This is a genomic window from Sulfitobacter sp. JL08, from assembly GCF_003352045.1.
In the GTDB taxonomy this organism is placed as follows: Bacteria; Pseudomonadota; Alphaproteobacteria; order Rhodobacterales; family Rhodobacteraceae; genus JL08.
Genome location: NZ_CP025815.1, coordinates 2,846,613 through 2,959,392, shown reverse-complemented (window position 1 = coordinate 2,959,392; position 112,780 = coordinate 2,846,613). Strand labels below are relative to the sequence as shown.

Below are 112,780 nucleotides of genomic sequence, written 5' to 3'. Positions count from 1 at the left end.
CGCAACACGATGATCCTTGGGCTGTGCGAAAGCCCGCTGACATTTCAGGCGATCACCATCTGGCGTGACGAATTGCTGTCGGAAGACATTCTGCTGCGCGATGTGATTGATCTGGAAACCACGTTCGGCAACCAGCTGGATGACGAGGAGGCGGTTGCCCCCGTTGTGGACACATCCGCGATCAACGCCGAGAAGAAAGATGACGGTGATCAGGAACTGGATGCCGATGGGAACCCGATTGCGTCGGATGATGACGACGATGATGACGAGCAGGCCAACATGTCGCTGGCCGCAATGGAAGCCGCGCTGAAGCCGCAGGTTCTGGAAACGCTGGACCGGATCGCGCTGGATTATGTCAAACTGTCCGAAATGCAGGACAGCCGGATTTCCGCAACGCTGAACGAGGACGGCTCCTTTAGCTCGTCCGAGGAAACCACCTATCAGAAACTACGATCTGAAATTGTGCTGCTGGTGAATGAACTGCACCTGCACAACAACCGGATCGAAGCGCTGATTGACCAGCTTTACGGTATCAACCGCAGGATCATGTCGATTGACAGTTCGATGGTGAAGCTTGCCGATCAGGCCCGGATCAACCGCCGTGAATTCGTGGATGAATACCGCGGACGCGAGCTTGACCCGAACTGGCTGTCGGAAATGGCGGACAAGCCGGGCCGTGGCTGGCAGATGTTCATCGAACGCTCGACCGACAAGGTCGAAGAACTGCGCGCCGAAATGGCGCAGGTCGGCCAGTATGTCGGTCTGGATATTCCGGAATTCCGCCGCATTGTCCAGCAGGTCCAGAAGGGCGAAAAAGAGGCGCGTCAGGCCAAAAAGGAAATGGTCGAAGCGAACCTGCGACTTGTGATTTCGATCGCCAAGAAGTACACGAACCGTGGCCTGCAATTCCTTGATCTTATTCAGGAAGGTAACATCGGCCTGATGAAGGCGGTGGACAAATTCGAATACCGCCGCGGCTACAAGTTTTCGACCTATGCGACATGGTGGATCAGACAGGCGATCACCCGCAGCATCGCCGATCAGGCACGCACCATCCGTATTCCCGTGCACATGATCGAAACCATCAACAAACTGGTGCGGACGGGGCGCCAGATGCTGCACGAAATCGGCCGTGAACCGACGCCGGAAGAACTGGCAGAAAAGCTGCAAATGCCGCTCGAGAAAGTGCGCAAGGTGATGAAAATCGCCAAAGAGCCGATCAGCCTTGAAACTCCGATCGGTGACGAAGAAGACAGCCAGCTTGGCGATTTCATCGAAGACAAGAACGCGGTTTTGCCGCTGGACAGCGCCATTCAGGAAAACCTGAAAGAAACCACAACGCGTGTACTGGCAAGCCTGACGCCACGCGAAGAACGTGTGTTGCGGATGCGGTTCGGTATCGGCATGAACACCGATCACACATTGGAAGAAGTCGGCCAGCAGTTCAGCGTAACCCGCGAGCGGATCCGTCAGATCGAAGCCAAGGCGCTGCGCAAGCTGAAACATCCAAGCCGCAGCCGCAAGTTGCGGTCTTTCCTGGATCAGTGACCTGCATCGCGTTTTGAGGTCTGCAAATTCAGGGCCGCGCCGAAAGGTGCGGCCCTTTTCATTTCAGCTTGAAGCGCGGTAAACTTTTCGAGATATGCGCCCGCGTCTCTCTTTTCTCGGGCGTTCAAAGTGCTATCGTTTATTTCAGGTTGAATTTAGACCGGAGCGAATAATTGCGCGTTGTTGGGATCAAGCGAATACTGTGCTGTTTTTGGTTTGCCGTGATCCCCGCTCTGGGGAATGCAAACTCCTATACGGCTGAAAACTTTTTGAAAGTCTGGCCAATCGATGCAGTCACATTTGAAGTGATCGAAGCCAGAGGCGAAGGCGCGCGCGGCATCTGGTGCGCGGCGGCAAGCTATGCCGAGCGTGAATTGCGCATTGATCCGACATCCACGATCTATGTTCTGGTCCCACGCGGCCCAAGTGCGACGGTGCCAAACCGGAAAGGCGTGGTGTTTACACTTGATAAAGCGCGCTTGCCTGAAACCGCGACCATCAGCCAATTGTCGTTTGCGACAACACGCGCGGCTGGCACCAGCTTTCCGTCCTATCTGGCACGCAGTTTCTGCCGTGACCGGTTCGGCGAACGGGATCGCTGGGATTATAACTAAGCCCCTCAATTTGAAAAGGAAAATACCATGAAACTGCTTGCGACCCTGACGTGTATCGCTGTGCTTGGGGCTGTGCCGGTACAAGCAAATTCCTTTACTGCCGTGAACCGCCTTACCGTTAATCCGGTCAGCGCCAGCGAATTCGAAGTGATCGAAAGCCACGGAGCCGGCGCGCGTCAAATCTGGTGTGCCGCTGCCGAGTACAACGAACGCGTACTGGGCAATCAGCGAGAAACCGAATTGATTGTCAAAACCAAACGTGGCCCAAGCATCACGCAACCGGGACGCAAGGGCGTTGTGTTCACCAACAATCCGGCCAATGTGTCGGCCCCGATCACCAAATCGGTTTCGATTTCCGTGAACACACCGGGGATGAGCCTGCCATCCCATCATGCGCGTACATTCTGTCGGGATACGTTCAGTCGCACCCGGCGTTAGGGTTCGGGCCTGCCTGCATCCGCGCAATTTGGTGTTGCCATACTTCGCACAAAGCTTTCATTGTCGCCCATAAGGAGAATTGCGATGATCAAATTCCCGAAAACAACCGGCGCGTCACTATGTGTGGCACTGATGATTGCGACACCGGCACTGGCCAACAGTTTCAAGGCGCAGAACCGGCTTACCGTGAATCCGATCAGCAATTCGGTGTTCGAAGTCGTTGAATCCCGATCGTTGGGGGCCAGTGGTTCATGGTGTGCGGCGGCGGATTATGCGACGCGGGTTCTGGGGGCGTCGGGGAAGGCCGATCTGTATCTGAAAACGCCGCGCGGGCCCAGCGTGACCAATCCGGGCCGCAAGGGCGTGGCTTATACGCTTGACCCCAATCAGGTCGGTGCCCCCCTGACCACATCGACATCCGTCAGTACCAAGACGGCAGGTACGACCTTTGCGGTCGGGCATGCGCTTGCTCTGTGCAGTCAGTCGCTGATTGATATCGGTCCGTAACAATCGGGTGAAGCACTGATTACCGGATAAAGCCGACCTTGCCGCGCGCTTGATTTGCGCCATCTCACTCGTGACAAGAACTGGTTATGATGGAGATGTGCCGATGAAACCACTCGTGATGATCGCTGTATTCGGGGGTGGGCTTGCGTCTGGGGTCTATGCTCAAAGCTTTGAATCCGGCACACGTTTGCCGGTTAACTCCGTTTCCGGCAGCCAGTTCGAAGTCATCGAGGAAGGCTCGGTCGGCAGCCCGCAAGTGTGGTGCGCGGCGGCCACCTATTCGAACGATGTGCTGGGGCAATATGCGAAAACGGAACTTACCGTGATCTCGCCCCGTGGGCCAAGTGTGACAAGTCCGGGCCGGAAAGGCGTTGTTTTTAGTACTGATACGACCGGACTGGATGTGGTGCCACGCGCGGCCAATTCCGCAACAACAGATATTGCGGGCGTTACGTTCGCGGTGTCGATGGCCCTGACATTCTGTGATGAAGAAGGCGAAGTGAACTGATCTTTTGCCAGGACGCCACTGAACTGTGCCAAATTTCCCCCAGACTGGATCGCCTATGTTGCGGCCCCATTTCTGCCCTACCCAAAGTGTAGCGGGTGCCCTATAGTTGTGGATAAGTGGGCGAGCAGCCCCACAAAGAGGCGGAAAACGACAATAAAAGGGGGACGGCGATGCGCTGCCCGTTTTGCGGAAATATCGACACTCAAGTAAAAGACAGCCGGCCAGCCGAAGATCATGTTTCGATCCGGCGCCGACGGTTTTGTCCGGCCTGCGGCGGCCGCTTTACGACCTATGAACGCGTGCAGCTGCGCGATCTTGTGGTCATCAAGACCAGCGGAAAGCGCGAAGATTTCGACCGCGACAAACTGGAGCGTTCGATCCGCATTTCCATGCAGAAACGCCCGATTGATCCCGAACGTATCGACCAGATGATTTCCGGTATCGTGCGGCGTCTGGAAAGCATGGGCGAAACGGACATCGGTTCCAAACAGATCGGCGAGATCGTGATGGAAGCGCTGGCACGGATCGATACCGTCGCCTATGTGCGCTTTGCATCGGTTTACAAGAATTTCCAGGCCGCTGACGATTTCGACAAATTTGTCAGTGAATTGCGCCCGGACGTGCCCCCAGAAGAAGCGTGAGCGGGCAAGACGAACGGTTCATGGCGCTGGCCCTTTCACTGGGGCGGCGCGGGCAGGGTATGGTGTGGCCCAATCCTGCTGTCGGTTGTGTCATTGTCAAAGACGGTCGCATTGTCGGGCGCGGATGGACGCAGCAGGGCGGTCGTCCGCACGCGGAAACCGTGGCGCTGGCGCAGGCGGGCAAGGCTGCGCGCGGCGCCGATGTTTACGTGACGCTGGAACCCTGCGCCCATACCGGCAAAACACCCCCCTGCGCCACGGCCTTGATTGAGGCAGGTGTGAAACGGGTGGTGGCCGCAATAACAGATACGAATACGCGCGTTGCCGGGCGTGGCTTTGCCATGCTGCGGGATGCGGGCATTGCCGTTGAAATCGGTTGTATGGCAGATTTGGCAGCGCAGGATAACGCGGGATTTATCCTCAACACCGATCTGGATCGTCCCTTTGTCACGTTGAAACTGGCAAACAGTTTTGACGGGCGTATCGCGACGGCCACCGGTGAAAGCAAGTGGATTACCGGGCCGGACGCGCGGCGTTTGGTGCATGCGATGCGCGCGCGTCATGATGCTGTACTGGTTGGTGCAGGGACGGCGCGCATTGATGATCCGTCGCTGACGGTGCGCGATCTGGGTGTCAGGCATCAACCTGTTCGGGTGGTCACGTCGCGCAGGCTGGATGTGCCGCTTATGGGGCAGCTTGCCCGCTCGGCCAAAGAAATTCCGCTGTGGATGTGCCACGGGCCGGATGCCGACCCGAATCTTGTTTCGGCATGGCAGGGGCTGGGGGCAGACCTGTTCTGCTGTGCGGTGCGCGGCGGGCAACTGGATACACGCGATGTCTTGCATCAGCTTGCCAAGGCGGGATTGACGCGGGTTTTATGTGAAGGCGGCAGCGCCTTGTCGGCATCTTTGCTGGCAGAGGATCTGGTGGATGAACTGGTCGGCTTTACCGCCGGTCTGGCCATCGGGGCCGAGGGGCTGCCTTTGGTCGGGGCGCTGGGGCTTTCTGCGCTGGCGGATGGGCCACGTTTCAGGCTGGTCGAAACGCGTGCCATTGGCGGCGATGTGATGCACCGCTGGGCGCGCGGCGCGACAAATGTTTAGCGCCAGAGGTGAGATTGACTGGCAAACACGCCCTGCAGTTTTGACAGGGTGCGATTGAACGGGCCGTGCCGGGGCAGGGTGCCCGAAACCAGCCTTTCGATCACAACCTCGACCGGGCAGGGCTGTTTCGTCACCGGATCGAAGTATCTGGGGTAATCGATCAGCGTTGCGTGCACCAGGGTTTCCAGTGAAACCGCCAGATTTCGCCGGGGCGGGATACGCCCGCGATCTTCGGTCAGGCCCCAGCCTGCGTAAAACGGGGCACCGACCGTCACAACCTTCTTGCCACGCAAAAGCGTCTCGAACCCCAAAAGCGATGTCATCGTCCAGACTTCATCGACGCAGGCAATCAGTTTTGCGGGGTCGCCCTGCGTCAGAACCAGATCGGCAAACGGGGTCGCATCTGTCTGGCCAGCGCGCAAACCCGCTGCAACGTCGGGATGTGTTTTGTAGATGATCACCGCGTCGGGGTTAGCGTTTCGTGTGGCGTGCAACAGGCTTTCGTTGGTCGATATGGCCCCGGTTCCGGCCAGGATCGAGGCATCATCTTCAACCTGTCCGGGCACCAGTATCCGGTGGCCTTGTGGCAGGTCAGGCAAGGCATCGTGCGGGTTGTATTTGCTTAGGCCGCCGGCCACGATGCGGGATATCAGTGTTCGGGCGCGCTGTTTCTGATCCGGTCGCAGCTTGGCGCGCTGCATGATCAGCTGTTCCAGTCCGCTGGGACGTGATGGATCATAATAAATGCCGATATCGTCCGTGATCAGCGAAAGCGGCGGGACAAGCGCCGCCCCCAATCCTTGCGAGCGTAGAAATCCGTCTTCCACACGGGTGGCATTTGCATGCGCTTCAAACGCTTTTCCCGCCCAGACCATCCGGTTGCGTGATGTGGTCTGCGCCAGTTGGCGGGCTTTTTCGGGATCGTTTTCGAATATGACCGGCTTGAACTGCCCGAAATAATTCTGGAACGTCTTGCGCTTCCAAAGCCGGGTTTCGCTTGCGATCCAACCGGCTCGGTCGGCGTGCCAGGCACGGGTTTTCGCATGCAGCGTGGAAATGACCCGATCCAGATCACACAGACGGTCATTGTAGGGATCATACCAGCGTGGATACAGGATCATCGCCGCGGCAAAAAGTTGTGCGCGTGTCAGTTTGCGCGTGCGTCGCGGCACCGGATTTTCATCCTGCGTCAGCCCCCATCCCGCATAGAACGGTTGCCCGAATACCCGCGGCTTGTGGCCGGCAAATATCGCGTCAAATCCCATTTGCGATGAATAGGTGTAAACGCCGACAGCCCCGCCGAAAAGGGCGGCGGGCGCGATGTTGTCTGTCACCACGCGGATGCGGTCGTTTTCATCCTCTGGCCCGAAATAGCCGGCCCGGTATCCGGCTGCGGTTTCTGGATGGGATTTGATGATCACGGGCACGCCGGGATGCTCTTCCTGTGCAAAGACCAGCATTTCCAGAAATTCCGCGCGTCCTGCCTGTGTGACTGTAACAGAGGCATCGCCACGCGCCTGATCGACTACCAGAACATATCCCGGTTCTGGCGGGGGAAGTGAGGCATCAAACCCGCTGTATTTGGAAAGCCCGGCATCGGCCATACGGGCCATTCCGGACCGGGCGGCATCCAGCAATGCCGTGTCATCCAATGGATGGGACGCCAGAAGTTTTTCCAGATCGGACGGTGTCGCAGGATCGAAATGCACGCCCGATGTGTCCAGCAGCAAGCCCAATGGCAGTTCCCCCGCACGGCCCGGAGCAAGCGAGCGCAGAAAGGCATCTTCGACCCGCAACAGCGGTACGTTGTATTTCTGGGCTATCGCTTCGCCGCGATGGGCTGTCGGGCTTTTGCCCCAGACGCCGATAAGATCGTCGGGGGTGGGGCGCCCCAGACGGACATCAAAGCCCGACAGGTGCAGAATACGCCTGACGCGGCGCTGGCGCAGAAAACCGCCGGTGTAAACGAAAAGCCGCCGGGAGGTTGGCCCCCCGGCGGCTCTATCCCCTAAAGGGTATTGCATATCAGTTCGTGAACGCCGCCAGAGCACTTACCGTGGTCAGTGAGCTGGTGAAGGACGAGATTGTTTTGTCCCATTGCGTGAACGGTGCTTCGGTGACGTAGACGGTATCACCGTCGCGGATCAGGAAATCACGCGCCACGAACATGCCGTTCGGCTGCGTCAGATCAAGCACGTAAATCATGCGCTGTGCCCCAACCAGATCGTCGCGTCCCAGCAAAGGGCCGACAACTTCGGCGGGTTCGTTGCGGAACACGAAAACGCCCGTTGGATCAGCGGTCGCCGAAGACAAGCCGCCAACCTGTGCAATCGCTTCGATGGCAGACAGGTTCTGGCTTTTGAACGCCACCTTGTTTTGCGTGCCGGTTGCGCCAACTGCGGTGTAGGAACGTGTGTCTTCCTCGACCAGGATGCGGTCACCGGGGCGCAAGGCAATGTCTAGTTCGGGAAAATTATAAAGATCCTGGAACCATACTTTACCGCTGGCGCCACCACGCGTCACCGTGATTTCGGCGATTTCGGGTTGAATGGTCACGCCGCCCGCGCGGGCCAGCATGGTGGATAATGTGCGTGTGGGCCGTTCGATCGCATAAACGCCCTGCGCCCCAACCGATCCGATCAGCGACACGGTTGATCCGTCACCGGCAAGACGGCGCACCTGAACCTGCGGATCGGGCGTCTGGTCTTCCAGTTTTTCGGTGATGATCCGGCGGATCGCTTCTGGGCTGTTGCCCGCGGCACGGATGCGTCCGGCGTAGGGAACAAAGATAAACCCGTCGCCGTCTACCTGTACCTCTTCCAGAAGGGTCGCGTTCTGGGCTTCGCCGGCCAACAGGCCGTCATCAACGTTTTCCCAGATTGTCAGGCCCAAAGTATCACCGGGCGAGATTGTATCAGAGCCAAGAACGCCTGCGTTCTTGAAGGAATCCGAAAAACCCAAGGCCGGTACGACAGAAGTTGCACGCGTTACGCGATCATTCACTTCGATGACAAACGCATCGCCTTCCTGCTGGACGGAGCCTGAGAAAATTTGTTTTTTGCTAGGCCCTACTTGCGGCAAACCACACGAACTCAGCACGGCCACAGCCGTAAAAATAGCAATGGCGCGCGCCCATTGAATAGCAAAAGGTTTCACTGCTCGGTCTCCTCGACCTGATTTATTCTGCCTCAGTGTTCGCCAACTTTGCGTGACGTATTGACGGTAAGCTACGGGATTCCGGAACTAAAAGCTACTGTGCGCAGTGTGCCGGCTTAACCGATCACCCTGAACTGTTGCCTTGGGGCCGCGGTTCCGGCGGCCAGTGCGTCGTAGGGATCCCGTTCTTGCAGGACCATGTCTACCACATGTCGTAGCAACTGGCGCCGCCCACGCGAGGAGTAGAAGCCGCCGGCAATCTGGCTGGTTTCCAGAAGATAGCGCCGGTAATCGCGATAAGCTGCCGTATCCGGGCGCGTTGGCGCAGCAAAAAACGCGCAAAGCGGCTGATCCGAAACAAATTCCGGTTTTGCATAAACCGCGTCGCCAAACACTTTCAACGGAATGCCGCGCCACAAAACCTGCTGTGCCGACGTCGAATTTACCGTTACAGCACTTCGTGCGTCATCCAGAAGGCGGGCGAGTTTGCCGCCACCGATGAAATGCACCCGGTCACGGATGCCGTTTTCGCGCGCCAGCCGCCGGATTTCGCGCCGCAAAGGCACACGCCCGTCTTCCAGCGGATGGGCCTTGAAGACCAGATGATGGTGTTGCGGCGCGCCCGTGGCGAAACCTTGCACCACTTCCGTCAGGAACTGGGTCATCGATGCAAACCGCGAGTGTTTCTGAAAACTGGCATCATGGGCCAGTTGCAACAGGGCGACATGATAGGGAAACCCGCCGCGGCGCACCCTTTTGGTTGCGATGCGCCGTTCGATGGATTGCGCCGGCATTCTGATAAGGCGTTTGAGATAAAGGACAAATTCACGATAAACCGAGATATCCCGGTGCGGGCGGAAGTTTTTGTAGCCACTGTTCAAGAACAGAACAAAGGCATGATAAAGCGCCCCGTAAAACACATGCTGGCGCATGTCGCCCCAATGTCCGGGGGGCAACGGCGCGTCAGTATCGGACCGCGCCAGAACCGATTGCATATCGTTGATCGACATCGACATCAGGCGCGAATGGCCGTTGCTGCCGCCCCGTTCGTAACTGACCCAATAGGGTCGCATATACCCTTCCTCGAACACGTGGATCCGCAAGCCAAGCGTTTGGGCATGGGCCACCGCATCGGCGTGAACACGGCGCGTATCACCATAAAGAACGATGTCGGTCACGCCCTTGTCCTGCACCAGCGCCGCGAACCGGTCGGGCCACTGGTCTTGGGGGGCGCGAAACGGAATATAGCTGGCCTTGTGCGACCAGAATGCACGATCACCTGCATTGAACCCGACGCGCCACACCTGCGCGCCGGTGGTGCGCAGCATTTTGCCCAACTGGTCAAAAAACGGGCCGTGTGGGCCTTGCAGAAACAGGAAAACCTTATGTTCTGGTGCGGATTTCAACATAATTTTCTTATAATTGTTGCTTTGTCCAAACACCATTAAGCGATGTGTCGGGCAAAAGAATGGCAGGTCGGGCGATGCGCGGGGGTGACACTCCCCCTTGCCAGCAGGGGAACGGCCCGCTACCTGCAAGGCTATGAAAAAAGGGGTTTTGCGATGTTTACTGGCATCATCACGGATATCGGCGTTCTGACGGAACTGGATCAGCGCGGTGATTTGCGCGCGCGGATCAAAACCGGATATGACACGGATACGATCGACATGGGCGCATCCATTGCCTTTGATGGCGTGTGTCTGACCGTGGTCGGCCTTGGGGCTGACTGGTTCGATGTGGATATCAGCAAGGAAACGGTCGACAAAACCAATATCGGGCGTAACCGCTGGGCTGTGGGGCGCCGGATCAACCTTGAGCGCGCGTTGCGTGTCGGTGACGAGCTTGGCGGGCATATCGTATCGGGCCATGTCGACGGGGTGGCCGAAATTACGGCAATCGCCGACGAAGGCGACAGCACACGCGTGACGTTGCGGGCGCCCGCCGAACTGGCACGGTTCATCGCGCCCAAAGGCTCTGTGGCGCTGAACGGCACATCCCTGACGGTGAACGAGGTGAACGGCGCCGAATTCGGGATCAACTTCATTCCCCACACCAAAGAGGTGACAACATGGGGTGATATGCAGATCGGCGATGCCGTCAATCTCGAGATCGACACGCTGGCGCGCTATGTTGCCCGACTGGCCGAAGCCGGTTGATGTCAATTGCCCCAGATGTCGCCGATCTTGTACCCGTTGGGGAACGGATCGGTGGGGTCACGCATCACCTGACCGGTTCCGTAAATCCAGCCCTGTCCCGATAGCGATGGAATGATGGCGGGGTAGGGGCCGACCTGCGTGGTGTCTTCGATCCGGCCTGTAAAGGTCGTTCCCATCGGGCCGGCGTTGACATAGTCCTGACCGACGCCCAACTGCCCGCGCGCGTGCAGCACGGCCGTTTTGGCGCAGGTGCCTGTGCCGCAGGGCGAACGATCAAGCACACCTGTCAGGGCATTGGGGCGTTGCGCATCAAATGTGCCCGTAGACACCGTGACCGCGCCCAATCCGTCGTAAGGGGCACCTTGGGGTGGTGGTGCCGTCAACTGGGCGATACTGGGCCCGCTGATCTGCGGATTGTCCGGGTGAACCACAGGAAGCTGTTCGGCTGCCGCGGCGCGCATCGCTTCGCTTGCGCGTACCATATCCGCGCCGGCATCGGCGCTGATTTCAAGCCCGAACTGCGCGGCGTCCGCGATGACGTAAAACATGCCGCCCCACGCCACATCAACGCGGATATCCCCGAAACCGGCCACCTCGATCACGCGATCCAGATGCATCGCAAAAGCCGGTACATTGCGAAACGTCACGCGCGTGACTTTCCCTTTGTGGCACTGGGCACGCACCCGGATCAATCCGGCTGGCGCCTCAAGCACGAGGTTTGTAACCGGTTCGACCATCGGAATAATGCCGGTTTCCAGCAATACGGTGGTGACGCAGATCGTATTGCTGCCGGACATCGGCGGGTATTCCGTCTGCTCCATGATGATAAACCCGGCATCCGCGTCCGGATGGCAGGGCGGCACGATCACATTGCAGCACAAGGCAGGGTAACCGCGCGGTTCACGCAGCATCAGCAGGCGGATATCATCGGCGTTTTCCTGCATCCATTGCATGCGTTCAAACACTGTATTGCCCGGCATGTGGGGCATGCCGCCGGTGATCACGCGACCCGGTTCGCCTTCGGCATGCGCCTCGACCACGTTGATCAAGCGGGAAACCTGCATCTCAACCTCCTGTGCCTGTCGGTTCAGGCTAAAGCGTGGTTACGGCAAGCGTCCAGCCTGAATTCGACTCTGGTTGCTCTGGCATTTTTGCGCTTGCTGGTCTAACTGCGCGATAACTGCTGCGAAGGTACCTGCCATGAGTTTCGAAACACCCGGACCTGTTGAATCCAACCTGGCCGCCCATATTTCGCCGATCGAACAGATCATTGAAGATGCGCGCGCGGGTCGGATGTTTATTCTGGTCGATCACGAAGACCGCGAGAACGAGGGCGATCTGGTCATTCCGGCTGATGCGGCCGATGCGGATGCGATCAATTTCATGGCCAATCACGGGCGCGGCCTGATCTGTCTGACATTGCCTGCCGACCGGATCGAGGCGCTGCGCCTTCCGATGATGGCAACACATAATTCGTCGCGCCACGAAACCGCTTTTACTGTGTCGATTGAGGCCCGCGAAGGTGTCAGCACCGGTATTTCGGCGCAGGACCGTGCGCGCACTGTGGCTGTCGCGATCAATCCTGCGTCAACCGGTGCCGATATCGCGACGCCGGGGCACGTGTTTCCGCTGCGTGCGCGCCGCGGTGGTGTTCTGGTGCGGGCAGGGCACACCGAAGCCGCCTGTGACGTGTCGCGACTGGCGGGGCGCAATCCGTCCGGTGTGATCTGTGAAATCATGAATGCGGACGGCACAATGGCGCGTCTGCCCGATCTGGTGGATGTGGCGAAAACCCATGGGCTGAAAATCGGCACGATCAGCGATCTGATCGCGTACCGGCGCCGCTATGACAATCTGGTGGTGGAAACCGCGCAGCATGACGTGGTGTCCGAATATGGCGGCGCATGGAAAATGCGCCTGTTTACGGATCAAACCCACGGGATCGAACATGTGGTGCTGACCAAGGGTGACATCACCACGCCGGAACCCGTTCTGGTGCGCACCCACGCGTTGCACGAAGCCGCCGATGTACTGGGTCTGGGCCCGAAACCCGCTGTGGAACTGCCGCGCGCAATGGAAATCATTGCAAAGGAAGGGCGCGGCGCGGTCTGCCTCTTCCGCGAGCCGCGCAAGGCCCTGTATACTCAGGAAGAAGACGGCCCCCGCACCATCAAGCAAACCGGTCTGGGTGCGCAAATCCTGTCAAAGATGGGATTGCACGATCTGATCCTTCTGACCGATTCACCGATGACCCGCTATGTTGGACTGGATGCCTATGGTCTGCGCATCACCGGCACCCGCCCGATCCTGAAGGAGGCATGAATGGCCACCGCCGAACAGCATTACATCCTGCCACGTCCCGAATTCGACAAGCCCGTCAAATTGCTGATCGTGGTTGCACCTTATTACAAGGATATCGCCGACAATCTGGTGGACGGAGCGGTTGCCGAAGCGGAAGCCTGTGGCGCAAGCTGGGACAAGATCGAGGTGCCCGGCGCGCTAGAATTGCCCACCGCAATCAGCATTGCGGAACGGATGTCCAATTACGATGGGTATGTGGCGCTTGGCTGCGTCATTCGCGGCGAAACCACGCATTACGATACGGTGTGCAACGACAGCAGCCGCGCCCTGCAAATGATGGGGTTGCAGGGGTTGTGCATCGGTAACGGCATCCTGACCGTGGAAAACCGTGCGCAAGCCGAAGTGCGCGCCGATCCGTCGGATCAGAACAAAGGTGGCGGTGCCGCTGCGGCGGCCTTGCATCTTGTCGCGCTCAGCCGTAAGTGGGGCCGCCAGACCAAAGGGGTCGGGTTCAAACCCGCATCGGAAAACATCCTTTTGGCGGGCGATAGCATTGGAAAACCGACCGCATGAGCGAAACGCAAGCCGCACCGTCAGGCAACCAGAAGCGCAAGATGAAATCCGCCGCGCGGCTATATGCCGTGCAGGCGTTGTTTCAGATGGAACATTCCGATCAAAGCGCGGATCAGGTGCGCAATGAATTCCTGCACCACCGTTTTGGCGCCGTCTATGAGGGCGAAGAGATGGCGGACGGCGATGTGGACCTGTTCACCGAGATCCTTGACGGGGCCGTTACGCAGCAGGTGCGGATCGACCAGATGACAGACCGCGCACTGGTGGCAAAGTGGCCGATTGCGCGGATCGATCCGACATTGCGGGCGTTGTTTCGCGCCGCCGGGGCCGAACTGGTCGGGTCCGATGTGCCGCCCAAGGTGGTGATCGTGGAATTCGTACAGGTCGCCACGGCGTTTTTTCCCGACGGCAAGGAACCGAAATTCGTAAACGCGGTGCTGGATCACATGGCACGCGAGGCCCGCCCCGAAGCGTTCTGATCCGGCTCGTCGGCCTCCTCGGGCAATTTGTCGCCACCTTTTGACGCTGTCGCCCTCGTCCTTTTGGCGAGATGTGATATAATAAAGACGAAGGAGTGGTCATATGCCTGAACTCGTCAAATTATATATTCGTAACGTCGCAATCGGATTTGGGGTTGCTGCGGTTTTTGTTGCGCTGCTGTTGTGGTTCAACGTGATGAACCTGTGGTATCTTGTGTCGCATAATTCCGATGGTGTTCTGGCCGTGTTCCTGTTGTGGTTCATGCACGGCATCGTGTTCGCGGGCGTTCAATTTGCCTTTGCGGTGATGATGATGGCGCGCAAGGATGATGATGACGATGATCATCACGGCGGCCATGCGATCCGCGATTATCTGGCTGTGCCGGTGCGCGCCGAATCCGACACTGCGCAGCGGAAGACGCGCCGCTGATCGCCAGTTTCGATCGGGTAGAGAATGTGTGACGGAACCACCGAACCGTTTTAGTTCTATATTCCCGAGGACCTGTATTTACAGGTGGGCGCCAGGTAATCAAACCAGGGCTTGAACAGAGCCAGCTCCCTCGGATTTGCTTAAGGCCACTGGAACGTAACCAGTCACGAGAAGGGCAGAACCGCCACGGAGCAGACATAGGGTGTTGCCATGATCCGGACAAGGGGTTTGATGTCTTCGTTCGCAGGAACGCCGCAAGCGCGGGGCTTGAAAAATGTTTACGTTTTGTTCATGGTTGAGCCATGTCGGATGTGACCCCTTCCTTATTGCAGCCCGGCCAGCTTCTGGCCCGCGGCGTATCACGCCATCTGAGCAGCCACGATATTGCTTCTATTGAAGAATTCGTACCTGCGCGTGGATTGCGTGTGGATGTGATGGGGTTGGGCCCAAAAGGCGAGGTGTGGATTATCGAATGCAAATCCTCGCGTGCGGATTTTCAGACGGACTGCAAATGGCAGGGCTATCTGGAGTGGTGCGACCGGTATTTCTGGGCGGTGGATTGCGATTTTCCCACCGATCTGTTGCCGGAGCAAACCGGCCTGATCATCGCCGATGCCTATGACGCCGAAATCATTCGTATGGCCCCGGAACACAAACTTGCACCGGCGCGGCGCAAGGTGGTGATCCAGAAATTTGCCAGTCATGCAGCCCGCCGCCTGCAACGTCTGCGCGATCCGGCAATGGGGCCGGCGTTCAGCGTTTGACGGCGCGTGCGGCCACGGCGGCCGCGCGAATTTCCTCGGCGATGTCGTCGGCTTCTTCGGGGTCGAAATCCATCGGGATTTCAATGCCGTTCGCTTCGACAAAGATGCGCACCATGCCTTTGTCGGTCGGGCCGATTTGCAAGTTTGCTTCGATATCGCGCTCTGTGTCGATGCCCATGCCGGCCTCCTGATTTTAGGTGTCATGTGCTAGCGCGCAAGGCCTTGCTTGGCAAGTGGGGGCGTGCTTTGCTGCGCGCATGACGCAAGACATTGAACTGCGCCGCTTTCGGCCAGATGACAAAGACTGGCTGGTTCGGCAACACAGTACGCTTTATGCGCGCGACGAAGGGTTCGATGACAGTTTTGGCGCTTTGGTTGATGATGTCCTGACTGATTTTCTGGCGCACCACGACCCCGCATGCGAAGCCGGATGGATCGCCGCGCAGGGTGAAGAACGTCTGGGCAGCATTTTTTGCGTCCGGCTGGACGAATACACTGCAAAATTGCGGGTGTTCCTGTTGTTGCCTAAGGCGCGCGGCACCGGTCTGGGCACGCGGATGCTGCACACCTGCATGCAGTTCGCACGGGATGCCGGTTATCGTGGAATGCGGTTGTGGACCCACGAAAGCCACAAGGCGGCAGGGGTGCTTTATCAGCGCAATGGCTGGTCGCTGGACAGTGCGACGCCGGTGCATTCCTTTGGTCGTGACAATGTGGAACAAAACTGGAGCATCCGGTTTTGAGCCGCCGGCGCGGCCAGATCGCCGCAGCCATAACGGGGGTTCAGACCGGATTGGCCATGGTGCTGACCCGTGCGCTGGCGGATGACATCAGCCCGATGACACTGGCGTTTTTGCGCTACAGCATTGCGGTAATGGTGCTGGCCCCGTTTTTTCTGCGCCTGCGACCGGCCCGTATTGCGCCGGCTGACAGGGGGCCGATCCTGTTGCTGGGGGTGGTGCAATTCGGGATCACCGTGGCGCTTGTCAATTATGGATTGCACTATGTGTCTGCGGCGCAGGGGGCGGTTGTGTTCGGGATGTTCCCGATTTTGACAATCGCGCTGGCTGCAGCGCTGGGGCGCGAGAAAATGACGCTGCTGCGGGTGTTGGGGGCGCTGATTTCCGTGGTCGGGGTGGCAATCTGTCTGGGGGCCAATACCCTGCCGACCAGCGGGTTCGGGGCGGGGCTGGTGTTTCTGGCGGCAGGCTCTGCGGCTGCCTGTTCGATCTATTACCGCCCCTATCTGCAAAAATACCCGACCTTGCAGGTCGGGGCGATCGCCATGTTTGCCGCCGCGCTCAGCCTGTTTCCCGCCAGTCTGATCGAAACGCCGATGGCGCAACTGTCGGTACTGCTTCCCGGTCAATGGGCGATGGTTCTGGCCATCGGATTTCTAAGCGGGGCGGGATATCTTTTGTGGTTGACCGCGCTGAAACATACCGGCCCGGGCGAGGCGACGGTGCTGATGGGCATTTCGCCGATCACTGCCGCAATTGTCGGGGCGCTGGCCTTGGGCGAACCGCTGACCGCGGGGTTTGCTCTGGGATTGAGCATCGCAATTCTGGGGGTGTCGCTGGCGGTTCTTAGTCGCCCTTAACCTCTTGCAATCATCGGCCATGGGCGCTAAATCCCCACCGTGTGCCGCCTTAGCTCAGTAGGTTAGAGCGCTTGATTGTGGATCAAGAGGTCCCCCGTTCGAGCCGGGGAGGTGGTACCATTCTTCCTTTACTTGAGGGCCGACAGCAGATGGGCGTGATCATCCGTCCAGGCCGTACCGCCATCCGATGCCACGGCGCGCCAGCGCGGATCGTGCAGCAGGGCCGACATTTTGCCGGCATCCGGCGTCAGCATCATCACGACAGACGGTTTGGCGCCCTTTGGCAGCGGCGCGGCGGGGTCGGGGGCATCTACGCGTTTGGCGGCCAACAGACGGGTTTCGCCTGCGATGCGCGCCAGTGGCTGGGTCAGATCGTAATAGCGGTTGGAAATGTGGAACACCAAAACCCCGTTTGACGCCAGACGGTCAAGATACATTTCAACCGCTTCGCGCGTGACCAGATGCACCGGAATCGAATCCGAGCTGTAGGCATCAAGGACCATGATATCAAATGTCAGATCCTGCTGTGCCAGAACAATGCGCGCATCCCCCAGATGGGTGCTGGAGTCCGGTGCGCAATGGGACATGAAATTGAACATCTCGGGCGTGCGCGCCACGCGGTCCACCATTTCGTCGATCTCGTAATACTCCCACGACTGGCCCGGCCGGGCGTAACAGGCCAGCGATCCGACGCCCAGTCCGACAATGCCGATCCGGGCGGTTTCAATGCCGTCTGTCGTGGTCAGGATCTGCGCCATCGGGCTGTTTGCATGGTAATAGGACAGCGGTGTCGGACGGGTGCCGGTTTCATCGACATATTGATAGCCGTGGATCGTGGTTCCGTTGCCGTAAACGCGCAATCCGTCGGTATCATAGACCGTATGCGCGCCGAAAAAGCTGCGGTCCTTGAACGTGTAATCCTTGCTTAGCGACAGCATGTCAGCCCCCAGAAACACCACCACAGCCGCCAGAATGGCCACCGGCGCGCGCGCCAGTCTGGCCAGTAGAATCGCGAATCCGGCCATCAACCCCAGTGATGTGATCATGGCAACGGGGCCTTCGCTGTCGGTGCCGCGCAGCAGGCTGAAGGCGAACAGCACCGCCGCCGCTGACAGCAACCCGTGGGCCAGCGGGCGCACGGGGATGGTTTTGGTGCCCAGCGTCAAAAGCAGCGCCGCCAATATGACCGAAATCACTCCTTCGTAGATGCCGCTGAATGCCACCGGGGCGATGATGGAATTGAACAGGCCGCCCAATGGGCCCCCCACCGACATGATGATGTAAAACAGCGTAAGGTGCGCCGCGTCGGGGCGGCGTTCATATAGCGCCCTGTGGGCATGAACCGCGACGATAAACAGCGCCGGTGCGAACAACAGCGCACTTAGCCATGTCTGGATGCCGCTGGACTGATGGCTCATCAAAACGGCCATCACGGCAATCGCGCCTGCGGCAAGCGGGCGTGATACGGCATTCGAAAACAGCGGGCGGTTGGAAAAGGCGATGACGAAACTCAGGATGTACAGCGACAGCGGCACGACCCAGATCAGCGGGAATGATCCCAGATCGGTGCTGATCTTGGTGGTGATCGACAACATCAGCGTGGATGGAACAAAGGCCAGAAGCAGCCAGATCGCCACGGTTGATGCGGTGATGTTGGTGGGTGGTGCCACGATATGAACGCGCGTATCGCCTGTTTGCGGGGCCGGTCTGGCCCGCAGGGTCAGCAGACCGCTGATCATCAATAGCGCGCCGAACGCGACAAAACCCGCCGCCCAGCCCCAGCCGATGGCCTGTGCCCCGAACAGGGGTTCGGCCAGCAAGGGAAACCCCAGAAGCGCCAGAAGCGATCCGAAATTGCTGGCACCGTAAAGAAAATAGGGGTCATGCGCAGACGGGCCGTCCGATTTGGCATACCACGATTGCAGCAAGGGCGCGTTGGCCGACAACATGCCAAACGGCACGCCCACTCCCAGAGCGAACAGGGACAGCGTTTGCCACGCTGTCGATGCTGTCGGATCGTAAGCCCAGCTTTCGCTGACCGACAGGGGCAGAAACCACAACGCACCGGCCCACACCGCAAGATGGATGGGCAATTGCCATTTCAGCGGGACATGGCGGGTCAGAAGGTGCGCGTAGATATACCCGACCAGCAAAACAACCTGAAAAAACAGCATCGCCGTGGTCCACACCCCCGGCGCGCCGCCGATCTGGGGCAGCACCAGCTTGGCGAACAGCGGCTGGACGAAGAACAACAGGGATGCGCTGACAAAAATGGTCAGCGTGAAAACGGCCGGAACGACCCATTGCTTTCTGCGCGCGGGCGATGGGTGCAGATGTGGATGTGTGTCGGTACTGCTCATGCTTTGCCCTGTGTTGTCACGCGAAACGGGCCACCGGCACGGGTGGCTGTTCTGTCGGGTTCTAGGGGCTTAATGCGGCGAAATTGTGATCAGAACAGATACAATCACGGCGTCAAGGTCGCGATTGTGCTGAAAAGCGAAAGGCTTCCTAATCGCCCGTTTTTATATCGATGCTTTGGCGCAGGGCACCGCTGCCCCGATCGAAAATCAGGATCGTGTTCTGCCGCGTCACCACGGCATACCAGCCGTCGCCCTGGGTGAACGCACTGGCCGTGGCCCCGTCAGGTAAAGTGATCTCATCGGGCAGGGGGGCTGGACGGTCAGAGAAACGGATGACAAAGAGGGCAATGATGATAAACAGGCCGCCAATCATCGTTGCGGTCAGCAGTGTCACCAGACGCCGCAGGAAACGCAAATTGGCCGGTTCCGGGGTCAGTTCAGAAGGGTCTTGCATGGACATCCGCCGTGTTACATTCACCATCGCGGAAGATCCGCCGCCCCGCCTTGATAAGGCGCTTGCCCGCGATGTGCCAGAGGATGCGGTTCTGTCGCGGACGCGGCTGGCGCGGCTGATCGCAGATGGTGCGGTGCATGTGGATGGCGTGATCGCCGACGATCCCAAGGCCAGAGTTGCACAAGGGGCCAGCATCAGCATTGTTGTGGATGCACCCCAGGACAGCCATATCGCGCCGGAACCTATCCCGCTGGATGTGGTGTTTGAAGACGCCGACCTGATTGTCATCAACAAACCGGCGGGCATGGTAGTCCACCCTGCACCGGGCAGCCCTTCGGGTACGTTGGTGAATGCGCTGCTGGCGCATTGCGGCGATGACCTGTCCGGCGTCGGTGGGATGAAACGCCCCGGTATCGTGCACCGGATCGACAAGGAGACCAGCGGTCTGCTGGTGGTGGCCAAATCGGATGCTGCGCATCACGGGTTGGCGGCTCAGTTCGAAAAGCACAGCGTGGAGCGGTATTACAACGCAGTCGTCTACGGCGTTCCCGATGCCAATGATCCGCGTCTGCGCGGGATCAGGGGCGCAAGCTTTGAGGCAGGCAATATTCTGCGCCTGACCACGCAACTGGCCCGGCACAAGACTGACCGGCAGCGTCAGGCGGTGCTGTTTCAGGGGGGGCGGCACGCTGTCACCCGCGCCCGCATTGTCGAGGCGTTCGGAAACCCACCGGTTGCATCGCTGGTTGAATGCTGGCTGGAAACCGGCCGGACCCATCAAATCCGGGTTCATATGGCGCATGCGGGACATGCCCTGATCGGCGATCCGACCTATGGCGGGCGGCGCAAATTGTCGGCCAAGGCGATTTCCGAAACCGGGCGCGCCGCCGTTGCCGCGTTTTCCCGTCAGGCGCTGCATGCGGCCGTTTTGGGTTTTGACCACCCGGTCACCGGCGAAGCGATGCGGTTTGAGGCCCCATTGCCGCCCGATATGGTCGCGTTGATTGCCGCATTGCGTAGTCCGGCAGATCAGGGTGCATAGGGCGGTTTAATGTCATCGCGCGCTTTGACATGAACAGCACATGCGCGTGAGCGCACTGACACGTGACTTTCACAGCGACGGAAAGCTGCCATTATAGCGTTAAAGGAACATCATATGCCCCTTGAAAGGGGTGCGACCACGACCCATATGGTATGTTAAGCCCTTAAACATTGGGAGGGGACAGAAAATGGCAAACTACGCAAATCTGCCGGCACCGACGCCCGAAGGCGGTCTGAACCGGTATATGCAGGAAATCCGGAAATTCCCGCTGCTGGAACCGGAAGAGGAATATATGCTGGCCAAGCGCTGGGTCGAAGAACAGGACACGGAAGCAGCCCACAAGATGGTCACATCGCATCTGCGATTGGCGGCCAAAATCGCGATGGGATATCGCGGATACGGCCTGCCGCAGGCCGAAGTGATTTCAGAGGCGAATGTGGGCCTGATGCAGGCCGTCAAGCGGTTTGATCCGGAAAAGGGCTTTCGCCTTGCGACCTATGCGATGTGGTGGATCCGCGCCAGCATTCAGGAATACATCCTGCGCAGCTGGTCGTTGGTGAAACTGGGTACGACATCGGCGCAGAAAAAGCTGTTTTTCAACCTGCGCAAAGCCAAATCCAAAATCGGCGCGCTGGAAGATGGCGATTTGCGCCCTGAAAACGTCAAGCGGATCGCGACCGATCTGGGCGTGACCGAAGACGAAGTGATCTCGATGAACCGCCGCCTGTCGGGTGGTGATGCGTCTTTGAACGCAACGGTCGGGTCCGAAGGCGAAGGTACGATGCAATGGCAGGACTGGCTGGAAGACGAAGATGCCGACCAGGCCGGAGATTACGCCGAGCGCGACGAACTGGAAGCGCGGCGCGAATTGCTGGCACAGGCGCTGGACGTGCTGAATGACCGGGAAAAGGATATCCTGACCCAGCGGCGTCTGGCCGACAAGGCGGTAACGCTGGAAGATCTGAGTGGCCAATATGACGTAAGCCGCGAACGTATCCGTCAGATCGAGGTGCGCGCGTTTGAAAAACTGCAAAAACGGATGCGTGATCTGGCCAAAGAAAAAGGCATGCTGGCCACAGCGTAACCTTGCGTCGGTCTTGAGTGACATGGAAACGGGCGGTCCTGCGGGGCCGCCCTTTTTTGGTAGAGAGGCAGATCGCAGGGTTCGGTTTCAGGTGTTCCTGTTTGGCTGGCACCATTGCAAAAAGAACGATGAAAAATCGCTTGCTCTGAGATAGAAACCAAGGCCTGCCCCAACGGTGCAAGGCAAACAAAATTGATCCTGCGCACCTTTTTATGTATGCTGGAAGAGAGGCGCAAAGGCTGTCATGTCTTGTGACGGGTCAGTGATATTGGCCGGATCTGTGACGATTCAGCCGATAAAAATGTTGCGAAGGCCAGCGCTGCGGCGCGCGGAAAAATTGTCTCGACGACATGCACTTTGCCGATCCTCTTGACCATTGCTTTGACGTTTTGACCAACGGAGGGAAGACCATGGATACCATCAAAATTACGGAAATCGCTCGCGCTTTGTACCGTACTCACGGAGACAAAGCAGAATTTGAGGCCGCTCAGTGCGAAAAGCGGTTCAAGAACGCCGGAAACAACGATGAAGCAGATAACTGGCGCGCAATTCGGGGAAGTATCCGACGCATGCGTGGCGCCAACCAAAGTTGATCGTGAAAACGCGGTGGGCGGCCAAAAACTAGGCTTTCTTGTCTGTGCTGGGCCGGGCGCGGACTTTTGCTGCGAAGGACACGACGGCTGATTTCAAGACTCCGTGCAAGAAATGTATTGAATGGATGGTGTTTGTCGACGTCTGCCAAGTTAGCCTGGCAAGGATTGATTGATGAGCAAAAGGAGATTTGTCATGCGAAGTCTTGGCATGAAACTGTTCTTGTTGACCTGCCTGCCCGGCATCGCCCTGTCCGATCCGGCAACAGAATGCGGCGGAAGCAGTCAGGTCGAGATCGGGGCCTGTGTCGCCGATACACTTGAGCGGGTCGATGCGACTGTCGACATCTATCTGGGCTTCGCGATGAGTTCTGCGGCAGAGCTTGACAACGTAACTGATCGAACGGTGGCGGTACCTGCTCTGGAAGCCGCACAGGCGGCCTGGTCAGCCTATCGCGATGCACAATGCGACTATGTCGGGGCAACTTTCGGAGGCGGTTCCGGAACAGGGATCGCGATCAATTCCTGCAAGATCAAGCTTGGGCGGGGCCGCGCAGAAGAGCTTATGCGCTACGTACAATGAAGCGGGCCTTTCCTGCGCACGGCACCGTTTTCTGCCAAAGGGCGACCCACCCGTTCTTGTTGGCAGGTGAGGGCAGATGCCTTAAATATGCGAGGTACAAAGGAGTGTGAGCGATGGCCGGAGGATGGGCGCGTGACGGCGCCGTGAGCGAACAGATCGAAGCGTCGATAAATGACGAACTGGCGCGGCTGAAGGCGCGCAAGGCCCCCGTCGGTGACAGCCTGACCCATTGCGCGGACTGCGAAGAACCGATCCCCGAGGCGCGCCGCGCCGCGATCCCCGGCGTAAAACTGTGCATCGACTGTATGCAGGAACGCGACAGCCAACGCAAAACACGCGTCGGCATCAACCGGCGGGGCAGCAAGGACAGCCAGTTGAAGTAAGCGACCACGGCGACAGGCGCGCGAAACTCTGAAAATTTCGCGGCCTTGAAGAGGGTGTTCTTACCCTTCCATCGCTTCCAGTTCGTCGATCAGGCCTTCAATCATGCTTAGGCCCTTGTCCCAGAATTTCGGGTCGGACGCGTCCAGCCCGAAGGGCGCCAGCAATTCCTTGTGGTGCTTTGACCCGCCCGCTTTCAGCATGTCGAAATACTTGTCCTCGAACCCGTCATCGCCCTCGGCGTAAACCGAATACAGCGCGTTCACGAGGCCGTCACCAAAGGCATAGGCATAGACATAAAACGGCGAGTGGACGAAATGCGGGATGTAGGCCCAGAACGTTTCATACCCGTCCATGAAATCAAAGGCAGGTCCAAGGCTTTCGGCCTGCACCGACATCCACAACGCGTTGATATCATCCGGCGTCAGTTCGCCGCCGCGCCGTGCGGCGTGCAGCTTGCATTCGAAATCGTAAAACGCGATCTGGCGCACGACCGTGTTGATCATGTCTTCGACCTTGCCAGCCAGCAGAACCTTGCGTTGCGCATCGGTTTTCGCGTTGTCCAGCATCTTGCGGAATGTCAGCATTTCACCGAACACCGATGCCGTTTCCGCGAGTGTCAGCGGGGTCGAGGACAGCATTTCGCCCTGATCGGCGGCCAGCACCTGATGCACGCCGTGCCCCAGTTCATGCGCGAGGGTCATCACGTCGCGCGGTTTGCCCAGATAGTTCAACATCACATAGGGGTGCACTTCGGTCACGGTGGGGTGGGCAAAGGCGCCGGGGGCTTTGCCGGGTTTTACACCCGCATCAATCCAGCCCTTGTTGAAAAACGGTTCGGCCAGTTCGCCCATACGGGGATCAAAAGCAGAATACGCATCCATCACCATCTTTTGTGCCTGATCCCAGTTGACGATAGTCGGATCTTCCATCGGCAGGGGGGCATTGCGGTCCCAGACCTGCATCCGGTCCAGCCCCAGCCATTTGCGTTTCAGATCGTAATAGCGGTGGCTGAGGCGCGGATAGGCGGCGACAACCGCCTCGCGCAGGGCTTCGACCACTTCGGGTTCGACATCATTTGACAGATGGCGGCCGGTTTGCGCAGTGGGCATGCCGCGCCAGCGGTCAACGATTTCCTTTTCCTTGGTCTGTGTGTTGTGCACGCGGGCAAAGGTTTTCACGTTTTCGCCGAACACGCGCGCCAGTTCTTCGGCACCGGCCTGCCGTTTTTCGCGGTCCGGATCGGTCAGCAGGTTTAGCGTGCTTTCGATGCCCAGGGTTTCACCGTTCACGTCGAATGTGAGGCCGGCAATGGTTTCATCAAACAGCCGTTCCCACGCATCGCCCACGACCCCCAGATCGTGCAGGAATTTTTCCAACTCGTCCGACAACTGATAGGGTTTCATCGCGCGGATGCGGTCGAACACAGGCTTGTAGCGCGCCAGATCCGGGTTCTGGTGCAACAACGCCGCCAGATGATCATCTTCCAGCCGGTTCAGTTCCAGCGTGAAAAACACCAGCGGGGTGGTGAAGTTGGTGATCTTTTCCTGCATGTCCGACATGAACTTGGCGCGGCCTGCATCTGTGGTGTGCTGGTAATAGCGCAATCCGGCAAAGGACATGATACGCCCGGCAATCGTGCTGATCCGTTCATTGCGCAGCACACATTCCAACAGGCCGTTGGCATCTAGACCGGCCAGTTTGCCTTCGTAATCGGTGGCGAAAGAGGTGCAGGCCTGTTCCAGCCAGTCCAGATCGCGTTTCAGTTCGGGCGCGTCTTCACCTGTGTAAAGATCGTTCAGATCCCATTCGGGCAGGTTGCCCAGATTGTCAGCGCCACCTGTGGCATTTGCATCGCGTACCGGAAACGGAAGTTGGAACATGGAACCCTCATTTTTGCATCTGTGACAGAGTTAAGAGCCTTGGGCGCGAGTCACAAGCGGACTTAGCCATAAACCCGCAGCATTTCTTTCAGATCGTCCAAGGAATTGGCCTCTTGCAGCGGTTTGTCCTGCCGCCAGCGTGACATGCGGGGAAACCGCAGGGCGACACCGGATTTGTGGCGCGGGCTGGCCTGTATGCCTTCAAAGGCGATTTCAAAGACGTGGTGTGGTTTGACCTGTCGCACGGGACCAAAGCGTTGCAGGGTGTTTCTGCGCACCCACGCAGTGATTTTGGCGAATTCAGCATCTGTCAGGCCGGAATAGGCCTTGGTGAAGGGTACAAGATCGTTGCCGTCCCATACGGCAAAGGTGAAATCGGTGAACAGATTGGCGCGCCGTCCATGTCCGGCCTGCGCATAGATCATCACGGCATCAATCACCAACGGGTCCAGCTTCCATTTCCACCAGTCGCCTTTCTTGCGCCCGGCCAGATAGGGGCTGTCGGCGCGTTTCAGCATGACACCTTCGGCTTGATGCGCGCGCGCGTCGGTGCGCAACGCTTCCAGATCGCGCCATGTGTCAAACCGCAGTTGCGGCGGCAGGTGCAGGGGGGCATCGCGGGGCAGGTCTTTTGCAATCTGTTCCAGGGCTGCGCGCCGTTCGGCAAAGGGTTTGGCGCGCATGTCCTGACCGTTCTGTTCCAGCAGATCATAGGCCGCCAGAACAACCGGCGTTTCGGCCAGCAGCTTTTTGGGTACTGTTTTGCGCCCGATCCGCTTTTGCAGCGCGCTGAACGACAATGGCGCGTTGCCGCCCCACGCAAGCAATTCGCCATCCAGAACGGTGCCGTCCGGCAGGAAATCAACCGCGCGGGCCAGTTCGGGAAAACGGTCTGTCATCAGTTCTTCGCCGCGGGACCAGACGAAATACTGCCCGTCGCGGATAATCAGCTGGCCTCGGATGCCATCCCATTTCCATTCTGCGTACCAACCAGACGGGTCGCCCAACGCGTCGGGCGAACTCTCCAGCGCGTAGGCAAGATAGAACGGATAGGGCCGTGACGCGTCGGCGCTGGCATCTTCGGCCTCGATCAGATCGTGGTAGGTTGTGGTGTCGGGGGTCCAGTCGCCCATCAAACGGTGGGCCAGTTCGGTTTCGGGTTTGCCGCTGGCCTGCGCCAGCGCCCGCGTCATCAGTTTCTGGCTGATCCCGATGCGGAACCCGCCTGTGATCAGTTTGTTAAACAGGAACCGTTCGGTTGTGTTCAGCTGATCCCAGGCGGACAAAACGTTGTCTTTTCTGGTGGCTTCATCCACGTCAGAAAGATCGCGCAGTGTATTGATCCAATGTGTTAATTCGTAATCCGATGTGTAGCTTGCAGGCGGCATGATCAGGGCGATTGTTTCGGCCAGATCACCGACAACGGGATAGGTGTCCTCTAACAACCACAGCGGCAATTCTGACACTTCGGCGGCCCATTCCCGCAGGCGGGTTGTGGTGACGGCCCGTTTCGGCCGCCGCCCTGAAAACAGCGCGATGGTCCACAATCGGTCCTGTTCGGGGGCGGACTGGAAATAGGCCGAAAGGGCGGCCACCTTCTGGTTCGTCTTGGTTGTCTGGTCGATCTGGTCGAACAGGGCGGCGAACTGTTTCATGGCATGTCCGCCTCGTCTGCATCCTCGCCCTGAAACTCGGTTGTGACGATGCTGGCATTATAGCCTTTTTCATTCAGGTGACGTGTGAAGATATCTGTATAACCATGCGTAACATATATATTTTCTGCGCCGGTATCGCGAATGGCGCTGTTCAGGCCCGTCCAGTCGGCATGATCCGAAACAACAAAGCCGCGATCGACGGCGCGGCGGCGCCGGATGCCGCGCAACCGCATCCAGCCACTGGCAAACCCAGTCGAATGCGGCCCCAGTTTGCGGGCCCATGCACTGCCCAGGGCCGAGGGCGGGGCCAGCACGATAGCGCCCGGATGATCCTTGATATTGGTATCGCCCGTGACAAGCACAGTGGCGGGCAAATCGATACCTTGGGCGCGCAGGACGGTATTGGTTGCCTCGACCGCGCCGTGGGTCAGGATCGGCCCGATGTTGTGGTCCAGCATGCGCATCAGGCGCTGCGCCTTGCCAAGGGCATAGGCCCCCAAAAGCGCGGTTTTACCCTGTGCGGCGCAGGAGGCCCACCAAGCGTTCAGATCTTGTGCCACCTGTTCCTGTGTGTCCCAGCGAAACGCGGGCAGGCCAAAGGTGCTTTCGGTGATAAAGCTGTGACAGCGCACCGGCTCAAAGGGATCAGACAGGCCATCCTCTTCGGTTTTGTAATCGCCGGACGCAACCCAGATTTCGCCGCCCACCTCGACCCTGATCTGGGCAGAACCGGGTACATGCCCTGCCGGGTGGAACGAAACGATTGCATCGCCGATGCTCAGTTGGCGGCCGTAACCGGTTGTTTCAATGCTGATGTTGCCCAGACGGTGCCGCATCACCGGTGCGGCGGTTCTGGTAGCCAGATAGCGGCTGTGACCGGCGCGCGCATGATCCGCATGGCCGTGGGTGATCAGGGCGCGATCAACCGGGCGCCACGGATCGATGTAAAAATCGCCTGCGGCGCAATAAATGCCGTTTGGTGTAAAAGTCAGAACCGGGTTTTTCATATCCCAACAATAATAGGGGCGGCGGGATTTCCCAGCCTTTCGCGAAAACCTGTTCTGCGATCAGGCGCTTTGGGCCGACGCCTTGCTTTCCATGTTGTTTGAAAACAGGTCGGCTGCCTGATCAAAGATACGGGTGCGGGTTTGTGCGCTTTCCATCAGAACCTCGTGTTCGGCGCCTTCGATCACGTCCAGCCGGCTGCCGGGCCACGTGTTCATCCTGTCCCTGATGCGCGCGATATCGACAATGCGTTCATTGCCGCCCATCACTGTCAGACAGGGTAGGTCCGGCGTACAGCGCCGTGCCAGATACCGGCATTCGCACAGTGCCTCGCGCAACCAGATCAGGCTGGGGCCGCCAAGTGACAATTCGGGATGGATGCGCAACTGACGCACCATATAATCATGCATGTCCGCATCTGTGGTCAGCAAATTGTCTTCGAACGGTTCGGACGTGACATAGGCATCGATCTTGGTGCCGGGGGGCAGGCGGTGCCCCTGACCGATCCAGCCGCTGCCAAAGGACAGTGCCCAAGCGACGGGGCGCGTTGTCGGGGCGATGCGGATGCCCCACATCGGGCCGGAAAACACCACGGCCTGAACAGGCAACCCTTCGATAAGTGACCGCAGGACGATACATCCGCCCATGGAATGGGCCATCAGAAAATAGGGGCGCGGCAGATCCAGCGCCTGCGCGGCCTGCACCATGGCTGCCACGTCTTTCTGGTAGTCTGTGAAACGATGCACATGCCCGATGCGGGCATCTTCAAGCATCCGGTCGGCAAGGCCCTGGCCGCGCCAGTCGATTGTTATCGTCGCAAACTGACGCTGATAAAGGTCTGCCGCCGCGCGACCGTATTTTTCCACATATTCGCTGCGGCCCGGAAACAGCAGAACCGTGCCCTTGGCGTTTGCGGGCACCCAGTGGCCTACGCGGATGCGCACCCCATCGGACGCGCGCAACCAGTGGGCGGCCCCGCCCGGTGGCCCATCGGCCACATCGTCAAAAAAAGGGGCCGCCTCTAAATGCATCAAGCCAGCGCTGACGCCAGTTTCATCGCCATGCCCATGTCGCCGTCCACAGACAGTTTTCCGGTCATGAAGGCGCTGGTCGGATTGGTTTCGCCATCCAGAATCGAGCGGAAAGTGTCGGCATCCGCGCTGAGCGTGACATCGGCCTCTTCGTCCGAGGCACGTGCGCCGCTGGCATCCATCACAATGTCGCCTTCGCCGGCGATGCTGAATTTTGCGGTACCACCAATATCGGTGCCCGCCAGTTTTTCGTTCAGAACGGCTACGGCCTCTGAAATTACGTCGCTCATTGTCTGTCTTCCCTTATTTGGCCACAGATGTCTGGAAATGCATCTGCACGCGCGCTACATTAGGTGTGTTATGGGCATCAAAGCGATTAATCTCAAATGTACCGTTGCGGCATTTCTGCTGCTAGTCATGAATTCCTTACCTTTGGCGGCACAGGATGATGTAAAATCATTGCTGGAACAGCTGAAAGACGCCGAACCTGTCAAGGCAAAGCAGCTGGACAGGGCGGTACAGGCGGAATGGTCGAAAACCGGCTCTGCCTCGATGGATTTGTTGTTGAAGCGCGGGCGTGATGCAATGGATGCGGGCGATTATGCGGCTGCCATCGAACATTTCAGCGCGCTGACCGATCACGCCCCCGATTTTGCCGAAGGATGGCATATGCGGGCCACGGCCTTTTACCAGTACGATCTCTACGGGCCGGCGCTGGGGGATTTGCGCAAGGCACTGGTTCTGAACCCGGACAATTACAATGCGATGTTCGGCTTTGGTGTCATTCTGGAAGAGTTGGGTGATACGGATCGCGCCTATCAGGCCTACCTGCGGGTTCGCGCTATACATCCGCATCATAGCGAAGTAACCACGGCGATACAGCGTCTGGAAAACGGCGTTCTGGGCCAGTCCCTTTAAAACAAACTCCGTCCGCGAAGGGACATAGCAGTGACCGGATCGTCGCGGATCGTGGCCGTTTTGGGCCCGACAAACACAGGTAAAACCCATTATGCGATTGAACGCATGCTGGGGCATCGAACCGGCGTCATGGGGTTGCCGCTGCGTCTTCTTGCGCGCGAGGTTTATGACAAGATCGTCGCTATTCGCGGACCGTCTGTCGTGGCGCTCGTCACTGGGGAAGAACGCATTGTTCCCCCACGCACGAAATATTGGGTCTGCACTGTTGAGGCGATGCCCGAAGGTATGGGGTGCGATTTCCTGGCCGTGGATGAAATCCAGCTATGTGCTGACCCTGAACGCGGCCACGTCTTTACCGACCGGTTGCTGCGCGCGCGGGGGCAAGACGAAACGTTGTTTCTGGGCGCGGATACGATGCGCGGCCCGATTTCGGCGCTGGTGCCCGACGCACAGTTCCTGCACCGCGAGCGAATGTCGCAACTGACCTATAATGGTCAGAAAAAGATAAGCAGAATGCCAGAACGCAGTGCGATTGTCGGGTTTTCGGTTGAAAATGTATATGCAATCGCAGAGCTGATCCGTCGCCAAAAGGGCGGGTGCGCTGTGGTAATGGGCGCACTTTCACCGCGCACACGCAACGCCCAGGTCGATATGTACCAGAATGGCGAGGTTGATTATCTGGTTGCCACCGATGCGATCGGGATGGGCCTGAACCTGGATATCAACCATGTGGCGTTTTCCGCATTGTCAAAATTTGACGGGCGGCGGATGCGTCCGCTTGCCCCCAACGAACTGGCCCAGATCGCGGGGCGCGCAGGGCGCGGCATGTCGAATGGCAGTTTCGGCGTCACCGGCGAAGCATCCCCGCTGAGCGACGACGTGGCGCAGGCGATCATGGCGCACAGGTTCACACCGTTGCAAAAGTTGAACTGGCGCAATCCCGCCTTTCAATTCGGCAGTGTGGATGGATTGATTGCGTCACTGGAAACGTCGCCGGACAACCCCATTCTGGTCAAGGCGCGTGACGCGGATGATCTTATTGCGCTGCGCACCCTTGCGGGTCTGGCCGAGGTGCGGGCGCGGGCATCGGATGGCCAATCGATCCGGCTGCTGTGGGATGTTTGCCGCATCCCCGATTTTCGCGGTATCAGTCACGCGGAACACGCCGGCCTGCTTGAGGCGATTTTCGGTTATTTGCACCAGTCCGGCGATATCCCGGATGACTGGCTGGCGCGCCAAATCCAGCGGATTGATCGCACCGATGGCGACATCGATGCGCTGTCCAAACGGCTGGCATTTATCCGCACATGGACCTATGTCGCGCAACGCAAAGGCTGGACAAGGGACGAAAGCCATTGGCGCGGGGCCACGCGCGCTGTAGAAGACAGGTTGTCGGATGCGTTACATGAACGTCTGACCCAAAGATTTGTGGATCGGCGCACGTCAGTTTTGCTTCGCCGGCTCAACCAAAAGGAGGCCCTCTTGGCCGAAGTGAATGATAAAGGTGATGTGACCGTCGAAGGCGAATTTGTCGGTCGTTTGGAAGGCTTCCGGTTTTCGCCGGACAAAGGGGCGGCCGGGGCCGAAGCAAAGACGCTGAAGGCGGCGTCCCTGCAGGCACTGGCGCCGCAGTTCCATCTGCGCGCGGACCGGTTTTACAACGCGCCGGACACCGAAATCGATTTCACAGAACAGGGTGGCCTGATGTGGGGCACCCATGCGGTGGGCAAACTTGTCAAGGGAAGCGATCCGCTCAAGCCGCAGGTAGAGGTTTTTGTGGATGATGCCGCCGGCGTGGATGTTGCGCAGAAGGTGCAGCGCCGATTGCAGCATTTCATAGACCGCAAGATCGCAGCCCTGTTCGAACCGTTGCTGGCCTTGTCGAAGGACGAAGCCCTTACCGGACTTGCGCGCGGCTTTGCATTTCGCATGGTCGAAGGATTGGGGATTCTCCAACGCGCGGACGTGGCCGACGATGTCAAAGCGCTGGATCAGGATGCGCGCGGGGCGCTGCGCAAACATGGTATCCGCTTTGGCCAGTTCACTATTTTCATGCCTTTGCTGCTGAAACCGGCCCCGACACGGTTGCGGCTTGTGCTGTGGTCGCTGGCGCAGGACCTTCAGGAATTTCCCGAAAGCCCGCCGCCCGGACTGGTGACGGTTCCGGCCAAAACCGATGCGCCCAAGGGCTATCATACGATGTGCGGATACCGCGCCGCCGGAACACGGGCGATCCGCATCGACATGCTGGAGCGACTTGCGGATATGGTGCGGGCCGAAGACAGCCGTGGCGGGTTCGAAGCCAAAGCCGATATGCTGTCGATCACCGGTATGACGCTGGAACAGTTCGCCGATCTGATGACCGGGCTGGGCTACAGTGCCGAAAAAGGCGAGCGCGCCAAGGTCAAGGCCAGCGAGGCCGCGGTTGCCGCACAGCAAGATCCAAAGGAAGTGCCGCAGAAACAGCCCGAGGAAACGCCGCCTCAACCGGATGAAACACCGACCGAGCCGCCGGCGGAAGAGCCCGCCGATTCTCCGGTCGAGGTGCCTGTCGATGTGCCCGGAGAAGCGCCACCCGACAGCCCGGTTGAAATCCCGCCGGGCGCCGATGGGGCAGGTGCAACGGATGCACCGGTCGCGGCACCGGAACAGGAAGTTTTCTATACGTTCCGCTGGGGCGGAATGCGCCCCGATCGCAGGGCAAAACCGGCGCAATTCTCGGACAAACCTCGTGGTAAGGGAAAACCGCAAGGCAAGAAGGGTGGTGCGCGCGGTGACAAGCGGCAGGGACAGGGCCGCGACAAAGGCGCGCAGCAGTTTCAGGCAAGACCCCCCAGACCCGAAAAGAAAATCGATCCCGATAACCCATTCGCCGCCGCGTTGATGGGGCTGAAAGACAACAGCTGATCTGTGGGCGACGCGACCGGAAAACAGCGTTTGGACAAATGGCTGTGGCAGGCGCGGTTCTTCAAGACCCGTACTTTGGCTGCAAAAACCATTTCGTCCGGGCATGTGCGTGTGAACACGGTAAAGGCCGGTAAACCTGCGCAATTGGTGGGCGCCGGCGATGTGCTGACCTTTGCGCAGTCCCGTGTGATCCGCGTGATCCGGATCGAAGCTCTGGCGGATCGCCGCGGCCCGGCCCCGGAAGCACAGGCGCTTTACACCGATCTTGATCCGCCCCAACCCCGCGATCCGGCGGACAAGGCGGACAGCGTTGCGCCAAATCCGCGATTTGAGGGAAAAGGGCGGCCCACGAAACGCGCGCGGCGTCAAACTGACCTTTCTCGTGCGCGAAACCTTGAATGATCCAGCCTGCTGAATTAGCTAGCCGCTAAGCTTCAGAAAAGTAGACAAACCATGACCTATATCGTCAACGATTCATGCATCGCGTGTAAATATACCGACTGTGTCGAAGTGTGCCCGGTAGACTGTTTCTACGAGGGTGAGAACATGTTGGTTATTCATCCCGATGAATGCATCGATTGCGGCGTATGTGAGCCGGAATGCCCGGCAGACGCGATCCGCCCTGATACCGAGCCGGACATGGAAAAATGGGTCGAATTCAACCGCAAGTATTCTGAAATGTGGCCCGTGATCATTACCAAGAAAGATCCGTTACCCGACGCGGAAGAGCGTGACGGCGAAACCGGCAAGCTTGAAAAATACTTTTCCGAAGCCCCGGGCGAGGGCGGCTGAACGATTCGCCCGGCAACGGGGCCGAAAAAAATGCCCCGTGCGCCTGAAAGACGGCTGATTTGTGCCAAAGGGGCGCTTAAATCGTGCGCGGCAATCACGCGTGGCTTGGAAAATGCCGTTTTTTGTGTTATATACTTGTTATAAATGAAGCAACTGACCTGATACCATCCTCATGTGCTGCCGCTCTGGGATGGTTTTATTTTCGGCGAAAAGTCTGACATGGGGGCAAATGGATGATCCCGTGCCAGAATTTGTGACGTCGCAGTAAAGTGTCAGGTGCAGATCAAGGACTTTTTAAATGACAAAGAACAAGAAACTGGATTTCCGCCCCGAAGAATTCGTCGTCTACCCGGCGCATGGCGTGGGTCAGATCATTTCGATCGAAGAACAGGAAGTGGCGGGCATCACGCTTGAGCTTTTTGTGATTTCTTTCGAAAAAGACAAGATGACGTTGCGGGTTCCGACCAACAAGGCCACGGCCTTTGGCATGCGTGCGCTCAGCTCGCCCGATGTGATCACGCATGCGATGAAGACGCTTAAGGGCAAGGCCAAGGTCAAACGGGCGATGTGGTCGCGTCGTGCGCAGGAATATGAACAAAAGATCAATTCCGGCGATCTGATTGCAATTGCCGAAGTGGTGCGCGACTTGCACCGCACTGACGATCAGCGCGAACAAAGCTATTCCGAGCGCCAGTTGTACGAAGCCGCTTTGGAGCGGTTGACCCGTGAGGTGGCGGCTGTTGCCGGTGGCGATGAAATTGCCGCCGCAAAGCAGGTTGATGATGTTCTGATGTCGCGCGTCGCGGCCTGAGCAAACACCAAACTCATTTTGGGGCCGTGCGGAAATGCGCGGCCCTTTTGTTTCAGACCAGCGCCAGCAATGTCAGAATGGCGGACAGTTCGGCCATTTGTTGCGCTGCGCCCAGAACATCCCCGGTCTGGCCGCCGATTTTGGCCTTTGCCAACAGCGCAATACCAAACACCGTGGCGGCTGCAATCAAGGCTGCGATTACGGTGCCGCCCCCCAGACACAAGACGGCGATGGCAATGCCAATCAGTGCGGACAGGCCCGCTGCAGGCCATTCCGGGCGCCCTACACGATAGGATAATCCTGTTGCTCGCGCGTGGGGCAGGGCGCACATCACAGCGGGTATTGCCGCGCGCGACAGGGCGGCGATGGCAATCACAGCCAATGTTCCACTTGCAAGCAGAACGCCGTATCCGATCCACCGCAGGCCGGTAACAAGGATCAAGGCCAGAACACCATAGGTGCCGATCTGGCTGTCTTTCATGATCTCAAGCCGGCGTTCGCGGCTTGACCCGCCCCAGAACCCGTCTGCGCAATCGGCCAATCCGTCTTCGTGCATCGCGCCGCTGGATATCGACAGAACGGCAAGGCTGATCCCTGCGGCAATCAACGGCGGCAAGGACAGCGCCAGCGCGCACCAGCCTGCAATCGCAGCCAGCGCGCCGATAGCCGCCCCGACAAGCGGAAAGGCCCAAGCCGCCTGCGCCTGTCTTTGCCATGCGGCATCGGGGATGCGTACCAGCCGATCAACCGGCAGGCGGCTGAGCAGGGAAAACGCGATCCCAAGATCAATGGCGCGCAGATGGGCAGTCATGTCGTTTTTGCGTCTCCGGTACGGGTTTCGCCACTGTCACACTCGTTGTTGTCGGGTTAAACACGCATCACACGACACTTGCAATGAAGGCGACAACATGACCGCATTTTCCACACTGGACCAGTTCAGATCTCTTTTGCGAAACGCGCCTGAATGCGATGGTGATGCGGTGGCGGATGCGCGTGCACGCAATGCCCAACTGACAAAACCGCCTGCCGCGCTGGGCCGTCTGGAAGATCTGGCAATCTGGTATGCCGGATGGCGAGGGACAGGGCGCCCGCAGATTACATCGCCACAGGTCGTGATTTTTGCCGGCAATCACGGTGTTGCCGCCCAGGGCGTATCCGCGTTTCCGCCCGAAGTGACGGAACAGATGGTGCTGAATTTCCAACATGGCGGGGCGGCAATCAACCAGCTTAGTAAAGCCTTCGGCGCGCGCATGGATGTGCATGCACTGTCCTTGGACAGGCCCACACAGGATTTCACGACAGCGCCCGCCATGAGCGAAGCAGAGTGTGTTGCCGCGCTTTTGGCCGGATGGGACGCGGTTGATCCTGCTGCGGATCTTTTGGTCACGGGCGAAATGGGGATCGGAAACACCACGTCTGCGGCGGCGATCTGTCTTGCGCTGTTTGGCGGATCGGCACCCGATTGGACAGGGACGGGCACAGGTGTTGAGGGCGCAGCGCTTGATCTGAAATGTCGCGTGGTAGCGGCGGGTGTAGAAAAGCACCGTGATGCCAAAGACGGATTGGCGGTTCTGCAATGTCTGGGGGGGCGAGAACTGGCGGCGATGGCGGGCGCCATTGCCCGGGCTCGGCAGTTGCGGATTCCCGTGATCCTTGACGGGTTCATCTGCACGGCGGCAGCGGCGTGCCTGCACGGCGTTCACGATACAGTTCTGGACCACGCGGTGGCGGGCCATCTGAGTGCCGAGGGCGCGCACGGGAAATTGCTGGAGAAACTTGGGAAAACACCGCTTTTGTCGCTGGGTTTGCGGCTAGGCGAAGGATCGGGCGCGGCGCTGGCGATTGCCGTGTTGCAAGGCGCCGTGGCGTGCCACAGTGGCATGGCAACCTTTGCCGAGGCCGGTGTTTCCGAGGGCTAGACGCTCAGGCGGATTTCTTCGGTTCGTCCTGCGCACGGTTCAGCAGCGCCAGTTCCAGTTCCTTCTGAAGCTCTTTGGCGCGGGCCAGATAGGGTTCGTTTTCGCTGGATGGAATATCGCTGCGCCACAGTTCCGCCAGTTCCTTAACGGCAAACCGGTCATGGGCGTAAAAGGTTTGGGCGACTTCGGCGGCCTCGTATTCGGACAGCCCGATGTTTTCCAGAACATACCGTCCCGCCCGCAACGAGCTGTCGAACATTTCGCGCACAATGTCATCCGCACCGGCCTTGTACAGCCGGTAGACATGGTTTCGGTCATGGGCGCGGGCGACGACATGCAGATCGGGCCTTTGGCGTTTCGCATAGGCCACCAACCGCACGGCTGCATCGGGATCATCCAGCGCGACCACCAGCACCGATGCTTCGCTCAAGCCTGCGGCGCGCAACAGTTCGGGGCGGGTAGGGTCGCCCAGAAACCCCTTGAAGCCAAACCGGCGCATCAACTGGATCACTTCCATATCGTGATCCAGAACCACGGTGCTGAACCCGCTGGATTGCACCAGACGGTTGACGATCTGCCCGAACCGGCCAACGCCGGCGATGATCACGGTGCCTTTTTCATCGATTTCATCCGCTTCGTGGTGGCCCGCCCCTTCGCCCATGCGTTTGGACAGCACATCAAACAGAATGAACAGCAACGGCGTGATCAGCATCGACAGCGCGATCACCAGCAAAAGCGTTTCGGCAACGCGCTGCGGGATCACATTTTGCTGGACGGAAAAAGACAACAGCACGAACCCGAATTCACCGGCCTGTGCGAGGCCCAGAGTGAATAGCCATTGATCGCGGCCGCGCAGCTTGAACGCACGGCCCAGAACAAACAGGATCAGGCCTTTGATAATGATCACCAGCAGGGCCATGCTGACAATTGCAGGCGCATTGGAAAACAGCAACGTAAAGTTGATGCCGGCGCCAACAGTGATGAAAAACAGGCCAAGCAACAGCCCCTTGAACGGCTCCAGATCGCTTTCCAGCTCATGCCGGAATTCCGAGTTGGCAAGAACCACGCCCGCCAGAAACGCGCCCAAAGCCGGCGACAGGCCGATCAGCAACATGAGAAACGAAATACCGACCACGATCAGCAGCGCCAGCGCGGTGTACATTTCGCGCAACCGCGAGGCGTGGATATAGCGGAACACCGGGCGGGTCAGGTAAATGCCCGCCAGAATGATGGTGGCCACCACACCGATCGTGACAAGTGTCACGCCCCAGCCGGGCAATCCATCAACAAGCGACAGCGCCACGTCGCCATGGCCCCCGCCATGGCCATCGCCGCCGGTGCCGGAATGTGTTGAACGTTGCAGCGATCCGTCAGGCGACGCCGTGATCGGCGGTTGCGCAATAGCCAGCAGGGGCAACAGGGCAAGAATCGGGATGACGGCGATATCTTGCGTCAGCAGCACGGAAAACGCCGATCTGCCGCCGCTGGTCTGCATCAAACCCTTTTCCGAAAGCGTTTGCAGGACAATCGCGGTCGATGACAGGGACAGTGCCAGCCCAATGGCAAGTGCCACGCTCCACGGCTGGTGAAACGCCATTGCGACGCCCATCAGGGCAAGCGTGCTTAGCACAACCTGCAAGCCGCCCATGCCAATCAGGCGATGGCGCATATCCCACAGCGCGCGCGGTTCCAGTTCCAGCCCGATCAGGAACAACATCATCACGACGCCAAATTCGGCAAAATGGCGCAAATCTTCGGTTTCGGCACCGACAAAGCCCAGAACCGGCCCGATCAGTATGCCCGCGGCCAGATAACCCAGAACCGATCCAAGCCCCAATCGCGCGGCAAACGGAACCGCGATGACTGCGGCCGCCAGATAGATTGAAGCCTGATAAAGGAATGATTCCATAAAAGGGGCCTTTTGGTCGGATGGGACGGCGTCACGTAGGCAGTGGCGCATCGCTTTTGAACTGATCCATCACGATCTGGCTGTGCACCCGCCCAACAGCAGGGTGGGGCAAAAGAACGTCATGAATCAAGGTGTTCAGTGCAGAAAGATCGCTACAATACACCCGAAGCAGGTAATCCGCATCCCCCGTCATCGTCCATGCGCTGATTATTTCGGCACGCAGCGATACGAGGCGCGCAAAAGACCGCCCGTGTTCCGGCCCGTGCTGGTTCAGGTGGACCTGCACAAACCCCTGAACGTTCAACCCCAGCTTGACCGGATCAAGGCGGGCACAATAGCCGGTAATATAGCCTTCTTTCTCAAGCCGCAGGCGGCGGCGTCCTGCCTGACTGGGCGACAGGTTCAGCACATCGCTTAGCTCCTGCGTTGTCAGGTGTGCGTTGCTTTGAAGGGCGGCCAATAGCCTTGTGTCGAGGTGATCTAGCATGTTTTGCAGCCTTTATGCGCAATTTCCGCGCTGTTTATAATAATTCATTAAATCCTGCGCGTTCAACCTTTGATATTGGCATAATTTCGCGCAAATGACGCAAGCTGTGGCGTCTATACGGGAAGCGCGAACAGATCAGACCAAAGAAAGACAGCCCGATGGGACCGTTTCCGCATAGCGCGCCAAAATCACAAATCACTAAAGACAATCCTGCCGGAACCGACGGGTTCGAATTCGTGGAATTCGCCCATCCTGATCCACAGGAACTGCGCACACTTTTCACCCGGATGGGATATCGGAATACGGCCCGTCACAAGACCAAGGATATCGAACTGTGGCAGCAGGGGGATATCACCTATTTGCTGAACGCGGATGCAGACAGTTTTGCCCATGAGTTCGTTCAGGAGCACGGGCCTTGTGCGCCATCGATGGGATGGCGGGTGGCGGATGCGCAAAAGGCATTTGATCACGCGATGGGCAAGGGAGCGACACCTTACACCGGCACCGGCAAGTCACTGGATGTGCCTGCGATAATTGGCATCGGCGGGTCGCTTTTGTATTTCGTGGATCAGTATTACGACACCAGCCCCTATAACGAAGAATTCGAATGGCTGGACGTGTCAAAGCCGAAAGGCGTGGGGTTCTATTACCTCGATCACCTGACCCACAATGTGCACAAAGGCAATATGGACAAATGGTTCCGGTTTTACGGTGATCTTTTCAATTTCCGCGAAATCCGGTTTTTCGATATCGAAGGCAAGTTTACCGGATTGCTGAGCCGTGCGCTGACATCGCCATGCGGGCGCATCCGCATCCCGATCAACGAGGATCGTGGCGAAACCGGCCAGATTGTATCTTATCTTAAGAAGTACAATGGCGAAGGTATCCAACACATCGCCGTGGGAACCGATACGCTTTACGACGCCACAGATGCCATTGCCGAACGCGGACTGAAATTCATGCCGGGGCCGCCTGATGCTTACTATGAACTTAGCAAAACGCGGGTCGAAGGGCACAATGAACCGCTGGATCGGATGAAAAAGTACGGCATTCTGATTGATGGCGAAGGCGTGGTGGATGGTGGCGAAACCAAAATTCTGCTGCAAATCTTTTCAAAAACGGTGATCGGTCCGATTTTTTTCGAATTCATTCAGCGCAAAGGCGATGACGGATTTGGCGAGGGTAATTTCAAGGCGTTGTTCGAATCGATCGAACAGGAACAGGTGAACTCGGGCGAACTCAAGGTCTGACCTGCGATTGCTTCAGCTTTTCGGCATTTTCAGCACGACATTGCGGCCGCCTTTGGTATAGCGCAATTCGCTGTCGCCGATGGCCGAAATCTTGCCGCCGTCGATGCGGTCGCCGACCTCAACCTTTTTGTATCGTCCGTTTTCAAGCCGGACCAGCGCGCGGCGGCTTGAAGGTTTGCCGTAGACGCCAATCAGGTTGATCTTGTTCAGTTTGATCGCATTCTTGACCGTCGCCTGTTTGGCAACCGATGCGGTGGACGGAATGGACGGCGCAACGGTGACAGGCGCGACGCTGGCGGCGGCCGCCACCTGTACAGGTTCGGGCGCGCGCACATTGGCCTGCTGCACGATCTGATCCATGTTTTTCGGGCGCAAGTTCGGCTTGATCGACGTTGCAACGGCCTGGGCGGTCGGTGTCTCGTCCTGTTCCTCTTCAACTTTGGCCACGTCCGGGCGCAGTTTTGGCCGGATGCCGGCCAGTTCCGATTTTGTCAGCCCGCCCAGTTGCGTCCGTTCGGTATTTTCGATCAGGTTTTCGGGGCGCAGGCGGGGCCGCAATTGGGACAATCTGGTTTGCGTTGCGGTTTCCGCATCTGTTTGCGCTATAATGCTTTGTGGTCTTTCGGGCGGGACAACCGGTGGTTTGCCCAGATAGACCAGCGCGCCATCGGGCGTCACAGCACCTTCGGGCGTGGGGACGACCAGACCGTTTTCATCCAGATCGAACACGGTTCCTGCCGCACTCGGCGAAGATATCTGTTCGGGCAATTCATCCGTCAGGAAAGCCGTGACAGAAGGCAGGGCCACCGCATCTGTCGTGCTTGATACAGGATCAATTCCCGCCACATAAATATCTTCAATATCGATCAGGTTGCTGGCGTCCGGCGCAACAGGGGCCATTTGCCAAATGCCCGAAACGGCATAGCGGGCTTCGGCGCGTTCGGGCGTCAGCGGTTCGGGCGGGGCAGGCTGGCGCATGGCGTCCAGCACGGCGATGTCCGCGTCTGTCAACGCTTCGTCTTCGTCTTCGGGTTCGGTGGCAGAGACTTCCACGATATTGCTGGGGGTCATCTCTGTTTCTTGATCCGGTTGCGCCAGACTGGCTGTCACCTCGGATTGCGGCGCAATCAAGGATTCCGGTTCTGCAGGTGCCGGATCTTCCTGCACAACGGCCACGTCCGTGTCATCGTGATCGCGGCCAAAGAATTTGGACAGCCCTGCGCCGGCAAAAAGCGATGCCCATGCGGCCACAGCTGCAAGAAACACCAACAATATGGCCGTCAGAATGATGCCCAGATATTTCGGTTTGCCGCCGATTGCAGGTGCTGCGCCCGCCTTGACTGCACCGAACGCATGTTCGCCCGGCCCGTCGGTATCCGGTGCAGGCGGGATTGTGTTGGGTGTCAGGCGGGGCAGACCGTCTGGCGTAGAAATGCCGCCCGGATCGCCATCTTCAATCGCTTCCGGAGACACCGGAAGACCTGTGATCGGTGGTGCCGTCACATCATCGGCCAGCGCCATTTCCGGTTTTTGGGCTGCCGGAACGGGAATGTCTGGTGCTGTCGGTCTGTCCTTGTCGCGTTGCACACCGCTCAGTTTGGGTGCGGTAATATCAAGGCGTTCGGATGTTGTGCGTGCTGCGCGCACACTTGAAAATCCGACCGGAGGGGGGGCGCTGGTGCCCTCGTGATCGTCATCCGTTGCGGAAGGTTTCCCGGTGTCGATCTGCGGGGCGGTCGCCTCGGTTTCTTCGTCATCAACACTTGCCAACGGTTCCGGAGCGTCGTCTGCTTGCTCGTCTGCTTGCTCGTCTGCTTGCTCGTCTGCTTGCTCGTCTGCTTGCTCGTCTGCTTGCTCCGGCCCTGATACGGGTGCAACGAAATCGCCGGTTTTGGCATCGGCAACCGGGTCTTCGGAAATGTCCGCCTTGCCCACAACCACAACCGCGACGCCGTCTGTTTCCACTTCCTCATCCGGTGCCAAAAGGCTTTTGGCTGCGCGGGTCACGCCGAAAAACGGCTCGCCCAGAAAGGCTTCGTCGCCGGGAATGGCGGCGAAACAGATCGGGTTGAAATCGTGTTCAACTGCGAAATCTTCGGCTTCGTCCAGCGTATCGCGGGCAACTGCCGCAACATGCGCCACATTGCCGTCCAGACTGACATCAAAAACCAGTTCGTCCACATCATAGGGGGTTGCGCCGTCAAGCGCCGCACGTACCTGTGCCGTGCGGTCGTCGTCAGACAGGCCTTCCGTCTGGATCGTCAGGTATTTGATCTGATCGTTGGGAACAATCACCTTGGTGCGGACACCATCCGGTTCCAGCACGCCTGCGGTTTTGCGCAAAGCCGCCAGTTCTTCCGTCAGGTCTAGCGTGTGCAACGGAACCTCGCCCACGATCCGCCACCCGCCTGCGCCGCGATGCAACAGGTCAATGCCTTCAAAAGACAGGGAAAGCGCGAACATTGGTTTCATGCGTGTGTGTCTACCATCTGGCCCACGGGCAAGGGAAACACCCCCTGCGTTTCGCGCATTTTAAAGCAGGTCTTTGCCGAGGGGAAGAAAAACGCTGATTTTATTTGAGAATTATCCAAGGATTTGCGCAGCCCTTGCGTCATACTTGGACAGTAATTCGATAATCAAAGGAGAACGACATGTGGCGGGTTGCAGTTTTGGCGATATTGGTGGGAATTGGGCTGACGGCCCGGGCCAGTGCGCAGGACACACCAAGGCTTATTTCCGTAACCGGAGAAGGCCAGGTTGAGGTTGCGCCGGATATGGCCATCATCACCCTTGGCGTGACGCACGAGGCCAAGAACGCACAGGATGCGATGGCCGAGGTGTCAAAGGCCGTAACCGGTATTCTGACTCGGCTGGGCGAAACTGGAATCGAAAATCGCGATATCCAGACATCGCGGTTTTCGTTGAACCCGGTGTGGTCAAACCGCAATTCGTCCAACGGCAACCGCGCGGAAATCACCGGTTTTTCCGCATCGAATGCAGTGTCTGTGCGGGTGCGGGATTTGTCTGTGCTGGGGGCGGTTCTGACGCAGGTTGTTCAGGATGGTGCAAACGATTTCAACGGGTTGCAGTTCGCACTTCAGGATCCCGAACCCTTGATGGAAACCGCCCGCACCCGCGCGGTGCAGGATGCAATGGCAAAAGCCCAACAAATGGCTGCCGCTGCGGGTGTGACATTGGGCGCGGTTCAATCGATCGCGGAACATAGTGGTCGAAATCAACCGGTCATGATGGAACGCGCGATGATGAGTGATTCCAGCATTCCCATCGCAGAAGGCGAAGTTTCAATATCCGCGTCCGTGTCGATGGAGTTTGCGATAGAGAACTAGGATGATTGGCCCGGAGAGCGCAGCGCGCTCTCCGGGCCGGTTTTTCAATGCGATGCTTTGCTTAACGCCTGATTCAGATCTGCGATCAGGTCGTCGGCGTCTTCGATCCCGATGGAAATCCGCACAACATTGGGGCCGGCCCCTGCGGCCTCTTGCTGTTCCGCCGTCAACTGGCGGTGCGTGGTCGAGGCCGAGTGGATGATCAGCGACCGCGTATCGCCCAGATTGGCGACATGGCTGAAAATCTCGAGCGCGTTGACCAGTTTCACACAGGCGTCATAGCCGCCCTTGACCGCAAAGGTGAACAATCCGCCCGCGCCTTTCGGGCATATGGTTTTCACCCGTTTGAAATAGGGCGAGGATTTCAGGCCCGCATAGGTGACAAAATCCACCCGCGGATCGGCTTCAAGCCACGCCGCCACTTTTTCGGCGTTTTCGACATGGCGCTGCATCCGCAAGCTGAGTGTTTCGGTGCCCATCAGCGTGTAATGCGCCGCCTGCGGGTTCATCGTCATGCCCAGATCGCGCAGGCCAATGGCGATGCTGTGAAAGGTAAACGCCAGCGGGCCGAATGTTTCATGGAATTTCAGGCCATGATAGGCGGGTTCGGGTGTGCTGAGCGACGGGAACTTGTCATTGCCGGACCAGTCGAACTTGCCCGAATCCACCACGCAGCCGCCGGTCACCGTACCGTTGCCGGTCAGGTATTTCGTGGTCGAATGGACAACAAGGGTCGCGCCATGTTCGATCGGGCGGCACAGGTAAGGGGTGGCAGACGTGTTATCGACAATCAGCGGAATGCCTGCGCCATCGGCGATCTTTGAAATTGCCGGCAGATCGGTGATGTAACCACCCGGGTTCGCGATCGATTCACAGAAAATCGCGCGTGTATCATCGTCAATCGCAGCCTTGACCGCATCGGTATCATCAAAATCGACAAAGGTGGCAGACCAGCCGAACCGTTTGATGGTCTGGCTGAACTGGGTGACAGTTCCGCCGTAAAGGCGGGTAGAGACAACAACGTTTTTCCCCGGTGACATCAGCGGGAACAGCGCCATCAACTGTGCGGCATGTCCCGAAGAACAGCACACTGCGCCAACGCCGCCCTCCAGTGTGGCAATGCGTTCCTGCAGCACGGCAACTGTCGGGTTGGTCAGGCGCGAATAGATGTATCCGACCTCTTGCAGATTGAACAAGGCCGCCGCGTGTTCTGCATCGCGAAACACATAAGCCGTTGTCTGATAGATCGGTGTCTGACGCGCGCCCGTTGCCGGATCCGGCCGCGCACCAGCGTGAATTTGCAACGTGTCAAAACCGTATTTCGGGCCGTCAGTCATGGGAAATTCTCCGTTGTGAAATGGCGTTGCGATAGCACTATGACATTGGCATTGCCAAAACAACCGCGACGCGCGGCTATCGCATCCAGAACCCTTCGGACTTGATCCTGTTGCGGATCGCCTGTTCACGGCGGGGCAGGTTGTTCCGGTCAAACAGGGCGCGCACCTTCTGGCCGCGTCCCTGATAGACCATGCGTTTGATCGGATCGGATCCTTTCAGGACCTTTTTGATCTTGTTGGGCGCCGATACCGTTTCAAGCACCTGAACCACAGCATCGGATTCGCGGGCATAAAGCATTGGAAACAGGCGGTAATGGCAACTGACCGACCCGTCCAGAAACCCGGCAGGCAAAGCATTACGCCCGCCGCCAAGGGCATGGATCACCAGCGGCAGCGCCACCTGATCCAGCCAGGGATCCAGCGACTGGCAAACCAGTTCGGGCGGTGGATCGTCGCGGATGGCCAAAGCGTAGTCCAGAAATCTCTGCCCAAACAGATGCGGGCACCGGTAGTAGAAATATCCGGCGTTGAAATAAAGGTAGCGTGCCCAGAATTCATCGGGTTGGGACAGGTCCAGCGAACTTTGGAAATCAAGGCCGAATTTATCGTAAAGAGATTTCCAGATATCCGTGTATCCGGGGCCGTAAAGCTCGGGTTGCGGCCAGGTTCCGGTGCGACGCAAGGATGCGGAAGGGCGCGCGAAATCAAACGGCACATCCGAAATTTCGCCGGTGATCAGGGTATCACTGTCAAAAAATACAAAAGGTTCATCTGCGGGCAGGGCGAACAGTGCCTCGATTTTGTTTCCATAGGGATAGGATCCGCCAAAATGGCGGCTTTCGAACGGGATGATTTGTGCGCCAAGCGCGGCAAGACTGTCGCGGACATCGGGTTTGTTGATCCGCGGATCAGACGACCAAAGCGGGCCGGGCTGCGGTTCAGCAACCAGAACGCGACCCTTGAAAGCGGGCGCGCACTGGCGCAGCGACGCGACAAACAACAGCGCCTCGTATTGCAGGCGGCCGGACTGGCCCACAATCACGATATTGAAACTGGCTGATCTTGCGGCTTTTCGTGCCATTCTCTGCTCTGAAACCTTTGGGGTGTCGCGGATAGCATAGGCCGGATTGCAGATCGCCAAAAGGCACTATTTCGCGCAGATTTCAGTTGGGGTTTGCCAACGGTATCGAGAGGAAATGGTGGTGGACGCAGTCCTGACCGAACCAGTCTCGGGCCTGTTTTCCCTGTTTTACAGGGAAATAACAGGGAAAATCTGCAAATTCGGACTGATTTGGTTCGTTTTTGACGATTTTCACCCAGATTCTTGATTTGTTTACAGCGTGTTATGGGGTTTTTCCCTGTTCTCAAATTAGCAGGAAAACTATCCGGATATCAGGGAAAGAAATTGAAAGAACAGGGAAAGGTGGTAGGCGAGCAGGGAAATCAGGGAAGCCAGCATCCCCCCGGATTTTCGATAGCGCCGTCGATCAAGTCTCCCTCACGAAAGGCTGGATAAAAATCGAAGCCGCCATTGGTGCAAATCGCGGCGATTGTCTGGTCCGAGCCCATTCTGTGAATTCGATTTTCTCGCTGCGCCCGCTCGCAGCACAGATCATGCCGCAAGTGCAAAATCAACTGTGCTGCCACGCGGTGGGAAAACCGGCCATTCATGCAAGGCGCGGCAAGACCAGTTCGGCGAACTGGCAGACTGCGTGACAATGCGGACTTGTGCAGGTGCAGTTAGTGTTGAAGTGGAAAACCTTCACTCCTGAAGCATCGGTCAATTGGCAGCGCAGCACGGTTCATCGAACTGGTCGTTCAGCCGCTTCAATCTGAGCATTCCACAAACTGATCGTTCGCTGCAGTTTAGTTGAACAATCGAGACAGCGGTTAAACCAGCCTGATGTGCTTGGACCATAGTTTCTCTAATTTCTATGCTAGGAAAGTAAGCGTGGAGCGACGGTCTAAACGTAGAAGGCCCGAGTTTACAGATTGACGCCTGACCGGCGCAAACCGTCCAAGAAAAGCTCGCTGTGTTCTTCTTTGAGGAATGGATAGGAACTTGCAATTGTGTTGTAGTCCAATGGCAAGCCCATCTCTGACAGCTTTCTGGCAGCTTGCAGGGCTTCATCGCGATCGCCCGTCAATCCGGATAACGCAACCTGCCTTTGCAGTGCACGACCGTAGTATGGGTCGCACGATTGCGAAAGTCTCAGACGTTCGTTTGCCTTGTCAAATTGCTTGTCAAGCATATGCCAAAGTCCAAGGTCGGCTTCAATGACAGCGCGGTATGGGTAGGTTGGATCAACTCTAAACAGGCGCTCTTGGTAGGAGCGTGCCTTCTGCGGATTTCCCGAAAACCCTGTAATACAACCGCCGAAATGATAGTTCATTCCTGCACTCGGGTTAAGTTCGATCGCACGCTCCACATGCAACAACGCCATTTCATGGTTTTTGTTGGTCCAAAGCTCGCCTACCGCCGTCAGCGCGTGGGCAATCCAGGCACTGCGATCAATATCCAGCGCCCGCCGTGCAGCTTCAAGCGTGGGTGCAAATGCTGAGGCGCTATCTGACGAAGAAAAATTGGCCATCGCCATTTGAAACTGGGCGGTGGCGATCAATGTATAAGGCAACACCCAATGCGGCGCGCGTTCAGCCGCATCGCGCGCCAATCGATCAGCCTCCACGAAGTCACTGCGCTTCCCGTTGCTGAGCAACGATGCCGCGCGCATCGTTAGCTCCCAAACGGTCATATCCCCCGGTGGTTTGCGAAGGAGGCGGCGGGCCTCAGCTCGTTCCAGTTCGGGGGACACACTGGAGGCAATCTGGCCTGCTATTTCCTCTTCGACGTCAAAAAGTTCGTCTATGTCACAGGCCAGACTGTCACTCCATATCTGTGTGTTTAAGTCGGTATCCGTCAGAGCAACCTGAATTTTCAATCGATTACCGGCGCGTCTGAAAGTGCCGTGAACCAAATACCTTGCGCTCAGAAGTGTTCCAATCTCTTGCGCACTCATTTCGGGTGCATTTACACGCGCCGTCGACTGTCGAGAGATCACTGGAAAATATCTCCATGCAGACAAGGCTGCGACTAATTCGTCTGTGATGGCAGTTTCAAGTTGGCTGGACTGACCCTCACCTGAAATATCTTCGAATTTAAGAACTGCAACTGCCGGTCTGGCGAAAGCATCGGTTTGCTCGGCTGCGTTGGAAACAGCTTCATCCGGAAGGGTTGCTGATGTAACCGAGTTGCTTGCTTCTACTTCGCCAACAAACCGCAATCCCCGCCGTTGGACGGTCTTGATGAACTTCTGCGTGGACCCATCATCACCAATCGCCTTTCGCGCATCGCGAACACAACCGGACAATGCCGCATCCGAAACAATCCGATCTCCCCAGAGTTCCGCAAAAATTTCATCCTTGCTCACCAGACGATTGTTGACACTGACAAGGAGTTTAAGAAGATCGAATACTTGGGGTTCAATGCGCACGGGTTGTCCTGCACATCTGAGTTCAGCACGCTCTGCGTCCAGAAAAAATTCATCAAATGCGTAGTTCATGTCGGCTCCCATCTGGCACGACAATACGCCCGTTTCCTAATTTCGCCAAGGAAATGAAGATCGCGCTTTTCCTTTGAAATCCGTCATCATGGGCGGAAATTCAGAAAAACCCAGAGATTCACCACAAGATACTCAGGCCTCCCCCAAGTTTGCGGATCCGCTCCGAGTTAGCACTTCTCCATAGCAACAACCCTTTGGAGATGACCATGAACCAGCAAACAAATTTCCCAGCCACACCAGAAACCTCACCATTGGTGACGTTCTGGAACGAGGTGCTTGCACCGAAATTTACCATGTACCGGCACATTCTAGTGGACGGTCTGTCGCGTCACAGCGCCGCAATCTTGCCAACCCTTCAAATCGCGCCCGGGGATCGCATCCTTGATGTTGGCTGTGGATTTGGGGACACCGCTATTGCTTTGGGCAACCGCGTTGGGTCAACGGGTTCCGTAATGGGCGTGGATTGCTGCGAGGCCTTCATTACCCAAGCTTGGGACCACGCCGAAAAGAACTGGGCAGAGAACGTACGGTTTGCCGTAGGCGATGTTGAACGCGGCGTGGATGGCGCACCATATGATTTTGTGTTCGCCCGCTTTGGCACTATGTTCTTTGCCAATCCCGTCGCTGGCTTGCGTGCCATGCGGGTTGCGCTGAAGCCCGGTGGCAAGATGGCGCATATTGTCTGGCGTGATCGCAAATATAATCCGTGGTTGAACGCAGCCAAAGATATTGTGCAGCAGTTTTTGCCAAAACCGGGCGAAGATGCGCTGACCTGTGGCCCCGGCCCATTCTCAATGTCTGATGAACGCAATACGCGCGCCAAGATGGAAGCGGCTGGCTTTACCGACATTCGATTCAAGCGCATCGACGCGAAAGTGATGGTGGGGCGCAACGTTCAAGAAGCGATTGCGTTTCAACTTGCCCTCGGCCCCGCCGGAGAGACCTTCCGCGAAGCCGGCGACCTTGGCGAAGAGAAACGCGAAGAAATCGAAGCCGCATTGGCAGAGATGTTTTCCCATGCCGAAACAACAGCCGATGGCCTGTGGATGGACAGCTCTTCCTGGCTGATTACCGCACGCAATCCCGCCTGATCCGAGCAACCCAACGCTACGACCAATAACTTTAACAAACACCCTGAAAGGGACTACCAATGACACAAGTACAAGAAGTAACCGCCAACAACGGCGTGAACACCGAAGCCTTGATCGGCGCGCGCGGCGCATTTACCCAAACGCCTGAGGCTGCAGCCTTCACTTTCCGCAGCACCTGCGACTGGATCGAAGGCACCTACAGTAGCAATACGATCAACGGATACTTCGGGCTCGGTGAAGAGCAGACGCGCAAGCAGATGTTCACCATCGAATCCGATCATCCTGAGGTGTTTGCGGCTGCAGATCGCGCTGCAACGCCAACAGAGATCGTGCTGAGCGCTCTGGCAAGCTGCCTGACCGGCAGCGTGGCCTCCGTCGCGCAGCATCGCGGCATCCAGCTGCATTCAGTGCGGGCCATTGTCGAAGGCGACGTCGATGTGCGAGGCATACTTGGCATGGACGGTGATATTCGCAACGGCTTCTCGGACGTGCGCGTCTCGTTCGAGGTTGATGCAGATGCCAGCGCGGAGGACGTCAGTGCGTTGGTCGCACAATCACAAAAACGCTCTGCACTGTTCGACATCCTGACGAACCCCACCAACGTCACTGTCAGCGTTGCCTGACCTGTAGGGCCCCGCGTGAAAGACATTCGGGGTCCCACTTGGATTTCTTGAGATACCGTGAGGATTTTTAGATGCGACACATAGATACTCTTGTCATCGGTGCCGGTCAGGCCGGCCTCGCGATGAGCCATTGCCTGAGCCAGCGCGGTGTTGCGCATGTTGTTATCGAGCGTGGCGAGGTCGCTAATTCATGGGCGACCGAACGCTGGGACAGTCTGCGCCTGCTGACCCCGAACTGGCAAAGTCGCCTTCCGGGCTATGCCTACGAGGGCGATGATCCTGACGGATTCATGTCGATGACTGATGTGGTTTCCTATCTCAGGGGCTACGCCGCACAGGGTACAATGCCGATTGAAAGCCGCACGCGGGTTTTGTCGGTCATTGCCGAGGGCCAAGGCTACCGCGTGTCAACGAACCGTGGCGACTGGCTGTGCCGGAATGTCGTCATGGCAAATGGTGCCTGCGCTGTTGCGTCAACCCCCAAGATGGCGGCTGCGCTGCCTGTCGGTCTTGCCCAAGTTACCCTGCTGGCCTACCGCGCGCCGCGGCAACTGCGCAAAGGTGGTGTTCTGATCGTAGGAGCATCCGCCAGTGGCGTGCAGATTGCGTCGGAACTGGCCCAAGCGGGGCATGCCGTGACGATTTCTGCGGGCCATCACATTCGCATGCCACGCAACTACCGCGGGCGCGACATCCAATGGTGGATGGACCGCAGCGGCGTGCAGGATCAAGGCATAGGCGATGTCGACAACATTACCCGCGCCCGCAGTGTGCCATCCCTGCAACTTGTCGGGGATGCGAACATTCCGTTGATGGATTTCAACCACCTGCAGGGTCTTGGGTGCACAATTGCGGGCAGGTTGGCTGCTGTCAGGGACGGCGTCGCCCTGTTCTCTGGCGGGTTGGCCAACGCCTGCGCCCTTTCGGACCTCAAGATGCGGCGTTTGCTGCGCAGCTTTGATGCCTTTGCGCAAGAAACAGGTGTTGCGGGCTTGTCTCCTCCTGAACACATCTGCGCAACCGCTCTGCCTCAGCGACCCGACCTGAGCCTTGATTTGACCAGTGGAGCAATTCGCACGGTTGTCTGGGCAACCGGGTTTCGGCCCGATTTTAGCTGGCTAAAGATGCCTGTTTTCGACCGCAAAGGGCAGCTTTTGCACGATGAGGGCCGCGTCGCCGACGGGCTTTATGTCCTTGGCCAGCCCTTCCTGCGCAAACGTAAATCCGCGCTGATTGACGGTGTCGGGGACGACGCGATCATCCTGTCGGACCAGATTGCCCGACGTAGTCACCAAATGGTGGCTTAACCAGAAAGGACCAACAAGATGAACATTCAAACCCCCTCCAAGGCGATACCTCAAGCTACGGATTCGGAGATCCGCATTGCCCAGAACAAAGTGATCGACCGCCTGAGTGCAAATCCGGCGGTGGCGGTTACCACAAACGCACTGACAGCCCATGTCGGAGACGGTCTGACCTGCGCTGTCCAGCAAGGTAAATTCAGGACAGTGATGGATCTGGGACCAGCAATGGGCGGTGCTGCACGCGGACCCGGACCCGGTTTTATCGCCAAGGCGGGTATCGCTGGCTGCATCGCCATTGGCGTCAAAATGGCGGCAGCCCGCGAAGGGATCGAAATCCAAAGCGTTGATCTGCGTCTTGAGACGGTATCGGACGACCTTGCCATCTTTGGGCTGGGTGACAACCGCGCTGCACCTCGTGAAACGCGGATCAGCCTTGATGTGCGATCAGGCGCACCCGATTTGGTCATTGAGGCTTTGGTCGCGAACGTCCTTGAATGCAGCCCTTGGTTTCTCGCCCTGCGCGATCCGCAGAACGTCACAGTCACGACCACCGTCAACAATCTGAACAGGAGCGGTTCATCATGAATTCGATTGCCCAACCATCCCGCAATTTGTCGATCTTTGACAAATATGGCGGCATCAGGATCCTGCGTCACGTGATCATGGATTACTATGATCGCGTGCTCGACAGCGATGTGATCGGCCATTTCTTTGAAGACACGGATATGGTCAAGCTGATCGATCACCAGACAAAGTTCTTCACGATGGTGCTCGGAGGTCCTGCGCATTTCTCTGATGCGCGTCTTGCCAGCGCGCACAAACATATGCGCCTGAGCCACGTGGAATTCGACGAGGCAGTTTTGCTGCTAAATGAAACGCTTGCCGATGCGCATTTTGCACAGGATGACCAGAATACTGTCATCGCTGCCATAGAGGCGCGCCGCAGAATACTTGTCGCGTGAGGGCTTGATATGTTGATCAATACAAATTGCACCGGTTTGCTGGATTCGATGGCAATGGGCGTCTGTGTAGCGGAGGCAGATACCGGGAGCGTTCTGTTTTGCAACGACCTGTTTTCGACGTGGTTTGCCGATGTGCGCGTCGAGGCAATATTGCATGAAACTCTGCCGGACATGACATCCGATGAGTTGGCGGGGATGATCAATGGGACGAGCATCGAAGTGAAGGCCAAAGTAAAACGGCGCAGTTTGATCATCGAGATGAAAGCCCGCAAAATCGCTCTCGATGGCAAGGAAGTTTTGGTTCTCGAAGGCCAGAACGTTTCTCGGCTACATGAAAGTGAGGCCATGATCGACAGCTACGCCGCGATTGTGGAACGTCGGACACGCGATCTGGAACGCGAAAAGGTGCGGGTCGAAAAGCTGTTGCTGAATATCATGCCCCGGTCAGTATATGAGGAGTACATGTCGTTTGGATCAGTCGCGCCGCGCCTCTTTGATCCGGTCAGCGTGCTGATGCTCGACTTTGTGGGTTTCACAGAGATGTCCGTTTCTGCCGACCCCAATGTCACCGTGGCTGAGTTGAACGATATCTTTACAGCATTTGACCGGATTGGTGAACTTTACGGCTGCGAGCGGATCAAGACGATTGGTGATTGCTATCTTGCGATCACAGGGTTGCCACACGCGACCCCAGAGCATGCAGTAGCCGCCGCAAAATGTGCCTCGAAGATGGTCCGCTACCTTGAGCGACGCAATACAACCCACGAGCATCAGTGGCGGGCACGTATCGGTGTTGCTTCGGGAAAAGTCGTGGGGTCCGTCGTTGGTGTTCAGAAGTACATCTATGACGTCTTTGGGCCAGCAGTGAATCTCGCAGCACGCTTGCAGGCCCATTCAGCGCCGATGGAGATCACCGTCTGCCAGAACGCTTCGCAGGAGTTGCAGGACAGTTTTGATTTCAATCGTCAAAGAACCGAAACGCTGAGGGGGTTCGGAGAAATCGAGGTGGCGTCGATCATCAGGCGGCGTCGGGAAGGAAGCACTGAAGTGAAAGGCAACCCTGGCGGTACCGTAGAAATAGCAGCGACTATTTGAGGGAAGATCATCGCCACGCAGTACAGCAGCGATGTTTCGTTTGGCGAAACTTTAGAAGTAGGCCGATTCCATTTGTCAGGCTGATCCGCCGAAGCAGCGAATATTTAAATACTATGGATTCATAGGCTCAAAATCATGGCAAGATACCATAAACGCTATGTGCGAGACATGCGGCCAAATGCGGGAATACTTGCTAAAACTGGCCACTGCCGCGCGCGTAGCGAAATGGCACTTTTCTTGCTAACTGTGAATTCGACCATGAGACGGCGAAAGCTCGGGTTGAAATCCACCGAGGATGGTAACTTTGAATGGCGGCTTTTACGACGCTGGCTGCATCGTAGCAATAAATCTTGATGCAACTGCAGGGAAATGCTGCGTGAGCAATAGCCGCAGGTGCATCAGGCAGCTTTGTCCCGCAAGGCGGTCATTCTTGCAGAGTGCAGCGAACGTCTGGTGCCGGTGAAAGCAGTCGTTCAAAAGCAAAAATTCGAATTTGCAGCCATGAAGGACTGCTTTGCGCTGCACAGCAGACAGTCACCAAATTTCGGTGAATGACTGCATCGAGCTGATTGTGTTGAAAAACTCCATTTTTACCGAAGCGGACGCCCCAAGCAAGATCAGGGCCCTGCAAATTCCTCAATCATCTTGAGCATCTTGCCGAACTCTTTTTCGCTCTCAAAAAGCAGATGATTGGGACTGTCCAACTCAACAAATGCCGCCCCGGGAATTTGCGAAGCGAGGAGCTTTCCCTCTGTCAGCGGAGACACTGCGTCTTCGCTACTGTGCAGCACCAAAGTTGGGACTATGGTCTTTGGCAACATCCCGACCACATCAACTTCGTCAAACACGGACCGAAACTCGGCGATAGTCTCGCTTGGGCCACAAAGCTTTTGGAAATCGTTGAACCACTGCATTTGCTCTTTCGTTGCGTCCGGCATGAAAAGCGTCGTCAGCGTCTGACGCACAGCCGGATTGTCGTTACCCCAGCAGGTGCGGATCAGGCCAATCAGTGCGTCGCTTTCTTCGATGTCGCGCGCGTTGCCTCGCATCCTGCGACCACGGGCATAGCCACCATTCAAGATCAAATGTGACACACGGTCCGGGTGCCTTTGCGCATAAGCAATCGCCACAGACGCCCCTTGAGACATGCCAAGTATGGCGACCTGGTCATGCCCGTATGTGTCAATGACGCATTCCATATCATCAACCAGACGGTCAAAGACGATATCCGTGTCGGCCCATTGTGACAGGCCATTTCCGCGCTGATCGTATCGGATCACCCGAAACCGTTCGGAAAGATGGGCGACGTAATCGCCATAGGCAGGGCTTTCCCAATCCATGACCAGATGGGTCATCCAGCTTCCTGCAAAAAGGAGCGGATATCCTTCGCCGGACACAGCATGCGCGATCGAGGTGCCGTCCTTCGATGTACAGTACCTGACACCGGACATTTGCGCCGCACGGCTCAGGCGATCGGGCCTGAGGGTATATCTCGCCGTTTTGGAAACCGCACCGGCAGGTTTCAAAGTGACCGGACCAATCAGGCGGTACCCACGACGGCCAACGGTTTCGATAAACTGCGGCTCAGAGGCACTATCGCCAAGCGCCTTTCGGATTTCGAAGATGTACTCGCGAACAAGATCCGGGCTCACATGCAGCCCCTGCCAGACCTCAGCAAGGATTCTGTCGCGCGGCAGAACCGTCCGGGAGTTTCCGATCATGAAGGCAAGGATTTCCGTTGCCCTTGGCGACAGCTGACACTGATCAGCGCCCGACGATACAGTGCCGTCCTCCCTATCCAGAACCCACCGTTGCATCAGCCCCCTCAGTAATCATCAATCATCGCAAAAACAACGATACACCAACGATACGAGAACGGAAGCACAGCGCACACCCGCATATACGCTTGTTCAGAAACACACTCAGAGAAGGCCAATGCCCCAGTTATCCTCAGACAAATCAATCACTCGCAAAGCGGCTCCGGATGCGCCCGGTCGCACCGCAAACCTCCTCAACTCTGACACGGATTTGTTCCTGGTCTATGTCGGGATGGAAACAGACCTGATTTTCACACGCGGAATCGATCTTCCCGGATTTGCCTCTTATCCACTGTTAGAAACCGAAGACGGGCGCGCGTTGCTCAAGGAGTATCTGCGTAACTTGATCGACTTGGGCAGAGTTGAAGGAACAGGTGTCATTCTGGAAAGCCCGACATGGGTGGCCAACCGGGACCGCGCCGCACCTTTAGGGTATTCGCCTGCGCAACTCAGATACTTTAACCAGCAGGCCGTCGAGCTGATGGACGAAGTGCGTTCGGAAGCGCGTGATGTCCCAACCCTGATCAGCGCAAACCTCGGCCCTCGGGACGATGCCTATGCGCCCGTAGATCAGATAAACGCGGATCAAGCCGAGCAGTATCATTCCGAGCAAATCTCGGCTTTTTCGGAAACGGCTGTGGATGTCGTCAGTGCATACACCTTGGCCTATAGCGCCGAGGCTATTGGCATCGTGCGGGCCGCGCAGCGTTTCGACCTGCCGGTCATCATCAGCTTCACGGTGGAAACGGATGGGCGGCTGCCGACAGGGGAAACCTTGGCCGACGCCATCACCGCCGTGGATACCGCAACCAATGCCTACACCACGTATTTCATGATCAACTGTGCCCACCCCGACCATTTTGCCAAGACTTTGGTCGACGAACCTTGGATTCAACGCGTCAAAGGCATCGTCGCCAACGCATCACGCTGCAGTCATGCGGAACTGGATGAAGCCGAAGAACTCGATGACGGCAATCCGCGGGAACTCGGCGAGCAACTCGCTGACATCAAGCGGAGGTTTCCCCACATTCGGGTCCTAGGCGGCTGCTGCGGGACCGACATGCGGCACATGAAGTGCATTGCCGAAGCATCGAAGTCTTAGAGAAAGCCGCCCATTCTGATCCGCAAACTTTTCATGTAGTGCAAGATTGGTTGATGCATCGCATTGAAGGCCAGCTTTGTCCCGCAAGGCGGTCATTAATACAGAGTGCAGCGAACGGCCGGTTTTCCGCATTGCGGCCAATGGTGCTTTGCGCCGCGAATGACGGCAGTGAGCCCGGAGTCACCGATGCTGCGACATGCACCAAGGCCTGAAGACCAGTCCGAAGCGGTCATTCGTAGTCATTCTGTTTGTCTATCCAGCGATGGCTTGGAAAGTTCTATTTTTACCGCAATGCGCAGAAGCGTGCAGTGTGTACTTTGATTGCGACATGACATCGATCTCCTGCGGGCCTTTTTGGGTGTTTGGCGATTCAGCGAAATAGGTCACTTTGAGGCGCATTGGAAACAGAACGACTTTGGGAAAAAACATGCCGTACGGTGCGCTTTCAGAAAAGCACTATAAAAAACCTGACGGAAGAAAAACAGCACTTGCGACCTTTCAGGCGACGTGTAGTCCTGACCGTGACCGCAAGTAATAGTTTCAGTCTGCTCTGGGGTTCGTCGTGGATCAAATGCTCTCGTAATGGTGCGCTACTGGGCAGAGCCCTATGCTGGAAAAAGGGGTGGCAGACTGTCGCTCCCGTCAGAAGGAAACGGACATGTTTAACGACAATATATCGCTTTCGAACCGGCGCTTTGCATTGAACTCGCTTGTGTATTTCAGCTCGAAACTGGCCTGGCCGCCGAATAGCGACACCCCGGAATACGTGATGATCGGCCCCGCGCCACTGACCTTTGCACGCAGCGATCTGGCGCCAAGGGCCGCGCGCGTTCCAACCGCGCCGCTGCCGCTGTCATCGCGGATCTGTTCGTAGTGATAGCCGGTCACACCGAACGCCCAGCCTGACTTGGTATGCTGCAACACGGCGGCTTCCAACTGGACGGCTGGCGCAGTTTGGTAGTCCGTAGCCTTGTTCCTAGTCGAGAACAGCATCGACGCCGTCCCCGACAGCTCCAGCCCCGATTGTGGGTTGAACCATGTTGCCGCGAAAACGGGCTGGAAGGACCAGACGTTCTTCCCGTTGGACAGCGCGTCGATACTGCGGTTGGGCACATCAATCGTGGCGGTGTCGTAATTGCCTGTCGGTGCATAAACCGAAAGCGCGGCGCTGTAATTCAACTTCCCGCGATTCCAGCCGACCATCGGGGTGAAGATAATGTCGCCCACACCCGAAGTGGAATCGTCGATCCTGGACCCCGCCAGAGGTGGTGTGATCGCGGTAAAGCCAAGCCCGACATCGAGGATTGGCACCGTCAGGTTCAGCGCCGGCTGGCCACCCAAGACATCGGCGTCGAAAGAATGTGTAATCCCCAACCGCAAGAGATCCACCGTGACCTCCGAATCCGCCCTGATCGGCAGGCCGCCGATTGAGACGCCCGTCACGTCGCCCTTCAGGTGGTCATAGCTGAACGACAGGTAGGTGCCGGGCGGCGGCACAACGCCGGCAAAGCTGTCGCGGGTGCCAAGGAAATAGGCGCCGATACCGCCCTCGACCGCCTGCGCGGCTGGGGCGAGCGTGGCAGACATCAGGGCGGCGGCGCCAAGGGTGCGAACAATGCTCACCTGTCCATCTCCGGGCTGTACCAGATCGGCGAGGTCCATGCGCGTTCCTGTATGGTAGCCGGGACGCTGTCCAGCAGCGGCAGACCATTGCGCACCGCGTCATAGGTGGTCCAACGCGGCGTCGGAATCTCGATCACCCGAACGTAGTAGAGCGCGGCGCTGTCCGGGTCGAAATCGTCATCCGTCCAGTGACCCATCAATTCCGGCGCGCCGATGTCGTTGGTGTAGGTGGCGGTGGCGGTGTCGACAGTATTGCCAACGGGCGGGATGCTCCCCTCCGCATCCGGCACGCGCCCGTCCGACACGGCCACGTCGATGATCCGTTCCTGCGGTTCGCCCGCCTCGTCGACCCAGCCCTTGATGATCTGAATCCGGTCGAGATTGGCCCCCATGGGGTCTTTCATCGCATGCACGCTGAAGCTGGGCGGCCCGTCCATTGCACCCAGAGTGCCCCCCATAGGAACCCCGTTGGCATAGCCGTTCAGCACCATGCGTTGCGGGTCGTCGGTTTCCGCGAGGCCAGCCCCGCCAAAGAAACGCGGTTTGATGCGTGGGCCGGAGGTGGCAAAGGTTTCGCGCGCTGCCATCGCGTCGTAGATCGCGCCGCGCGTATTTCTCGGTGCCCAGACACCGGCGAGCGAGCCCGGGTTGGCGTCGGGCCCGGTCAGCCAGCCATCTATACCACCCTCGCGGCGTTCCTCGATTGTGCCGTCGGCCACGCCGTGGCTGCCGTTATAGGTTGACTCGGTCACGTCGCTCGGGGTGCCGTTGTGGCTGTCGGTGCCGCCTATGAAGCCCAGCTTGTAGGGGTTCGCGCCCAGTTCTGCCTCATAGTCGAGCCCCTTGGTGATCGCCCACCGCACGAAATTTTGTTTCTGGTAGGTGCGGTTGCTGAAGGTCGCGAGGCTTTCGGCATTTTCGAAATCCGCGAACTCGTCGGCAGGAAAGAGCGAGGCAACGACCTCGGAATTACCCTTGATCTGCATCATCTCGATCAGTGGTTCCCACTTTGCGCGTTTTTCTGCGTATTCGCGCGTCAGCGGGTTGCCGGAATTGTCCACCGGTTCGAACATCAGCCCCTTGCTGCCGTTGGAATTGTGCGGAATCGCCAGAAGGGTCGAGCCGGCATCTTCCTGTTCTTGCATCCAGGCCCACAATTCTTCCTCGTCCTGGGTGTCGAGCGCACTGAGCGGCAGATCGGGCACCACGGTATCGCGGAAGATCACGTTGCGGTGCATGTTGCCGGCGCTGGGGGCCGAGGTCCATTCAAAGGCAATGAGCGTCGTGAATGTCCCGGGATCATAGTGCTCCTGCGCGGCGGCGATGACGAAATCTTCCCAAGCCGTCTTTGTCGTCTCTGCACCCTCGAAGAACGGGGGATGCTCGGGGTCGTTCGACCGCATGTTGCTGACCACATATTTAGTGAACCACGACGTCTGTTCCTCGATGTCGTTCAGACCGCGGAGCTCGACCAGCGCCTCCTGGTAGTGACCAGGTGCATCAGGCACCTGTGCCGACAGCATTTCGCCCAGGAACTCGGCATGATCCGATACGGCGGCAAAATCGAGCGGCCGGCCGATATTGTGCAGGACGTGGTTCACCGACACGTCTTCGCCCTTAGCAAAGCGGTAGGCGTCGAACGGTGTTAAACGGGTCCCGCCGATATAGGCGTCGAGCGAGAAGGAAGTATGCACATGCGTCTCGCCGAAATAGGCATTCTTCAGAGGGTTTTCGGGGATCTGCGCTTCCCGGGCCGCGAAATCGTCCTGAGCCCACGCCGGCAGCGCCATGGCGCAAAAAAGGGCCGAAATAATGATATGCTTGTGTTTCATGGTCTTATCCTTCGGGGCTGTACCAGATCGGCGAAGTATAGGCGCGCTCTTGCGCGATCAGCCGCACGTCGTCTGGCAGGTCGAGGCTGAATTTCACAGCATCATAGGCGGTCCAGCGCGGGGTGGGTATCTCGATGACGCGGGCATAGTAGAACGCAGACAGAGCGGGGTCGAAGTCCGGGTCAGTCCAGACCGCGCCCAATTCCGGCGCTCCGATAGTATTCGTCCATGACGGGATCGAGAGATCGACCGTGTTGCCGACGGGGGGTAGCTTGCCGTCCGCATCCGGCTCCCGACCATCCGACCACGCCACATCGTAGACCCTTTCCCGCGGTGTGCCGTCGGCTTCGATCCAGCCCTTGACGATTTGCACGCGGTCGAGGTTCGCCCCCATCGGATCGCGGAGGGCGTAGACGAGGAAAGACGGCGCTCCTTCGCCGGCGAACAGATCGCTGCCCATCGGCACGCCCTTGGAATAGCCCGTGACCGCAAGGTTTCGGCCGAGCACGTCCTCGTCTTCGAAGTGCCAGCCGCCAAAAAACCTCACCCGCATCCTCGGGCCCGTCGTGGCATAAACTTCCCGGCGCTCCATCGAGTCGAAGATCGCGCCGCGCGTGTTGCTCTCGGCCCAAACCGCTGTGAGCCCGGCAGTGATGTATTGCCAGGAATACAGCGCGTCGGAACCGTCGGCATAGGTCTTGCTGACATGCTGCGAGCGGTCTGGGCTGGGCTCATAGGCGGAATACTTCCCGAAGAAATTGTCGTTGTCGGGCGTCGTAAGTCCGATGTGATTGTCCGACGCTCCCACCAGTCCGAACTTGAAGGGGTTGGTACCCAACTCCGCTTCGAGGACAAGACCGCGCTGCAGGCCGGAGCGCACGTATTCCCCGGCCAGCATGTCGTTTGTCTTTGGTGCGGACGCGTCAAGATTGCCGTAGTCCCAGGTCTCGAAATCGGCGAACTCGTCCTCGGGTGACAGGAACGGATGCGCCTCCCCGTCGCCCTTGTTCTGGGTGGCCTCGTAGAGGCGCTCCCATTTCTGCCGTTGCTCGGCATAGGCGGCATCCAGAGGCGCGCCCTCCGCAAAGTCGTCCTGCAGCGAGAACATCATACCGTTCGACAGGTTACCGTTATGCGGGATCGCAAGCACGTCGCCGCCCGTGGTGTCTTCGTAGTTTTGGAGCCAGGACCACAGATCGCGCGGGTCAGGCGAGCCGATCGGCGGCGTTGTTGTGTACGGCACAAGCTGGCCGGCCCGCTCAGACCCATCACGAAAGATGACATTGCGGTGCAGGTTGTTGCCCGCCACCAGCGACGTCCATTCGTAGGCGATGAATGTCGTGAAGGAGCCCGGGTCGCTGAATTCCTCGGCTGCGGCGACGATGTCGTCCCACACCCGCTTGTAGGCGGGGTTGCCGGGTTGATAATTCAGCACGGACGACAACTCGCCCTGCGCGAAGGCAGAGTTGAGCTCGAAGGCAGCCTGCTGTGCCGCAGTTCCACCAAGATTGAACTGCTCGTTGAAGTACCGGCCTTGTTCGTCGGCCATGATGTTAGGAGCGCCTCCGATGATGTCCGTGATCGCCCCCATGCCGTCCGAGTGATCCGTGATCATGTAGAAATCGAGCGGCTGAGCGAGTTTTACCTGCTGGCCGGTGTTCGATGTCACCTGCTCGCCCCGAGCGAACCGGTACGCATCGCGGGGGAGGAGGCGCGTTCCGCTCCCACCCGCATCCGCCGAGAGAGCGGTGTGGACATGGGTGTCGCCGAAAAAGACCTGGGTCGGGAAGGCCCGGTCTGCATAGGGCGAATAGGGCCGACCCGCCGGTCCGGAGAGATCTTCGGGATTGATCGCGTCCTGCGCTGCGCCGGCCGTCGCCAGACTTGCAATAAGGGCCGTCAGGGCCCTGAGTTTGGCTTTGCGATTTGTCAACATTACTTCAAACCTCTCGTGTCCTACAGAAAACGCGCGCGTTGACTTGACAAATAAAGAGGTACACGTAGGAACATTGTCCAATATTGGACATAATCGGCGACAAAATGAGAAAAAACCAAATAGAGAAAATTGAAGTCCTGCGCCGCGTCGGCTGGCTGTCGGACTGCCCGGCGGAAATCCAGGCCGCAATTTTTGACATCGCCACCGTTCTGCGACTGGAGGCCGATGCGTCTGTCTATCAATTGGGTGGCGAGCCAGGCGGATTTTTCGGCATCGAGGCCGGCTGCGTCGCCTTCGAAGCCGCGCAGTCCTCCCGGGCGCCACAGAAAGGTCTCATATTTCACGCTGGTTGTTGGTTTGGTGAAGTTACCTTAACGGGACAGCGGGTCCGACTGGTTGGCGCACGCACAACACGTCCGAGCACGCTCGTTTCCATTGAACGCCGCAGATTTCTAGCGCTGGCTGCCCGCCAGCCGGAGATTTGGCGCTACGTGGCGGATCTCACGGCCGACAACCTTGCGCGCGTAGTTGGTCTGGCCGAGGACCTGATGTTGCGCGACAGCCGCCAGCGCCTCGCCGCGACCCTCGTGCGCCTCGCCGGGCTGCGGGAGGCGTTCCCGCCGAACCCGCCCGTAATCGACGCCACGCAAAGCGAAATCGCCGCCATCGCCAACTTGTCGCGCAGCATGGGCTCGCCGCTCCTGCAGGAACTGGAGCGGGACGGGCTGATCGAACTGAACCGCTCCATGATCCTGATCGCGGATCCGCCCGGGTTGGTACAGCGTACTTCGTGATCCAAATAGGACATGTCCGATTAGAGCGTAGATCGGGTGGATGGAACCGCGGCGGACTGCTCAGTTTGTTCCGCACAAGCTGTCAAGACTGCGTATCACTGACAGTCGCTACCAAACCAGACGACCACCAAGACGTTTGGTTTTACTATATAAACCAATGTCGTAGGAAGCAAATAGCTTTCGATCCCGATGGCGTCCCCTCCCGAACTAGAAAATGCAAAAACTGCTTCTCAAGGATTTTTGGAGGATTGGACAGGTTGTTCTGGCGGGTTAATCTCTTAACCGCTAGAGGTGTGCAATTCGTGTACAACGCAAAGTGAAGGTCCGCAACCTGCCCATAGCCAAGCGCGTGTTCATGACCGCGACACCACGGCACTATGACGTTCGCAACAAAGACAAGGAAGGCGACAAGAAGCTCGTCTATTCGATGGACGTGCCAGAGGTATAAGCCTGAGAGTTCGCGCCACAGCCAAGTTAGCACGCGTCTCTGCCTCTCTCATGCGGTGAAGGCGGGCCAGGTCTCTTGAGTATTCTGGCTCACATTCGGGTCAGCTATTTTGAAGTCGTTTGAACAAGGCAGAGGTGTCCCATCTGCCGCCACCCATTTTCTGCACGTCCTTATAGAACTGATCCACAAGCGCAGTGACTGGTAAGGACGCGCCGTTTTCATTCGCGGTATCAAGGCAAATCCCAAGGTCCTTGCGCATCCAATCAACCGCAAATCCATGATCAAAATGATCATCGAGCATCGTTTTGTATCGATTCTGCATTTGCCATGATCCCGCTGCCCCCTGACTGATGACCTCGACCACAGCCTCACCGTCTAATCCTGCTTTAGACGCAAAATGCAGTGCCTCTGACAGGCCCTGTACAAGTCCCGCAATCGCGATTTGATTGCACATCTTGGTCATCTGCCCCGCGCCGCTGTCGCCGATGCGCCGGCAGAGCTTGGCATAGACGTTCAGTACAGGTTCTACCAAATCGTAATCTGCCTGATCGCCACCACACATGATCGAGAGTTGGGCGTTTTCCGCCCCTGCTTGCCCGCCTGAAACAGGGGCGTCCACATAGGCGATGACCTTCTCCTTGGCGGCAGCATAAAGCTCAGCCGTCACGGCGGCGGAAACAGTCGTATGGTCCACGAAGGTGCTGCCCTTGGAAATCGCTGCAAATGCGCCATCGGGTCCAAGGCACACGCTTCGCAGATCATCGTCGTTTCCCACGCAGGCCAATACTATCTCAGCACCCGTCGCGGCTTCTGCCGGGGTTTTACCCAAGGCCCCACCGTATTCCTTTACCCACGTTTCGGCCTTCGCTGTGGTCCGATTGTAAACTGTCACGTCATGGCCGGCCTGTGCCAAATGGCCTGCCATCGGATACCCCATGACACCAAGGCCCAGAAATGCGATTTTTGTCATTGATTTTTCCAATATTTTTAAAGTTTGTCCTGCGGGGTTTTTCCCGCAAAGAACGCATCAAGGTTGTCCAGCGCACGGAACCCCATGGCATCACGTGTCTGCAGCGTGGCACTGCCGATATGGGGCAGCATAAAGACATTATCGTATGCGGCGAATGCGGGATTGCCCCCCGGCTCGACCTTGAAGCAATCCAGCCCCGCTGCAGCCACCTGACCGCTATCAAGTGCGGCTATTAGGGCGTTTTCGTCGACCAAGGCGCCTCGCGCCGTGTTCACAACGACAGCGCCACGGGGCAACAGTGAGAAACGCTCTGCATTCATCAGATCCGCTGTCTCCGGCGTAGCTGGGCAATGCAGCGATAGAAAATCTGCGACCCGCAGAAGCGACTCGACGGTGTCGTGATAAACCGCGCCGTGCGCTTGATCTTCAGGCAAGGCGCTGCGGTTAAAGTAATGCACTTCCATATCGAAGCCGCGAGCTTTCGCGGCAAAAGCCCGTCCGACACGACCCATCCCGACAATGCCCAGACGCGCGCCTGTCACCTGCTTACCCACCATGAATGCCGGTGACCAGCTGTCCCAGTTGCCCGTACGTACGATCCGATCACCAGCGACTGCGTGACGGGCAGCACCCAGCATCAATAACATCGCTAGTTCTGCCGTTGCGTCCGACAGCACATCGGGCGTATTTGTAACAACGATCCCGAGCGCTTTCAGTGCAGGCAAATCACAGTGATCCACGCCGACGGAATGGTTCGCAATAATCTGAAGACGATCGGAAAATTGCGCGACGACATCAGCACTGAAATGCTCGGAGTGACATGGAATAATTGCGTCAAAATCGGCGCTTGCCGCAATGAGATCCGCGGCGGTTCCGGGAGTATCGTCATGATTGATGACGACGTCAAAATCTCGCGCGGCTCGTTCCAGAGTTGCGTCAGAAAGGCGGCGGGTAATCCAAAGGCGTTTCTTGCTCATTTCTTACGAACGCAATCGTCCCAGAAGTCATAGACCGCCATGCCGCAAACGATGATCGCAATGATCATGAACGGCAAGCCACCCATGAAACCGGCAAAACCACTCGAGATGCTTTGAGACAAACCGCCAATAAAAATGCACAGGAATGCGGTGCCTATTAGCCCTGCAATCAGTTTGACCGTGTATGACATTTCAGGTTCCTTTCTGATCTACTGTTTCAGCGAGATATTTCTGAAGCCATCGCGCTGTGCGCAAAAGGCGGTCGTCTTTTTCTGCGGGGCCGATCAACTGTACACCAATGGGCAATCCATTTTCCCCCACCAGAAGTGGAAGCGTAACACAGGGCAGACCAGCTAAAGTCCACAGGGTGCAGAAAATCGGATCGCCCGTGCCCTCACCAAACATTGGCGCCTCGCCCGCAGCGGACGGCGCAATGATGGCATCATAATCGACAAAGAAATTAGCAAAGAATGCTTCCGCTGACGCTTTGACGGCCAACGCATCTTCATACTCGGTCTTAGTAATCTTTCGCGCGCGCGTTATGATCGTCTTAAGTATATCGCTAATCTGGTCCCAGTTTTGATCGAACACCTCAGCCTGATGTTGCGCGATTTCGTATTCGTGGATGCGAGCTTGTACTGTGACAAGGTCGGCCAATGTGTCAGCCGGTTGCATCCGCGTAACTTGTGGGCCAAGGATTTCCAGAACTGCCTCGATCCCATCGCGAGCGTCGGTTGACAGCCTATCATTGAAGGGGAGATCGAACCACGCAAATTCAGGCGTGACTGGCGCCTCAGCCTGTGCACCAGTTAACATGTTGGGCCGCGGTCGGGCTAGGCTGACGGTATCGTATTGATCATAGCATCCGAGCACATCTGTCAAAAGTGCGACATCAGCGAGGCTGCGGCCAAAGCAGCCGACTTGATCAAGAGAGACTGACGTTTGAAGAACACCACTTCGAGAAATCACGCCCCGCGTCGGCTTGAATCCGAATGTACCGCAAAATGACGCTGGCCGGATCACGGACCCATTGGTCTGCGTCCCGACCGCTAGCGGTACATGGAAAGCTGCCACAGCCGCGGCTGATCCGCTTGATGACCCTCCTGGGCTGTGATCCGGATTGTGCGGATTGCGGGTTTCATTGGCATGAACAAAGGCCAGTTCCGTTGTAACGGTCTTGCCCAAGATAATCGCGCCCGCTTCGCGCAGTCGCTCTACCAGGCGCGCCACATGATCCGTCCGGCGACCAGAAAAAATTGGAGTTCCGCACTGGGTTGGCATTTTGGCCGTATCGATTATGTCTTTAAGCCCGACAGGAATGCCATGCAACGCACCTGTGGCAAGGCCCGCCTTGCGGATCCGGTCACATTCCTCTGCTTGTGCCAACGCCACGTTGCCATCCAGAAACGCCCACGCCTTGATCCTGTCATCCGTTGCCTTGATCTGCCCGATACAGGATTTCACAAGTTCGACTGAGCTAAGCCGACCCGAGGCGAAGGCGTCCAGCGCCTCGGATGCAGTCAGTTTGTAACTGTCTTGGATCATGGAATATATGGACCGAACAGGTAATCAGGGAACCAAAGTGCGATGGCTGGGAAGGTATACATCAAGACCATCGTCAAGATCACGATCCCCAGATAAGGCATGATACCACGGAAAATCTCCATTAGCTCGATTTGGTTTTTGAGCACCCCTTTTAGATAGTAGGCAGACATGGCCATGGGGGGCGTCAGGAACGAGGTTTGCAAGTTCAGCGCGATCAGCATCGCAAAGAAGTACGGGTTTACACCGAACACTTCGAGAAGCGGCAGGAAAATCGGCACGAAGATGATCAAAATCTCGGACCATTCCAGCGGCCAACCCAGCAAGAAGATGATGACCTGCGCAAGGATCAGAAACTGCCACGGCTCAAGGTCCATACCGCCGACCCAATGGGCGATAATGTCGTGCCCGCCAAGGTATGAGAACACCGACGCAAACGTCCATGATCCCACGAACAGCCAGCACACCATTGCGGTGGCTTTGGCGGTCAGGAACACGCTTTCTTTCAGCTTCTGCCACGTCATCGAGCGATAAAGCACAGCCAGCACCATACCACCCAGCGCACCCATGGCCGCAGCTTCGGCTGGTGTCGCCAAACCGCCAAGGATCGAACCAAGAACCAGCGCGATCAGCACCGTCAGGGGAACAAAACTCACCAGAAGGTCTTTGTAGATTTCTTTCGGGGGGGGCGGGTTTTCGGTAGTCGGCTTTGGTGCAAGCGCGGGATTTAGGTAAACGCGGATCATCACGTAAACGATGTACAATCCCGCCAGCAGCAATCCAGGGAAAACCGCAGCCGCATAAAGGCGCAGCGGTGACAAATCAGCAATCGCCGCATAGACAATCAGCATGATTGACGGCGGGATCAGAATACCCAGCGTACCACCCGCACAGATCACACCCGCAGCGAAACTCTTATTGTAGTTGGCGTTGGCCATTGCCGGAAAGGCCAGAAGGCCCATCAGCGTTACAACCGCCCCCACAATACCAGACGCGGTCGAGAACACCGCACAGGTCAGAAGCGCGGCAATGGCAAGGCTGCCCGGCAGATTGCGCGCGGCCATGTAAAGCGAGAAGAACAACTTGTCGATAATGTTCGCCCGCTCAACCACGTAACCCATGAATAAGAACAACGGGATCGCCACAAGGATCGGGTTCTCCATCACGGAGTAGGTGTTCTGGTTCAGAAGGTAGAAAATATTGTTGTCGAAAATATCGCTGAAATTCTCGATCGAGCCTCCGCGGTGATAGGCGTAATAGCCAAACGCCACACCCATCGCGAGCAACGTAAAGGCAATCGGGAAACCAAGGAGAACGAGAACAATAAACAGTCCAAGCATCAACAGGGCGACTTCGGGATTTGTCATCTTTTTATCTTTCTAGAAGCGCTTGAAGGCGGTCATTTTTTGGAAGGAGAGACTGCTGCGATGGCGTCTAGGTCCGCATCGGTCAGCAGGTCTTCTGTCTCTTTCACGTCAGCAAGCCGTTCGGGCCAAACGCCGGTGCGCATAGCCATCACGCAGCGTACCAACTCGGCGATGCCCTGGATTACGAGCAATCCACCGGATAAGGGGATGAGCGACTTGAAAAAGTAAATCTGGATAGAGGCCGGGCTGTTGAAGCTGACCTCTTTGTAGCGCCAGCTGTCGGACGCAATCTCGTAGCCATACCACGCAAGCGCGATAACGCCGGGAAAGAAAAACAGGAAATACAGCACAAAATCGAGGCCTGCCTGAGCCCTGACAGGGAACAAACGGTACAGGACGTCAGCCCGCACATGCGTATCTTGCGCCAAGGCGTAGGCCCCGCACATCAAGAACAAGGCGCCATACATCTGGATCATCATATCGAAGGCCCAAACGGTCGGTGAGTTCAGGACATACCTTACGAAAACCTCATAAGACACTGACAATGTCAGGATCAGGATACACCACCCGAAGGCGCGACCGATCCAAAGGCTAAGCCCCTCAATTGCATGCACGAATTTCATCTTCTGCTGCTCCCCTTACAGATAGAACGGGCGTTCTTCAGTCCCCCAAAGTCGCAAAGCCCGGACACCTGCTGGTGCCCGGACCTTGCCGTCAGTTTCAGCGATCAGGAGAAGTAGTGATCGTAGGCCAGCTTGTAATCCGGCTGGTTCAGGTTCAGGTAGCCCATGACCTCGCGTGCGTAGGTCTTCTGGGATTCCATCACGCGGGCGAAGAAGGGGTCTTCGCTTGCGATGCGATCAGCAACTGTGTCCCATGCCGCCAGCTGTGCCTCAAGGACAGCTTGTGGTGTGCGGTGTACGCTCACGCCGTCCTGCTCTTGCAGCTTGATCAGGTCATCGGAGTAACGCTTGGTGTTGCCCCAGTAGAAACCGGAGTTTTCAGCCATGGATGCGTTGCGGATGATTGCCTGATGTTCTGGCGACAGGCCGTTCCAGACGTCTTTGTTGATCGTAACTTCAAAGCACTCTTGGCTCTGGTGGTATGACGCAAGCATGTAGTCCTTAGACACATCCTGCATACCAAAGTCGCGGTCAGACGTCGGGTTGTTGAATTCGGCTGCGTCAATCAGACCCGACTTCATGGCCGGCTGGATTTCGCCACCCGGCAACTGAACAACAGACATGCCCATTTCCAGCATTACATCCGCGGCAAGACCCACAGTGCGGTACTTCAGACCATTCATCTGCGACGCATCCGTAATTGCCTCGCTGAACCAGCCAAGGGGCTGTGCAGGCATGGGTGAGTTGAAGAAGGACACAACATTGAGCTGCAACTCTTCCATCAGCTCATCAAAAAGTTCCTGGCCGCCACCTGCGTGGATCCAGCCCAGCATTTCCTGGCTCGACCAACCAAAGCAAGGCCCAGTCCCGAAAAGAGACGCGGACTTGGATTTACCGTACCAATATGCGGAAACATAGTGAGCTGCGTCAAGAACGCCGCGGTGAACCGCGTCTTGCATCTGGCTTGTTTTCACGACGGAATCGACAGACAAAACCTCGATTGTCAAAGAACCACCGGACATTTCATTGACGCGATTTGCAAAGGATTGCGCATTTTCTAAGAAAATACCGCCACCCCAAGCCGCTTGCATTTTGATGTTTGTGCCGTGGCCTTCAGCGACCGCTGGTGTCGCCAACGCTGCGGCACCGGCGACGGCCGTTCCGCGCAAAAACTTTCTACGATTGATAGAGTTTGTCATGTTTCCTCCCAAGGATTGATTCAAATTGAGCTGCCGACAAAGGGCAACTCTGACTTATGAGCCTCGGGCGCGAAATTTACATGATGCTTGTTCCTCCCAAACCAGCATCATGCGTCGCTTAAGCCCGCGAACCTATCGGACCTTAGAAGAAAAAAACTCTGGAACAAGCATTTAATGGCAAAAGTTTCTGCCAAGCGTTCGATCGCGCCTAGTCCCATTTGCATTGAGCGGGCAGTGCTAGATTTGTCTTTGAGCACCATTTTCGAAGGAGGAATCGTGTGTAAAGTCAATTTTTTCAGAGTGTTGGAGCATTCTTCTTTTGACCGCTCATTACCAGACAGTCCGTGAAAATTTGTTTTCAAAGTTCACAGATCTTTTGGTGTGAACGAAACTCTTTCAGATATCTGAACCGCGCCAGTTTTGGGATAGCCGCTTTGCCCCACATATGCTCCCCTAAACAGAATGTTTCCATTGGTGTCGCAAAGCATTTGGTATCAGAATGACAAGGAAAGCGAGTTCAGGGGAGAACCACCATGCTTCAGACACTGGGACTTCTCTTGGGCTGCCAGTTGCTTGGAGAAATGACTGCTCGCGGCCTTAGCTTCCCCATTCCGGGCCCAGTGCTGGGGCTCGCATTCTTAGTGCTGCTGCTCGGCTTCAGGCCCACACTGACCGAGCAGCTCAGACCAACAACGACAGTCGTACTGGCGAACTTGTCATTCCTTTTTGTGCCTGCAGGTGTTGGTGTGATCGGCAACTTAGAGGTTTTTACCGATAACGGACTTACCTTACTGTTTATCCTGACTGTCTCGACACTGCTCTCCATGCTGGCTGCGGTTGGAACGTTCATCGGCGTTCGGTTTTTAATCGAAAGCCGGACGACATGACGGATGTCGCGGACCTGTGGAGCTATCTGTCGACAACGCCCCTTATATGGCTCACAACGACCATCCTCGCCTATTTGCTCGCGGATGGCGTAGCGCGGCGACTTGGTCAGCCGCCTTGGGCCAATCCGGTACTTCTGTCAGTCCTTCTCATTGCACCAATCCTTTGGCTGACACGAACCGACTACACGACCTATTTCGAGGGCGCACAATTCATCCATTTTCTGCTTGGCCCCGCGACGGTCGCATTGGCTTTGCCGCTTTGGGATAACCGAGACACAATTCGGACCTCAGTTGCGCCGATTGTATTGGCTTTGCTGACGGGCTCGGTTGTTGCGGCGGGCTCGGCCATTTTACTGGCGCGTGCCTTTGGTCTCCCGATAGAAGTGCTGCTTTCTCTGGCGCCTAAGTCCACAACCGCGCCCGTCGCTCTCGGTATCTCAGAAGCTATAGGAGGGCTACCAGCGCTGACAGCAGTATTGGTTATCCTGACTGGGATTATCGGTGCTGTGACGGTTACGCCTCTCATGAACCTGATCGGGGTCTCTGATTGGCGCGCACGCGGTTTTGCAGTCGGTGTCGCAGCTCACGGAATTGGGACGGCCCGTGCATTTCAGGTAAATCCTGTGGCAGGAGCCTATGCCGGCATAGCGATGGCATTGAATGCACTACTGACAAGCTTGATCGTACCAGTATTGGTGCGTTGGTTGATTTGAACGTGTTTCAATTTGGACCCGTTGGAGGGGGCACCGACTGCAAAAGTGTTTGAATGACGCCTTTAACCCACAGAACAGTGCGGAGAACAAGCTCGCTACCCAAAGTGGTCTAGGGGCTGGGAGCGGACGATGAACGGCGGCTTTGTCCGCGCCTTGATTGTTCTGACACCGCGCGGCGAAAGCGCGGTTTGGATTTGACGTGGTTTGCCCAGATTGAATGACCGCATTGGCGACGTGAGCTGCAACGCGCCGACAGACATGCCGCAAGCGCGAAGCGATGCTGCGTCCGCGAAGTACGAAGAACGAATGGCGGCAAAGTCCCGCAACTGAGACATTAGCCACCAGCGCAGCGAACGGCCGGTTTTCCGCATTGCGGCCATTGGTGCTTTGCGCCGCGAATGACGGCAGTGAGCCCAATCCGGAAGCAATCTTGATTTTACGCTCGCAGATGTAGCAATGCGACCGGCTGAAAGCATCTGCGGCAATTCAGAGCGAAAAGCAGCCATTCGACCCGCCTCAGAATCCGGGCACGTCCTCCATTCCTGGCGGTTCAATGTATCTATTTGCCGAAGTCCGGGTCTGTGAGCGTTACGCCAGGCGGGTTGGGATGTTCCCTCAACGATTCATTGTACTCGGCCACGAAGCGGAGCCACTGTGCCACAACCCACGCGTTGTCGCCCGAAATCGAATATTCCTCTCGTGGGTCCATCTCGATGTTGAAGATATCAGGGCCGCCGTTCTTCTCGACCTGGACGCCCAGCAAACCCTCCTGAGAAGGGTTGCTAAAGGACCCTCTGTAGGCTTTGGGGTATATTCGAAAATGCCGCCAGCGCAGTGCGGCGACCTTGTTGTTCACATGGGTCAAGAGATGCTCGCGCTTCGACATGTCCTGCTGACCAAGAAGAAACGCGCTTTGGTCGACGCCGTCATAGGGGCGATCGTCAGGCAGGTCCGCACCGACAATGGAGGCGAGTGTGGGCAGAATGTCGTGGATCGCGACCATTTCGTTGGTCTTGCCGGGCTTGATCTTCTCAGGCCAACGGATCATACCTACGGTCCTGATTGATCCTTCCGTAGGATCACCCAACTCGCCCCGGAAAGGGCCATTGCTGCCTCCCTTGTCGGGCCAAGGGGCCGCATCCGGCGAGGCGCCGTTGTCGCTCATCCATAGAACGATGGTGTTGTCCTCGATCCCTGCATCCTCGATGGCCTGAAGCACCTGGCCCGTGCGGTGGTCGAGTTCCATCATCGCATCGCCGTAACGATGGGTTGATTTCCCCGTAAACTCTGGCGCGGTCAGGCTGGGATAATGCGTATGCGTCCAGCCAATATAGAGGAAGAATGGAGTCTCGGCGGCAGCCTGTCGGGCGATGTAGTTGACGGCGGCGTCTGCGATGTCGCTCTCGATCTGGCGTCGATACTCCAGCGTGTATTCCCGGACAGGTGTCAGATTACCCTGACCGTCCGATTCGTAGATGTGGGGCACCGCCTCGAGGATTGTCGCTTCATCGATCCTCGCGCGCTCCATGTTGGGCCGGTAAAGCGTGCTTTCGGATGTCTCTATGACGCCGACTCTGTATTCATCAAACCCCTGCCGGGTGGGCCAGCTCTGCTCCTCAAAGCCAAGATGCCACTTGCCGACGATCGCGGTCGAGTACCCCACCGACTTGAACATCTCGCCAAGCGTGAATTCCTCTTCCTGCAACGTGTTTGGCAAGCCCCCGAGTATGATCGTCCCAAGACCCGAACGCACGGAGTAGCGCCCCGTCATCAGGGCGGCTCTGGAAGGCGTGCAACCCGGTTCGACGAGAAACTGCGTCAACTGCAGGCCTTCAGCGGCCAGTTGGTCGAGCACGGGTGTCGGCATTCCGCGCATCGCCCCGCCGCCGTAGGCGCCGATGTCGCCATACCCGACATTGTCGGCCAGCATGAGAACAACATTGGGCTTCTCGGAAGCGCCCGAAGGAACAGCTCCGACGCCAATGGTCAGTGCAAGCGCGACGCTACCGCTGAGAAGCTTGATATTCATCTGTTTTCTCCTTTACCTGCTCGACGTGTGTCGGGTTTGCGGTGGCATCCCGCTGCCGAATTAGGTCATGTGATCTAAACAAATATTTAGGCCAATTGTTCTAACTCTGGCAAGCTCGTTTTGGCTTTCCCGGTGACACTGGCAAGGTGAACGTGAAAAAAAGAAGAGGCGAAACAGCGTGCGAAAGCAGGAATCGACCACTCCCAAACGGGCATCGAAAGGCAGTTTGCAGGCAACGCCAGAGCGCATTTTGGACTGTGCGCGCGATGTCCTGATCCGACAGGGCTATGCAAAATTCACGACCCGTTCCGTGGCTGCGGCCGTCGGCATCTCGCCCGGAAACCTGGCGTACCACTTTCCAAGCAAGCAGAAGTTGCTGCAGGGTGTGGTCAATCGAATGGTGGCTGATTATTCGGGCCAGTTTGAAGCACTTCTGACAGAAGGGGAACTCCAGCCTGGCCAGGATGTTCGAAGCCTTGTTCGATGGTTGCTGACGGACACTGTCAGAGAGGAAACCGTCAGGGTATTCCGTGAATTGTGGGCTATATCTCTGCACGACGAAAGCACGCGCACGGCCATCGACAACATGTATGACGAACTCATGGCAGGCGTGACCGAACTTCTGAAACGTTCTTACCCGAACGTTGAAGTTCGGAAGTTGCAGGAGGTCGTTCAGCTCATCGCCTTCGCATCGGAAGGTAGTATAGCGTTGTACGGCACACGCTTCGACCGCGCTGTGTCACATGAACAGATGATCGACGTCATCACGCAGCTCATCGATCTGTATGTGCCCGAACTTGGAGCCAACCGCAGCAAATAGATGAACAGAAGCCGTTTTCTGCTGATCGCTCAAGTCAAGCGCACAGGCGGGATGGACATTTGCCCTGTTTGAATGTCGGGACTGTCCGCATGTGCGACATAGAACGTGAGCGCAGCGAATGTCCGGATTGGGTTTCGGCCGATTTGCGTGATTTGTACGTCTGCTTTCAGTAAATCCTGCTGCGCTGCCGCGAGCAATCCAACGACACCGTCGAGCGATTAAGGTGATTTTCGCCGCATCCGCATCAGGCGGCTTCGTCCGCACAGCGGATCTCGGTGCATCGTGCATCTAAGGTCCGCTTTCCGCCCAATTCGACGGTGTCCAAAGTTGCATAATCGGCATTCTGGAAACAGACTGTTTCCTAGAGCGAGATAGACATAGTTTTGCCACAATTTAAAGTGGAGTCGGGGTAGCGTGCTTGCGTAGCATGTATGACGTTCTTTTCCCAAGTAATTCGATTTGAGCTCGCATGCTCCCCCACGAAACTTCCCACGTTTAAATCTTCTTGGCGGACCTTGATTCAGACTGCTGCGCACGACCGCTCTGCGGGGCAAAAACGGATTGTAACCCGTCCAACACGATCCTGATCTTCTCTTCGGCTGAATATTGTTTGCGCGTGGGCTGAATGGCCGTTTCGTCCGGCGGTTTCAACGGGTCGACGCAACACATGCATTGAAACGCTCGGCTGACGGCCGAACGCATCCGGGACAAGGTTGCCGCCTCAAAACGCAAAGGCATGTGGATGGGCGGCGCCGTACCAATGGGATACGACGTGGCGGACAAGGCGCTGGTGGTTATACCTGACGAAGCCACCGCGATCCGAACGATCTTTGCCGAGTATCTGGCAGCAGGTTCAGTGCGGCAGTTATCCGCGCGGCTTGATGAACTGGGTGTGGTCAGTAAACGTCGAACCAACCGGCATGGGCGTGTGAGCGGCGGCAAAGCCTTCTCGCGCGGCGCGCTTTACAACATGCTGCGCAATCCGATCTACATCGGCAAAACCCGCCACAAAGAAGAGCTGCATGAAGGGCTTCATGAGGCGATCATTGATGACGCTACTTGGCAGCTGACTCAGGCCCAATTGGCGGATAATGGGGGCAAAAAGATCAGCGCGGCTCGCCGGTCTGCAAGGCGTCTCCTCGATGGGGTGCTGTTCGATTCCAGGGGCCGCCAAATGCGCACGACCTACGCCAGCAAGTCTTTGCGCCAGGAAGGAATGACACGGACGAAACGATACTGGTATTATACCACGGCAGTGTCCGGTTCAGACGACAAATTTAGGATCGAGCGTTTGCCCGCAGATGAGATCGACCGTGTTGTTCTCAACGGCCTCAGAGAACACCTGTCTGATCCCCGTTGGTTGGCGGATCAGATCAAGGGGCACGAGAGAGATGCAATACTGATCGCTGATATTTTACGGGCAACTGACAAATGGCGGGCGGATACGGAGGAATCGGATGGCCATGTCACAGCAAAAAACTTACCAAGTATCATAGATCGAATTGATGCGCAGAAGGACCGGTTGTCCGTCTCGGTGAACATCGCTGAGATGGTGGAGTCAGATGCAGACCACACGCCAATCCTGGCAGGCTTTGAAATTCCGTTCCAAAAGCGTCAGAACGGTCGCGCTAAGCCGATCGTCATTGCAGCCAAAGGTGCAGCGCAAAGGGACCCGGACCTCATAGCACTGGTTGCGGATGCGAGACGGTGGGCAGGTGAGCTCCTTGATGGAGAGACTTCGTCCATTCAACAGATCACGGAACGGGAAGGTTTGCGCAGCGGGTCTGTCAGCCGCATCCTTCCGCTTGCCTGGTTGGCACCAGACATCTCAGCGGCGATTCTGGAAGGTCGCCAGCCGCAGCATCTCAACGCGAAAACACTGCGCAATCTACGTGAACTTCCGTTGGACTGGATACAGCAACGTCAGGTCCTCGGATTTGCTCAACTTTGAGATCGCTTTGAACGGCTCAAGACCTCACGTGCAATTGCCCCGCTGAGACTTTCTCTGAAATAGCCCCGAAAGTGCTCAAATCATAGACCATCTGTGAGGTCTCTGGCGCACTGATTGACTGCAACCCACTGAAATATAGCCACTACTCTGAGCGCTGGTGCTGTCGGTGGTTTTAGGGAGACTGAGTGGTGGTGGACGCAGTCCTGACCGAACCGGTCTTGGGCCTATTTTCCCTGTTTAGCAGGGAAATAACAGGGAAAATCTGCAAATTCGGACTGATTTGGTTCGTTTTTGACGATTTTCACCCAGATTCTTGATTTGTTTACAGCGTGTTATGGGGCTTTTCCCTGTTCTCAAATTAGCAGGGAAAAAATATCCGGATATCAGGGAAAGAAATTGAAAGAACAGGGAAAGGTGGTAGGCGAGCAGGGAAATCAGGGAAGCCAGCATCCCCCCGGATTTTCGATAGCACCGTCGATCAAGTCTCCCTCACGAAAGGCTAGATAAAAATCGAAGCCGCCATTGGTGCAAATCGCGGCGATTGTCTGGTCCGAGCCCAATGTACATGATGCTGCGTTCAGGACGAATGGCAGATTTGCGGTTGCTTTGTGATAATCAGCAAAATCTACTCAGGCGCATTCAGCGTTAACAGAACATCTCAGATTGCGCCGCAAGATAAAAGCCACGGGTACAATCCAGCTCACCCGTGGCTCTGACGCTTTAGATCATCGCGAAAATACGCGCCGGCCCACCTGTGCCGCCGCGGTGCTTGGGTGCGCCGATGACCAACGTGGCACCAGCGGCGGGGACTTTGTCGAGGTTGGCGAGGTTTTCGATCCCGAAGCGGCCTGCGGGCAGCCACGCGTAGTGGGTCGCAAAATCCGGCGAAATGCCGTGATCCAGCGACAGTGTATCCACGGCAATGGATCCGGCACCTGTTTCTAGCAGCATCTGCGTGGCTTCAATATGGAACCCCGGATAATGCTGCGCTTCGCCGTCAAAGTTACGGAAGCCGTCGGTCTCGACCTTTGGTCCCCAGCCCGAATGCATTGCCACGCAAGCGCCGTCCGGGATATCGCCGTTGACCTTGATCCATGCTTTCAGATCGTCAGGCGTGACTTGCGCGTCTGCGTTTTCGGCGGCGCGCGCGGCAATATCGACAACGCACAAAGGCGCAATCAGCGAGGACACGGGGATTTCATCAACGGACATGCCATCTTCCGAAAAGTGCAGCGGCGCGTCGATATGGGTGCCTGTATGCTCGTTCACCGTGAACTGCTGCAAATTAAAAGAATGTTCCGCGTAGTTAAAAATTTGCTCCCGCGAAAACTGGCTTTCGCCAAAATACGTTGGGAAGTCTTCGTGCAGGGTGTGGGTCATGTCCTCAACCGTGCCGTGACCCGCTGCCATGGCAGGGGTGCCAATAGCCGCGCCCGCAACGGCGGCAAATGCGCCTGCACCGCTGGCCTTAAAAAAACTGCGCCGCGATAGCATCTTTTTCTTCACAGAATTCATTACGCAAATATCACACATGGTATTTTCCTCTCTGTCGGTGGTCCTATCAGGTCTATCATTTCACTTTGAATTCGGGGTCGACGGGTACTTGCAGTGCCGTCACTAGATGATTGGTGGATGCCGCAAGGGCCACGATCTGCATCAGCTCGCCGTGTTCGGCCTCGCTCATGCCTTTGGCTTTGGCCGCTGCCGTGTGGGAGTGCACGCAATAGCTGCACCCATTGGCCACGGAGACCGCGATATAGATCATCTCGCGGGTTTTCGCATCAAGCACGCCGGGCACCGCCATTAGGGATTTAACGTTGTCCCATGTGCGTTTCAGACCTTGCGGGTCTGCGGCCAATGCGCGCCAGATGTTGTTGATAAAGTCCGAACCTCGGGTTTCACGGATATCGGCAAAGACGGCCCTCACGATAGGGTCTTTGTCAGCCTCTGCGTCGGTCATCAAATGCGTCGTTGCCATTATACGGCCCCCTCTGCATGCGCCCAGTCCCAGTAAAGCGCACGCGCCTTCGCAGCGTTAGCCCCTGCCGGCACGTCACGACCCCACTTGAGAGGTCCAGATTGAAACTTAGTGCATGATTGGCTTTTGGTCCATCGGGATGATGGCTTCTGGGGCCGGTTGGCGGTAGCCTTTCTGCCAATTCAGCTGTTGTCCCAGCCATGAGACAGGCAGCGCCAACGAGACCGGTCAGTTCGAGGGTCTGCTTCGTCCCGCTCAGCCGACATCGGTGAAGCCTGCGGCGAACGGCAGCACCGAGCCGAAGCGTTCATCACAAAAGTGTTGCGAAAGAAGTTTTAAGCTGTTCCTAATTCGTGATTAAACAATGGAATGCTACGGAGGAATTTTCATGGGCAAAGGTCTATTAGCCACTTTGACATTTGTTGTCGGATTGGTTGTTGGCGGTATTGGCGGCGGCATGATGGGCGTTGGCAGTGGCGCGGGAATAGGTATTGCAACGGGTCTTTCGGCTGGCGTTTGCGGCATTGCGAACGCTGCGCAGCAAGAGGGGCTTTTGACCGAAGAACAGGTCGATCAAGTCTTCAACCGCGCGGTTAGCAATCTCAGGGAGTTGACACCTGACGCAGAAGGCAGTGGCGAAACGATTGTCGGTGCTGCAAGCGAATGCGACGCAGTACTGCAAAAGCTTCGGGACGCTTCTGCGTCATAACTTTTGTGCCCGAGTACAAGCAGCTCAAGGCAAGGAGATGGGCGATGAAATACATTCGACTGAATTCTGCATTTTTGGCTTTGGCGATTATGGCAACTCCAACCGTGGCCGATATATCCGACGAAGCAAATGCTTGCATCGACGAACTCATCAGCCGCGTCGGGAACGTGGGTGGCGAAGTACTGGGCCAAGAGTTTTCCGAAGCTGCCATTATGGTTCGACTGCGTGATGCCAATGGCGGCGTTTATGAGTGTCTCGTCTGGTCTGGCCCCGAAATCGCGGATTTCCGGCAGGTCAGTGGCGAAGGCACCATGGCCGATGACGGAGGTGGCGCGATGGCGGGCGCTTCTGCTGCTCCAGTCGTATCAGGGTCTCAGCGGGTCCAGTTCGCGGCAGGCACCAGCGGCGCGGCTATGTCCGGCACTCTGAATCCAAATTCATCAGTGAGCTACGTGCTTGGCGCGGCAGACGGCCAGTTCATGCGCATAGACGTTGGTTCCCGTGGCGGCGCGCTGGACTACAAGATTTTTAACCCGGACGGCTCGCTCCTTTTGGACCTGATCTCTTCCGACACCCCTTATCAAGGTCAACTCTGGCAGTCCGGCGACCACGTGGTCGAGATCGTCAATTCCGGGGCGCAACCAGTTACATTCGATATCGGCATCGGCATCGAATAGCCAAATCACGGCCGATTGTTGTAACTTGCATTGGGTGGCTCCTCTCGTAAGGAGTTCATGACAACTGCACGATGGCGTATTGCGACGCCGAATGTTGCAGGAGCCATCCACCCCATCCGCAACTGAGACATTCGTTGTGATTGCAGCGAACGTCCGCTGCCGGTGAAAGCAGTCGTTCAAAAGCAAAATTCGAATTTGCAGCCATGAAGGACTGCTTTGCGCTGCACAGCAGACAGTCACCAAATTTCGGTGAATAACTGCATCGAGCCCAAATCGGCCTCAAATTTTTTGTCATGTAACCCTACATCAAGGGCCTGTTATATTGACTTTGCCAACAAATATACCGCCACCTTCCGTTGTCATAGTTTTCGCGGAGATATCGCCCTTGATCTTTGAAGTGGCGGCGACCCGCAATTCATCACATTTCAGGGTACCCTCATAGCTGCCTTCAATTGAAACTGAGGCAGCGGTGAGATTCCCATCTAATTTTCCGGTCTGATGTAACTCGACCGATGCGGCAGTGACATTACCCAGCACTTTGCCTTTGACTTCGACGCTACCATCCTTTGCTTCTAAATTGCCTTCTATGGTTAGGTCTTCTTCGACTACTGATTTCATAGGTGTGGCTTCCATTTGGCACGGACACGCGACCTTCCTGACAATCATTCCCGCCAAACACAACACTGAAGCTTAAGTTGCCAACTTTCGTAAGCGCCGGTCAGAGGTGACAAAGGCTCACCTAGAAGCAGAAGTTCATCTGGAATTGTCGAATGACTGCACCGAGCCCAAAGGCGACACTGACCTTCAACTTTTGAACTGGAGTGTAAATGAGATTACGGAACATCCATGCACCATTAGACTTTGTAACGATACTCGGTAGGAGAACATCCCATCCGGCTTTTGAAAAACCTCGTGAAGTCGCCAGCATGTGCATACCCCAACTCCATTGCGATCTCGGCTACAGCATTCGTTTTGTCCGCCAGAAGTCTGAGCGCCCAATCCAGTCGAATATCTGACAGAAGTTCCGAATGACTTGTACCAACCTTTGCGAGTAGACGCCGATAACTCCGCTCGCTGATCCCAAATGATCTTGCAACGCGCTCAGACAGATTGTCGGTTGTCGAAGACATAACGAACTGAGACAGACAAGATGAAATGGCCGACCGTATATCTATATGGATGGCTTCAGACATCAGCCCGTTTGATCGGTTCTCCATATGTCCTAGTGTAAAGCCCGAAAAGGCAACATCGACAACATCAAAAGCCATGCCAAACCCTTGCTTTTTCAGGGTTACTGGAATGCCCCGCAATTCTTCCGGTATGTCTGCCTGTGTTGTAATTACTGGAAGATGGAGGGCTCTTGGGTGCACCCGTCGTCCGAGAGCGCGGCGCACACCCAATAACATGATGCTGAGATTGTATTGGATTATCGGCCATTCATCAGACCAATCGGTGGCTGAGGTTGTTCGCTCAATCCACAAAAGTTCGCCTCTTATCTCGCAATAAAACCGCGTTCCAGTTATGTAACGGTTAAACGTGGTCGTCAAAGCCTGCAGCGCTTCTTTACCCGTTGCCCCTACAGGAAGTGGTATTCCGACCACCGAATGGGTTTCCTGCTTTTCAGACATGTCGAGGCTTAGACTTGTGTACAAGAAAGAAGGATCACCTAGCTTTCGATGGACAAGATTGAGAAAGCTCTCAGTTGCATGGAGCGGCACATATCCAGTTGTGTCTTCAATAATCGAACCGGGTAAACCTGCACGTTCCGCTAGTCGCTCAAGTTGCGGCATCGGTATGGCTGCGGCACCAATCATTGGCTTGATCGCATGCGCGGCAACAATGCAAAATTGTGCCATATTTTATTCCTCACTTCCAAACATTCCGCGACCCGATAACGCCTTCTTTGGACGTAATTCCCTGATGCGTGGCCGGAAATGCTAAGGCTATTCTTACCATACGTGCTAATGTGTTTCTCCAAAAATTATTTGGAGAAAAGGGAGCTTGTTACGAATGGGGACATTCTTTCAAAAAATCAGCGGATCAGCGGCAACTGCTGCATTCTGCGCTGGGCTAGCACTGTCCGCCGCTACGGCAGTGGCACAAGACCAAAAACCGATGAACTATTTGGTCATCTGGGGAGACGATGTGGGGTACTGGAATATCAGTGCCTATAATCAAGGAATGATGGGCTACGAGACGCCTAACATTGACCGGATTGCTAATGAAGGGATGCTGTTCACGCACGCTTACGGCGAACAGTCGTGTACTGCTGGCAGAGCCTCCTTTGTTACAGGTCAGTCGGGGTTTCGAACAGGTTTGCTTAAAGTTGGCTTACCGGGGGCAGCGGAGGGGATGTCCGAAAAGGACCCAACTGTTGCGGAGTACATGAAGTCAGTTGGCTACATGACTGCACAATACGGGAAAAATCATCTTGGTGACCGCGACGAACACTTACCGACGAACCATGGCTTTGATGAGTTCTTCGGCAATCTCTATCACCTCAATGCAGAAGAAGAGCCTGAAAGCGTTGACTACCCGCAAGACCCGGAGTTCAGAAAGAACTTTGGTCCGCGTGGCGTTATCCGTGCAAGTGCAGATGGTTCGATCGAAGACACTGGGCCACTGACGCGCAAGCGTATGGAAACGATTGATGAAGAAGTCACGGCGGGTGCCATAGATTTCATGGAGCGTGCGGTAGATCAGGAAAAGCCATTCTTTCTTTGGTACAACACTACCCGGATGCACATTAACACTCGGCTCAAGCCCGAGAGTGAAGGTGTAACTGGCTTAGGTGTTTATCCCGATGGTATGGTTGAACATGACGGCATGGTCGGCGAAATGCTGGACAAGCTTGAAGAGCTTGGCATCGCAGACAATACCGTAGTTATTTACTCTACTGACAACGGAGCGGAAGTCTTTTCATGGCCGGATGGTGGGACCACCCCGTTTAAGGGTGAAAAAAATGATAACTGGGAAGGCGGCTACCGTGTTCCCATGATGATAAAGTGGCCGGGCGTCATCGAACCGGGCCGCAAGTCGAACCAGATCATCAGTCATCTTGACTGGTTTCCGACATTCATGTCGGCACAAGGCGATGAAAACATGAAAGAACGCATGCTGACCGAGGCTCCGTTTGGGGACGCGAACGAGCCCGTTCACCTCGATGGTTATGACTTTATGCCATACTTCAAAGGCGAAGCCGAAGAAGGGCCGCGCAAAGAGTTCTTTTACTTCAATGACGGTGGTGATCTCGTAAACCTGCGATATGGCCGTTGGAAACTTGTGTTCGCTGAACAACGCGCCGAAGGCTTCGAGGTTTGGGAGGAACCCTTTGTTCCACTGCGGGTACCGAAACTGATCGACCTCTATAGCGACCCTTTCGAGCGCGCGCAGGAAGAAGCGGCAGGATACACTATGTGGCGGTTTGAGCGGCTCTATTTGCTTGTTCCGGCGCAAGTATTTGTCGGCAAGTTCCTCGAGACTTTCAAAGACTATCCACCCCGGCAAGCTCCGGCGAGCTTCTCTATTGATCAGGTTCTGTCTTCTCTGCAGCGCAATCAGGGTGGCTGATGCTGATTTCGACTTAGTAAAGAGTGAGACAAGTTTTGGGGCGCCCGCATCTGGCGCCCCTTATTGGCAGAAACCACAAGACGACTTAGGCGCATGTGAAATTGGTCATTTTACCATAAAAAGTAATCTGGCGAAAAAGCTCAATGTCCGTTCAGTCCGCAAGGCGGTCATTAATACAGAGTGCAGCGAACGTCTGGTGCCGGTAAAAGCAGCCATTCGGAACAAAAGTTTCGAATTTTCAGTCGCTAACGGCGGCTTGACGCGACACAGCAGACACTCGCCAAAAAACTGTGAACTTCCGCTTTGAGCCCTTTTGCGACATTTGGCTCGATCACAACATTCGATACCGACGAGAATTTCGCGACTCGCCGGGCGCTGTGCTATGCTTGTGACGCAAGGTGCCGGATTGACTGGTGCCGATAAAAAGGGAGGATTAAATGGCCAGCCAATATCAGGGTGGATGCGACCACGTGCGTGTAACCGCCTCCGGCGAACCGATCGACAACCATGAATGCCACTGCAATGTTTGCAAATCGGTGACCGGCCAGCAGCACACACATGTGGCTTTCTTCAACTGGGGTGATTTAACAGCCGATCATCCCGAGAAGATGGCTAGACAACCGTTCAACAAGGACAACCCAGACGGTCCGCTGGAGCTTTGCACCTGCTCTGAATGCGGGGCAGCTCTCATGCTGGACGATAAGGAGAAGCGCATCCGGGTCGCTGTGCCAAACGTAATGGGCTACGACGATGCGGCGTTTCCTGATGCAACTTATCACGCGTTCTGGGACGAGAGCAAAGGCTACCCGAAACCATCGGATGGTCGCCCGGTCTACGAGGCACTGCAACCCAGCTTTGCCTGGCCAGCCGGGGCCTAATAGCCTGCCCGAGTGAGTGCCTGGCTCCGCTAAGCGGCCGTCCGACAATATCGACCGGATGGCCGCAGAGAGCCCGGAGCGGACCTGTCGCCTTTGATCAGATAAAGGAAGATAGGTAGAGTTTATCAGACAGTCGGGCCATCGTTATCCCCCGTCCATTTGCCTTCTCATGTCCAGTTTGGGGGACGACGGTTGAGGAAAGCTTCTATCCCTTCCCGAAAATTTGGGTGCTCTGCGAGTACGCACGCCTCATGCGCCTCCATCGCCATTCCCTCCGCGAATGTCGTATCACCGCCATCAGCAAGGCAGCGACGGATTGCAGCAAGCGCGTTCGGGGGTTTGGTGGCTAGTTGCTCACAGAATACTTGGACCGTGGCCTCAATCTCTCCCGCATCATGGATCTCATCCACGAGACCGATTTTGAGCGCCTCTTCGGCATCAATCAATTCGCCCGAATACAGAATCTTGAGTGCCGCGCTGCGCCCCACCAAGCGAACCAAAGCCTGGGTACCGGCAACAGGTGGGACGAAGGCAATATTGACCTCAGGTTGTCCCAGCTGAGCGTCGCGCGCCGAGAAGCGCCGGTCGGCGTGGAGAGACATCTCAAGGCCGCCTCCAACCGCAACACCTCGGATACATGCAATCACTGGCTTTGGTCCGCTGCGGATTCTTCTGGCCAACCGGTGGCACGTAGTGACCCAGTCATCGATAGCTTCCGACGAAATGTTCCGGAATGTTTCGAGGTCAGCTCCAGCGCTGAAATACTTTGGGTTGGTCGATCCGAGCACAATTACACGGGCTGTTTCGTTGGCGAGAAGCAAATCAAATGCCGCCTCGGTTTCATCAAGCATTTGGCGATCGAAGGCATTGACCCGTGGCCGATCGAAACGAAGCCAACCGACCCCTGAAACGACATCGATTGCGACATGCTCAAACATAGACTGATCCCACTGCAAACATATCCTGAAACCGCAACGTACATTTTAGCCCGTCTGGCTGACTCAGAGTACATAAGTCTGGGACTGAATGTCGAGGGGCCCGGGTCCCGGTCGCCAGCTCAGTTAGTGACCCGGCTCTCGACGGCCGCTTAGTCCGCATGTGAGACATACGTCGCAACCGCAGCGAAAGTCCGGTCCTGGTGAAAGCAGTCGTTTAGAACCAAAACTTCGAATTTCCGGTTGTGAACGGCTGCTTAATGCGACGAACCGGTCATCAGAGAAAAACAGTCGAATGACTGCATCGAGCCCAGAGCGGCCATCTTCCGTCCGCGCCAAACGAAAACTCTAGACCTTTGCCTAAGCTGCAAGGTTCGCTAGGTTTTGGATTGAAAGGGAGACTCATGGAGCGCAGGCTTGCCGCAATATTTATGGCAGACGCCGTATCCTCAACCGCTGCTATGGAGCAAGACGAGGAAAGGGCAGTCATCGACATCGCGTCCCGTTTAAAGGCCATAAAGACCGCTGTGGAAAGCAACAAAGGGCGGGTCTTTAACAAGGCGGGCGATAGCATTCTCGCGGAATTTTCTAGCCCGCGCAATGCGATGCTGGCTGCACTTGAGAGCCGCGCCCGCTTGGCTGCTCAAGGTGACGTTAATGCTATGCGGTATGGTCTCCACTTGGCTGATGTTATTGTCGATGGTGAAGATCTGCTAGGAGATGGCGTCAATCTTACGGCTCGCATTCAATCTGATGCGGCACCTGGTGATATACTTGTTTCTGATGCGTTTTTCTCACAGGTCCGTCGCGCGTCTCCCTGCAAGTTTGATCCACCGGTGCAGCGGCAATTCAAAGGCATTTCCGATCCCATAACCGTCTACAGGGTCAGGGAACGGATGGGGGCCCATTTATACCAGTCTGATGCTGCGCGCCCTGATGTCACAGCCAAGCGACGACCGAACTCTGTCGCGGTTGTACCGTTTCGCACCTCGTCTTCTGCGGACGAGGATCAGACCTTCCTTGCCGATGGTCTGGCAGAGGACCTGATACTTGAACTAAGCCGTGTCCAAGGTCTCTTTGTTGTTTCGCGCACCGCAGCCAACGAATTGCGCTACCGTGACCCGGTGGAAATTGGTCGCAAGGCAGGGGTTGGTTTTGTCCTTACCGGATCCGTGCGCAAGTTAGGCAATCGCATCCGGTTCAGCGTTTCGCTTTACAATGGCGACACCGGTGCAGTTGTTTGGAGTGACAGAATCCAGCGCGATTTCCTGGAATTACTGGATATGCTGGACGACGTAGTTGTCCGCGTGGCTTCAACTGTTTTCGGGCGGATCGAGCAGGCTGAGATCCAAGCGGCAAAGCTGAAACGCCCGGAATCGATGACTGCATACGAGTATTATCTTCGCGGGATGGATCTGCACCGCATGGGAGGCGTTACGATCGAAAATTACCGCGAAGCCGTTGAGTGGTTCGACCGTGCGATTGCAGAGGACAAGAGTTTCAGTCGAGGTTACTCGATGAAGGTGTGCTCGGCTTCGAATCTAGATGATTTCGACTTCGATACTGGGCAACGAATGATCGAGACGGCATTGCGCCTGGATCCGGAAGATGCCGATGCACACCGTATCATGGGCAACATGCAACTGCGCATGCACCGTGATTTCGACAAGGCGCAAATTCATTATGAACGCGCTATGGAACTGGCCCCCAACAATGCTCATATTATTGGCTTGGTTGCGGCCTTTCACATCTTCAATGGCGATCCGGAAAAAGGCCTGGAATTGCTTGAACGCGCCGAAACAATGGATCCCTTCATTCCAGTATGGATCTTAGAAAACCGCATACGCGCGTATTTCTCCATGGGCAAATTTGATGACATGCTCGCATGGGCAAGTAAACTGCCATTCCAAACACGATGCTCACGCATCTACCGCGCGGTCGTCAGTATGAAGCATGGAGATGTAGAGCGTGCGCGCCAGTTGATCGCGGCGACGCTCGCGGACGATCCGAGCCTGACTTCTGAGTTCATACGAATGCAGGAACTATACCGTGACGAAAAGATCATGGCAGAGATGTTGCCACTCGCAGAGAGTGCCGGACTGCCAAGCCCTGCCAATGCGTCCGGTTAAAGTCGACTTCGAACAGAGTGCTGGAAGCTTCAATTTGTGGCGTGACCTAACCGTTAAGCATTTCAGTATTGCCGAATTGAGCTCACCGAAATTCACTTCTCTGGCAGCTATGTCCGCGTTGCGTTCATTGGTGCAAAGTGCCGCGAACGTCTGGTCCTGGTGAAAGCAGTCGTTTAGAACCAAAACTTCGAATTTCCGGTTGTGAACGGCTGCTTAACGCGACGAACCGGTCGACAAAGAAAAATAGTCGAATGACTGCATCGAGCCCAAAGCCGCCTTCACCAGCATGTGACAGGTTGAGTTCGTGTTGCTCGCTGCGCGCGCTCACAGCATGGGAAATGCGGCACCAGCATGATTGAGTCCGCTGCTATGCGGTGGAGAAACCGGCCGTTCATGCTGGTCGCAGCGAGAACTTAAGCCCCAACTGATGAGAAGCGGACTTGTGGGCTACCCTATCGGGTTGCGCAAATCGTCCATAACCTCTGCCGTGAACGACGCAGCAATACTCGGCCATGATAGCGGCAGTATTGTGCTGTCGCGGGCGGTGTAAAAGTCGGCCACATTTGCCCTTTCTTTTGATGGGAGGGCTTGGGAGCATTCACACTGGAATTGTAGTTGAAGGCCCGTCACGCTCACATTGAGGAAGGTTAGCCGGCGATCCTGCGCACATCTTTACGTCGCAAGCGCCCGCGCATCCGAAAATGACAATAGTTTGCGACTGTTCTCGTCCCAGAGGTGAAGCCGCGCACAGCGGAAACTCTCCCAAAGCGTAAGGCGCCGGGACTGCGCAAGGATATCGTGGTCTCGGACGACCTCGCCCAAGCGATAGAAGGGAATGCGGCTGGCTAGGTGATGCACATGGTGAACACCGATGTTCGCGGTTATCCAACGCAGAATACCAGGCAGATCGTAGTGCGAACTTCCGTTGAAGGCGGCATCGTGCACGTTCCAGTCTCCCTCATGGTCCCAGAAGGTGTCTTCGAACTGGTGCTGGACGTAGAAGAGCCACATCCCCGTACTTGCGGCCAAAAGCATGGTCGGCAGGAACACGAACAACAGCACGTCCCAACCGCCCAGCCAACCGATTGTTGCAAGCGCGGCTCCGATAACGACGTTGGTTGCCAGAGCGCTGAACCAATACCGCCATCCTGATCGCATCAAACCGACAGGAAGCCGGTTCTGCAGAAAAAACGTGTAGAATGGGATGACACCGAACAAGAATAGCGGATTGCGGACCAAGCGATACGACGCCCTGCCGACCCAATTCTTTTCCCGATACTCCCGGACTGTCAGTGTGGGTAAGTCGCCGACGCCTCGCTTGTCGAGATTGCCGGTCGTCGCATGGTGAATTGAGTGGGTTTTGCGCCATATGTCATATGGCGTCAGCGTTAAAACCCCTATAAACCGACCCATCCAATCGCCTACCCGGCGGTTTTTGAAGAACGCGCCGTGACCACAATCGTGCTGGATCATGAATAAGCGGACCAGGAACGCCGCATTGGCAATCGCCAGCGCCATTGCCAGCCAAGGGCTGATCGACAGCACCCACCAGGCCAGAGCCCAAATCGCCACAAAAGGCGCAAGGGTCACGATCAGTTCGAAGATACTGCGGGAGAGGATAGGTTCGCGATATTTGGCGAGGACCCGGGTCCATTCGGAGGGTTGCATTCTGGTACCTTTCGTATGTCGGGCCTGAAACTGCCCTCGTGTTCTGGGCAATCTGATGCGTTCCGGACCAGGCGCGTTTCAGCTCTTTCTGGCAGCCTTGGCCGGGGGCTTTTTGCGGGCTGTACCGGACTTTGCCATTGGCGTTGGCGTCTCGGCTAGCGCGTTAGCCTCTCTCGAGGCGAGCCTTGCGAAGACGATCTGTCTTGATTCTGCGTTTTTCCGTTTCTTCGTCAAGGATTTCGGTTACTGCGCGCGTAGTTTTGTCCATCAGCGTTTCCGCGCGTGGTTTGGTGCTTTTCAACAATGTGGTGTTTGTAAGACTAGTGATCTGGTGGTCTCCTTGTTGAGCTTATCACTGGGGCCGCGACACGGTCCGCCAGGCTTTGGATGGGCTGATATTTCCGACGTCCTGAGTCTGAATGGTGATCCACGAGTGACGCAGGCGTTGCGCCGCAATGATCAAAGAATGGGTGTTGTTCCGGTGTTCGCATGGTCCAGCTTGAAGCCAGCAGTGTTCGCTGCCGCAAGGAAAGCTTTGCGGGCCGAGCCAACCGTACCCATACAATGCATCGCCGCATCAATCCGACCAACCGCAACGTCTCGGTAGCGATCGGCAACCGGCCACTTTTTCCGAAGCCAGTGTGAGGCCTGTTCTATGGTGGTGAATTTCTTGGTGCCGCCTTCTGGCGACAGAACTAATGTTATGGGGGTTCCCCAGTTAATTTCTATCAAGTTTTTGTTCCATTAAAATCGCGATGGCCATCTCTGAAAACCAAAGGGCCATATCAAGTAAGGAGGCGGGAACAGCCCAAAGGTCATTCCCCTCTTACAATTCAGTTCAACGCCGACTTACGCCAGTGCGAGATTGGTTGCAGCTTCGCGGCCGTCCCGGCCTTCTTCGATGTCGAAGGCCACAGTCTGCCCATCGTCCAGCTGATTAATCCCTGCCCGTTCAAGGGCGGAAATGTGACCCAAAATATCCTTCGGTCCATGCTCAGGGGCGATGAAACCGAAACCTTTTTGAGTGTTGAACCATTTCACGGTGCCGTTGGCCATCGTGATGTCTCCTAGAATAATTGCCATCCACATCACGCGATAGCCCGGCTCAGTGTCGTCGTTGGATCAACTGAGGCCGCTAGAAAACAGAAGGTCGTAAAAAGATACATCGCAAAGTTTATGTGGGTACATGTCCTCTTCATTGCAAGTGCTAAGGACGCAGAACAGGGAATGTGACAAGGTCGAACGACGAGTTTCGGGAAGAATTTACCGCGTCGCCGAACATCCCATGCCGCGGGTGCAAAGGTTTTACGCAGTCGCATCTGCTGCAACTGCAAAAGGCCGGTTTGTGGTGTGGGCATTCGTGCGGAATGCGGCTCTGACCGGTCAGAGCCCTTTTGCGACATTTGGCTCGATCACAACATTCGATACCGACGAGAAATTCGCGACTCGCCGGACGCTGTGCTATGCTCGTGACGCAAGGTGCCGGATTGATTGGTGCCGAAAGAAAGGGAGGATTAAATGGCCAGTCAATATCAGGGTGGATGCGACCACGTGCGTGTAACCGCCTCCGGCGAACCGATCGACAACCATGAATGCCACTGCGATGTTTGCAAATCGGTGACCGGCCAGCAGCACACACATGTGGCTTTCTTCAACTGGGGTGATTTAACAGCCGATCATCCCGAGAAGATGGCTAGACAACCGTTCAACAAGGACAACCCAGACGGTCCGCTGGAGCTTTGCACCTGCTCTGAATGCGAGGCAGCTCTCATGCTGGACGATAAGGAGAAGCGCATCCGGGTCGCTGTGCCAAACGTCATGGGCTACGACGATGCGGCGTTTCCTGATGCAACCTATCACGCGTTCTGGGACGAGAGCAAAGGCTACCCGAAACCATCGGATGCTCGCCCGGTCTACGAGGCACTGCAACCCAGCTTTGCCTGGCCAGCCGGGGCCTAGTAGCCTGCCCGAGTGAGTGCCTGGCTCCGCTGAGCGGCCGTCCGACAACATCGACCGGAGATGGCAGCAATGAGCCCTCTGTTCCAATCTTCTGTGATGCAGCGAAAGTCAGCTTCTGAGCGGATGAGCCGAAAAATGACATGGCTGGAGAAGGTCTTCCGATGCACACGATGGAGTCCTGCAAACCTTGACCTCTCTAGGCGCATGGGTTGTCTCAGAATTGGAGCCAATGTCACCAACGTTGTATTTCTGACGCCCAGAGACTATATGAAGAATACGAAAATTGCGGTTCTCTGCGGCGTCGGCGCATCAGTCTGCGAAAGCGGACCACAATCCTTAATCATGAAAATTCAACTGTCACGTCCTGTCGCAAGGGTCTGATGTTTGGGAAGGTTGCCGATGTCATCGCGCTCGACCACGTCAATTGTGACATTTCTTCATCCGTTTGTGGTCGCGGGATACGCCGATGAACTGCCCGCGGGTGAATACGAAGTGTTGGCAGACGACGAAGTCATCCTGAGCCACAGCTTTGCGGCATACAGACGGACGGCGACGTTTCTATTGATTAATTGGCACACAGGAAAATCAGAGGTGCGCTTAGTGGACCACCGAGACCTGGAGTTGGCTCTGGAGCAGGATCAGGCCAACGCAAATACGAACGCAATCAAAAATAGTGCGGCGGCGCTTTCTCCGTCAGAGGATCGAAAATGAAATTTCCCGAATGGACGAAACCCGGTGTTTACGGTGCCTTGGTTGGCGCAGTTGTTGTATCTATTCTTGGCTTCACCTGGGGTGGCTGGTCAACAGCAGGCAGCGCGGACAAGAGGGCAAATAGCTTCGCGTCAGAGCAAGTCACATTGGCCATGGTGCCGGTTTGTCTAGACCTTTCGCAAGCTGATGCAGAACGCATCGAAAAACTGGCGACACTTCAACAAACCTCAAGCTTTCAGCAGCGCAATGCGATGATGGAAACAGGCTGGGCCACACTGCCCGGCACTGACGTTCCAAGCCGGGATCTGGCAGACGCCTGTCTTGAGGAGCTTGCTTTAGATGGGTCGTAAATTAGGAACAACGGAAACGCGATCTCCGCGCTCTGCCGCAGTTCATATACTAGCAGACAGACCAACAGTCATGGCCCTATTTGTAGGTTCGATCATAGCAGTCATGTTGCTTGCGCTCCCTGCATTTGCACAAACCGCCGCACTGACAATGCCTGAGAACGCCAGTGCCAAACGTTACGGTTCCGGATGGGAATGTAACATTGGTTTCCGGCTAAACGAAAATGCCTGCGTCGCTGTTGTTGTGCCGCAGAACGCATACGAAACGAACCGGTCCTACGGTTCCGGATGGGAATGTCTGCATGGGTTTCGCGGAACCGATGAAGCTGCATGTGTTGCAGTAGAGGTGCCTGAAGGTGGGTTTTTGGACCCGTCGGGCGAACGGTGGCGGTGTTTGCGTGGCTACATCAAGATTGATGACACATGTCAGGAGATCTTGCTGCCAGCAAATGCATACTTGGCAGATGCCTCATATGGTTCCATGTGGACGTGCAAACGTGGGTTTGAAACAACTGGCGAGCAATGTACCCCCATTGCGGTTCCAGCCAACGCTTTTCTGAATGGATCAGGATACGGTCAACCTTGGACATGTGAGCGTGGCTTCTTTGAAAAGGCCGGTCTGTGCGAAGCTGTCGTGGTCCCGCAAAATGCATATTTTGACGGCACAACCTACGGCAGAGGGTGGAAGTGTGATCGTGGCTACGCCGTCTCTGGAGATACATGCGAATTGATCAGCCTGCCCGAAAACGCGCATTTGGATAGGTCGGGAAACCGATGGGAATGCAACCGAAATTTCCAAAAATCAAAGGAGCTGTGCGTGCTTAACAACTAGGCGCAAAACGCGCCAACGACTACTTCAAAAAGCGCAGGTGAGGACAGTTCTGTCCTCTGTGCCGACGCAAAAAGGGAACTACAATGGAAATCAAATCTGAAAATGTTGTCACTATCCGCCGTCCCGTAGGCGGCGCGCAAGCGCCACCAATCACTCCGATCAAACCTACAAATCTGGCGTCAGTCAGGCAGGTCAAAAAGCCCCCATCGGCAGTCGTTTATTGCGAGGGGAATTTTGCGCAAACCGATGGCAAGACGGCGAATGGCCTTGTCCGCCATTAACAAGCGTATCGCATCCTTTCTGTCATCGATAGCACCTGTAGCGGACAAGACAGCGGATCCTTTTTCGACGATATTGAAGCGGATGCAAAACCTGCGCCTTCCGCCATTGCCCTGGTCAACCCAACTTTGGTAAAACTTCGGATCGCGCAAGTCAGTGGTGTTTCCAAGCGCCATATACTCGCGATCGGACATCAGGACACAGACATTTCGGGGGTTTCGATGCTAGTTTGCGCATATTTATCCGTGCAACCAGAAATCATCTGGTCATTGAGGCAAACCGATCCATGCTGAAGATGGGATCTGAAGCGAAGTTTCAGATGAACTACAACGCGTTGATGCATGCGATGGCCGCGCCAGACATCAAAGTAAAACTATTCGATGATCGACCCACGAGACAATCGCGACATATCCGAGGCAAGGCCGAACACTTGACGCTGTTTTGAAGGACCTTTCCTAGACCAACCGATCTGTAACCAAAAAAGAGAGACTAAAAAATTGACGAAACACACAATTACAAATGTCTTCAAAGAGCATAACCCCAAACCGGAAACCGCGCTGGACAAGACGACACGTGTTGTCAGACAAATGGTCGATGAAGAAGCCGAACAACGACAGGCTAAAATCACCCGGCTTCGCAACACCCGTCTTGAACGAGACGCGAACACGCCACCTGAAACCACAACCAAGGCGACGCGCAAAACCCGTTGATCTTTGGGCACTTCAAAGCGATGACAAAGCTTCAGCAGCCTTGTTTTGGGTTGAACGCCTAGATTCCTCACAAGCAATCAAACCGGGCTGAAATCGGCCAAGGCGGATGTCAGATTTCTCAATCGTCCCGGCTTCCTCCAAGGATCAATCCATGACGAATTCAGAGCGGACCACAGAAAAAATTCACTATATCTGCCAGACGTATGTTGAAATGAAGGCTGGGCGAAATGGGCAGACTGGCCTGAAAATTGCCAAGCAATTCGAATACTCCACAGCCTCGGAGGCACAAAACAAAGCCGAACGAGAGGCTCTATCCGTGGATTGCGCAGGTGCTGACGCTTACATGGTCAGTGAGGATCCAAACAGTGGGGAAGTTGGCGAACCAAGCTTCCTTGTAAGGCTGGGCAATGTTCCGGATTTTGACGAAGCCTAGAAATCCGAAAATAGCCACGGCCCGCCCGAAAGCGGTGTCCCTCAACCGCGGTACTGCATTGGCTAATAAGGGTTGTCAAAGGCGGACTATTCTTCAATCCAACTAGTGCGAGCCAACAAAACGGTCATTGGTGCAAGCGCAGCGAATTTACAATTCGTCCCGCTCAGCGGATCTCGGCGCATCGTGCATCTAAGGTCCGCTTTACTTCTTATCGCGAGCTAACTTTTCTTCTTTGGTTAGTTTGTTGTTCCAAACAATTTTGCTTAGGCCCAGTTCTTCCGGCAACGGCTTGGTCTTGCCAAAGTTGACTTTGCCACCTTTGTTCAGGAATTCCTGAACAAGCGCATCATCTGTCGAATGTATGGGTACATGTCTAAACAAAAGAGCTTAGCCTTCTGTACCCTCCCAAGAAACAAACGTTTTGGAACGAAGCGGTTGTTCCTTAACGGTACCCGAACCACCGCTTGTATGGGCTTTGACATTTTGACGTGTGGGATATAGCAATGGCTAGTGGTTAAAAAACCTTCGTCGCGGTGTTGCCGACGTCGAGCAACCACGGCCTTTCGAAACATGAAGCACATTCTCTGTACCAAGTTGGGCACAGAATCCCACGTGAGGTCGTATCCCTGTTTTGCAGCCCGGGTAGTTATCTAAAGAGAAAGGCTGACTAAATTGGAAAATGGCACATTAAACGAGAGATTGGGGAAGCGCTTGAAATCAGACCAGGCGTTCCTTCGATCACCGGCCAAAAAGTTTCGCATGGCAATTGTTACGGCAATCGCATTGGTAACAATTGCCATTGTAGTTCTCTCCTAATCCACTCGAATATCTTTCACCTACTTTAACCCGTCGTACATGGAGCAAATCAATGTCATTCTTGAAGACAGCCTTGGCGTCGCGCTGATCTATCGCTCGACCCGAAAGCTGACGCTGACGCGCGAGGGCCACAGGCTTCTGGCTGCAGCGCACAAGATGCTGGAGGCCGTCGAAGGCGAGTTAGTTGATCTGTCGGTGTCCGCAACTGCGCCGAGCGGTGAGCTTCGCGTGACCGTTCCATCCGTCCTCTCAAAATCACATTTCACAGAGCAGATCGCGGCCTTTTCCAAGGCCCACCCGAGGATCAAACTGTCTCTGGATTTTTCAGACATCCGACGTGACCTGATCGATGCCGGCTTTGATATCGCGATCCGAATGGGCCCCAAGGCGAAAGCGACGCGCACCGCATTGCAGGCAATGGCCGAGCAAAAGGGCGTCTGCCGCGACTTTGCCCATCTCGCCATCGCTTTGTGTCGTTGCATGAACATTCCTGCACGCTACTGCACAGGATATCTGAGTGACACCGGTGAACCTCTCCCTCATCCGCCGGGGGACTTCGCCGCGTGGATGGAGGTCTTTCTCTCTGGTGAATGGCACATGTTTGACCCGCGCAACAACAAGCCGCGGTTTGCGAGAATTCTGATCGCGCGCGGCCGCGATGCCACGGATGTCCCTTTGACCCAGACATTCGGTCAGTACCCTTTGACGGAATTCAAGGTGTGGACGGATGAATTGGCCTGAATGATCTCGGCTTCCTTTTCGATGCGCTATCGTAAATCGGGCCGCCAGTCCCCATATAGATTGTACCGATGCCAAGCATCCCGGTCCGCAATGGGCAAGGAGGTGGCCCCGGCCAATCAAAGGAACATGACATGTCCTTCAAGGACCTGACCGCCAAGGCTGCGGCCGCGATGAAGCCGAAGCCTGCCAAAACAGCAAACGCGCCTGCCAAGGCGAACGAGCCCACGGTCGCTGGCAAGGAGGCGCCAGCGGACTCAGAGACATCTTGAGACCTGCACAGGCTGCGCGCCCCATTCTCAAGGGGGCGCGGGCAACAGAAACAATAAGGGAGAGGATCACGCCGATGGAAGATATGACGAGCAAGACAGTTGCGGTTTTCGCACGACCGTTCACCGTACCCGGTTTCACCGAAACGCTCCCGGCGGGAGAGTACGAGATCGAAACGGAGTTGGTTTCGCCCCCCAATCAACAGGATCCCGAAGCTTGGAAAGCCTCCGTTTTGGTGAAGCTTCATCCCCAGATATCGCATCCTGGACTTGCACGGACTCTTACCGTTTCCCTTGCCGACCTCGACTACGCACGTGCCAGGGACAAGCTGACGGGTAAGGCGCTATCCGACTTCTTCCTCGAGCAAATGCTGGCGGATCCGATGGTGCGCCTCGTGATGAAGGCCGACGGTGTCTCCGAGGCGCATCTGCGCCACCTCTACTCGGACCGCAAAACGCCAGATCCCGATCTGGGTGGGCGGGCATCGATCACGACCACTCAAAAGACGCCGGACGATGCACCAATACAGGCTGCCGAAAACGAAGGCATTTCGACAGAGCCGGAAACACTGTCGCGATCGCTAGGCCGCCAAGTCGCGGGACAGACTTGATGTCGGACGAGGCCATGTCCGAAGGCGAACAGCCATACATTACGACCGTTCGGGCCCGGCGCGACGTTCCGCAGGAACGCCAATGCCTGCGGTGCGAAACCCTTTTCTGGAGCGAAGGGTTCGGAGAGCGGATCTGTCGGCGCTGCAAAAGATTGAACGCCTGGCGAAACGCCGCGCCCGATAGCTCTGGGTCATCGCGCCGCCGCTGATCCGCATCGACCTGCGTGCCGTCTTGCGCGAACCACACTGGACCCCCAAAATTTGGCCTGCCTCGACATCCTTCACACTACAACCTACCGATACCGTCAGGCGGTCGCCCTCGGGCCGCACAGGTTGATGCTGCGTCCGCGCGAAACGCAAGAGTTGGGTCTTGAGGGTCGCAAAGGTCTGAATATGCCTGCGGTTTCAACGGGTGATCGCAACACTTTGATCTTTTTGGAAAGATGGAGTGTTAGAGATGAAGTATCGTACGCGGACGTTTTATACGGACAGACAGAAGTCTGAGATGTGGGACCGATGGCAACGCGGAGAGTCTATGAGCTCGATTGGGCGGCACTTCAATCGTGCGTCGTCTTCGATCTTTCCACATTTGGCGCAGTTTGGTGGGATCCGGCCACCTGCCCGTAAGCGATCTCGATTTGCTTTAAGCTTGGTGGACCGTGAAGAGATATCTCGCGGGTTGGTCGCGCAGAAGTCGCTGCGTTCCATCGCCAATCTGCCGTTTACAGCCGTTCGATGTGGCCCCCGGAGTCCAGACTATCACAGGTGGGTTGCAATTCGCTGTAAAGCGAGAACACTCTCTTAAGTACCGACGCGTTTTTGCTTTCCTTCGCCAAATAAGTCGCCTTTTGTCCGGGGTAACCATCTACATCATGCTTTCCATGTCAGCCATTTCGGTCCTGCCGGATTTTATCGGACGATCAGCAATCATCGCTTCTGTCGTCACAAGCAAGCCAGCAACTGAGGCTGCGTATTGGAGCGCAATGCGCACAACTTTCGTGGGATCAATGATACCCGCCTTCAACATGTCACCGTAGGTGTCTGCCTGTGCATCGTAGCCAAACGTCTTGCAGTCATTCTCGACGATCTTTCCGGCAACGACCGAACCATCAACGCCTGCATTTTCGGCGATCTGGCGCAGCGGTGCCTGGAGGGCCTTGCGGATGATCGCGATGCCTGCCGTCTGGTCTGCATTGTCACCAGAAAGGCCTGCCAGCACCTTGCCAGCGTGAACCAGAGCAACACCGCCGCCGGGAACGACGCCTTCCTGAACGGCCGCGCGGGTTGCATTCAAGGCGTCATCGACGCGGTCTTTGCGCTCCCTGACTTCGACTTCGGTCGCACCGCCGACCTTGATCACCGCAACTCCGCCCGCGAGTTTCGCAAGACGCTCCTGCAGCTTTTCCTTGTCATAATCCGACGTTGTGTCTTCGATCTGAGTGCGGATCTGAGACACACGCGCGGCAATGGTCGTCTTGTCGCCCGCCCCGTCGATCACGGTCGTGGCGTCTTTGGTGATCGTGATCTTCTTGGCGACACCCAGCATATCCAGGGTGACATTCTCGAGCTTGATGCCGAGTTCTTCGGAAATGACCTGGCCACCTGTAAGAATAGCGAGGTCTTCCAGCATCGCCTTACGACGATCCCCGAAGCCAGGCGCCTTGACGCCTGCGACCTTCAAGCCGCCGCGGAGCTTGTTCACCACAAGCATGGCGAGCGCTTCCCCATCGATATCTTCGGCAACAACTAGTAACTGCTTGTCCGCTTGCATGACCGCTTCGAGCAGGGGCACCATTGGGGCCAGCGAGGTCAGCTTCTTCTCGTGAAGCAGGATCACACAGTCTTCCAGGCACGCCGTCATTTTCTCGGCTTTTGTGACGAAGTACGGGCTGAGATAGCCGCGGTCGAACTGCATGCCCTCGACGACTTCCGTTTCGGTCTCCAGGCCCTTGTTTTCTTCGACGGTGATCACGCCTTCGTTCCCAACCTTGGCCATTGCGTCCGCGATCTGTTGGCCAATCGCAGCCTCACCATTGGCCGATATCGTGCCGACCTTGGCGATCTCATCCGTGTCGCCGACAGGACGTGACATTGCCTTGACTTCGGCTACGACGGCTTCCACGGCCTTGTCGATGCCACGTTTAAGGTCCATTGGGTTCATGCCCGCAGCGACCGACTTCATGCCTTCCTTAATAATGGCTTGAGCCAGAACAGTAGCGGTGGTCGTGCCGTCGCCTGCCTCGTCATTGGTGCGCGATGCGACGTCCTTGACCATCTGTGCGCCCATGTTTTCGAATGGGTCGGAGAGTTCGATTTCCTTGGCGACGGTCACACCGTCCTTGGTGATGCGTGGCGCGCCCCAGGATTTGCCCAAAACAACGTTGCGGCCCTTAGGGCCCAGCGTGACCTTGACGGCGTTGGCGAGTGTATTGATGCCCTTGAGCATGCGGCCACGGGAGTCCGTGCCAAATTTGACGTCTTTTGCAGACATGTCGGTATTCCTAAAAATGAGGGAAGGACAGAAGTGGTCAGGCGATGATGCCGAGGATGTCGCTCTCCTTCATGATCATGAGATTTTCGCCGTCGATCTTGATTTCACTGCCGGACCATTTGCCGAACAGGATCCTGTCGCCGGTTTTGACGTCCATGGCGATCCGGTCGCCGTCGTCGTCCAGTGCACCTGCGCCCACAGCCACGATTTCGCCCTCGGCGGGCTTTTCCTTTGCGCTGTCGGGTATGATCAGGCCACCTTTCGTCTTTTCGTCGCCTTCGATGCGACGGACCAGAACGCGGTCGTGTAGAGGCGTAAACATTTTGGAATTGCTCCTTCTAGAGGGTTCCATGGGTATGGCCAAAATTCAGATGCAATGGCGCTTGCCACTTTTCAGTGCCTTTGCAGGAGCGCGCGAGCCTTTCGCGTGCTCCATTCAGTTTTGCGGCGCATTTGTCGCGTGGCGGTTTTTAATCACCGCAGGGGCGATCCAAAGTTACGTCAGCTTCTTTCCACCAATCTCCAGTGCAGGCTTGCCTGCGAGGGAATTGGCTGTGGCCTTGACATTGGGCTTTTCCTGCTTCGGTTTCTTGGCTTCCTTATTGCCGCGTTTGCCGCCTTTACCTTTTGTCATTGTCTTTCCTTTTAGTGTTGGTTGGTTTCATGCCGAAACAATCGACACGCTCAATTTCGAGAACGATGGCGACGAGGGCCGAAGGCATTAGCTGGCACCGCTGACAAAATCGCGCATCTGTGACAACTCGCCTTCGGCCAGAGAGAGGCGGTGACGGGTTACATCGATGATGCTGATCAGAGCGACAGGGGCACCGGCATCCGTGATCGGGATGTGGCGGACATTGTTTCGGGTCATCAGCAGCTCAAGCCGCTGGACAGGTTCTATTAAATTGCAAGTGATGACCTCCTTTGTCATCACGTCCAGCACGAGAATTTCGTCCGAGACCTGCTTGTGGTCGTCAAGGTATTTAACGATATCTCTGCTCGATAGAATGCCATCAACCGTTTGGTTGTCATTTGTCACCAAGAGGGCCGAGGTATCGTCCGCAGCCAGCATGGTGATGGCCTGCGCGATCTGTGCGGTTGGCGCAATTGTCCGCAGGCCTACCTTTGGGTCCTTTAGAAGCTTCTTGATTGTCACGGTGTGGTCCTCACGAGGCGCAATAGGCTCCGAGTTGGAGGTGGGTGGGGCGACAATCGCCCCACTCCTGAAGTTTCACTGGGCGTTGTGGCCTGCCCAGTGGTCGTAGAACTCGAAAAGAGCGCTCAGCACAAACACAGAACCAATCACTTGAGCGTTCCAGACAGCCACGGAGCTTTCGTTGAGATCAAACGCCAGCGGCGCTGCGATCAACGACGAACCCAATGTCAGACCGGCGATCGCTTGCATTAGGTCTTGCCGGGGGTGGTTCAAACACGCCATCCAAAGCGCCACCAGACCACCAAGCATTAGGACTGCCGTCTCACCGATCCTTGCGTTCATCAGAGATTTTTCACCGCCGAGGAGCAGGAAGGGTGAAACGATCAGCCAGAGGCCCAAACTTGCGAAGACCCATCTGAACTTGTCATGCGTGTGCATTGCACAATCTCCAAGGCTAGGTGTTATGCGTCCATTTCGATGCCGGGGATCATCTCGGTTTCAACCGCGATCATCATTTCTTCATCATCCACCAGACCATCGGCGTTGGTATCTATTTCCAGAAACAGATCTTCGGCGAGTTCGGGAAAGACCGTTTGAAGCTCAACGAGGGATGCTTTTCCGTCCCCGTCAGTATCGATCTCGGGGTTCATGGCATGAGCCGAGAAGGCTACGAAGGTCGCGAGAAGAGCACCAATGGCGACTCTACTCATTTTTCTACCCATCAGAGAATTGGCGATCCACAGTGTTTCGCCTAATGCAGAAATGGCCCCGGGTAATGCGGAATACAAGATGTAGATAGAAATAATTAGTGCAGTAAATACAGAAATTTGGGACTGATTGGCAACTTCTCCGCGCAAGCAGGAAAGCCGTACTTTGACGCGCGCCAAGATCATGGCCGCTTTGGTGAATTGCTTTGCGGCACAACGATAGCCATGCCGCAATTGCGAGTGCTTTCTGCGTCAGCAATAGCTGCAGCTGCACAGGTTCGGTTTGTCCGCGTACCAGACCTAGCCGTTCTGAACTTTAAGCGTCCGCTTTGGTAATATTGCAGGGGAGCGCTTATGTGAAAACCTACAAGCCTGTAGTCTATCCCGTCAGATAACTGATCGGAGCGACCAGGAAACCAGCAATGACTTGCACTAAGGATAGACCAGATACCTGCGAAGGGGGGGTATAAAAGTTCAAAGCATTCAGGTCAGGGGACCGGCGTGGGTAGACAGATTTTTCCGAGTTTACTTTTAGAGGGGGGGCTTCTGTAAAGGCAACAGGTGTGATGGCAAAATGGACCGCAAAGAACTCTCGATCAGCATCCGGGACAACCATTCTGCAAAAAAACGTCGGCTTCAAATCGGATGCTGCCGCAAAGGCAGCCACCCGTTACATGCGCGGCTCGGTGCGCCACAAAAAAGCAAGTTTCAAATGTGGGCAAATCTGCTTCTGGCGCACTAGATCACTTCTTATCCCGTGCCGACTTTTCTTCTTTGGTCAGCTTGTTGTTCCAAACATTGTTACTCAAACCCAGTTCGGCTTTTAGCGGTTTGGTTTTTCCGATGTCCACCTTGCCGCCTTTGTTCAGAAACTCCTGAATTAAGGCATCATCTGTCGTTTTCTTTGGGATTTGTTTCATGAATACATACTTACTCGCTTGATTGCATTCTTGTCACGCATCATCTGAGCGGTCAGGCGGGGTCAGCTGATTTGTTGCATTGACGGGTCTGATGCACGAAACAGCAGGATCAATGCACAAGGAGATTGTGACATGATGATCTACGGATTACCCCGCACGCTTCCTGATGCTTTTTTGGCGACGGTGTCCTGCAGCGCATTCTACTCTGGTCATCGGTGCTGAAAACCAACAAGACTGCTCTATGCCTTTTCCAGAACATGTCTTTCAACACACCCCCGCCCTTCGCGATCTAATCACCCATCCAGAGTCCTCGGAGATGCGTTTCGGGCATGAATATTTCGATGAACTGGATAAGCAAGCTGAGGCCGAGGGTTGGCCACCGGGATGGCGCATGGACCACGACGCGCGAGAAGCCAATCGCCAAACGGTCCTAGCGGGACGATGGTCTCGGGATCTTTGGGTTTTCGCCTATGGCTCTTTGATCTGGGATCCTGCGGTTTATGTCGAAGAATACCGGCGTGGCGGTTTATCAGGCTGGCGTCGCAGTTTTTGTATGCTGCTGGAAGGCGGCCGCGGCAGCCATGATCGGCCCGGGCTTATGGCCGCGCTTGATCAAGGTGGGCAATGTGACGGTGTTGCCTTCAGGATCGCTGCAGATTTAGTGGATCGCGAGACAAAATTCATGTGGCACAGGGAGATGTTTGCCGGTGCTTACTGTCCTGTGTTTCACGAAGTTGAAACGTCTCAAGGGTCAGTAGAAGCATTGGTCTTCGTCATGGACCGAACGAACCGCTGCTATATGCCGCATCTGACCGTCGAGGAAGCGGCTCGGATGATTGCAGTCGCCGAAGGCGGGCTTGGCCCAAATTTCGATTACCTTCAGTCGTTGGTCATGCATCTAGACGAATTGGGCATCCAAGACGATGACATGAAGAGACTGCACGCTTCTGCTCGTGCATTCCGAAAGTAACTTGGTCGAGCGCCGTTTCCGCATGTTTTCTCGGATTTCTGTTGACCTATTCTCAACTTCAGCGAAGAAAGACGATCGAAGTTGCTCGAATTGTCTAATTGTGCATTTGCCTTGGGCTGGTTGCGCCGATTGATGTTCGGCGGCGAGGTGTCGAAAACCGGTAGTGCCAGTATTGCCACTTTGAGCCGTTCTAGATTTCACTTTGACCCCGAAGCACATGAAGAAAACCAGCACTATAAGTCGCGGTTTGAAAACAGATTGTTTCCTAAAACGGGATAGACATAGTTTTGCCACAATTTAAAGTGGTGTGGGGGCAGCGTGCTTGCGTAGCATGTATGACGATTTTTCCGAAGTAATTCGATTTGAGCTCGCATGCTCCCCCACGAAACTTCCCATGTTTAAATCTTCTTGGCAGGCCTTGATTCAGACTGCAGCGCACGACTGCTCCGCGGGACAAAAACGGATTTTAACCCGTCCAGCACGATCCTGACCGTCTATTTGTAGGCAATTCAAGAATAAGTAGACCCAGGCCTTCATGCTCTCGGTGCCCTCAACAGTTGATACAAACGCCGCACGAGTTTACCCTAGACTTAAGTGGATCGTAGATCGTGGAGGGGACTATATGCTTGTCGAATTGCAAACCAGACGTCGAGCCCTTGAACTAGCATATCGCAAATACGTGGTAGCCGACAATGCTTGGAATCTTTCGACTTTAAAAGCTATGAGTTGGTTTCCAGAAACTCGCCAAGCCCACGTCGCGATAATAGGGAACCCGGGCTCCAATGTTCGGCGGTTGTACAAGCAACGCGAGAGAGCAATGCTCCAGTTGGAGACCGCGCGTTTAAAGCTTGAAGTCGCGAAATCCCGATTGATGAAAAGACGTCATCACACGACCATGGAAACGCTTCTAATTGGCTGTTCTCAAACGTAAAGACTTCACTGTCTGACCTTTTGCACCGTTGTTTGGGTTTCAAACTGCAAAGCGTCAAATTCAGGTGCGTTGGTTTCGTCTGCAACGATACTTTCCAGGACAGTCAGCGCGTCGCTGAGGGTGCGCCCGGCCTCACCACCATCCGGCCCCGCAGACCACGGACACCCGTGACGGAGCCGTCCTTTCCTTTCTCTGTGACCGATGGCAAAAAGCCTCCATGTCGAAAAAGACCCTCAACAAGGATAATCTGACCGCGCTGGGCGCCGAACGTCTGGCCGACCTGTTGCTTGAGGTCAGCACTGGCAGCGCCGAGATAAAGCGACGGCTGCGGCTTGAATTGAGCCACAATGTTGGTCCGACAGAACTTGCACGCGATGTGCGAAAGCGGCTCGGGTCGCTGCGCAAATCGACCAGCTTTGTCGGGTGGCGCAAGCGCAAATCCCTGATCAAAGACCTCGACACCCAATTGGACATGATCACCGAAAAAATAGCACCTGAAGAGCCGACAGAAGCTTTTGATTTGCTGTGGCAGTTCATCGAGCTAGCACCGTCGGTCTACGAGCGGGTGGATGACAGCCGCGGCGATGTCGGCGATGTCTTTCGGTCTGCAGCGTTGAGGTTTGAAGATATTGGCCCCCGTGCAGTTCTCGATCCAACAGCTTTGGCATCCCGCATTTGGGATGCCTTGCGTGATAACGGCTATGGCGAATTTGACGGAATTATCGGACGGCTTGCGCCGACGCTGGGAGACGACGGCTTAGAGCACCTAAAAGGCTTGGTGAAAGCCTATGGAAAGATGCCCGCCGAAGAGCCGTCAGACGACCATGAGGCACTCGTGTTTCTGCGTGATCTGCGCAGCGACAGCGGCAATTACGCGAGCGATCGAAAAGATCGCCTGACCAAGATGTGTCTGCAAGAGATCGCTGAGGCCCAAGGCGATAATGCGGCCTATATTGCTCAGTATTCGAAGCATGATCTAGCGCGTCCCGATATTGCCGCCGAGGTCGCACGACTTTTGCTGTCGCAGGGACAAGCCAATGAGGCGCTTAACACGCTGACAAGTGCAGACCTGACTAGACGCGCGTTTGGTCAAAGGGAATGGGATGCGGCGTATATTGCCTGTCTGATTGCACTTGATCGGATCGACGAAGCTCAGGCCCATCGATGGGAACGCTTCTGCGGGACGCTCAACCCGGACCTCCTGCGGCATTATCTCAAAGTCCTACCGGATTTTGATGATATTGAGGCGGAGGATCGCGCAAAGGCCAAGGCTCTTAGTTTTGAGGATCTGCATTTAGCATTGGTATTCTTTCTGGACTGGCCGGATTTGTCCTGTGCTGCGCGCCTGATCGAGACGCGTGCTGATGAGCTGGATGGGGATCTCTACCACATCCTGACACCAGCTGCAGAAGCCCTGCGGGAGAAGTATCCCTTGGCGGCAGTTTTGCTGTGGCGGGCCATGATCGATTATGCGCTGACTGAGGGGCGCTCAACCCGTTATGGCCATGCAGCCGATCATCTGATGGACTGCGCCGCAGTTGATGGCGAGATCGGCGACTACGGGTCGTTCGCGTCGCACCTGCGTTATCTTGAAAGTCTAAAAGTGCGGCACGATCGAAAGACGTCCTTTTGGCAGAGGGTAAGCCGCATGAGGAAGTGCAACTTACCGGCGGTATTCGGGAGAACGATGCCAAGGGGCGCCACACAACGACATCACGCTCGCTCCATGCCATCCAAGGCGGTGGCTGGGTGATTGATACGCCGGGAATGCGCACGCTGCATGTAAGTGATGTTTCGACCGGGCTGGATATTCTGTTCTCGGAGATCAGCGAGCTTGCAGTCAAATGTCACTTCAGGGATTGCACCCACGGGCACGAACCGGGTTGTGCGGTTCAGGTGGCGGTTGCGGCCGGCAAGCTCGATTCTGCGCGACTTGGCCGATGGCGGAAGCTTCGCGAAGAAAACCGCGACAACACTCCAACGGAAACTGGTCCACGCGGCAACAAGATCGCAAAGGCCCGCGGCAAACGGCGGTGAGTCTCATGTGGCGTTGAGGTTGTGCTCGGAATGGACGATGAAGTGGGGGAGCTTCTCAGATCACTGAACAGGAGATTTCGACGTGATAATTTATGGATTGAGGACCTGTGCCGTTTGCCAGAAGTGCGAGAAGGCATTGGAGGTGGGCGGCAAGGACGTCATTTTCCGCGATGTCCGGGCGGAACCTTTGAGTGAGGGGGAAATGGCAGAGTTGATAGTTGAGTTCGGCGATCGACTGGTGGACCGGACTTCGAACGACTATCGGGCGTTAAATGACTGGCTAAAAAATTCGGAGGCAGAGGCACAGATATCAGCCCAACCCAAGGTGATGACCCGTCCGGTGATACGCGATCAGGATAAGTTCTATTTAGGTTGGGACGAGGTGGTTCAAAACGCTTTGCTTCCGGCATGATGCCGCGAGTACGAATGTTAAACTGAGTTCCCTACTATATCCATGTGCCGCGGTTGGAGAGTCCAAAAGTCATGGGCTCTGGACCGATGAAGCCCAAAAGTCATGAATGGCGGGAAAGAGGGCTTTTCGAGCTTATGTAGCCGAGTTTCTGTGATGTAGCGAACGTTGGCTTCGAGCGGGAGTTCCCAAGGCTTTTTTTATCTGCTTTCATAAAGCCACCAGAAGCATTAGGCATCTCTATCTTTTCTATTTCAGGACAAATCATGGCGCAAAAAGCCACCATCTATAAAGTTGAACTCTCCGTTTCTGATATGGATCGTCACTATTATGAGACCCATAAACTGACCGTTGCCAAACATCCTTCCGAGACTGATGAGCGGTTAATGCTGCGTATTCTTGCTTTTGCACTGAATGCCCATGAGCAATTAGAAATGACGAAGGGCCTTTCAACGGATGATGAACCGGACATTTGGCAGAAAAGCCTGAGTGGCGAGCTGGAGTTATGGGTGGCGTTAGGCCTTCCGAGCGAGAAGGTTGTCCGCCAATCATGTGGCAAAGCGGGCAAGGTGATTATCTATTCATACGGGGGCAGGACGGCTGATATGTGGTGGGAGAAGATCAAAAACAGCACCACCCGGTTTGATAATCTTCAGGTCGTGAATCTCTCCGAGAAGAACACCAGCGAACTGGCAAAACTGGCAAGTCGCGCGATGAAGCTGCAGGTAAATATTCAGGACGGCGAAGTAATGGTCAGTGTCGATGGTGACATCGTTTACGTTACTCCGGTCAAATGGAAAAATAATCATAATTGCTAGCCGACCAACTGATTATGCGTTTATCAGTTTTCTCAGACTGGACGGGACCGCCATGTCAATTCTTCAGATCGCATCACTACTTATCGTGCTGGCCGGAGCCTTCGGAGCAATAAACTACCTCTTCCTCAGGTTGCCGTCAGCGATTGGGATCCTTGTCGTAGCGCTTGCCACGTCTTTCGCAGTTATTGCAACGGATGCGCTCTTTCCGATTCTGACAGTCGAGGAACAAATCCGCGCTCAGGTACTCGAACTGGAATTCTCTGAGGCGCTTCTGGAAGGCATGCTGGGGCTTTTGCTGTTCGCCGGTGCTCTACATGTCAAATTATCTGATTTGCGAAAAGCCTGGCTCGTCATTTTTCTGATGGCGACTATCGGCGTGGGGGTTTCAACCGCTATTGTTGGTGTCGGCTTTAGTTGGATCACGGGTATGCCCTTAATAGTGGCACTTGTTTTTGGCGCACTGATTTCGCCGACAGATCCTGTTGCGGTGCTTGGTGTGCTCAGGGAAGCCGATCTGCCGAAGTCGCTTGAAACCAAAATAGCTGGAGAAAGCCTTTTTAACGACGGTGTTGGCTATGTCGTCTTTTTGGTGCTTGTTGGATTTGCCTTTCCGACTGGGGGCGGCCACGGCGCAAACCTCGCCGACGCCGGGGTGTTGTTTATTCAAGAAGCGTTGGGCGGGGCTATCCTGGGTTTGGTCCTCGGTTGGCTGACCTTTCGGGTTATGAGGCAGATCGATGATTATTCCTTGGAAGTGCTGATCACTCTCGGCCTTGCCTTTGGAGGCTACGAGTTGGCTGTATGGTTGCATGTCTCTGCACCGATCATGGCAGTCTGCGCGGGACTTCTGATAGGCGACATCGGCTCCAAACACGGCATGTCTCAAGAAACCCGCCAATACGTTGAAGCCTTCTGGAAGTTGGTTGACGAAATCCTGAACGCTGTGTTGTTTCTAATGATTGGGTTTGAGGTCTTTGCGATAGCGTTTGAAGTGGACTTCCTCATCGCGGGTTTCATGGCCATTGGGCTTGCACTTGTCGCGCGGCTTGCCGCTGTTGCCGTCCCAGTGCTGATCCTGAAGCCCTTTCGCACATTCAGTAGGGGCGTTATCCCGATCATGACGTGGGGTGGCTTGAAGGGCGGTATTTCGGTCGCTTTGGCTCTGTCTTTACCCGATAGCGAGTGGAAACCACTCATCCTGACGGTCACGTATATTGTCGTGATCTTCTCAATCATCGTGCAGGGACTTACCGTAACACGCCTCGCAGAACGAGTTGGGCGCGCGCCGGAGTTGCCCAATGATTGACCGCAACGCGTTTAGTGTTGTCCCAGCAGTGGCGATTGTCGATCCGACCGCCAGGGGTGGTGAGACCTGATGGCTGCTCCGGTTCTCGGTGTGACACAGCCGGAGAAATCTCGATCGGCAAAAACGCAGGTTCGGCTTCCGCATCGACTACCTCCGGAGCAAAGCGCGGGTCCTTCAACCATTTGAAGATCAGATTGGCGTTCATCGCGTAGCGGAGCTACGCGCGTTGGCAGAGGTCGTGGAGCGCCTTGGGCGCAGGATTTCGACAAGGGCTATGAGGCTTACCAAAGCGGTGATTGCGCCACGGCCTTGAAAGAGTGGAGGCCTTTGGCGGAACAGGGCTTAGGTGTGTGCAGCTCTAACAGCCCCCTCCGTGCAACTAGGGCCAGCTTTTCCGATGCAACGGATATTGGCAGAAAAATGAAAGTGCGGATTTTTCGAGTTTTTCAACACAATCAGCCCGAAGCAGCCGTTGAATCAGCCTTTGGGCCCGTTCTTAGGCGCTGTCTAATCTGAAAACCTCAACTGGTTCGCGGATACCCTTGAGCGAAACCTCTCCGACCGAAACCGATGCGAATACATCTTCAACCGCGATTGCCGCGCGCGTGCTGAGAAGGATCTCACCATCTTCAGCTTCGTCGCATAGCCGCGACGCGAGGTTGACTGCGGTGCCTGAGGCTGTGTAATCGGAGCGCCCTTCGAACCCGACCATACCGACTGTTGCATATCCGAGTGAAATACCGACACCAAAGCCCAGACGGTACCCCATGCGTTTCCAAGCGCGGCACAAATCGGACATCCTAGCGCGCATAGCGATCGCCAGTTTGACGGCGTCCCCGGCTGGGTCTTCACATGGCAATGGATCATTGAAGAGAACCATTATGCCGTCGCCCATCCGGTGATCGACACCCGCGCCATGTGCGTCGATCAGCTTGCCCATCTCTTCGTGATAGATCTGCAGCACCTCGATGGTTTCTTCTGGTTCGGCGGTTTCGCAGAACGCCGTGAAGCCGCGGATGTCGCAGAACAGCACGCCCAGAAGCGCCCGGTGGCTTTTGAGCAATCCCTCGGAACCCGAAGAGACAATTGTGTTAGCAACGGCGGAGGGCAAAAAACGTTTGAGTTTCCCCATCCGCTCGATCTCGCCGACCTGCTCCTCAACACGCTCACCCAGCTCTGCGTTGAGCGTTTGGAGGGCATTGAATTGCCGGGTGTTTTCTATGGCTATTACCGCCTGCGCTGAAAAGGATTCCACCAGTGCGATCTGCTCAGGAAGGAATGGTGCGACTTCGCGCCGGTAAAGACCAATGGCTCCGATTGCTACACCGCCGTGCAGCAGTGGGACAGCGACGAAGGTGCGAATGCCTTCGATATTGGCGGCCTCGACACGCTGGGGATTTCCGTTTCGGTAAGCCTCTGTGTCGCGGATATCATAGGCCTGCTCTACCCGAGCCTCCCGAATGGCCACTCCGACCGATGCAGGATCGTCGATCGACCAGGTTCGCGTGCCTCCGCTAAGGTATTCAGAGCGCGCGCCCAAGCTTGAGACAAGCGTGATTTCGCTGCGGGCCTCGTCGAGGAGGTAGAGTCCGGCAAAGGGCGCATCGCAGAGCTTGCAGGCATTCTCAAGTATTGCATCGAATACTTGTCTGTCATTATCCCGACTTTGGCTGATAATCTCCAGTACTTTCGCAGAGGCCCGTTCTCGTCGGAGTCGTTCCTGCACCTCGCGGAATTGCCGCACGTTCTCGATCGCAATGACGGCTTGGGCAGCGAAGGTCTCGAGAAGGGCGATCTCGTCCTCGGTGAACGGCTTCACCTCATAGCGGTTCAGGGTAACGCAGCCGATCGCGATGCCGTTCTGGACGAAGGGCACGCAAAGGAAAGTCAGAACGCCCTCTTCCTCGACCTTCTTTACCGGCCCCGGTTCACGGGCAAGATAGCGTGGATCCTTAGAGAAATCGCGAATCTGTGTTGTCCGCGCCTCGCGAATTGCGCGCGCCATGGCCGTTGTTCCAGACAGCTCGAACTCTGTGCCGACCGGGAAGACGCCCTTGTCCGGTCCCCAGACGCAGGCGATCCTTGTGTGGGTGCGCGCCTTGTTGACGAGGTGCAGGCCGACATCGGGGGCGTCGCACAGCTCGCCTGCATTGCGCGCGATGCATTCAAGAACCGGCTGCACGTCGTCGCGGTACCGGCTGATCGCCGAGAGGATCTCGCGCATCGCCACCTCGCGCGCATTTGCGCGCGTCAGTGCGGCAGAAATCGTGTCGTGTTCGGCCGTGTTCACCCCGTTCTGCAATGCATTGTCTCCGATCAACCGCAGGTTCCCTTTTACGGTAGACATGCATTGTTTCGCTGGCCAGAGAAATGCTGAAAAGGCTTTACGCCAAGGTCCGCTTCGTCCCGCAAAGCGGTCGTCAACTGCAGACGTCACCAAGGTCCGTTGAGCGGGACAATACCGCCGCTCGCACCAGCTACCCAAAGGTCTGCTTCAGGACTGGGTCTGGCCCAAAGCATTCAAGGCCAGATGAATAAGACCATGTTTCGGCGCATTGCTGGGCCAGACCGCGAAAACGATGATCGTCTGCAACTTCCAGTGGGGAAGAACATATTCAATCGCCCCGCGCCCCACGTCTTCGTGCGCCAGGAAATCCGGAACGATGGCAAGCCCTGCACCCGCACGCGCCAGCTGATAGAGCGCTTGCGCATCGTTGGCAAAGACACGTGCGTCGGGCTTGATCGTTGCTTGCGTGCCGCCCGCCTTGGTGAACGCCACAGGGACGTTCTGAGCCGGTGTCAGGGCCAGCCAATCCCAGTTGGCAATGTCATCGGGATGATCCGGAGCCGAGCGCGATGCGAGGTAGTCGACGGAGGCGATCAATCTGCGCTCGACCCAAAACAGTTTGCGTGAGGTGGCGGTGGTTTTCGCCTTGGGGCCCATTCGGATCGCGATATCAAAGCCGTCATCGATCAGGTCACGTCGGATGTCTGAAAAATCCAAAGACAGTTTGATCCTCGGGTGGGCCTTGGAAAAGGCTGCGATCTGCTCTGTGAAATGTGATTTTGAGAGGACGGATGGAACGGTCACGCGAAGCTCGCCGCTCGGCGCAGTTGCGGACACCGACAGATCAACCAACTCGCCTTCGACGGCCTCCAGCATCTTGTGCGCTGCAGCCAGAAGCCTGTGGCCCTCGCGCGTCAGCGTCAGCTTTCGGGTCGAGCGATAGATCAGCGCGACGCCAAGGCTGTCTTCAAGCTGCGAGATATGGTGACTGACCACCGAGGGCGACAGCCGTAGCTCCCGTGCAGCCCCACGGAATGATCCATGGTCAATCGTCTTGGCAAAGATTGCCATCTGGCGCAATCGGTCGATCATACTATCAAAAATCCGAACAGTTAAACTTATCTATTCTATCTTATGCTGATATCCGGATTTGTCCATCTTGGTGGCAGGAGGCCCGCACCCCCGCGCGGCACCGTCATTGACCGACCAAGGAGACACATCCATGAACGCATTCCGAACAACTCTTGCAGTAGCCGCGCTTGGGCTGACAGCCATCGCAACCAGCGCCGCCGCCGACGACAAGGCGACCGTGCAAACCTTCTACGACCTGCTCAGCAATCCCGGTTCGGAAACGCATGTCGCGACATTCCTTGGCGCGACGTCCGAGACCTGGGAGAGCGTCGGCGACTACTCCGGCGAGAACAAGAGCCGAGACGCCTTCGTCGGCCAGATGGGGTTCTTCAGCCAGCTCATCCCTGATCTCGACTGGTCCGTGCAGGCGATGCATCAGGATGGTGATTTCGTAACCGTGCGCAGCCGTGCGACGGGAACGCCGACAGGCCCGTTCTTCGGTGTCGATGGCGGAGGGCGCAGCTTTGATATCCTGACGATCGACATCCACGAGTTGGACGACGGCGTGATTGTCCGCACCTACCACGTCGAGGATTGGGCCGGCGCCCTGCAACAGCTGCGAGGTCAGTAATCGCCGAACAATCGGAGTACCAAAATGCATAGAAGACAGCTTCTGGCGGCATCCGCAGCCGCTTCAACGGGGATTGCCCTTGCGGGCTCGGCTATCGCGCAAGCCACCGACGATGAAACCCAAGCCTCGCTCGATACAGTTATGGCCTTCATGGAGACCATGGGGGGCGGTGACATGGACCGCATGGGCGCGCTTATGGCCAACGACATGGTTTGGCAAAACGAAGGCGATCCCGACCTGCCATGGATCGGAACATGGCAAGGTAAGGAGACGATCTTTGGCTTCCTCGGCACCTCCTCGCAGAATGTTCAGGTGACCCGATGGGAAAATCAGGACGCCTTCGCCTCCGGCGACACCGTGGCCGTATTCGGTCGGATGAGATTGCGGCTGACGGCCTCTGGCGCGGAAACCGACGAGTTCACCTTTGCTCTGCGCGCCAAGGTGCGCGATGGTCAGGTCGTGCTGTGGAACTGGTTCGAGGACAGCTATGCCGTAAGCCAGGCGTTTCACGCCGCATAAGCCAGCCGATCTACGCTGCGGCCGGGACCATAAGGATATCGAGATGCCAAGACTGTCAAACCTGCTTCTGATCTCGGCCGCAGTATCGCTGCTTACTGCAGCAGCGCCCGTGTCCGCTCAGAACGTGACTTTCCCGATGCGGGATGGCGCGCGCCCGGATACGACGAACGGCGTGCCGCACGTGCAGATCGGCGTGTCGCCGGTCCCTGAGTTGTCGGCAGAAATGCTGCGTCAAGTCGCTGAATTTCCCGGCGTTGTTCTTGGGGCGACCCGCGTATCACTCCCCGGCGCGGTCGGGTTTCAGCTGACGAGCGACGTCCAGATCGCAAAACCTCAGGCGATCGTTGGCGGGCGCGAGTTTGCACACCTTCACCCTGATGGTAGCCTACACGCCTCGCTGCACCCGGACACAGCACGGGCCGCGATAGACGCCGGTTGGGCCGTGGCACA

117 protein-coding genes, 1 tRNA gene, 1 other RNA gene and 2 pseudogenes (2 of these 121 only partly in view) are annotated in these 112,780 nt (G+C 56.5%); 70 read left to right on the top strand and 51 right to left on the bottom strand.

The window, feature by feature from the left end; all coding sequences use genetic code 11:
• From rpoD to ribD, 7 genes are all read left to right on the top strand, one after another.
• A protein-coding gene (gene rpoD / locus C1J05_RS14575; RefSeq protein ID WP_114870888.1) for an RNA polymerase sigma factor RpoD crosses the window boundary here: on the top strand, positions 1-1,548 show its 3' portion. Its footprint begins 432 nt before the window's first position; only the last 1,548 of its 1,980 coding nucleotides appear in the window; its start codon lies beyond the left edge, outside the window; its stop codon occupies positions 1,546-1,548.
• 269 nt (positions 1,549-1,817) lie between these two features.
• Positions 1,818-2,162 carry a hypothetical protein gene (locus C1J05_RS14570; RefSeq protein WP_162798090.1) on the top strand — a complete coding sequence of 115 codons (345 nt, stop codon included), beginning with the start codon at positions 1,818-1,820 and terminating at the stop codon, positions 2,160-2,162.
• A gap of 27 nt (positions 2,163-2,189) precedes the next feature.
• Positions 2,190-2,600, top strand: coding sequence for a hypothetical protein (locus C1J05_RS14565; protein ID WP_114870886.1), 411 nt, complete (start codon positions 2,190-2,192; stop codon positions 2,598-2,600).
• A gap of 84 nt (positions 2,601-2,684) precedes the next feature.
• On the top strand, positions 2,685-3,107 hold the full coding sequence (locus C1J05_RS14560; protein WP_114870885.1) for a hypothetical protein: 423 nt from the start codon (positions 2,685-2,687) through the stop codon (positions 3,105-3,107).
• 103 nt (positions 3,108-3,210) lie between these two features.
• On the top strand, positions 3,211-3,615 hold the full coding sequence (locus C1J05_RS14555) for a hypothetical protein (RefSeq protein ID WP_162798089.1): 405 nt from the start codon (positions 3,211-3,213) through the stop codon (positions 3,613-3,615).
• A 170-nt stretch (positions 3,616-3,785) separates the two neighbouring features.
• Positions 3,786-4,256 carry a transcriptional regulator NrdR gene (gene nrdR / locus C1J05_RS14550; RefSeq protein WP_114872337.1) on the top strand — a complete coding sequence of 157 codons (471 nt, stop codon included), beginning with the start codon at positions 3,786-3,788 and terminating at the stop codon, positions 4,254-4,256.
• Positions 4,257-4,276: 20 nt separating this feature from the next.
• Positions 4,277-5,359 (top strand): bifunctional diaminohydroxyphosphoribosylaminopyrimidine deaminase/5-amino-6-(5-phosphoribosylamino)uracil reductase RibD, encoded by a 1,083-nt coding sequence (gene ribD, locus C1J05_RS14545; protein ID WP_114872336.1) that lies wholly within the window; start codon positions 4,277-4,279, stop codon positions 5,357-5,359.
• Here the strand turns inward: ribD and C1J05_RS14540 are convergent.
• The 3 genes from C1J05_RS14540 to C1J05_RS14530 form a co-directional block, all read right to left on the bottom strand.
• Positions 5,356-7,383 carry a capsular polysaccharide biosynthesis protein gene (locus C1J05_RS14540; protein WP_114870883.1) on the bottom strand — a complete coding sequence of 676 codons (2,028 nt, stop codon included), beginning with the start codon at positions 7,381-7,383 and terminating at the stop codon, positions 5,356-5,358. The genes ribD and C1J05_RS14540 overlap by 4 nt on opposite strands.
• Position 7,384: 1 nt before the next feature.
• On the bottom strand, positions 7,385-8,515 hold the full coding sequence (locus C1J05_RS14535; protein WP_254684607.1) for a polysaccharide biosynthesis/export family protein: 1,131 nt from the start codon (positions 8,513-8,515) through the stop codon (positions 7,385-7,387).
• A gap of 116 nt (positions 8,516-8,631) precedes the next feature.
• On the bottom strand, positions 8,632-9,924 hold the full coding sequence (locus C1J05_RS14530; protein ID WP_114872334.1) for a capsule biosynthesis protein: 1,293 nt from the start codon (positions 9,922-9,924) through the stop codon (positions 8,632-8,634).
• A 153-nt stretch (positions 9,925-10,077) separates the two neighbouring features.
• Between C1J05_RS14530 and C1J05_RS14525 the strand changes: the two genes are divergently transcribed.
• Positions 10,078-10,671 (top strand): riboflavin synthase, encoded by a 594-nt coding sequence (locus C1J05_RS14525; RefSeq protein WP_114872333.1) that lies wholly within the window; start codon positions 10,078-10,080, stop codon positions 10,669-10,671.
• A 2-nt stretch (positions 10,672-10,673) separates the two neighbouring features.
• Here C1J05_RS14525 and C1J05_RS14520 read toward each other — a convergent pair whose 3' ends face one another.
• Positions 10,674-11,735: a proline racemase family protein gene (locus C1J05_RS14520; protein ID WP_114870882.1), complete on the bottom strand. Its 1,062-nt coding sequence runs from the start codon at positions 11,733-11,735 to the stop codon at positions 10,674-10,676.
• A gap of 136 nt (positions 11,736-11,871) precedes the next feature.
• Here C1J05_RS14520 and ribB point away from each other — a divergent pair, with 136 nt between their 5' ends.
• The 4 genes from ribB to C1J05_RS14500 all read left to right on the top strand — a co-directional run bounded on the left by ribB (position 11,872) and on the right by C1J05_RS14500 (position 14,454).
• Positions 11,872-12,993 (top strand): 3,4-dihydroxy-2-butanone-4-phosphate synthase, encoded by a 1,122-nt coding sequence (gene ribB, locus C1J05_RS14515; protein ID WP_114870881.1) that lies wholly within the window; start codon positions 11,872-11,874, stop codon positions 12,991-12,993.
• The gene (locus C1J05_RS14510; protein WP_114870880.1) at positions 12,994-13,545 is read left to right on the top strand and encodes a 6,7-dimethyl-8-ribityllumazine synthase; all 552 of its coding nucleotides are present in this window, start codon (positions 12,994-12,996) and stop codon (positions 13,543-13,545) included.
• Positions 13,542-14,024: a transcription antitermination factor NusB gene (nusB, locus tag C1J05_RS14505; protein WP_114870879.1), complete on the top strand. Its 483-nt coding sequence runs from the start codon at positions 13,542-13,544 to the stop codon at positions 14,022-14,024. The genes C1J05_RS14510 and nusB overlap by 4 nt, the downstream gene beginning before the upstream one ends.
• Before the next feature lie 103 nt (positions 14,025-14,127).
• Positions 14,128-14,454, top strand: coding sequence for a hypothetical protein (locus C1J05_RS14500; protein ID WP_114870878.1), 327 nt, complete (start codon positions 14,128-14,130; stop codon positions 14,452-14,454).
• A 30-nt stretch (positions 14,455-14,484) separates the two neighbouring features.
• On the opposite strand, the gene ssrS is transcribed toward C1J05_RS14500, so the two are convergent.
• Positions 14,485-14,639, bottom strand: a non-coding RNA gene (gene ssrS, locus C1J05_RS14495) — 6S RNA.
• Positions 14,640-14,756: 117 nt separating this feature from the next.
• Here ssrS and C1J05_RS14490 point away from each other — a divergent pair.
• Positions 14,757-15,218, top strand: a complete 462-nt coding sequence (locus tag C1J05_RS14490; protein WP_114870877.1) for an MmcB family DNA repair protein — start codon at positions 14,757-14,759, stop codon at positions 15,216-15,218.
• Here C1J05_RS14490 and C1J05_RS14485 read toward each other — a convergent pair.
• Complete coding sequence (locus tag C1J05_RS14485; RefSeq protein WP_114870876.1) at positions 15,208-15,396, bottom strand: DUF6324 family protein; 189 nt, start codon at positions 15,394-15,396, stop codon at positions 15,208-15,210. The two genes, C1J05_RS14490 and C1J05_RS14485, sit on opposite strands and share 11 nt — an antisense overlap.
• A gap of 79 nt (positions 15,397-15,475) precedes the next feature.
• Here C1J05_RS14485 and C1J05_RS14480 point away from each other — a divergent pair, with 79 nt between their 5' ends.
• The 3 genes from C1J05_RS14480 to C1J05_RS14470 all read left to right on the top strand — a co-directional run bounded on the left by C1J05_RS14480 (position 15,476) and on the right by C1J05_RS14470 (position 16,938).
• Entirely contained in the window at positions 15,476-15,961 is a 486-nt protein-coding gene (locus C1J05_RS14480; RefSeq protein WP_114870875.1) for a GNAT family N-acetyltransferase, read from the top strand.
• A complete protein-coding gene (locus C1J05_RS14475; RefSeq protein ID WP_114870874.1) occupies positions 15,958-16,818 on the top strand; it encodes a DMT family transporter in 861 nt (286 codons plus the stop codon). Before C1J05_RS14480 ends, C1J05_RS14475 begins: the two co-directional genes overlap by 4 nt.
• 43 nt (positions 16,819-16,861) lie before the next feature.
• Positions 16,862-16,938: transfer RNA gene (locus C1J05_RS14470), tRNA-His, on the top strand.
• 8 nt (positions 16,939-16,946) lie between these two features.
• On the opposite strand, the gene C1J05_RS14465 is transcribed toward C1J05_RS14470, so the two are convergent.
• Together C1J05_RS14465 and C1J05_RS14460 are read right to left on the bottom strand one after the other, a co-directional pair.
• Complete coding sequence (locus tag C1J05_RS14465; protein ID WP_205388960.1) at positions 16,947-19,178, bottom strand: transporter; 2,232 nt, start codon at positions 19,176-19,178, stop codon at positions 16,947-16,949.
• Positions 19,179-19,326: 148 nt separating this feature from the next.
• A complete protein-coding gene (locus tag C1J05_RS14460; RefSeq protein WP_114870873.1) occupies positions 19,327-19,632 on the bottom strand; it encodes a DUF6476 family protein in 306 nt (101 codons plus the stop codon).
• Between C1J05_RS14460 and C1J05_RS14455 the strand changes: the two genes are divergently transcribed.
• From C1J05_RS14455 to C1J05_RS14435, 5 genes are all read left to right on the top strand, one after another.
• A complete protein-coding gene (locus C1J05_RS14455) occupies positions 19,631-20,674 on the top strand; it encodes an RluA family pseudouridine synthase (RefSeq protein WP_114870872.1) in 1,044 nt (347 codons plus the stop codon). The two genes, C1J05_RS14460 and C1J05_RS14455, sit on opposite strands and share 2 nt — an antisense overlap.
• A 187-nt stretch (positions 20,675-20,861) precedes the next feature.
• Complete coding sequence (gene rpoH, locus C1J05_RS14450) at positions 20,862-21,758, top strand: RNA polymerase sigma factor RpoH (RefSeq protein ID WP_114870871.1); 897 nt, start codon at positions 20,862-20,864, stop codon at positions 21,756-21,758.
• A gap of 410 nt (positions 21,759-22,168) precedes the next feature.
• Entirely contained in the window at positions 22,169-22,351 is a 183-nt protein-coding gene (locus C1J05_RS21740; protein WP_114872331.1) for a hypothetical protein, read from the top strand.
• A 172-nt stretch (positions 22,352-22,523) separates the two neighbouring features.
• Positions 22,524-22,931, top strand: coding sequence for a lysozyme inhibitor LprI family protein (locus C1J05_RS14440; protein WP_368073713.1), 408 nt, complete (start codon positions 22,524-22,526; stop codon positions 22,929-22,931).
• Between the two features lie 113 nt (positions 22,932-23,044).
• Positions 23,045-23,314, top strand: coding sequence for a DksA/TraR family C4-type zinc finger protein (locus C1J05_RS14435; protein ID WP_114870869.1), 270 nt, complete (start codon positions 23,045-23,047; stop codon positions 23,312-23,314).
• A 60-nt stretch (positions 23,315-23,374) separates the two neighbouring features.
• Here the strand turns inward: C1J05_RS14435 and C1J05_RS14430 are convergent, their stop codons facing one another.
• The 5 genes from C1J05_RS14430 to C1J05_RS14410 all read right to left on the bottom strand — a co-directional run bounded on the left by C1J05_RS14430 (position 23,375) and on the right by C1J05_RS14410 (position 29,176).
• Positions 23,375-25,195: a M3 family oligoendopeptidase gene (locus C1J05_RS14430; protein WP_114870868.1), complete on the bottom strand. Its 1,821-nt coding sequence runs from the start codon at positions 25,193-25,195 to the stop codon at positions 23,375-23,377.
• Between the two features lie 62 nt (positions 25,196-25,257).
• Complete coding sequence (locus C1J05_RS14425; RefSeq protein ID WP_114870867.1) at positions 25,258-26,850, bottom strand: ATP-dependent DNA ligase; 1,593 nt, start codon at positions 26,848-26,850, stop codon at positions 25,258-25,260.
• On the bottom strand, positions 26,847-27,857 hold the full coding sequence (locus C1J05_RS14420) for a ligase-associated DNA damage response exonuclease (RefSeq protein ID WP_114870866.1): 1,011 nt from the start codon (positions 27,855-27,857) through the stop codon (positions 26,847-26,849). The genes C1J05_RS14425 and C1J05_RS14420 overlap by 4 nt, the downstream gene beginning before the upstream one ends.
• Before the next feature lie 60 nt (positions 27,858-27,917).
• Complete coding sequence (locus tag C1J05_RS14415; RefSeq protein ID WP_114870865.1) at positions 27,918-28,886, bottom strand: alpha/beta fold hydrolase; 969 nt, start codon at positions 28,884-28,886, stop codon at positions 27,918-27,920.
• Positions 28,886-29,176: an SCP2 sterol-binding domain-containing protein gene (locus C1J05_RS14410; RefSeq protein WP_114870864.1), complete on the bottom strand. Its 291-nt coding sequence runs from the start codon at positions 29,174-29,176 to the stop codon at positions 28,886-28,888. The genes C1J05_RS14415 and C1J05_RS14410 overlap by 1 nt, the downstream gene beginning before the upstream one ends.
• A gap of 127 nt (positions 29,177-29,303) precedes the next feature.
• On the opposite strand from C1J05_RS14410, the gene C1J05_RS14405 reads away from it, so the two are divergent.
• The 5 genes from C1J05_RS14405 (at position 29,304) to C1J05_RS14385 (ending at position 34,314) form a co-directional block, all read left to right on the top strand.
• Complete coding sequence (locus C1J05_RS14405; protein ID WP_254684606.1) at positions 29,304-29,804, top strand: tetratricopeptide repeat protein; 501 nt, start codon at positions 29,304-29,306, stop codon at positions 29,802-29,804.
• Between the two features lie 30 nt (positions 29,805-29,834).
• On the top strand, positions 29,835-32,711 hold the full coding sequence (locus C1J05_RS14400) for a helicase-related protein (RefSeq protein ID WP_114870862.1): 2,877 nt from the start codon (positions 29,835-29,837) through the stop codon (positions 32,709-32,711).
• Positions 32,712-32,714: 3 nt separating this feature from the next.
• Positions 32,715-33,113 carry an RNA-binding S4 domain-containing protein gene (locus tag C1J05_RS14395; RefSeq protein WP_114870861.1) on the top strand — a complete coding sequence of 133 codons (399 nt, stop codon included), beginning with the start codon at positions 32,715-32,717 and terminating at the stop codon, positions 33,111-33,113.
• Between the two features lie 51 nt (positions 33,114-33,164).
• Positions 33,165-33,503: a ferredoxin FdxA gene (gene fdxA, locus C1J05_RS14390; protein WP_114870860.1), complete on the top strand. Its 339-nt coding sequence runs from the start codon at positions 33,165-33,167 to the stop codon at positions 33,501-33,503.
• A 298-nt stretch (positions 33,504-33,801) separates the two neighbouring features.
• Positions 33,802-34,314 (top strand): CarD family transcriptional regulator, encoded by a 513-nt coding sequence (locus tag C1J05_RS14385; protein ID WP_114870859.1) that lies wholly within the window; start codon positions 33,802-33,804, stop codon positions 34,312-34,314.
• Positions 34,315-34,366: 52 nt separating this feature from the next.
• Here C1J05_RS14385 and C1J05_RS14380 read toward each other — a convergent pair whose 3' ends face one another.
• Positions 34,367-35,125: an adenosylcobinamide-GDP ribazoletransferase gene (locus C1J05_RS14380; protein ID WP_114870858.1), complete on the bottom strand. Its 759-nt coding sequence runs from the start codon at positions 35,123-35,125 to the stop codon at positions 34,367-34,369.
• A gap of 97 nt (positions 35,126-35,222) precedes the next feature.
• Between C1J05_RS14380 and cobT the strand changes: the two genes are divergently transcribed.
• The gene (cobT, locus tag C1J05_RS14375) at positions 35,223-36,233 is read left to right on the top strand and encodes a nicotinate-nucleotide--dimethylbenzimidazole phosphoribosyltransferase (RefSeq protein WP_114870857.1); all 1,011 of its coding nucleotides are present in this window, start codon (positions 35,223-35,225) and stop codon (positions 36,231-36,233) included.
• A 4-nt stretch (positions 36,234-36,237) separates the two neighbouring features.
• Here cobT and C1J05_RS14370 read toward each other — a convergent pair whose 3' ends face one another.
• The gene (locus tag C1J05_RS14370) at positions 36,238-38,142 is read right to left on the bottom strand and encodes a cation:proton antiporter domain-containing protein (protein WP_114870856.1); all 1,905 of its coding nucleotides are present in this window, start codon (positions 38,140-38,142) and stop codon (positions 36,238-36,240) included.
• A gap of 31 nt (positions 38,143-38,173) precedes the next feature.
• Entirely contained in the window at positions 38,174-38,629 is a 456-nt protein-coding gene (locus tag C1J05_RS14365; protein WP_114870855.1) for an Lrp/AsnC family transcriptional regulator, read from the bottom strand.
• A 158-nt stretch (positions 38,630-38,787) separates the two neighbouring features.
• Between C1J05_RS14365 and hppD the strand changes: the two genes are divergently transcribed.
• A complete protein-coding gene (hppD, locus tag C1J05_RS14360; RefSeq protein WP_114870854.1) occupies positions 38,788-39,879 on the top strand; it encodes a 4-hydroxyphenylpyruvate dioxygenase in 1,092 nt (363 codons plus the stop codon).
• Between the two features lie 12 nt (positions 39,880-39,891).
• Here the strand turns inward: hppD and C1J05_RS14355 are convergent, their stop codons facing one another.
• Positions 39,892-42,351, bottom strand: a complete 2,460-nt coding sequence (locus tag C1J05_RS14355) for a hypothetical protein (protein ID WP_114870853.1) — start codon at positions 42,349-42,351, stop codon at positions 39,892-39,894.
• 179 nt (positions 42,352-42,530) lie between these two features.
• Here C1J05_RS14355 and C1J05_RS14350 point away from each other — a divergent pair, with 179 nt between their 5' ends.
• A complete protein-coding gene (locus C1J05_RS14350; protein WP_114870852.1) occupies positions 42,531-43,226 on the top strand; it encodes an SIMPL domain-containing protein in 696 nt (231 codons plus the stop codon).
• Between the two features lie 44 nt (positions 43,227-43,270).
• Here the strand turns inward: C1J05_RS14350 and C1J05_RS14345 are convergent, their stop codons facing one another.
• Positions 43,271-44,563 carry an O-acetylhomoserine aminocarboxypropyltransferase/cysteine synthase family protein gene (locus C1J05_RS14345; protein ID WP_114870851.1) on the bottom strand — a complete coding sequence of 431 codons (1,293 nt, stop codon included), beginning with the start codon at positions 44,561-44,563 and terminating at the stop codon, positions 43,271-43,273.
• A 76-nt stretch (positions 44,564-44,639) separates the two neighbouring features.
• Positions 44,640-45,644: a hypothetical protein gene (locus tag C1J05_RS14340; protein WP_114870850.1), complete on the bottom strand. Its 1,005-nt coding sequence runs from the start codon at positions 45,642-45,644 to the stop codon at positions 44,640-44,642.
• A 221-nt stretch (positions 45,645-45,865) separates the two neighbouring features.
• On the opposite strand from C1J05_RS14340, the gene C1J05_RS21555 reads away from it, so the two are divergent.
• Positions 45,866-46,279 (top strand): hypothetical protein, encoded by a 414-nt coding sequence (locus C1J05_RS21555; protein WP_162798087.1) that lies wholly within the window; start codon positions 45,866-45,868, stop codon positions 46,277-46,279.
• Between the two features lie 269 nt (positions 46,280-46,548).
• Here the strand turns inward: C1J05_RS21555 and C1J05_RS14335 are convergent, their stop codons facing one another.
• Positions 46,549-48,123 carry a winged helix-turn-helix domain-containing protein gene (locus tag C1J05_RS14335; protein ID WP_162798086.1) on the bottom strand — a complete coding sequence of 525 codons (1,575 nt, stop codon included), beginning with the start codon at positions 48,121-48,123 and terminating at the stop codon, positions 46,549-46,551.
• Between the two features lie 206 nt (positions 48,124-48,329).
• Between C1J05_RS14335 and C1J05_RS14330 the strand changes: the two genes are divergently transcribed.
• From C1J05_RS14330 to C1J05_RS21550, 7 genes are all read left to right on the top strand, one after another.
• Complete coding sequence (locus C1J05_RS14330; protein ID WP_205388959.1) at positions 48,330-49,214, top strand: class I SAM-dependent methyltransferase; 885 nt, start codon at positions 48,330-48,332, stop codon at positions 49,212-49,214.
• Positions 49,215-49,273: 59 nt separating this feature from the next.
• Positions 49,274-49,837 carry an OsmC family protein gene (locus tag C1J05_RS14325; protein ID WP_114870847.1) on the top strand — a complete coding sequence of 188 codons (564 nt, stop codon included), beginning with the start codon at positions 49,274-49,276 and terminating at the stop codon, positions 49,835-49,837.
• Positions 49,838-49,908: 71 nt separating this feature from the next.
• Positions 49,909-51,144 carry an NAD(P)-binding domain-containing protein gene (locus C1J05_RS14320; protein ID WP_114870846.1) on the top strand — a complete coding sequence of 412 codons (1,236 nt, stop codon included), beginning with the start codon at positions 49,909-49,911 and terminating at the stop codon, positions 51,142-51,144.
• An 18-nt stretch (positions 51,145-51,162) separates the two neighbouring features.
• Positions 51,163-51,726 (top strand): OsmC family protein, encoded by a 564-nt coding sequence (locus C1J05_RS14315; protein WP_114870845.1) that lies wholly within the window; start codon positions 51,163-51,165, stop codon positions 51,724-51,726.
• Positions 51,723-52,103: a group I truncated hemoglobin gene (locus C1J05_RS14310; RefSeq protein WP_162798085.1), complete on the top strand. Its 381-nt coding sequence runs from the start codon at positions 51,723-51,725 to the stop codon at positions 52,101-52,103. Before C1J05_RS14315 ends, C1J05_RS14310 begins: the two co-directional genes overlap by 4 nt.
• A 9-nt stretch (positions 52,104-52,112) precedes the next feature.
• Positions 52,113-53,198 (top strand): adenylate/guanylate cyclase domain-containing protein, encoded by a 1,086-nt coding sequence (locus C1J05_RS14305; protein WP_114870843.1) that lies wholly within the window; start codon positions 52,113-52,115, stop codon positions 53,196-53,198.
• A 393-nt stretch (positions 53,199-53,591) separates the two neighbouring features.
• Positions 53,592-53,753 carry a hypothetical protein gene (locus tag C1J05_RS21550; protein WP_162798084.1) on the top strand — a complete coding sequence of 54 codons (162 nt, stop codon included), beginning with the start codon at positions 53,592-53,594 and terminating at the stop codon, positions 53,751-53,753.
• A 62-nt stretch (positions 53,754-53,815) separates the two neighbouring features.
• Here C1J05_RS21550 and C1J05_RS14300 read toward each other — a convergent pair whose 3' ends face one another.
• Positions 53,816-55,015, bottom strand: a complete 1,200-nt coding sequence (locus C1J05_RS14300; RefSeq protein ID WP_114870842.1) for an alpha/beta fold hydrolase — start codon at positions 55,013-55,015, stop codon at positions 53,816-53,818.
• A 118-nt stretch (positions 55,016-55,133) separates the two neighbouring features.
• Here C1J05_RS14300 and C1J05_RS14295 point away from each other — a divergent pair, with 118 nt between their 5' ends.
• Complete coding sequence (locus C1J05_RS14295; RefSeq protein ID WP_114870841.1) at positions 55,134-56,117, top strand: homocysteine S-methyltransferase family protein; 984 nt, start codon at positions 55,134-55,136, stop codon at positions 56,115-56,117.
• A gap of 642 nt (positions 56,118-56,759) precedes the next feature.
• On the opposite strand, the gene C1J05_RS14290 is transcribed toward C1J05_RS14295, so the two are convergent.
• The 3 genes from C1J05_RS14290 to C1J05_RS14280 are packed head-to-tail and all read right to left on the bottom strand — an operon-like array spanning position 56,760 to position 61,508.
• A complete protein-coding gene (locus C1J05_RS14290; protein ID WP_114870840.1) occupies positions 56,760-57,779 on the bottom strand; it encodes a SphA family protein in 1,020 nt (339 codons plus the stop codon).
• Complete coding sequence (locus C1J05_RS14285) at positions 57,737-59,572, bottom strand: DUF3604 domain-containing protein (RefSeq protein ID WP_114870839.1); 1,836 nt, start codon at positions 59,570-59,572, stop codon at positions 57,737-57,739. The genes C1J05_RS14290 and C1J05_RS14285 overlap by 43 nt, the downstream gene beginning before the upstream one ends.
• A gap of 4 nt (positions 59,573-59,576) precedes the next feature.
• A complete protein-coding gene (locus C1J05_RS14280) occupies positions 59,577-61,508 on the bottom strand; it encodes a DUF3604 domain-containing protein (protein WP_114870838.1) in 1,932 nt (643 codons plus the stop codon).
• Between the two features lie 83 nt (positions 61,509-61,591).
• On the opposite strand from C1J05_RS14280, the gene C1J05_RS14275 reads away from it, so the two are divergent.
• A complete protein-coding gene (locus C1J05_RS14275) occupies positions 61,592-62,302 on the top strand; it encodes a Crp/Fnr family transcriptional regulator (protein WP_205388958.1) in 711 nt (236 codons plus the stop codon).
• Between the two features lie 548 nt (positions 62,303-62,850).
• Here the strand turns inward: C1J05_RS14275 and C1J05_RS14270 are convergent.
• The 7 genes from C1J05_RS14270 to C1J05_RS14240 all read right to left on the bottom strand — a co-directional run bounded on the left by C1J05_RS14270 (position 62,851) and on the right by C1J05_RS14240 (position 69,428).
• Positions 62,851-63,720, bottom strand: coding sequence for an NAD(P)-dependent oxidoreductase (locus tag C1J05_RS14270; RefSeq protein WP_114870836.1), 870 nt, complete (start codon positions 63,718-63,720; stop codon positions 62,851-62,853).
• Between the two features lie 17 nt (positions 63,721-63,737).
• Positions 63,738-64,697, bottom strand: coding sequence for a 2-hydroxyacid dehydrogenase (locus C1J05_RS14265; protein WP_114870835.1), 960 nt, complete (start codon positions 64,695-64,697; stop codon positions 63,738-63,740).
• Positions 64,694-64,888, bottom strand: a complete 195-nt coding sequence (locus C1J05_RS14260) for a hypothetical protein (protein WP_114870834.1) — start codon at positions 64,886-64,888, stop codon at positions 64,694-64,696. Before C1J05_RS14260 ends, C1J05_RS14265 begins: the two co-directional genes overlap by 4 nt.
• A gap of 1 nt (position 64,889) precedes the next feature.
• Entirely contained in the window at positions 64,890-66,242 is a 1,353-nt protein-coding gene (locus tag C1J05_RS14255) for an amidase (RefSeq protein WP_114870833.1), read from the bottom strand.
• Entirely contained in the window at positions 66,239-67,606 is a 1,368-nt protein-coding gene (locus C1J05_RS14250) for a TRAP transporter large permease (RefSeq protein WP_114870832.1), read from the bottom strand. Before C1J05_RS14250 ends, C1J05_RS14255 begins: the two co-directional genes overlap by 4 nt.
• A gap of 32 nt (positions 67,607-67,638) precedes the next feature.
• On the bottom strand, positions 67,639-68,229 hold the full coding sequence (locus C1J05_RS14245; RefSeq protein WP_114870831.1) for a TRAP transporter small permease subunit: 591 nt from the start codon (positions 68,227-68,229) through the stop codon (positions 67,639-67,641).
• Between the two features lie 104 nt (positions 68,230-68,333).
• Positions 68,334-69,428 carry a TRAP transporter substrate-binding protein gene (locus tag C1J05_RS14240; RefSeq protein WP_114870830.1) on the bottom strand — a complete coding sequence of 365 codons (1,095 nt, stop codon included), beginning with the start codon at positions 69,426-69,428 and terminating at the stop codon, positions 68,334-68,336.
• Positions 69,429-69,961: 533 nt separating this feature from the next.
• Between C1J05_RS14240 and C1J05_RS14235 the strand changes: the two genes are divergently transcribed.
• Positions 69,962-70,315, top strand: a complete 354-nt coding sequence (locus C1J05_RS14235) for a CidA/LrgA family protein (RefSeq protein WP_114870378.1) — start codon at positions 69,962-69,964, stop codon at positions 70,313-70,315.
• Positions 70,312-71,028: an LrgB family protein gene (locus C1J05_RS14230; RefSeq protein WP_114870379.1), complete on the top strand. Its 717-nt coding sequence runs from the start codon at positions 70,312-70,314 to the stop codon at positions 71,026-71,028. Before C1J05_RS14235 ends, C1J05_RS14230 begins: the two co-directional genes overlap by 4 nt.
• A 559-nt stretch (positions 71,029-71,587) precedes the next feature.
• Here the strand turns inward: C1J05_RS14230 and C1J05_RS14220 are convergent.
• Positions 71,588-73,057, bottom strand: coding sequence for an arylsulfatase (locus C1J05_RS14220; RefSeq protein WP_114870828.1), 1,470 nt, complete (start codon positions 73,055-73,057; stop codon positions 71,588-71,590).
• A 178-nt stretch (positions 73,058-73,235) separates the two neighbouring features.
• Between C1J05_RS14220 and C1J05_RS14215 the strand changes: the two genes are divergently transcribed.
• Entirely contained in the window at positions 73,236-73,877 is a 642-nt protein-coding gene (locus C1J05_RS14215; RefSeq protein ID WP_114870827.1) for a TetR/AcrR family transcriptional regulator, read from the top strand.
• A 742-nt stretch (positions 73,878-74,619) separates the two neighbouring features.
• Positions 74,620-75,828 carry a recombinase family protein gene (locus C1J05_RS14205; protein WP_162798082.1) on the top strand — a complete coding sequence of 403 codons (1,209 nt, stop codon included), beginning with the start codon at positions 74,620-74,622 and terminating at the stop codon, positions 75,826-75,828.
• 720 nt (positions 75,829-76,548) lie between these two features.
• On the opposite strand, the gene C1J05_RS14200 is transcribed toward C1J05_RS14205, so the two are convergent.
• Together C1J05_RS14200 and C1J05_RS14195 are read right to left on the bottom strand one after the other, a co-directional pair.
• Positions 76,549-77,361 carry a cyclase family protein gene (locus C1J05_RS14200; protein WP_114870824.1) on the bottom strand — a complete coding sequence of 271 codons (813 nt, stop codon included), beginning with the start codon at positions 77,359-77,361 and terminating at the stop codon, positions 76,549-76,551.
• 37 nt (positions 77,362-77,398) lie between these two features.
• Complete coding sequence (locus C1J05_RS14195) at positions 77,399-77,806, bottom strand: carboxymuconolactone decarboxylase family protein (protein WP_114870823.1); 408 nt, start codon at positions 77,804-77,806, stop codon at positions 77,399-77,401.
• Positions 77,807-78,194: 388 nt separating this feature from the next.
• Here C1J05_RS14195 and C1J05_RS14190 point away from each other — a divergent pair, with 388 nt between their 5' ends.
• Positions 78,195-78,515 carry a hypothetical protein gene (locus C1J05_RS14190; RefSeq protein WP_114870822.1) on the top strand — a complete coding sequence of 107 codons (321 nt, stop codon included), beginning with the start codon at positions 78,195-78,197 and terminating at the stop codon, positions 78,513-78,515.
• 44 nt (positions 78,516-78,559) lie between these two features.
• Positions 78,560-79,192, top strand: coding sequence for a hypothetical protein (locus C1J05_RS14185; RefSeq protein ID WP_162798081.1), 633 nt, complete (start codon positions 78,560-78,562; stop codon positions 79,190-79,192).
• 306 nt (positions 79,193-79,498) lie between these two features.
• Here the strand turns inward: C1J05_RS14185 and C1J05_RS14180 are convergent, their stop codons facing one another.
• Together C1J05_RS14180 and C1J05_RS14175 are read right to left on the bottom strand one after the other, a co-directional pair.
• The gene (locus C1J05_RS14180; protein ID WP_114872330.1) at positions 79,499-79,810 is read right to left on the bottom strand and encodes a bactofilin family protein; all 312 of its coding nucleotides are present in this window, start codon (positions 79,808-79,810) and stop codon (positions 79,499-79,501) included.
• Positions 79,811-80,046: 236 nt separating this feature from the next.
• Positions 80,047-81,048, bottom strand: a complete 1,002-nt coding sequence (locus tag C1J05_RS14175; protein WP_114870820.1) for an AraC family transcriptional regulator — start codon at positions 81,046-81,048, stop codon at positions 80,047-80,049.
• 154 nt (positions 81,049-81,202) lie between these two features.
• On the opposite strand from C1J05_RS14175, the gene C1J05_RS14170 reads away from it, so the two are divergent.
• The 3 genes from C1J05_RS14170 to C1J05_RS14165 all read left to right on the top strand — a co-directional run bounded on the left by C1J05_RS14170 (position 81,203) and on the right by C1J05_RS14165 (position 83,640).
• Positions 81,203-82,762 (top strand): arylsulfatase, encoded by a 1,560-nt coding sequence (locus tag C1J05_RS14170; protein ID WP_114870819.1) that lies wholly within the window; start codon positions 81,203-81,205, stop codon positions 82,760-82,762.
• A complete protein-coding gene (locus C1J05_RS21545; protein ID WP_162798080.1) occupies positions 82,755-83,069 on the top strand; it encodes a hypothetical protein in 315 nt (104 codons plus the stop codon). The genes C1J05_RS14170 and C1J05_RS21545 overlap by 8 nt, the downstream gene beginning before the upstream one ends.
• A gap of 130 nt (positions 83,070-83,199) precedes the next feature.
• The gene (locus C1J05_RS14165; RefSeq protein WP_114870818.1) at positions 83,200-83,640 is read left to right on the top strand and encodes a GFA family protein; all 441 of its coding nucleotides are present in this window, start codon (positions 83,200-83,202) and stop codon (positions 83,638-83,640) included.
• Positions 83,641-83,807: 167 nt separating this feature from the next.
• Here C1J05_RS14165 and C1J05_RS14160 read toward each other — a convergent pair whose 3' ends face one another.
• A complete protein-coding gene (locus C1J05_RS14160; protein ID WP_114870817.1) occupies positions 83,808-84,578 on the bottom strand; it encodes an enoyl-CoA hydratase/isomerase family protein in 771 nt (256 codons plus the stop codon).
• Positions 84,579-84,979: 401 nt separating this feature from the next.
• On the opposite strand from C1J05_RS14160, the gene C1J05_RS14155 reads away from it, so the two are divergent.
• A complete protein-coding gene (locus C1J05_RS14155; RefSeq protein ID WP_114870816.1) occupies positions 84,980-86,704 on the top strand; it encodes an adenylate/guanylate cyclase domain-containing protein in 1,725 nt (574 codons plus the stop codon).
• A gap of 672 nt (positions 86,705-87,376) precedes the next feature.
• On the opposite strand, the gene C1J05_RS14150 is transcribed toward C1J05_RS14155, so the two are convergent.
• From C1J05_RS14150 to C1J05_RS14140, 3 genes are all read right to left on the bottom strand, one after another.
• Positions 87,377-88,372 (bottom strand): fatty acid desaturase, encoded by a 996-nt coding sequence (locus C1J05_RS14150; protein WP_114870815.1) that lies wholly within the window; start codon positions 88,370-88,372, stop codon positions 87,377-87,379.
• Between the two features lie 459 nt (positions 88,373-88,831).
• A complete protein-coding gene (locus C1J05_RS14145; protein WP_204326055.1) occupies positions 88,832-89,104 on the bottom strand; it encodes a DUF982 domain-containing protein in 273 nt (90 codons plus the stop codon).
• Between the two features lie 117 nt (positions 89,105-89,221).
• Positions 89,222-89,428 carry a cold-shock protein gene (locus C1J05_RS14140; RefSeq protein WP_114872329.1) on the bottom strand — a complete coding sequence of 69 codons (207 nt, stop codon included), beginning with the start codon at positions 89,426-89,428 and terminating at the stop codon, positions 89,222-89,224.
• Between the two features lie 462 nt (positions 89,429-89,890).
• Between C1J05_RS14140 and C1J05_RS14135 the strand changes: the two genes are divergently transcribed.
• The 4 genes from C1J05_RS14135 to C1J05_RS14120 all read left to right on the top strand — a co-directional run bounded on the left by C1J05_RS14135 (position 89,891) and on the right by C1J05_RS14120 (position 92,221).
• Positions 89,891-90,331, top strand: a complete 441-nt coding sequence (locus C1J05_RS14135; RefSeq protein ID WP_114870814.1) for a GFA family protein — start codon at positions 89,891-89,893, stop codon at positions 90,329-90,331.
• 399 nt (positions 90,332-90,730) lie between these two features.
• Positions 90,731-91,042, top strand: coding sequence for a hypothetical protein (locus tag C1J05_RS14130; RefSeq protein ID WP_114870813.1), 312 nt, complete (start codon positions 90,731-90,733; stop codon positions 91,040-91,042).
• Entirely contained in the window at positions 91,039-91,392 is a 354-nt protein-coding gene (locus C1J05_RS14125) for a hypothetical protein (RefSeq protein ID WP_114870812.1), read from the top strand. Before C1J05_RS14130 ends, C1J05_RS14125 begins: the two co-directional genes overlap by 4 nt.
• Before the next feature lie 70 nt (positions 91,393-91,462).
• Positions 91,463-92,221 (top strand): hypothetical protein, encoded by a 759-nt coding sequence (locus C1J05_RS14120; RefSeq protein ID WP_114870811.1) that lies wholly within the window; start codon positions 91,463-91,465, stop codon positions 92,219-92,221.
• A gap of 179 nt (positions 92,222-92,400) precedes the next feature.
• Here C1J05_RS14120 and C1J05_RS21540 read toward each other — a convergent pair whose 3' ends face one another.
• Entirely contained in the window at positions 92,401-92,694 is a 294-nt protein-coding gene (locus C1J05_RS21540) for a hypothetical protein (protein WP_162797862.1), read from the bottom strand.
• A gap of 303 nt (positions 92,695-92,997) precedes the next feature.
• Here C1J05_RS21540 and C1J05_RS14105 point away from each other — a divergent pair, with 303 nt between their 5' ends.
• Positions 92,998-93,210, top strand: a complete 213-nt coding sequence (locus C1J05_RS14105; protein WP_114870808.1) for a hypothetical protein — start codon at positions 92,998-93,000, stop codon at positions 93,208-93,210.
• 151 nt (positions 93,211-93,361) lie between these two features.
• Positions 93,362-93,643, top strand: a complete 282-nt coding sequence (locus C1J05_RS14100; RefSeq protein WP_114870807.1) for a hypothetical protein — start codon at positions 93,362-93,364, stop codon at positions 93,641-93,643.
• Between the two features lie 201 nt (positions 93,644-93,844).
• Here C1J05_RS14100 and C1J05_RS21920 read toward each other — a convergent pair whose 3' ends face one another.
• Positions 93,845-94,024 (bottom strand): hypothetical protein, encoded by a 180-nt coding sequence (locus C1J05_RS21920; RefSeq protein ID WP_114870806.1) that lies wholly within the window; start codon positions 94,022-94,024, stop codon positions 93,845-93,847.
• 269 nt (positions 94,025-94,293) lie between these two features.
• Complete coding sequence (locus C1J05_RS21535; protein WP_162798079.1) at positions 94,294-94,443, bottom strand: hypothetical protein; 150 nt, start codon at positions 94,441-94,443, stop codon at positions 94,294-94,296.
• 76 nt (positions 94,444-94,519) lie between these two features.
• Here C1J05_RS21535 and C1J05_RS21735 point away from each other — a divergent pair.
• From C1J05_RS21735 to C1J05_RS22275, 5 genes and pseudogenes are all read left to right on the top strand, one after another.
• Positions 94,520-95,200: pseudogene (locus C1J05_RS21735) on the top strand (transglutaminase domain-containing protein); the annotation flags it as partial.
• A 131-nt stretch (positions 95,201-95,331) separates the two neighbouring features.
• Entirely contained in the window at positions 95,332-95,469 is a 138-nt protein-coding gene (locus C1J05_RS14085; protein WP_162798078.1) for a hypothetical protein, read from the top strand.
• Positions 95,470-95,543: 74 nt separating this feature from the next.
• On the top strand, positions 95,544-96,077 hold the full coding sequence (locus tag C1J05_RS14080) for a hypothetical protein (RefSeq protein ID WP_114872328.1): 534 nt from the start codon (positions 95,544-95,546) through the stop codon (positions 96,075-96,077).
• Between the two features lie 261 nt (positions 96,078-96,338).
• A complete protein-coding gene (locus tag C1J05_RS22015) occupies positions 96,339-96,581 on the top strand; it encodes a transglutaminase N-terminal domain-containing protein (protein WP_114870803.1) in 243 nt (80 codons plus the stop codon).
• Positions 96,535-96,789, top strand: a pseudogene (locus C1J05_RS22275) (IS30 family transposase); the annotation flags it as partial. The gene C1J05_RS22015 and the pseudogene C1J05_RS22275, both read left to right, overlap by 47 nt.
• Positions 96,790-96,942: 153 nt before the next feature.
• Here C1J05_RS22275 and groL read toward each other — a convergent pair.
• Positions 96,943-98,568 (bottom strand): chaperonin GroEL, encoded by a 1,626-nt coding sequence (gene groL, locus C1J05_RS14060; RefSeq protein ID WP_114870802.1) that lies wholly within the window; start codon positions 98,566-98,568, stop codon positions 96,943-96,945.
• A gap of 37 nt (positions 98,569-98,605) precedes the next feature.
• Complete coding sequence (locus C1J05_RS14055; RefSeq protein WP_114870801.1) at positions 98,606-98,890, bottom strand: co-chaperone GroES; 285 nt, start codon at positions 98,888-98,890, stop codon at positions 98,606-98,608.
• A gap of 28 nt (positions 98,891-98,918) precedes the next feature.
• Here C1J05_RS14055 and C1J05_RS21530 point away from each other — a divergent pair, with 28 nt between their 5' ends.
• On the top strand, positions 98,919-99,293 hold the full coding sequence (locus tag C1J05_RS21530; RefSeq protein WP_205388956.1) for a hypothetical protein: 375 nt from the start codon (positions 98,919-98,921) through the stop codon (positions 99,291-99,293).
• On the opposite strand, the gene C1J05_RS14050 is transcribed toward C1J05_RS21530, so the two are convergent.
• The 4 genes from C1J05_RS14050 to C1J05_RS21730 form a co-directional block, all read right to left on the bottom strand.
• Entirely contained in the window at positions 99,290-99,724 is a 435-nt protein-coding gene (locus C1J05_RS14050) for a CBS domain-containing protein (protein ID WP_114870800.1), read from the bottom strand. The genes C1J05_RS21530 and C1J05_RS14050 overlap by 4 nt on opposite strands.
• Positions 99,725-99,799: 75 nt before the next feature.
• A complete protein-coding gene (locus C1J05_RS14045; protein WP_114870799.1) occupies positions 99,800-100,162 on the bottom strand; it encodes a hypothetical protein in 363 nt (120 codons plus the stop codon).
• Between the two features lie 23 nt (positions 100,163-100,185).
• Positions 100,186-100,665: a hypothetical protein gene (locus tag C1J05_RS21915; RefSeq protein ID WP_254684605.1), complete on the bottom strand. Its 480-nt coding sequence runs from the start codon at positions 100,663-100,665 to the stop codon at positions 100,186-100,188.
• Positions 100,666-101,174: 509 nt separating this feature from the next.
• Positions 101,175-101,351: a hypothetical protein gene (locus C1J05_RS21730; protein ID WP_205388955.1), complete on the bottom strand. Its 177-nt coding sequence runs from the start codon at positions 101,349-101,351 to the stop codon at positions 101,175-101,177.
• A 241-nt stretch (positions 101,352-101,592) separates the two neighbouring features.
• Between C1J05_RS21730 and C1J05_RS14035 the strand changes: the two genes are divergently transcribed.
• The 6 genes from C1J05_RS14035 (at position 101,593) to C1J05_RS14010 (ending at position 107,822) form a co-directional block, all read left to right on the top strand.
• Positions 101,593-102,321: a gamma-glutamylcyclotransferase gene (locus C1J05_RS14035; RefSeq protein WP_162797885.1), complete on the top strand. Its 729-nt coding sequence runs from the start codon at positions 101,593-101,595 to the stop codon at positions 102,319-102,321.
• A 1,148-nt stretch (positions 102,322-103,469) separates the two neighbouring features.
• Positions 103,470-105,005, top strand: coding sequence for a DUF6880 family protein (locus tag C1J05_RS14030; RefSeq protein ID WP_254684604.1), 1,536 nt, complete (start codon positions 103,470-103,472; stop codon positions 105,003-105,005).
• Positions 104,909-105,289, top strand: a complete 381-nt coding sequence (gene rsgA, locus C1J05_RS14025; protein WP_368073712.1) for a GTPase RsgA — start codon at positions 104,909-104,911, stop codon at positions 105,287-105,289. Before C1J05_RS14030 ends, rsgA begins: the two co-directional genes overlap by 97 nt.
• Before the next feature lie 82 nt (positions 105,290-105,371).
• Positions 105,372-105,701 (top strand): arsenate reductase family protein, encoded by a 330-nt coding sequence (locus C1J05_RS14020; protein ID WP_114870797.1) that lies wholly within the window; start codon positions 105,372-105,374, stop codon positions 105,699-105,701.
• Positions 105,702-105,964: 263 nt separating this feature from the next.
• Positions 105,965-106,516: a YaeQ family protein gene (locus C1J05_RS14015; protein ID WP_114870796.1), complete on the top strand. Its 552-nt coding sequence runs from the start codon at positions 105,965-105,967 to the stop codon at positions 106,514-106,516.
• 52 nt (positions 106,517-106,568) lie between these two features.
• Positions 106,569-107,822 (top strand): cation:proton antiporter, encoded by a 1,254-nt coding sequence (locus C1J05_RS14010; RefSeq protein WP_114870795.1) that lies wholly within the window; start codon positions 106,569-106,571, stop codon positions 107,820-107,822.
• 496 nt (positions 107,823-108,318) lie between these two features.
• Here the strand turns inward: C1J05_RS14010 and C1J05_RS14000 are convergent, their stop codons facing one another.
• Positions 108,319-110,169 (bottom strand): GAF domain-containing protein, encoded by a 1,851-nt coding sequence (locus C1J05_RS14000; RefSeq protein ID WP_114870794.1) that lies wholly within the window; start codon positions 110,167-110,169, stop codon positions 108,319-108,321.
• Positions 110,170-110,316: 147 nt separating this feature from the next.
• Positions 110,317-111,201, bottom strand: coding sequence for a LysR family transcriptional regulator (locus tag C1J05_RS13995; RefSeq protein WP_114870793.1), 885 nt, complete (start codon positions 111,199-111,201; stop codon positions 110,317-110,319).
• A 130-nt stretch (positions 111,202-111,331) separates the two neighbouring features.
• On the opposite strand from C1J05_RS13995, the gene C1J05_RS13990 reads away from it, so the two are divergent.
• The 3 genes in view from C1J05_RS13990 to C1J05_RS13980 are tightly spaced (at most 43 nt apart) and all read left to right on the top strand, a layout consistent with a single transcriptional unit that may run on beyond the window.
• Positions 111,332-111,811, top strand: a complete 480-nt coding sequence (locus C1J05_RS13990) for an ester cyclase (protein WP_114870792.1) — start codon at positions 111,332-111,334, stop codon at positions 111,809-111,811.
• A gap of 24 nt (positions 111,812-111,835) precedes the next feature.
• A complete protein-coding gene (locus C1J05_RS13985) occupies positions 111,836-112,330 on the top strand; it encodes a nuclear transport factor 2 family protein (protein WP_205388954.1) in 495 nt (164 codons plus the stop codon).
• Positions 112,331-112,373: 43 nt separating this feature from the next.
• Positions 112,374-112,780, top strand: the 5' portion of a protein-coding gene (locus C1J05_RS13980; protein WP_114870791.1) for a luciferase domain-containing protein. 142 nt of this gene lie beyond the right edge of the window; the window shows 407 of its 549 coding nt (coding positions 1-407); it begins with the start codon at positions 112,374-112,376; its stop codon lies beyond the right edge, outside the window.

Bases quoted from the DNA above. Each gene is read 5' to 3' on its own strand.
- C1J05_RS14565 (WP_114870886.1), top strand. From the start codon at position 2,190: ATGAAACTGCTTGCGACCCTGACGTGTATCGCTGTGCTTGGGGCTGTG.
- C1J05_RS14560 (WP_114870885.1), top strand. From the start codon at position 2,685: ATGATCAAATTCCCGAAAACAACCGGCGCGTCACTATGTGTGGCACTG.
- C1J05_RS14555 (WP_162798089.1), top strand. From the start codon at position 3,211: ATGAAACCACTCGTGATGATCGCTGTATTCGGGGGTGGGCTTGCGTCT.
- nrdR (WP_114872337.1), top strand. From the start codon at position 3,786: ATGCGCTGCCCGTTTTGCGGAAATATCGACACTCAAGTAAAAGACAGC.
- ribD (WP_114872336.1), top strand. From the start codon at position 4,277: ATGGCGCTGGCCCTTTCACTGGGGCGGCGCGGGCAGGGTATGGTGTGG.
- C1J05_RS14540 (WP_114870883.1), bottom strand. From the start codon at position 7,383: ATGCAATACCCTTTAGGGGATAGAGCCGCCGGGGGGCCAACCTCCCGG.
- C1J05_RS14530 (WP_114872334.1), bottom strand. From the start codon at position 9,924: ATGTTGAAATCCGCACCAGAACATAAGGTTTTCCTGTTTCTGCAAGGC.
- C1J05_RS14525 (WP_114872333.1), top strand. From the start codon at position 10,078: ATGTTTACTGGCATCATCACGGATATCGGCGTTCTGACGGAACTGGAT.
- C1J05_RS14520 (WP_114870882.1), bottom strand. From the start codon at position 11,735: ATGCAGGTTTCCCGCTTGATCAACGTGGTCGAGGCGCATGCCGAAGGC.
- ribB (WP_114870881.1), top strand. From the start codon at position 11,872: ATGAGTTTCGAAACACCCGGACCTGTTGAATCCAACCTGGCCGCCCAT.
- C1J05_RS14510 (WP_114870880.1), top strand. From the start codon at position 12,994: ATGGCCACCGCCGAACAGCATTACATCCTGCCACGTCCCGAATTCGAC.
- nusB (WP_114870879.1), top strand. From the start codon at position 13,542: ATGAGCGAAACGCAAGCCGCACCGTCAGGCAACCAGAAGCGCAAGATG.
- C1J05_RS14500 (WP_114870878.1), top strand. From the start codon at position 14,128: ATGCCTGAACTCGTCAAATTATATATTCGTAACGTCGCAATCGGATTT.
- C1J05_RS14490 (WP_114870877.1), top strand. From the start codon at position 14,757: ATGTCGGATGTGACCCCTTCCTTATTGCAGCCCGGCCAGCTTCTGGCC.
- C1J05_RS14485 (WP_114870876.1), bottom strand. From the start codon at position 15,396: ATGGGCATCGACACAGAGCGCGATATCGAAGCAAACTTGCAAATCGGC.
- C1J05_RS14480 (WP_114870875.1), top strand. From the start codon at position 15,476: ATGACGCAAGACATTGAACTGCGCCGCTTTCGGCCAGATGACAAAGAC.
- C1J05_RS14465 (WP_205388960.1), bottom strand. From the start codon at position 19,178: ATGAGCAGTACCGACACACATCCACATCTGCACCCATCGCCCGCGCGC.
- C1J05_RS14455 (WP_114870872.1), top strand. From the start codon at position 19,631: ATGGACATCCGCCGTGTTACATTCACCATCGCGGAAGATCCGCCGCCC.
- C1J05_RS14460 (WP_114870873.1), bottom strand. From the start codon at position 19,632: ATGCAAGACCCTTCTGAACTGACCCCGGAACCGGCCAATTTGCGTTTC.
- rpoH (WP_114870871.1), top strand. From the start codon at position 20,862: ATGGCAAACTACGCAAATCTGCCGGCACCGACGCCCGAAGGCGGTCTG.
- C1J05_RS21740 (WP_114872331.1), top strand. From the start codon at position 22,169: ATGGATACCATCAAAATTACGGAAATCGCTCGCGCTTTGTACCGTACT.
- C1J05_RS14440 (WP_368073713.1), top strand. From the start codon at position 22,524: ATGAGCAAAAGGAGATTTGTCATGCGAAGTCTTGGCATGAAACTGTTC.
- C1J05_RS14435 (WP_114870869.1), top strand. From the start codon at position 23,045: ATGGCCGGAGGATGGGCGCGTGACGGCGCCGTGAGCGAACAGATCGAA.
- C1J05_RS14430 (WP_114870868.1), bottom strand. From the start codon at position 25,195: ATGTTCCAACTTCCGTTTCCGGTACGCGATGCAAATGCCACAGGTGGC.
- C1J05_RS14425 (WP_114870867.1), bottom strand. From the start codon at position 26,850: ATGAAACAGTTCGCCGCCCTGTTCGACCAGATCGACCAGACAACCAAG.
- C1J05_RS14420 (WP_114870866.1), bottom strand. From the start codon at position 27,857: ATGAAAAACCCGGTTCTGACTTTTACACCAAACGGCATTTATTGCGCC.
- C1J05_RS14415 (WP_114870865.1), bottom strand. From the start codon at position 28,886: ATGCATTTAGAGGCGGCCCCTTTTTTTGACGATGTGGCCGATGGGCCA.
- C1J05_RS14410 (WP_114870864.1), bottom strand. From the start codon at position 29,176: ATGAGCGACGTAATTTCAGAGGCCGTAGCCGTTCTGAACGAAAAACTG.
- C1J05_RS14405 (WP_254684606.1), top strand. From the start codon at position 29,304: ATGAATTCCTTACCTTTGGCGGCACAGGATGATGTAAAATCATTGCTG.
- fdxA (WP_114870860.1), top strand. From the start codon at position 33,165: ATGACCTATATCGTCAACGATTCATGCATCGCGTGTAAATATACCGAC.
- C1J05_RS14385 (WP_114870859.1), top strand. From the start codon at position 33,802: ATGACAAAGAACAAGAAACTGGATTTCCGCCCCGAAGAATTCGTCGTC.
- C1J05_RS14380 (WP_114870858.1), bottom strand. From the start codon at position 35,125: ATGACTGCCCATCTGCGCGCCATTGATCTTGGGATCGCGTTTTCCCTG.
- cobT (WP_114870857.1), top strand. From the start codon at position 35,223: ATGACCGCATTTTCCACACTGGACCAGTTCAGATCTCTTTTGCGAAAC.
- C1J05_RS14370 (WP_114870856.1), bottom strand. From the start codon at position 38,142: ATGGAATCATTCCTTTATCAGGCTTCAATCTATCTGGCGGCCGCAGTC.
- C1J05_RS14365 (WP_114870855.1), bottom strand. From the start codon at position 38,629: ATGCTAGATCACCTCGACACAAGGCTATTGGCCGCCCTTCAAAGCAAC.
- hppD (WP_114870854.1), top strand. From the start codon at position 38,788: ATGGGACCGTTTCCGCATAGCGCGCCAAAATCACAAATCACTAAAGAC.
- C1J05_RS14355 (WP_114870853.1), bottom strand. From the start codon at position 42,351: ATGAAACCAATGTTCGCGCTTTCCCTGTCTTTTGAAGGCATTGACCTG.
- C1J05_RS14350 (WP_114870852.1), top strand. From the start codon at position 42,531: ATGTGGCGGGTTGCAGTTTTGGCGATATTGGTGGGAATTGGGCTGACG.
- C1J05_RS14345 (WP_114870851.1), bottom strand. From the start codon at position 44,563: ATGACTGACGGCCCGAAATACGGTTTTGACACGTTGCAAATTCACGCT.
- C1J05_RS14340 (WP_114870850.1), bottom strand. From the start codon at position 45,644: ATGGCACGAAAAGCCGCAAGATCAGCCAGTTTCAATATCGTGATTGTG.
- C1J05_RS14335 (WP_162798086.1), bottom strand. From the start codon at position 48,123: ATGAACTACGCATTTGATGAATTTTTTCTGGACGCAGAGCGTGCTGAA.
- C1J05_RS14330 (WP_205388959.1), top strand. From the start codon at position 48,330: ATGAACCAGCAAACAAATTTCCCAGCCACACCAGAAACCTCACCATTG.
- C1J05_RS14325 (WP_114870847.1), top strand. From the start codon at position 49,274: ATGACACAAGTACAAGAAGTAACCGCCAACAACGGCGTGAACACCGAA.
- C1J05_RS14320 (WP_114870846.1), top strand. From the start codon at position 49,909: ATGCGACACATAGATACTCTTGTCATCGGTGCCGGTCAGGCCGGCCTC.
- C1J05_RS14315 (WP_114870845.1), top strand. From the start codon at position 51,163: ATGAACATTCAAACCCCCTCCAAGGCGATACCTCAAGCTACGGATTCG.
- C1J05_RS14310 (WP_162798085.1), top strand. From the start codon at position 51,723: ATGAATTCGATTGCCCAACCATCCCGCAATTTGTCGATCTTTGACAAA.
- C1J05_RS14305 (WP_114870843.1), top strand. From the start codon at position 52,113: ATGTTGATCAATACAAATTGCACCGGTTTGCTGGATTCGATGGCAATG.
- C1J05_RS14300 (WP_114870842.1), bottom strand. From the start codon at position 55,015: ATGCAACGGTGGGTTCTGGATAGGGAGGACGGCACTGTATCGTCGGGC.
- C1J05_RS14295 (WP_114870841.1), top strand. From the start codon at position 55,134: ATGCCCCAGTTATCCTCAGACAAATCAATCACTCGCAAAGCGGCTCCG.
- C1J05_RS14290 (WP_114870840.1), bottom strand. From the start codon at position 57,779: ATGGACCTCGCCGATCTGGTACAGCCCGGAGATGGACAGGTGAGCATT.
- C1J05_RS14285 (WP_114870839.1), bottom strand. From the start codon at position 59,572: ATGAAACACAAGCATATCATTATTTCGGCCCTTTTTTGCGCCATGGCG.
- C1J05_RS14280 (WP_114870838.1), bottom strand. From the start codon at position 61,508: ATGTTGACAAATCGCAAAGCCAAACTCAGGGCCCTGACGGCCCTTATT.
- C1J05_RS14270 (WP_114870836.1), bottom strand. From the start codon at position 63,720: ATGACAAAAATCGCATTTCTGGGCCTTGGTGTCATGGGGTATCCGATG.
- C1J05_RS14265 (WP_114870835.1), bottom strand. From the start codon at position 64,697: ATGAGCAAGAAACGCCTTTGGATTACCCGCCGCCTTTCTGACGCAACT.
- C1J05_RS14260 (WP_114870834.1), bottom strand. From the start codon at position 64,888: ATGTCATACACGGTCAAACTGATTGCAGGGCTAATAGGCACCGCATTC.
- C1J05_RS14255 (WP_114870833.1), bottom strand. From the start codon at position 66,242: ATGATCCAAGACAGTTACAAACTGACTGCATCCGAGGCGCTGGACGCC.
- C1J05_RS14250 (WP_114870832.1), bottom strand. From the start codon at position 67,606: ATGACAAATCCCGAAGTCGCCCTGTTGATGCTTGGACTGTTTATTGTT.
- C1J05_RS14245 (WP_114870831.1), bottom strand. From the start codon at position 68,229: ATGAAATTCGTGCATGCAATTGAGGGGCTTAGCCTTTGGATCGGTCGC.
- C1J05_RS14240 (WP_114870830.1), bottom strand. From the start codon at position 69,428: ATGACAAACTCTATCAATCGTAGAAAGTTTTTGCGCGGAACGGCCGTC.
- C1J05_RS14235 (WP_114870378.1), top strand. From the start codon at position 69,962: ATGCTTCAGACACTGGGACTTCTCTTGGGCTGCCAGTTGCTTGGAGAA.
- C1J05_RS14230 (WP_114870379.1), top strand. From the start codon at position 70,312: ATGACGGATGTCGCGGACCTGTGGAGCTATCTGTCGACAACGCCCCTT.
- C1J05_RS14220 (WP_114870828.1), bottom strand. From the start codon at position 73,057: ATGAATATCAAGCTTCTCAGCGGTAGCGTCGCGCTTGCACTGACCATT.
- C1J05_RS14205 (WP_162798082.1), top strand. From the start codon at position 74,620: ATGGGCGGCGCCGTACCAATGGGATACGACGTGGCGGACAAGGCGCTG.
- C1J05_RS14200 (WP_114870824.1), bottom strand. From the start codon at position 77,361: ATGTGTGATATTTGCGTAATGAATTCTGTGAAGAAAAAGATGCTATCG.
- C1J05_RS14195 (WP_114870823.1), bottom strand. From the start codon at position 77,806: ATGGCAACGACGCATTTGATGACCGACGCAGAGGCTGACAAAGACCCT.
- C1J05_RS14190 (WP_114870822.1), top strand. From the start codon at position 78,195: ATGGGCAAAGGTCTATTAGCCACTTTGACATTTGTTGTCGGATTGGTT.
- C1J05_RS14185 (WP_162798081.1), top strand. From the start codon at position 78,560: ATGAAATACATTCGACTGAATTCTGCATTTTTGGCTTTGGCGATTATG.
- C1J05_RS14180 (WP_114872330.1), bottom strand. From the start codon at position 79,810: ATGAAATCAGTAGTCGAAGAAGACCTAACCATAGAAGGCAATTTAGAA.
- C1J05_RS14175 (WP_114870820.1), bottom strand. From the start codon at position 81,048: ATGGCACAATTTTGCATTGTTGCCGCGCATGCGATCAAGCCAATGATT.
- C1J05_RS14170 (WP_114870819.1), top strand. From the start codon at position 81,203: ATGGGGACATTCTTTCAAAAAATCAGCGGATCAGCGGCAACTGCTGCA.
- C1J05_RS14165 (WP_114870818.1), top strand. From the start codon at position 83,200: ATGGCCAGCCAATATCAGGGTGGATGCGACCACGTGCGTGTAACCGCC.
- C1J05_RS14160 (WP_114870817.1), bottom strand. From the start codon at position 84,578: ATGTTTGAGCATGTCGCAATCGATGTCGTTTCAGGGGTCGGTTGGCTT.
- C1J05_RS14155 (WP_114870816.1), top strand. From the start codon at position 84,980: ATGGAGCGCAGGCTTGCCGCAATATTTATGGCAGACGCCGTATCCTCA.
- C1J05_RS14150 (WP_114870815.1), bottom strand. From the start codon at position 88,372: ATGCAACCCTCCGAATGGACCCGGGTCCTCGCCAAATATCGCGAACCT.
- C1J05_RS14140 (WP_114872329.1), bottom strand. From the start codon at position 89,428: ATGGCCAACGGCACCGTGAAATGGTTCAACACTCAAAAAGGTTTCGGT.
- C1J05_RS14135 (WP_114870814.1), top strand. From the start codon at position 89,891: ATGGCCAGTCAATATCAGGGTGGATGCGACCACGTGCGTGTAACCGCC.
- C1J05_RS14130 (WP_114870813.1), top strand. From the start codon at position 90,731: ATGTCATCGCGCTCGACCACGTCAATTGTGACATTTCTTCATCCGTTT.
- C1J05_RS14125 (WP_114870812.1), top strand. From the start codon at position 91,039: ATGAAATTTCCCGAATGGACGAAACCCGGTGTTTACGGTGCCTTGGTT.
- C1J05_RS14120 (WP_114870811.1), top strand. From the start codon at position 91,463: ATGGCCCTATTTGTAGGTTCGATCATAGCAGTCATGTTGCTTGCGCTC.
- C1J05_RS21540 (WP_162797862.1), bottom strand. From the start codon at position 92,694: ATGTCCGATCGCGAGTATATGGCGCTTGGAAACACCACTGACTTGCGC.
- C1J05_RS14100 (WP_114870807.1), top strand. From the start codon at position 93,362: ATGACGAATTCAGAGCGGACCACAGAAAAAATTCACTATATCTGCCAG.
- C1J05_RS21535 (WP_162798079.1), bottom strand. From the start codon at position 94,443: ATGGCAATTGTTACCAATGCGATTGCCGTAACAATTGCCATGCGAAAC.
- C1J05_RS14085 (WP_162798078.1), top strand. From the start codon at position 95,332: ATGTCCTTCAAGGACCTGACCGCCAAGGCTGCGGCCGCGATGAAGCCG.
- C1J05_RS14080 (WP_114872328.1), top strand. From the start codon at position 95,544: ATGGAAGATATGACGAGCAAGACAGTTGCGGTTTTCGCACGACCGTTC.
- groL (WP_114870802.1), bottom strand. From the start codon at position 98,568: ATGTCTGCAAAAGACGTCAAATTTGGCACGGACTCCCGTGGCCGCATG.
- C1J05_RS14055 (WP_114870801.1), bottom strand. From the start codon at position 98,890: ATGTTTACGCCTCTACACGACCGCGTTCTGGTCCGTCGCATCGAAGGC.
- C1J05_RS21530 (WP_205388956.1), top strand. From the start codon at position 98,919: ATGGGTATGGCCAAAATTCAGATGCAATGGCGCTTGCCACTTTTCAGT.
- C1J05_RS14045 (WP_114870799.1), bottom strand. From the start codon at position 100,162: ATGCACACGCATGACAAGTTCAGATGGGTCTTCGCAAGTTTGGGCCTC.
- C1J05_RS21730 (WP_205388955.1), bottom strand. From the start codon at position 101,351: ATGAAACAAATCCCAAAGAAAACGACAGATGATGCCTTAATTCAGGAG.
- C1J05_RS14035 (WP_162797885.1), top strand. From the start codon at position 101,593: ATGCCTTTTCCAGAACATGTCTTTCAACACACCCCCGCCCTTCGCGAT.
- C1J05_RS14030 (WP_254684604.1), top strand. From the start codon at position 103,470: ATGTCGAAAAAGACCCTCAACAAGGATAATCTGACCGCGCTGGGCGCC.
- C1J05_RS14015 (WP_114870796.1), top strand. From the start codon at position 105,965: ATGGCGCAAAAAGCCACCATCTATAAAGTTGAACTCTCCGTTTCTGAT.
- C1J05_RS14010 (WP_114870795.1), top strand. From the start codon at position 106,569: ATGTCAATTCTTCAGATCGCATCACTACTTATCGTGCTGGCCGGAGCC.
- C1J05_RS14000 (WP_114870794.1), bottom strand. From the start codon at position 110,169: ATGTCTACCGTAAAAGGGAACCTGCGGTTGATCGGAGACAATGCATTG.
- C1J05_RS13995 (WP_114870793.1), bottom strand. From the start codon at position 111,201: ATGATCGACCGATTGCGCCAGATGGCAATCTTTGCCAAGACGATTGAC.
- C1J05_RS13990 (WP_114870792.1), top strand. From the start codon at position 111,332: ATGAACGCATTCCGAACAACTCTTGCAGTAGCCGCGCTTGGGCTGACA.
- C1J05_RS13985 (WP_205388954.1), top strand. From the start codon at position 111,836: ATGCATAGAAGACAGCTTCTGGCGGCATCCGCAGCCGCTTCAACGGGG.